Here is a 115,343-nt window from a genome sequence, read left to right on the forward strand (position 1 = left end):
GATCTTTACCCATACCAACATTCTTTCCAGGATGAAATTTTGTACCTCTTTGACGTACAATTATGTTACCTGGAATAACCTCACCATTCTTCTTTATCCCGAGCCGACGCCCTGCCGAATCTCTACCATTACAGGAACTACCACCTGATTTTTTAGTTGCCATATCTTACCTCTTACTTTTGAAGACTAATTTCATTGATACGAAGAACAGTAATATACTGCCTATGACCATTTTTCCTACGGTAATTTTTTCTTCTCTTTTTCTTAAAGATTATAATTTTTTTATCTCTACACTGCTCCAGTACTTCAGCTTTAACAACAGCATTAGATGAACAAGATAAGCCATTGTTTGAAACACAAATCACTTTATTGATTTCCACTTCCTCTTTTTCTTCAGCTTGTAATCTTTCTACTTTAATTATGCTGCCTTTTTTTACTAAATACTGCTTTCCACCAGTTTCGATTACTGCAAACATGACAAATATCAATTATTGTTATTAACACTAATCGTAAATGATGTTACACATACTGTCAATATAAATAAAAACATGAAATACTTCTACCTTTATCTGCTTTTCCTCGTGGAGAGTAGTCAAGTTTTAAAACTTGACTACTCTCAAATTCTCTTAGTCTCATGAAAACTTTACGACGTTAACAAAAACTCAAGCTTTCACTAAAAACATTCAATCGGAGCTTATAAATTAAAACTCATTCCAAGTTCAAACCCATGAGAAAAATTACTGAACTTGTGAAGTTTATAGCCAGCGAAAACATTCGTTCTCTCAGAAAGTGGAAGATTAATACCAGCACCTATCTGGTAGGAAAAAAATCCTTCTTGTTTTTGAGACATTGCAATAATGCCTCCTGTGCCAAAAGTAATATAAGGAGTAATATCCGTACTTTCAAATTGATGATGATAATGAAGCTTTGCCATAAGTCCCAACTCTAGTCCAGCAAGGTTATACTGACTATTGAGAGTAGGTTTAACTACAGAACCAACCGAAATTTTAACACTATCTGTATAGTGATAACCAAGATCATAATTAACACCAAGATTGCCATATGACGACGAAGTATAGATTCTATCTCTAATCCAATCAACTCCAAAAGACGGTGCTGACAGAGAACAGCAGACTACTAAAGTAAGTAATTTTTTCATTTTTACCCTCTAACCATGAATATACGCATATATACTCACAGAAAAGTTAAAAATTACATAACTTACATAATAAAATCGGAATCACTTTCTTAGCTACTTGCCTTTCTCTTGCAATTGCCAAACTTCTCTTTGTCACATTTTGTTACCTACCGCAATCATCATTTTAGCCTATATCACTTGCTTTTTTTCAACAAAAATTCAAACCAGACTTCACTAAAAACATTCAATCGGAGCTTACAAATTAAAACTCATTCCAAATTCAACCCCATGCGAAAGTTCATGAAACTTCTGCAGCTTGTAGCCAGCAAAAACACTTGTTCTCTCAGAAAGTGGAAGATTAATACCAGCACCTATTTGATAAGAAAAAAATTCTTCTACGTCTGGCCCTTGATTTTCTGAAAGAGGAATTTTAGCAACTCCTCCTACACCAAAAGTAACATAAGGAGTAATATCTGTATTTTCAAATTTATAATGATAATGAAGCTTTGTCATAAGTCCCGCGTCTAAAATCCCTTCACTCATAACAAGTTTAACTGCAGGACCAAATGAAATTTTAATGCTATCTGTACAATGATAGCCAAGATCATAATTAATACCAAGCATACCATACGACGAAGAGGTGTAGGTTCTATCTTTAACCCAATCAACTCCAAAAGACGGTGCTGACAAAGAACAGCAAGCCAAGAAAGTAAGTAACTTTTTCATTTTTATCCTCCAAAGATTAATATATGCATATACAAGCATATAAATATTAAAAATAGTATAAATTGCAAGTAAAAAATTGGAATTATTTTATTTTTTTTGTTATTTGTCTTTCTCTTGCAATTGCAAATTGGCATATCTTTCACTATCTGCTGCAATCATCATTTGAGTCTACATCACTTACTTTCACTTCAATATAATTTCCCACTAGCCTTTACTAAAAATATTCAATCAGAGTTTATAAATTAAAACTCACTCCTAGCTCAATTCCATGGAAAATTTTATGAAACCTTTGCAATTTGTAGCCAGCAAAAACACTTGTTCTTTCAGAAAGTGGAAGATTAATACCAGAACCTATTTGATAAGAAAAAAATTCATCATTGACTACAGCTTTGAAAGCCTCTCCAAGTAGAGCACTTATGTTTTCACCTATACTATCAGCTCTACCTACATTAGGTTTAGCCTTCATTGTACGCACTATAACAGCACCAACACCAGCAGTAATATAAGGAGTAATACCCGTATTTTCAAATTTATGATGATAATGAAGCTTTGCCATAAGCCCCACCACTGCTCCAAATTCTTCATCAAGAGTAGGTTTGATTAGAGAATTAATAATAGGTTTGATTACATAGCCAACTGAAATTTTAACGCTATCTGTATAGTGAAAACCAACGTCATAATTAACACCAAGTCGGCTATATGACAAAGAAGTATAAATTCTATCTTTAATCCAATCAACTCCAAAAGATGGTACTGAAAGAGAACAACAAACCAACAAGGTAAATAATTTTTTCATTTTTATCTAAGATCTCAGCATATGCATATATAAGCATAACCATCAAGAAAAAAATTGGAATTATTTTATTTTTTTAGTTACTTGCCTTTCTCTTGCAATTGCAAGACTTCCCTTTGGCACATCTTTCACTATAACGCTACCTGCTGCAATGACAGAGTCATCATGCACATTAAGCGGTGCAATTAATGAACTATTGGCACCAATAAAACAATTGCTTCCAATATTTGTTTTATGTTTTTTTTTTCCATCATAATTACAAATAACGGTACCTGCACCTATGTTACTCCCCTGCCCTACCTGAGTATTTCCTATATAACTTAAATGCTTTATCTTAGTATTTATACCTATATCACTTGCTTTTGTTTCAACAAAATTACCTATGATTGCACCATCACCTATTGTTGTATTTTCACATTTGGCAAATGGACCAACCCTAACACCAGATCCTATTTTTACTCCAGGACCAAAAAAAACGTATGGGTAAACAATCGAATCCATACCAATTTGCGTATCAAGAGAGAAGAAAACAGTTTCTGGAGCAACAAGCGTTACTCCAGAGTTAGTGAAAAACTTTCTTTTTTCTTCTTGAAAGTAAAACTCGGCCGTTGCAAGGTCATTCCTATTATTTATGCCAGTTGCCTCCTCCTCATCAGCAATAACATAGCCGACATTTAAATTACTCTTTACTGCAATGGCAACGATATCGGTCAAGTAATATTCATGAGCTTGGTTATTACACTCTATTTTCTCCACCAATTCACGTAGATTCTTTTCACGTGCAACCATTATTCCGGCATTAGCAAGAAATTCCTCATCATTATTTCTACCATTTTGTGCTTCTACGATTTCTCTTAGGGAGCCGTTCTCAATAATTAGTCTACCGTATCCTTTATTATTAGTTTTAAACCCAAGACAAACTAAAGCATTGCTCTCTCCTAAGCAGCTTATCATTTTAGTTATTGTGCTGCTTTTTATTAGTGGAGTATCCCCATACTGCACAACAACTATATCTGACAATTCTTTCAGGTTTCTCATTGCAATTTTGACTGCATCCCCTGTACCGAGCGTTGACTCTTGTGTAATTAGTTTTATACCCTCAAAGCATTTCAGCCTTTGAGTTAAAGGCAAATCGACTACAATAACTATTTTTTCAGGATTCAGCTGCTTTGCATTGTAAATGACATGCTCAAGCATGGAGAAATTACCTATTTTGTGCAGAACCTTAGGCAAGCTTGAATTCATTCGTTTACCATGCCCAGCAGCAAGTACAACAAATGTATAAGATTTATTTGTCACTTATCTTAAAGACGAAAAATGAAAACCATAATGGTTGAGCCAACTAACTCTATTGTCGTAAAAGCTCCTTAGATCACTAATTTGATATTTCAGCATTGCTAGCCTTTCTATACCAATCCCAAATGCAAAGCCACTGTATTTAGTATGGTCTATTCCAACATTTTTAAAGACATTTGGATGCACCATACCACATCCAAGTACTTCAATCCATTTACTACCTTTATAACTTATGTCCACTTCTGCAGAAGGCTCAGTAAAAGGAAAAAAACTATTACGAAAGCGTATTTTTAGACCTTTATCTCCGAAAAATTTACTAAGGAAGCGATGAATAGTAAATTTTAATTGGCCCATATTGACATTTTCATTAACATAAAGCCCTTCTATCTGATGAAACATAGGAGTGTGAGTTGCATCAAAGTCATTTCTGTATACCCTGCCTGCAGCCACTATTTTAATTGGAAAAGCTTTTATCTTTTCCATAGTTCTAATCTGCACAGATGAGGTATGAGTGCGCAGCACCATTCTTTTATCGTTTATTTTATTCTTTAAGTAGAAGGTATCTTGCTCCTCTCGCGCAGGATGATGACTTGGAGTATTTAGCGCATCAAACACGTGAAATTCATCTTCAATATCAGGACCATCAACTGCTTTGAAGCCCATATGTGCAAAAATGAGCTTTACTTCACTTATAACTTTGCTCAGTGGATGAATCTTGCCAATTCTTTCTGGTCTGACAGGCAGTGTGATATCAACTGCTTCATTTTGCAGTTTTAACTTAACTTCTTTATCTTTTAGTTCATTTTCTTTGCTTGTTATAAGCTGGTCTATCTTATTGCGTAAAACATTAATCACTGCACCTAGGTCGCGTTTTTCTCCTGCATCATCTATATTCTTTAAGTCATCGAAATAAGCCTTTATTAGACCCTTTCTCCCCAAGTATGACAACCTAACTTTTTCTAAATCTTGCAAAGAAGCAGCATTTTCAATCTCAGAAACTGCCTTATCTTCAAGTAAAGGTATTTCACTTATTAGCTCTTTATTCACCTTAAAAACGCTAGCTTAAACTTTCATTATAGTGAAGTCTTTAATATCATCAATAAAACTATTCGCATAAAAAGTTGTCATCAGAGTAGCTGATCTCTATGATGGTATCATTAAAATTGCCCCTATCCGAGTGTTTCCTTCTTCTGTCATTCCAGTGCTCCGACACTGGAATCCAGCCTTTACTTAACAATAAAAACTTAGCATAACTTTCGTGCTCAAAAAATTCCTGAATTCCAGCATCAAGTGCTGGAATGACATCTCTATAGGACTCCTAACCAATCCAAAATATTAAGAAATTCACCAAGCAAAAAAAAGGCAAAAGAATCTCCCAGTAGTGAGTTTTATAATGTAAATTGGCATTGTAATAATGTTCTAACGCTTATTTTAAGCGGATTTTGGCTGAATGTAGAAAAAATAAAAAAGACATGCAGCCGCTATAATTTTATGTAATTTGCCAATAAATATCTGAGTTTTTTTACTGAATTTTGTCATTGAATCTGCGCAGATCAAAAACAAGGATAAATACTCTTATTGTCATGATAAGGAAACTGATGAGGTTTGTAAAGTAACTTCTTCTGCTCTTATTGAATCCAACGCGCCGCTGTTATGCAAGGGTGCTATAATTATTAATTTATTGACTAATTATGTTTTTTATTTCACTCTACATTAAAAAATTTACTCATGCATAGTAGTAACATAGAAACTAAGAAAAAATACGAAATTGAGGGTTTACCTAAGTTTTTTAAGGATAGATCTAAAAAAATAAGTAAGGCATTTTCTAATGAAGTACTGGAGATTAGCACCATTCGCTCAAGAAGTGTTGTAAGTGATACACAAGAGTTTTCATTTAAGCTCAAGCTGCTAACAGAGGTAAACCCTAATACAATATTACCTCAAATAAAACATTTAATTGACTTTTTTAAAATCTGCCTTTCTCAGGAGAAAAACTTCACAGCCAATATAAAAGTACCAAAAGAAAGTGAAGAACTATACAACAACCACCATAAAGCGAATAAAACTGTAGAAGAATTCATAAGTAATGCTTCAATTCAAATCCTTCTGCAGGGCATAACGATAACGCTAAAAACAGACAAAAACATCAATCTAGATAGCTTGCAACAAATCGAGGCACTCTTAAATGAGAAGCTAAAACATGTAGAAAAAGCCAAAAATGAGGAGCAAAGTCAAGATATATCACAAGTAGAAGAAACTGAAAATAAAAACGAAAATGTGGTTGAAAAAAGGAACAAGCAAGATAAACAAATTGTGCAAGGTTCGTTTGGCTACAATATAGTAAGTAACAGAAAGCAAATTACACGCGCACCAGTAATTGTTGCTGCAATGCATGAAAATATTTCCTGGTTTAGGTCTCTTTTTCAGCCATTCAATTTTTTTAATACGGCACAATTCTTTTTCCCACAACTGCCCAAATTTTCTATACAGAGTAACAATATGCCACCTGGTGTTATTCCAGCACTTGACCAAAAAGAAAAAGAACCAGTGTTAGACACTCGGATAACAGAGGGTAGTATAGGAAATTTAGTCCCTCAAGAAACAGAGCGGGATATAGGTCAAATTAGGTCACACACAGATTATTTTAAGGATAATAGAAAAAAGGAATCCGAACAGCAGGCTAAAGAATCACTGAGAGAAGAAAAACAATCAACCATAAAACAAGATCAATTTGATTCTAGAGTAGCCATGATAGATAATTTGGCTGAGCACAAGAAAAAAAAACTCGATGAAATATTTATTGAAGTGATGAATGGATACAAAAATCAAGATCCAGAAATATTTCACAATATTTTCAACTCAGTGTTTAATATTGTTTACTTTCAAGATAAACAATTACATGAAGTATTAGAACCAGATAAAATATCAGAAGTGCTAGAGGTACTCAAAAGGCCACAACCTCCTAATAACTCACCTCTAGGTAAAGAATACTTACAAAAGCAAGTATATAGAAAAAAAGTGCAATTGCTCAAATTAGTTTCGGGCATTCCTATACAACCTTCTCCACAGCCTAAAAATGTTTCTCATGAAATTTTACCAAGCAAAGCTGTAGACCATTTACCAAAAACAAATGAAGCTAAAACTCCATTGCCTACTAATATTAGGCTCAAATCACCATTAAAAACTGTATTTTCTTCAAAAGAGACTTATTTTTGTCTATTTTTAGTAGCAGCTTCTATATCAGCACTCTGCCTATGGCACTTGCCGCTGGGAAAAGTGTCAATTTTAAAGGAATTGGTGCCAACAGAAAAAAGGGAAAGTATCGGTCTAACATTAAACATAGGGTTACCAATATTAATTACACTGTGCGTTTTGAACCTGGCTTACTTTCTATATTCTGAATATTCTGTAGAATCTATTGAGCAGATAAGTAAAAAAGATCTTCCTTTGCGCACCTAACAAATAAGATCTTTTGTGATATAATTATTTATTTTATTGCATGTTTAAAGGAATTATCAAAGATATTGGCACTATAACTGATATCACTATCCACCCTAACTCTGATCAAATCTTCCATATTGAGACACAAAATTTATCCTCTATAAACAAAGGAGATTCAATATCCTGCTCCGGAGTGTGTTTAACTGTTGTCAACATAATGAGCAATGTATTCACAGTTCAAGTATCTCAAGAAACCATGAAGGTTTCTAACTTAAATATGTGGAAAATAGGAAAAAAAATAAACCTAGAACAAGCAATGAAACTGAGTGACAGAATTGACGGCCATTTGGTTCAGGGTCATGTGGATGACACAGCAGAAATTTTAACAATCAATCAAAATTCAGAATCTCATGAAATCAGACTATCATGCCCACAAGAATTAATTAAATTTGTTGCAAAAAAAGGTTCTGTAACGCTAGATGGAGTTTCCCTTACAGTAAATTCAGTTGTCGATCAAGAATTCACTGTGAACATTATTCCCTACACATGGAAAAATACAACTTTTCAATATAACAAAACAGGTAATTACCTAAATTTAGAAGTTGATATGATTGCTCGGTACTTAGACCAGCTGATAAAATATCAACACAATTAATTTTACAACTTTGTTATTTACAACTATTATATCTTGAAAATCATATAGATACAAAATATGTTTTTCGATAGCCTAATTATCTTTATTATTGTCTTGTGTGTAATAATATCGATAACTAGAGGTTTTATAAAAGAGCTATGTGCATTAATGTTCTTGCTCTTATCAGTCTTTTTGACAGCTAGTTACTATGATTTTTTTATTATAAATTATAGTAAGTATTTTGACTCTAAAGTTACACAAAACATACTTTCTACAATCTCTGTATTTATCATACTTAATCTTACATTCATGACAATGAATAACTGGCTAATGTACATATTATCACCTATAAGGCTGGGATTAATGGATAGAGTTACTGGAATGTTTGTCGGAGCACTTAGAGGAATATTGCTTTCTTATGTACTATTTTTTGCTGTGCACTTATATTGCCACACAGTATACGATAAAAAAGAGGGAGAGTCTAAAATAGACGCAGAAGACATATTGCCCAATTGGATAATAAATTCACACTCTTATCAGGTTTTATTTGTGACAACAGAAGAAGTAATTAACATGTATGTACCAGAGTCATTGATACTAAAAATAAAAGAGATCGGTGAGGAAATGGTTGATCAAGAAAAATCTCAAAACAATAAAGAAAAGTGAGTGTTCATTTTCTATAGCTAAATTAGCTTAGACAGCTGTTATCCACAGCAGTGCGCCATAGGTTACCAATTCCTATTACTAATCAAACAAAACTGCAAACATTGACGAATAAGTAAATCATCAAAAAAATTTAAATGTATAATTTTAGTTCATCAATGTAATAAAACAAAACTTTTTTAGTGAGTTCAAAATCTTCTAAGGTATTTCCTTCACATCTTGCTGTTATGCAGTTTTGCGTATTTGATACTCTAAGAAGCCACCAACCTTTATCATCAGTTACCTTAATTCCATCAAGCTCTGAAAATACAATGTTTTGCTGCTTTAGTGTCTCCTTGATTGATTCAATTATTTGAAATTTTTTCTCATCCTTCACCACAATTTTCACTTCATGAGTGATATATAACTTTGGTAAATCTTCAATCGCCTCAGATAGGCTTTGGTTTTTCTTAAGTAAAATGTCAATGGCTTTAATAGCAGAATATAGTCCATCATCAAAACCTAGCTCAGAAAAGAAAAAATGTCCACTCAGTTCACCGGCAAACTTTGCTCCTTCTTCTACCATCTTTTTCTTAACTAGTGAGTGTCCAGTGGCACAGGTAATTATTTGCCCTCCTAATTTGCTAACGAAATCATGCACTTTCATACTCATTTTTACGTTGGCAATAACCTTGCTTTTTGGGTGTTCCGCCAATACTTCACGTGAAAAAATCATAAACAAGTGATCATTGGAAACAACATTACCTTTATTATCAATCAAGCGTACCCTATCACCATCACCATCAAGTGCAATACCAAGATCACATTTATCTTTCTTGACAATATCTATTAACTGAGCAAGATTTTTCTCTTCTATGGGATCTGGGTCATGCAGTGGAAACGTTCCATCTATAAAGCTATTGGTTACGATGTGTATATGATCTGGTAAAATCTTTTCAATATACCTTACAATTGTTGGGCTATTGCCAAAATCCCAAGCTATTTTTAGTTTTTGTGTAGCGTTATTCTTGAGCGCATTTTTTAATATGTTAACGTACTCACTATATATATTCGTGTTAATTAAGCTTCCAATTTTCGTGCTGTTTTTAATTGTATTGCCTATAATTTCCTTCATTTCTTGATCTGAGTAAACTTTTTTACTACTGAAAAATTTAAAGCCGTTATATTCTCTGGGATTATGAGAAGCAGTGATCATAATCCCAAGATCTGCCTGCATTGTTGCAGCGTAGAGCATAGGTGAAGAACAGAGCCCAACGCGTATAACATTCGCACCGGATAAAATCAAGCCTCTGATTAATTCTTTTTCTATGCTTGGTGAATCTATCCTGCTGTCATAGCCTACACAAACGTTAGCTGCAGTTTGACCGAATTTTCTACCTATTTCATACCCATCACTGATTTGCAGGTCTCTGCCTACCACACCTCTAATATCGTATTTTCTTATAATAGTATTGTCCATACTGCACTTCTTGGAGTGGTTAATATATAACATTCCCGCCAAATACTCAAGTTTATTTAACTATAAGATTAGTTGATTTTTTAAGAAAATATGCTAATATTATAATATAGTTCTCTAAAAATAGAAATTATGCTAAAAGAAAACTTATTTATAGCTGAAAATCAAGGTTTAGATGTAGATGAGCAAAAGAAAAATGATATTTTAAGTTTCATTAAATCTTGCAAAAATTTTCAGGATTTTATCAGAAAACTAGAAGAAGAAAATTTAATCTGGTACTTTATTGGTCCTTTACACAAAGATGAGAACATTAAAGAACAGGTAAGTTCAAAGTGGAAAGAGGAGTTTCAAAAGTTTGAGCAATCAATAAATGCAACACATAAAAAATTCGCAGAATCTCTACCAAGTGAAAATTTCTTAGTATATACAACACAAGATAATGAATTTAAAATTAGATTTGAAAATAAAGAAAAACCAATAGAGATTAGCACCCTTTTAAGAGCCAGTGACGAAGGCAAGGTTTATAACCTATCTTTAGGGAAAGATAGTCAAATAACTGCAACCAAAAAAGGCAGCGAAAGGCACTATGATTTTACTGGTTCAAGCTCATGTGAGATGACCATTAACTGGCAAGCTAAGGATTCTAAAGGCAATAGCATAGATTGTAGCATGACTGTAGAAGTAAATTCTAAGGGCATAAAAAGAGTGATTGATGAACCAAAATTTGGAGAAATAACTGACCCAGAAGAGGTATTAAAATTAGTTGAGCAGAATAAAGAAGTTTTTATCAATGGCAAAACTCTATATCAAACTTTCACTGACATGGTCAAAAGTGTGAACGAGCAGCAAACACCAGCAGATGAAACATTTACAAAAGATTCACCACAGTCAGCTACACCAAGTAGCAGTGGATATTCTTCTCTTAATACACCTTCTTCACGCAGAAGTTCTTTGTCTATTAGTAGTGAATTTAATGGTGAAGATGAAATATTTGAGAGTGATACGTTTAGTGATGAAGAAGAGAACAAACAAGAAAGAAATGAGTTAGAGGAAGAAAACACATATCTCAAGAAGGAAAACGCGGAGTTAAAAAGCCGTAATACGAAGATAACAGAAGAAGGTGAAGCAGAAGCAAGTCAATTAATCGAGGGAAAGCAAGATCTGGAAAAAGAAGTCACAAGACTTAAAGATGAATTGAAAAGAAAGGAAAAAGAGTTAGCTAAAAAGGATAAAGACATAGAGCAATTAGCACAAAAAGTAACCGTACTAGAACAAAGTCAAAAAGATAAAAATGTTAAAATAACACATTTAATGAGTCAATTGAACGATAAAGAAAGTGAGATTCAGTCAACAAATAGAATAAATGAGGAACTACAGGAAAAATTTAAGCAAAGTGAAGCTAAGTTAAGTACACTAGAAAAAAAGAATACAAATTTTGAAAATGATCTCAAGAAAATATTGGTAGAAGGTTCACAAGATAATCACGAAAAGCAGTTGGTAGAAGAATTGACGGAAGAAAAAGGGAAAAACAATACATTGGCTAAAAAGATGAAACAATTGTCTCAAGAATTCAATGAACTACAAAGAAAAAATGAAGATTTAGAGAGGAAAATTCGACAACTTGAACCCGGAAGATCACTTGCGGATGAGTTCAGTGAAGTAAATGCGAAAGTAGCTACTTCAACTGAAGCTGAATATGAAAGTAGAGGAATCGAGGCAAGTGATCACGAAACTACAGTTCCTAAAACACAAGACCAAGGTACAAATGCAGGAGTTGATGCATCATCTTCAACAGATCAAAAAAAGACTAAAGAAATAGAAATTCAAACTGACGTGCAAATGAATGATTTTCATGATTTATATGATAAAGAACGCAAATATGTCAGAACAGAATTATCAGATCCAAGCGCAGTCTCTGCTCAGGCTTCAGAAAAATCTATTTCTTGAAAAGGATAAGTTTTGCTTCAACTATAGCTGATCTAAACGAGACGTCATACCGCAACAATCACTAATTTTCTGTCCTTTCAACAAAACACATCAAGCAAAATCATTTGAAAGCAAGTGGACATTGTTAGGTGAATTAACCCTAACTTAAGAATCAGATATATACAATATTAGTATGTTTAATTAATAGTGAGGTTTAAAATGTCACCTAGTGAAAAAAACTCTTCAAATTTTGTTGAAACTAAGCAAGATGATCTTAAAATGATTCAAGATTCTTCATTAAATTCAGATATCATTCACGATCCCAAGAAGCTGAAAGACAGAATTATGGATCTGTTAAAAGGAGATACAGAATTCTCCAAGATGAAGCAAGGAGATAAGGCCCTTGTAGTAGGTACAGCAAGTGGATTATTTGCAGCAGTGTTACCATTTTTGGCAGTTGGTGCAACACTTGCTATACCAAGTGCTATAGTTGGTCTTACTCTATTTTTCGCTGCGAAAGTTGCTGTAAAAGCAGTTCAATCTGGATATAAAGGGCTCAAATGGTCAGCAGAAAAAACAGTTGAAGGAGCGAAGCATATTGGCGGAAAAATCAAAGATGGTGCTGTATATGCCAAGAATTCGGTAAAAGAAACTGCAAGTTCTGTAAAACAGGCAACACAAGAGAGAGCTAGCTCTACATTAAGAAAAATGGGGGATAACATTCAAAACCTTGGAAGGAAGATGAGTGATAGTGGTGCAAGCATGTCTAGTTTAGATGGCATCGCATATTCAATAGGTAATGAAGATCAAACTGTTATTTTGAAAACAAAAGAAAAAACGAGAAGTTTTAATAGTGTAAAGGAAATGTTTGTCAAGGAAGTTTTTGAAGATAAAGGTGTGAATAGCTCTGCTTTAACTAGGAAAATATTTTCTAAGCTGGGGGAAAAAATATTAGAGAAAGCTTATTCTGTTGATGGTCAACACAGTGCCAAAAAGGACCAGTTGATCAACCGATTGAAGCAGCAAATAGATTTTATCAATAAATTAGATGCTAAGAAGTTGCAACATTTGTTAGCTAAAGATAATAGCAGCCTATATGAAATTTTTTCTGAACATCATGATGAGATTAAGGAAGTTATTAAAGAATGCAAGGAAGAGCATACTCGTTTTAATACTTTAGAAAGGCTTAATAAGTCAGCAAAAAGGCATAAAGCAAGTTCTATGAATTCACTGGAAAATAGCTTATCAGGTAGTAGTTCAACGAGTTCTATAAGTACTGTTAGCAGCAAAGCAGAATTATTAAATCCTAATGAGCATAAGGAAGTAAAAGCACCTACTTCACTTTGGAGCAAGTTTTCATCATCACTAAAAGGTGGCAAAAAGCCAGAGGAAGTTACTTGCACAGGATATAAAAGGATTTCTGAGGATGAGATGCCATCTGCAGAGATAGGAAATAGCCGTTTTTATGTTGCTCCGGAGAAACCGCCAAGAAGCAATTCAACGGGTTCTTTAAGCACTGACAGTACTGCTACAACTTCTAGCTTTGCCAGTTACCGTCGTAATTCTGATAGTGGGTTCAATTCACCAAGTTCTTCTCCGCAACATGGTATGTTCACTGAGAAAAATGGCAAGTTAAAAACCCAAGCTGACTTAAGAAAGACAGGTTCTTTGGACAAATTGGTGGGACCTTCTTCAACAGTAACTGCTGAAGTCGATGTAGAGCATCAAGCTCCAAAAATGAAGATATAGAGAGTAAACAAAACTATCTATCTTCTTAAAAAAGATGTTACTCAGTGAGTAACATCTTTTTTTCATTTGATCAAAAACATTCGCTTATTTAAGATCAGTTTTCTAGCACTGGGCCAATTATGGAGTTTCTTTTGCCTTTTTTCTAGGTTATGCAAGAAACTTGAAAAATAAAATTTTTATTCAATAATTTGTGTATAAGGGATATCATTTTACTGCTAGCGAAATAAACCAGAATGAAGTCTATTTTATTGACAAGGCCTTTATTAGATTCGTTGAGCACAAGAAGCACGCTAAAAAAATATGGATACAAAGTTTTTATAGAGCCAGTATTCACAATAAAGTACTTAAATCCTGATATATCCGCGCACGAATTTGATGTTGTGATATCTACAAGTAAAAACAGTGTAAAGGCTTTCAGTCAAATATGCAAAGAGGATAACTTTTCGATTATTACAGTTGGTAATTCAACTATGCAGGCTGCAAAAAATTTGGGATTTTCCGATATAATCTCAGCAGACAGCAACGTTGATGGTCTGATATCATTCATAAAATCTCATTATTCAAATGCAATAAAGTTCTTATATATAAGGGGACAAGAAGTATCATGTGACCTAAAAAAAAGATTATCTGAAGAAGGTTTTAACGTAAGAGAAGTTGTACTCTATAAAACAATTACTAAAAGGAGTCTAACTAATAGGTGTAAAAATTTACTATTGGACGGTAAAATTGATAGCGTTGCTTTTTTTTCCTCACAAACTGCAAGGGTATTTTGTTCATTAGTTCTAAAAAGTGGGCTATCTCCTGTGATGAATAATACAGTTGCATATACCATGAGTAAAAACATTGCTGATAGTTTAAAGTTAATCAAGTGGAAAAAAATTATAACATCGAGGTTGCCTACAGGGGAGAGTTTAATTGATATAATTAATAAGGATTGTTGATGCTAAAGATTGCAACTTGGAATGTAAACTCCATACGTAAAAGAATTAACCAACTTTGTAGTTTTATAGTTGATAGTCAGATAGATATAGTTTTGCTGCAAGAGATAAAATGTACAGAAGAGCAATTTCCTTATGCAGAGATAGAAGAATTAGGATATGAATATGCTGTCTATGGACAGGTTGCAAGAAATGGTGTTTGTGTTTTATCTAAATATCCAATACTGGAGAAGTTTAAAATTGATATTGTAGAGAGTCATCAAGAAGCACGTTATATAGAGTGTGTGATAAAACACACCAATAATAAGGTAAGGGTAGGAAGTGTATACGTTCCAAACGGTCAAAGCCCAGACTCTCATACTTTTGAGTATAAACTCAAGTTTTTTGATAACCTATATAAAAGGATGGGCACTTTGTTGAAAAATGAAGAGTTAACTATTATAGCTGGCGATTATAATGTTGCACTGGATGAAATTGATGTTTTTGATTCAAATTTATTAAATGGCCAAGTGTGCTTTCATATAAAAGAGCGTGAGAAATTAAGAGCGATCTTGAATCTTGGTTTTAAAGATGCATTTAGAATATCTCACCTCAACTTACAACAATTCACTTGGTGGAATTATCAAGGCAATTCACTCAGAAACAATCAAGGAATGCGAATAGATCATATGCTATTATCGCCACAAGCTGCAGATAAATTGGAAATATGTTACATAGATGATAGGTTGCGTAAACTAGAAAACCCATCTGATCATACTCCCGTTGTATGTGTTATAAAACAATAAAAGACCTATTACACAATTCACCTTTGGCAAATAGGTCTTACTTGACTGCTGTCTTTTCTGTGCTTTTGGCTGGCTGATCTATAGTAATTTTTCCATCAAGCATAGTAAGCTGCTCACCCCCTTTATTTCCCACCTGAGAAGCTTGTTTCGGAGTAGGTTGTTTTTTACTCCCGTCAGCAATTGTTTCAAGAGGTCTTTCAATTGGGGTTTTTAAAATATCATCAATGCCATTGCGAATTTTTTCATTCAATTTTGCTCTCTTTTCTGTATCATCTTTATCTGGTGAGCTAGGGTCATATAAAGTACCTGGCCTATTATTTGAAAAAAGAACTTCAATTCCTCCCTTTACAGCAAATATTGTACCAATAACAGTAGCAATTATCGCAAGTGTAGTAGGACCAAAAATTAATATTGAAGCAATGGAAAAAAGAATAGGAAGAAAAACTTTACGTAAGAACTTTGTTACCATCTCTTCATCACTAAGTAGTGGTTCATCATCCTCTTTTTTACCACCGCCTAAGAATGGTATTTTCTCTTTTAGCCCACTCATACAAGAATCAGAAATATTTTTCGGGTCTATTTTTATTCCCAATGGTAACCCAACAAGTTTTATTAGTGAATCCTTAGCTTCTGTACCACGTATATCAGCTACACAATCATCTACTTTCTTTATTTCAACATTCTTGACATTCTCTTTGTTCGCTAATTTTTTCTCTCTAACTTCTTTAAATACAGAAAGTAAAAACTGACAAAAATTCTCTTCACTGAGTGGTCTTATCTCTTCTGGATTGACATTATTAAGTAGTATGTACTCATAATCTGATATGAAAACATTAGTTATTCGTGGGCTCTCCTGTGATTTGGCTTTATCTTGTAATGCTTCCATGAAGGCATCATAAATTGCCTTATGTTCTTCTTTGAAAATTATCTCACTTTCCTTTATAGGTGATTTTGAAGACTCTGCTTTTACTGGTGGAACTGTCATGGTTGACCTATTTCATTTACCTATGCCATAATTATAGCATATTTTTCGCATTAGTTCAAATTTCCTAAAACCTGTATCGAAAGGGGAAAAAGAAAAGAATAAAGCAAAAAAGAAGAGTAACAAATGATATAAGTGATAAGGGAACGTAAAAAATTGCTTCCATATATTTTAAATCTGATTATAATGACAATTAGAGATATTTTGAGAGCTCAAAAACTTATCTTTGTCTGCAGACTTTTTCTACTAAACAATCAAATTAATTAAAAAATGTAGTGTATCTTCTTCAGTGTATACACGTATACTTAATCTCTGTCGTATGTGCGCTGCACTTTTTTCTAATCTTTTTTACACAGGGGGATTTTATGTTCAGAATTCCAGATACTTGACCTTTATTTTAGCTAAAAACCAATAGGCGCCTATTGTTTAACGCTAATTAAAATAAAAATTTTTCTAATATATAGAAAAATCACTGTTTACTGAAAACGGGGCAAGAAAGCTGCTAATGTCACAGAATTTTAGGTAAATGTTGTTTGCTTGACGTATGAGTGTACTCTCCTTACTTCAAGAAATATTTAATATGACTATGCTTGTTAATTAAGTCCTTTCAAGACAGGTTCTTAGGGTCTACGGTATAATTAAGAAAAGCCCCAGTTGTCGCTAATTTTTATTTCTACTTCAAGTGGTATAGAAATTTCTACTGCATTTTCCATTATATCTTTCATAAGTTTTGCTGTTTCTTGCACTCTGCTCTCTTCCACTTCTACAAGTAATTCATCATGAACCTGGAGGATTATTTTACCTGACTTTAACTGATCAAAAAGCCGAATCATCGCGCGTTTTATTATATCAGCGGCAGTTCCCTGCAGTGGTGCATTTATTGCTGCCCTTTCTGCAAATTGTCTTAGATAAGGAATTTTATTATTTATGTCTCTTACAAAACATCTTCTACCAAACAAAGTCTCTACATAACCATGATTTCTCGCGATAGATACTGCTTTTTCCATATAGACCTTTATTTCTGGGTAACAAGAAAAATAGTAATTAATGTATTCAGCAGCCTCTTGAAAGGTAATGCCAAGTCGCTTTGCAAGGCCAAATGGACTAATGCCATATATAATGCCAAAATTAATGGTTTTTGCTTTGCGTCTTAATTGCTCATCTATTTCTTGCACTCCAAAAACTTGTCTTGCAGTGATATCATGAATATCTTGCCTGTTTGCAAAAGCTTCTTTAAATGCGGTAACATTTGCAACGTGTGCCAGGAGTTTTAATTCTATTTGTGAATAGTCAGCAGAAATTATCTTGCACCCTTTTGGCACAATAAACGCTTGCCTGATAAGACTACCTTCTTCGCTTCTGATAGGAATATTTTGTAAATTAGGATTGCTAGAGCTCAGCCTTCCAGTTGCAGTCACAGTGATTGAAAAGCTTGTATGTATCCTACCATCAAGCGGATCAACCTGTTTTATTAACGCGTCAGTATAGGTACCCTTTAATTTACTTGAATGTCGCCAACTTAAAATTTTACCTGCGATTTCTGTCCCCTCCTCTTCAAGTGCCTCTAGAACTTCAGAGTTTGTGCTATAAGACCCAGATTTTGACTTTTTCTTTTTACTTAGCTCCATTTTATTAAACAAAACATCACTTAATTGTTTTGGCGATGCAATGTTGAATTTTTCTCCTGCTAAATTATGTATATCGTTTTCAAGTACAGCAATTAGCTGCTCAAACTTATCAGACAATTCCTGTAGTTTTTGAATATTGAGCAGTATTCCATTTTGCTCCATATCAAATATTACTTTCATGAGAGGTCTATCAAAGCGCTCGTAAATCGTAAAAAGTTTTTCCTGAAATAATCTTTGTGTCAGTTTCTCATGGATCGCTATTAAAATTTTTGCCGAGAAAGTTTCTACATTTTTACTTAAATTGTGTGCAATTATGTTTGGAATGCTGTGATCATGCTTACCTGTGTCAAGGCTGTATGACATGATCATCAGGTCATCAATTGAGTCTAGCACTCTCTCTATTGTAGGAAATATTTCTCTGATCTTTCTAATATCATGTACTATTTTAAGCACCCCATTTGAAAATAAAGTTGAATTTATTATAGTAAGTGCATCTTGTAGGCAGCTTTGATCTATGTAGAAAATATTATCCTCACTACAAGATAAGGAGATTTTGTTCAATCTATTGTTTTCAAAGTGGCAATGAATTGCAATTTTACCTTCATATCTGCAATGCTCCAAAAATTTTTCTAATTCTTCACTACTATATTCTATTTTCTCTTTTGTGCTAGATCCACTATAAGAAAAGAGCTTTTCTACTTTTCCTATCAATGAATTAAATTCATATTTCTTCAAAAAGGATAACAATTTTTCCATATTTGGAGGATGGACTTCATATTTTACAATATCATGTTGAAGATCTACTTTTTTGCATAGTGACAAAAGTTCTCTTGAAATTAGTGCTTTTTCCTTATGCTCAGTAAGAATATTACGAACTCTTGTTTGCTCAATGTTATTGATGTTTTCTATAATGTTATCCAACGAATCAAATTTATCCAGCAATTTAGCTGCAGTTTTTGGGCCTATTCCTGGAACACCTGGAATGTTATCAGATGCATCTCCAGTTAGAGAAAATAAATCAAGAAGCTTATTTGAATTTACACCAAATTTTTCTATCACTTGTTTTTCATCTATGTATATATTTTTAATAGGATCAAATATTAGAATGTTGTAATTCAAAAGTTGAAATAAGTCTTTATCTGATGAGACTACTACTACTTTAAAGTCTTCGTGGTTGGCATATTTTGCAGCTAGTGTTGCAATTATGTCATCTGCTTCATAGCCTTCAATCTCTTCATAGCTGAAGTTAAAAGCTTCTACCGCTTCTCTCAGTATTGTAAATTGTGGAATTAGATCCTCAGGAGGTGTTACTCTGTTTGCTTTGTACTCAGAATATAAACTGTGCCTGAAATTTTTTTTGCCAGAATCAAGTGCTATAGTTAAGTAGTCCGAATGGGAAATATACTTCAGAACCATATTAAGAAAACCGTACACAGCACCTACTGGAATACCAGCTGTGGTAGTCAAATGATGCAAAACGTAATAAGCTCTGAAAAGAAAACCATAACCATCAATGATTGTGAAAGTTTTTTCTTTCATTGTAGATATTTATGTGTGCCTTTGATGGTCTGTTATTTAGCTATAAAAATCAAGCTCTTGTTTCCTATAGCCAAAATAATCATAATGCTATAGTTACTATAAGAAAACATATTACGTAAGGGAATTAACTATTCTGCCACAATTTTGCTCTATCACACTTGCCATATTTAATATTCCAGCTTCATCGTAATAATTTCCAATTACTTGTAAAGCAAGTGGTAAGCCTTCATTGGAAAGTCCAACAGGAACAGAAATAGCAGGTAACCCTGCTAAGCTTGCCGGCACGGTAAACACATCATTGATGCACATAATTAGCGGGTCTGGCTTTTCATTTAAGCCAAAAGCCTCTGTTGGAGCAGATGGCACAAGTATGTAATCTATTTTTTCAAACGCTTTTATAAAATCATTTCTGATTAATGCCCTAATGCACTGTGCTTTTTCATAATACTCATTGTAATGACCTGAAGAAAGAGCATAAGAACCAATTAAAATTCTCCTTTTCACTTCTTTACCAAAACCTTCTGCTCTTGTTAACGAATACATTTCTTCAAGGGTATCAGCATCAACCCTGAATCCATAACGTACACCATCATAGCGAGCAAGATTAGATGAAGTTTCAGCAGAACAAATTAGATAGTAAACCGGTATAGCATATTTAGTATAAGGCAGAGTAATGTCAACAACTTCAGCACCATTTTCTTTTAAATAGGAAGCAATTTTTTCCCAATTATGAACTATTTCTTCTGAAATTCCATCCATCTTATACTCTTTTGGTATACCAATGCGCTTACCCTTAATATCACCATTTATAAAACTGGAAAATTTAGGCACTGTCCTTTTGCTCGATGTTGAATCTTTTTCATCATAGCCACAAATTGTTTCCAGCATTAACGCTGAATCAGAAACGGAACGAGTAATTACTCCTGCTTGATCAAGAGAGCTCGCAAATGCAATCATACCAAAACGCGAACACCTTCCATAAGTTGGCTTTATTCCCACTACTCCGCAATAAGCTGCTGGTTGGCGTACAGACCCACCAGTATCGCTTCCTAATGCTCCAGCACATAAAAACCCAGCAACTGATGCTGCAGATCCACCAGAGGACCCACCAGGAACAACTTTTTCTCCGTCACTTTTTCTAATCCACACATTTTCAACAGGACCAAAATAGCTGTTTGTGTTCGCAGAACCCATAGCAAACTCATCCATGTTAAGTTTACCAAGCATGGCTGCTCCATTTTTTAAAAGCAAGTTAGATACCGTAGATTCATAAGTCGGGATGAAATTTTCCAGCATTTTTGAGCATGCTGTTGTTTTTATTCCTTTTGTACAGAATAAATCTTTAACACCAACTGGTATGCCCATAAGTGGTGAAATATTATCTTTTTGTTTCAAGAAGTATTCATCTGCTATTTTAGCAGCTTTTATCGCGATTTCTGGGGTTTTTGTTACAAATGCATTTAGTTGCTCATTTTCGACTGCATTAACATGCGTCTCTACAAGCTCAACAGCAGAAAAATCTCCCCGCCTTAGTCCATCATGCATCTCTGTAATAGTGAGCCTTCTCAATTCATTCATTAATATTCAATTTTAGCGAGGTATTAATTATAACAACAATAGGGCAGAAAATCTATATATTTATGATCGAAAATAGGAATACAATCAAGATCAATTCAGATTTCTGAAATAGACTGATTAGTAGTACGTTTTAAATAGCCGGTTTGGCACACAATGCTAAGCCATAAGGGTTTAGCGTTTCTAAAATCAAATATCAACATCATGTACGTTAAGTGCATTGTTATTTATAAAGTCACGACGTGGTTCAACTATATCACCCATTAGCACGGAGAATATGCTATCTGCTTCCTCACAATCTTTTATTTCAACTTTTAACAGAGTTCTAGTTTCTGGATTGAGTGTAGTTTCCCAAAGCTGATCAGCATTCATTTCACCAAGGCCTTTAAATCTCTGCAGAGTTAAACCTTTTTTACCATAATCCATCACTATTTTTGCGAGTGCACTTGGAGACTTTATTTTTATTTCAGTTTCTTGCGACTGTAAAAATGAATCACCATTAAATAAGTCAATTATGTTATCAAGAGAACTCAATATATTCCGTATTTCTTTGCTTTCAAGCATACTAAGCGAGAATACATATTTGTCTGCTAACCCTTGAAACAATTTAGCAATGTGAATTTCCTCATCTTTTACTTCTACTTCCCAATTATATTCACTATACATCAATTTTAAATATTTTAATATCTCATCAGCAGACAATAGAGCATTCTTTTTGCTTAAAATTAGCAATGATTCTAAGAGATCTTTTGGTATTTCCCTATCATAATTTTTGCTAATGTTTGAAATACTGAGGCACTTATTCAAAACGAAACGCAAATCTTTGCCTACACCATTTAATGTTAATTTTTTAATCGCTGAATTTACTATATACTCTTCAAAATTTTCATCATCTTTGATATAAGTATCTTTAGCATTTTTTGTAACTTTATAGAGCGGTGGCTGCGCTATGTATAAATATCCTTTTTCAATTACTTCACGCATATGTCTAAAAAAGAAAGTTAGAATCAAAGTTCTTATATGCGAGCCATCAACATCTGCGTCTGTCATAATGATAATTTTATGATACCTAGTTTTTTCAATATCGAAGTGCTCACTCCCTATTCCAGCCCCAATTGCCGTGATCAGAGAGCCAATTTCTGCAGATGAAAAAATACGATCCAGCCCTGCACGTTCTACGTTTAGAATTTTCCCTCTTAAAGCAAGTACCGCCTGTGTTTTACGATTACGTCCCTGCTTTGCAGTACCACCTGCGGAATTACCCTCTACTATAAACAATTCCGATAACTCAGGAACTTTTTCCTGACAATCGGCAAGCTTTCCAGGTAGAGTTGCAATATTAATATTGTTTTTATTTTTAACTAACTCTCGTGCTTTTCTTGCGGCTTCTCTTCCTTTTGCTGACCTAATCGCTCTTTCTACTATACTTGCTGCTAACTTGGGGTCAGTTTCAAGTATTGTACTCAACTTGTCAAAAACTATGCTCTCTACAACTGCCCGCGCTTCAGAACTGACCAATTTATCTTTTGTCTGTGAAGAAAATTTAGGATCAGGCATCTTGAGAGATAAAACACAAGTTAAGCCTTCTCTAACATCTTCTCCAGTCAAATTCACTTTTGCCTTCTTCAAAAAACCTTCATTGTTTGCATAGTTATTGATACATCTGGTTAGTGCAGATCTAAACCCTGCCAAATGCGTACCACCATCCCGTTGTCTTATATTATTTGTGAAGCATAGCATATTCTCATAGTAGGAATCATTCCACTCCATTGATATTTCTACACTGGTACCTAGATCTTTTACATCATCTCTAATGCTGGCAATTTTAGTAACATGTGTCTTATTCTTGTCTAAGTACCGTACAAAATTAGCTGTACCAAAATTATCTTCAGACTCTTTACTATCGTTAAAATGAGACTTTACATGTGGTTTATTACGGAGATCACACAAAATGATCTCAATATTTGAGTTTAAAAATGCCAATTCTCTGATGCGACTCTCAAGAGTGGAGTAACTAAAATCAATACTACTAAAAGTCCCCGTTGATGGCATAAACGTTACTCTAGTTCCTCTTTTATTTGTGTTTTCATTAATTACCTTTAAAGATTCAACAGACTCACCATCTTCAAAGCGTATGAAATATTCCTTCTTATTGCGCCAGATGGTTAATTCCAGCCAACTCGATAACGCATTAACAACTGAAATTCCAACACCATGTAATCCTCCAGAAACCTTATAGGTATTGCTGTCAAATTTACCTCCTGCATGCAATTGGGTCATTATTACTTCTGCTGCTGATATTCCTTCCTCTGCATGAATATCAGTTGGAATGCCACGACCATTATCGGTTACAGATACTGAGCCATCTTCATTTATGCTAACTTCAATCTTACTACAATAACCAGCTAAAGACTCATCTATCGCATTGTCAACAACCTCGTACACCATATGGTGCAGACCAGATCCATCATCAGTATCACCAATGTACATACCTGGACGCTTTCTTACAGCATCAAGACCTCTTAGGATTTTTATTGCGTCAGCGTTGTAGTTACTTTCCATGAAATTGCTTTATTTATAAATATTAATTAATATTACATTTGTATGTGCTGATTAGCAACATCTTTAAGTTGAAAGAAGGATCCTTGACATATAGATAAAACATAACATATCACCTACACGAAGTGGTTTTACATGTTATTTCAATACATAAACTTAAGTTCAAATAATCATACAAAACTCTGCTTCATATTTTAAAATAAATGGCGACAATCAAATACAATTTACCTTCTCCTTTCAATTGGACTTTCTAGCTCAACACAGGATAAGTTGCTCATACACTCTTCTAATATTTCATTCTTTTTATCATTGTTTAATCTATTGCTGAACTCTTGACACCTTCTCTCAAGAGCTGAATGCGTAGTCATAATATACCTTACTGTTTCAGATGATAACTCTGGTAACTCGCTACGGATCCTTTCTTGTTCTGTTCCAGAGAAATTGGTGAAATTGGCTCTGGCCATTTCAGGGAATTTTTGTGTGATCGTTTCTTTTATCATTTCTCTAGCCTCTTCTCCATCGAGTGTAATAACCACTGATGGATGTAAGCCAGATAAAGACTCAAATAATTTATTGTATGTTCCACCTGCACAACTTTGACCTTGATTACCGTAAGTTGTTGCAGCGTCTACAAGACCTTTTACAAACATATCTTTTCTGTTTTTTATGTCTTCATCATTCAAAGGAGTTCTTTGATTTTCTATCCCTGTATTTCTATCATTGCAGGCTTTCCAACACAAAATAGCTGCTTGCTTTAATGTTAACTTACTATGATTGTCTTTAAAATTATCTCCTGTTCTATTGATAAATCTTAAGCATTCAAGTGCATGAGATTTATCGCCTTCTGTAAATTCATTTGATTGTTTGATGTACTCTTCAATGTCGGTTGTGTTGCCTCTATTTAGCTGTACATAGAATTCATCTTTGCTTAAATTCTCTTTATACTTTTCTATGAGTCTATCAACACTCAAGTTTATACTAGCAACTGCACTTGAGTCATGAGTAGTTTGTGCCATAAAAGGAATGGCTGCTAAATCTTGAAAGAAAATAGGCCTTTCTTCCTCTGGAATTTGTTGTATTAAATCGTTAAACTGCTGTATTTCTTCAATGAGTGATTTGTTTAGCAACCATAAGCACAATATAGGCAGTACCAAAAGCACACAGGAATTAATAATGTGTATAATTAAAAAAATGCTTAATGTTATTCTAATAACATTTTTTGGCCACGCTGATAATCTTTTTTCATTTTCCCTTGGTTTGAAAAAATAATTTACTAATGATAAATACAAAGAGAGCTGTACAAGAAGAAAAAATGAAGGAATCATACTTACTAATAAAACTATATTAATGAATCTTTTAATTTTATTAGTGTTGTTGTAAGCATTTCGCACTCTTTCTATTAAAGCCTGTACTCTATTTCTATTCTGCTGTTGATTATTATTTTGACCTGCAAACATACCCTGTTCTAACATTAATATATCATGCTATAGAAAGAATGTAAAGAAAGCAAGAAATTTAGAGCTGCTTTTATTTTTGCTTGATTGGGGATATCACTTCTACACTTTCTGCTCCATCTAAGGTACTATTTGGTTTTTTTGCAGTAATCTTGTGAGTTACTTTATTCTCGATATCTGCTCCATATGAGCTAAGTACTTCAATGGCCTTTTCATTTCCACTATTGAGTGCAATATCCAAAGCATCTATTCCATCTTTATTTTTGTGGTTGATAAAATCCTTCAACTGATCTCTACCAAAGCTTTCTATATATTGTTTAATGATGAGTTCCACTACTTTTCCAGGACAATTATTAGCAGCAGGAAAAAGTATTGTGTTGTTATTATTATCTTTTTTCGTTATGTCTGCTTTGAGTTTATTTATCACATACTCGATAACTTCTATTCTGCTATCATCCTCTGCTTCAGTGCATTGCCTAATAGCTAAAAATAAAGCTGTACGCCCATTATTATCAATATCTTCAATATTCTGTCCCTTATCAACCAAGGCTTGCATTACACTTTTATTTCCATATAAAGCAGCAAGGTGAAAAGGTGTATGTCCTTCAGTGCTTTCTCTTTCATCAATTGACGCACCATTGCTAGCTAGCAATTCTATAAACTCTGGCGTGTTTGCAAAAATTGCAAGGTGCATTGGTGTTAAGTCGTCTTTACCATGATTTCCAGTTTTTGCGTTAACGTTTGCTCCGTTATTTATCAGCAATTTCGCTATTTCAAACTGCTTATACCCGATAGCAACATGCAGTGGCGTACGATTACGTTCATAATTATCATTGACATTTGCACCAGACTTTATTAGTAGCTCTGTAGCTTCAATATCACCTGCCTTAATTGCAACGTATAAAGAAGGAGATTCATCTTTTTCTATTTCCCCTGTCATACGAAATTGCGAACATATTAATTCATAGATTATTAAGGATTATTATTAAGTTTTTATTAAAATTATATTAATAATAGTTAAAAAACTTCAATTTTTATTAAAAAATTTACATCTATCAGCGATTTTATAAGCAAATGTTTATATAATAATTCGAAAAGTGAAACAGTAAAAAAAAGCTTTTCATGAGAAATTATAAATGATAAATTGTTAATAATGAATTATTGAGAATAAGTTATGTGCTTTGGTTTGCCTAACATAAACAGAGAAGGTTATTTATTTATAGTTGTTTCCTTTATCGTAACATGTATAGCATTCTCTATATCTTGGGGAGCTGGAATTACTTGCTTATTTCCAACGTTATTATGTACCTATTTTTTTCGTGATCCAGCAAGAGCTGTACCAAGCAATAAGGATTTTATATTAAGCCCCGCTGATGGTGTGATTTCAAAGATAGAAGAAGTTAGTTACTCTTTATCAGAAGAAAATGAAGAAGAAAAGAAATTTACACTTGTCAGCATATTTCTAAGCGTTTTGAATGTCCATGTGAATCGTATACCAATATCTGGTACGATAAAGGAAATGAACTATAAAAAAGGCAAGTTTGTTTCTGCAATGAGTAATAGATCCAGTAATGAAAATGAAAAGCAGATTATTGTGATTGAGTATGAAAAGGAAAAAGAAATCATTGTGGAACAAATAGCTGGATTTATTGCACGCCGCATTGTTTGTAATTTGAGGACATCTCAGAGCGTAAAAGCAGGTGAAAGATTTGGAATTATAAGATTTGGTAGCAGAGTAAATATTTATATCCCTGCTGGAATAGAGGTAGGAGTCTCAGAAGGCCAAACTGTTATTGGTGGTGAGACAGTTATAGCAGATTTAAATAAACAAGAGAAGCTTACTTTTGATGTTATATGAATAATGATGAAAGTAACAGTAAATCCTTACCTATTACCAAGTTATTTCCAAATTTTATAACTTTACTGGGTTTATGTGCTGGCCTTACTTCACTTAAATTCACATTTAATGAACAATGGGAATTTTCAGCAATTTTTATTATCATTGCAGCAATAATAGATGGAATGGACGGCAGGATAGCCAGAATTTTAAAATCAACTAGCGATTTTGGAGCACAACTCGATTCTTTTGCAGATTTTCTAAATTTTGGTTCAGCACCTGCTTTTCTTTTATATTTTTGGAAGTTAAATGAAATTAAAGTTGTAGGATGGATTTTAGTAATGATATATGTAATCTGCATATCAATAAGACTTGCCAGATTCAATGTTTCGTTACATTCAGAACAATTATACTGGAAAAAATTTTTCTTTTCCGGCGTTCCAGCTCCTGTATGCGCTTTACTTGCTCTGTTACCAATAATTATTACCTTTCAATCTCATGAGAGTGAATACTTACTTCTTATAGAGCAATTTTTTAACGTAAAGAATACAGCTTGTTACTTTTTGGCCATTTCATTTTTTTCGATAAGTCATATTCCAACTTTCTCTGCAAAGTACATTTATGTTCCTAGAAGCCTATCCTATATATTTGTGTCGTTTTTTGGAATATTGATCATACTGTTTATAAGCAAGCCCTGGATAACACTACCAATTTTAGGTGCATTGTATATACTTACTATTCCAATAAGCACTGGACTTTATATATACTACACATATAAAACTCATTAGCTATATAAAAGTAGTGAGCAGCATGATTGTAAAAGCAACTGATCTATTAAACTCTTTTTTATATATAAAGATATTCAACATACCATTTATAATTATTTGGGTAATTGCAACTGGGGTTTTTTGTACGATTCGATTCAAATTCATTAACTTTAGGTTGTTCAAATATGGGATACAAACACTATTCAACCTAGAGAGCCATAATAATAACGGCATAATCACCCACATTCAGGCATTTGCAACGGTAATTTCAGGAACAGTTGGTCTTGGAACAATATCAGGAGTTGCAATAGCTATTACAATAGGGGGGCCAAGTGCAGTTTTTTGGATGATAATTACCGGAGTACTTGGCATGTCAATAAAATTTGCTGAAGTAGTGCTTGCATTTACTCATCGCTCTGAAAACACAACTGGTGGGGCTTTTTATTATATGGAACATGGACTTGCAAAGATTGGATTTATGAAGACTGGCAAATTCCTTGCATTTATCTACGCAGTTATGCTGCTTGTTGCAATGATTCTAGGCGGCATACCATTTCAGGCAAATCAAATTGCAGCGTTGTCAAGTAACTTATTTGAATACAACACATCTGTTATTATCTCACTATTTGTATTAATTGTAATACTGGGAGGAATAAAGCGAATTGCTTTAGTTGCAACAGGTTTAGGGCCGATCATGATAATGTTATATATAGGCATGTGTATATATTTAATCTGTGTAAACGGAAATAATCTACTGAATGCTCTATCTATAATATTTCAAGATATCTTTAACAAATCAGCTATAGGAGGTGGAGTATTGAGTGGATTAATAGCAGGGGTAAGAAGGTCAGTGTTTGCTAATGAAGCAGGTACTGGAACAGCAGCTATAGCACATTCGATTGTAAAAGAGCAAGACCCAGTTAAAGTTGGAAGTGTTGCAATGATTGCACCATTTGTAGACACAATATTAGTCTCATTTTTGACTGGTATTGTGATAATTATCACCGATATGCATATCACTAATACCGTAGGTGATATTACGTTAGTTAGCTCAGCATTTTCAACAGCCTTACCTTTATTTAGCAAGCTAGCTCTTCCGCTGATAATGTTTTCCTTTGCATTTTCCACAATAATAGCTTACTATTACTACTGTGAAGTTGCCCTGTTATACTTATTTGGTAACAAAAAAGTACTGATATTGTTCCAAATTCTTATAGTGGGTTCAGTGTATATCAGTTGTATGTCAAAAAATATAGAATTTATATCTTATTTAGGTGATAGCCTGTTTATGTGCCTTATGATTCCAAATGCTGTTGCGATATATCTACTGAGAAGGGAAGTCTTAAATACAATAGATTCTTATTACAAAAGGTATTAAACATGATTTATAGAATGCTTTATATAGTGTTATTTTGCCTACCATTTAATGATGTATACGCTGCTTCAGTTTTTCATAAAAGTTATGACACTGCATTAAATGGAGTAAGCAACTTCATGAATGAAGTGTTGTTTTTCAAGATCTTTCACGTACCATTTATAATTCTTTTATTGGCCTTTGGTTATATATTTCTAACACTACGTTTTAGATTTCTCAACATAAGGATGTTTAAGCATGCGTTCGCTATTTTATGTGGAAAATATGACACAGATCATCATGATGGTCACATTACGCATTTTCAGGCATTTGTAACCGCGCTATCAAGCACAGTAGGTCTTGGAACTGTTGCTGGTGTTGCAATTGCAATTTCAATGGGAGGGCCAGGAGCGGTACCTTGGATGATGATCACAGGCTTTTTTGGTATGTCTGCAAAGTTTGCTGAAGTAACTTTAGCATTCAGACACAGAACAGAAGGCCAGGAGCAGTTATTCAGTGGTCCCTTTCAATATATAAGAAATGGACTAGAGGAATTTGGATTTAAGAAGCTTGGTATTGTGATAGCTGCAATATATGCAGTGTTTTTTGTATTGTCAGGTCTTGGTGGAAGTGTAGCATTTCAGACTAACCAAATGGTTTCAATATTATCTGGCTATTCAAATTGGATAGATGGTCATCCTTGGTTTCTCTCTTCCATAATTTCTACATTACTTGCTCTAGTGATTATCGGTGGAATCAGGAGAATAGCTAAAGTCTCTTCTGCGCTGGTGCCTATTATGTCACTCATATATATTTTGAGTTGTTTCACGATTATTGCATTCAATATTCACAATTTTAGCAATACATTAAAAATATTGTTTTCAAGTATGATAGACTTCAATGCTGTTGGTGGAGGAGTAGTAGGAGCATTTGTTGCTGGAATTCAAAGAGCAATTTTTGCCAGTGAAGCAGGTGTTGGTTCTGCTGCAATCACTCACGCGGTAGCTAAAGATGAGGAGCCGGTTAGGACTGGTCTAGTTGCTATGATAGAACCATGCTTTGATACAATGTTAATTTGTTGTTTGACAGGAATAACAATAGTAATAACAGGCGCATACCAGACTGGCATTGGCGAGGGAATATTGATCACCCAAAAAGCATTTGAAACAGTTTCTTCTTGGTTTCCTATACTTTTAACCATCGCTGCGCCTTTGTTTGCGTTTTCCTCAGTAATTTCATTTGTATATTGTTGTGAAATGGGATGGCTGTATTTGTTTGGTGTAAAAAGTGTAGTAATATATCGTATAGCGGTGGTGGTAGTTGCATTTTTGTCAGGTTTGTCTAAAGATATAATGGCTATTGCTAATATTGGTGGGGCTTTATTCTCTTGTTTAGCACTCATCAATATGACAGCACTTATACTGTTTAGCAATCAGATTAACAATGAAGTCCAATGTTATCTAAAAAGGCTAAGGAATAACAAAATTAGCTAGATTTCTGCTATGATAGAGATATTTGTAGTCTTTGTATTATCTTACATATTAGGTTCAATACCGTTTAGCTTAATTATTGCAAAAATAAATGGTATAAATTTAAGAGAAGTAGGTTCAGGAAACATTGGTGCTACAAATGTTGCAAGAACAGGAAATAAGAGACTTGCTGTCCTCGCATTATTTTTAGACTCTTTGAAAGGATTTGTCGGGGTTTATACAGCACAACAATTTTGTGATAATAACGATTTTTATATATATGTATCTGCAATTTTAGCAGTTCTAGGGCATATGTTTCCTATTTGGCTAAGGTTCAATGGAGGAAAGGGGGTTGCAACAACTTTGGGAGTTTTAGTAGCACTTAACATTTCTATAGCATTAGCATTTGTATTTGTCTGGCCAATAGTATTTTTTATCTTTCGGTACTCCTCTCTTGCTTCCTTGGCTGCTAATGCAGCAGCTGTTATAGCATCTTTCTTTTTTCAAAAGGAGTTATTCCTTATACTACTCACTGTAGCGATATTAATTTTCTTGAAGCATTACAAAAATATTGCAAATCTTCTGCAAGGCAGAGAACGTAAGTTTTTATGAGCTATGTCTCATTCCTTCTACTACATTACTAGCGGATACTCCATGTGAGAGACGACTTGAGACCACTTCTTCTACTTCTTTTATTATTTCTTCCATGTTTTTTCCACTTTTTTTACATGCATCATCAAGTGCTAATTTTAGCTTACGTATATCATACTCTTCTAGCATCTTATTCATTTCTTCTTTCGTTATCTCTAATTTTTTTAGTAAGATGTTCTCCATTATTTCTCTTTCATCACCTTTATATTGTCCATTTAGTCTGTTATATGCAATGCAACACTTCCTTTCTCGTGGCAAGGCTGACAGATTTTGCAATGTAGCATCTATTTGAGCTTCTATAGGGTTAACTTTCCTAGCCTTTTCAGCAGTTTCTGACCTAAATTTCTCTACTTCTTCTTTTATTATTTTGCTAGCTATTCTCTTAGCTTCAGTTAAAGATGAGTCCTTGAGAAAAAAATCTGTTCTAAGTAAATTTTGGTTTAAAAGCTCCAAAAAGACTTTTCCTTTGATGTTTTCGAGTTGATCGTCTAAACCATCCCCCTGTAGTTTATTTGTTATGTGCTGAGACAGCGCAAAGTGCTCTAATTTATTTAACTTTACAGAGTTAATATTTTTCATTAACGTCAGCACAATTTGTTCACTATATTGAGAAGTAAAACTCAGTAAATTTCTCATTAAGGAAATACTTACTTCTGCAATAAAATCATCAACTATTTTTTGACTTTTATCATCTTCATAATTATTTTGGGCGTTATGCCAAGCCCTAAGAATTTCTTTACTGTTCTTCTTATTTTTTAGCCTGTCTAACATAAACTTACGTGCTTCATTTTCTGCTTCTGTAAGGAGCATTTGTCTAGGTGGTGTAAATTTAATCTCTGGATCGGAATGAATACCCTCTAATGTACTTAACATTCTGTAGATAACACCAGTAAAACATGTGTTAGGAATTCGTTCTTTTCTAGAGAAAGTTTGACTATCCAGTAAATTTGCAATTAACGCGTCTTTTTTATTTTTTACAGCTTCTCTATCTCCATCATTGCAGGCTCTAAGAACTAACAGAAGAATTTGTCCACCAGTGAAGCCAGAGCTATGTTTCTCATTACCTTTGCAAAAATCTTGCAAAAACATTACTAATTTTCCCTTATTCTCATTACTAAATGGTTGACCATCAAGCATATGTAAGTAATTTATATATTCAATAAATTCTTCAAATTCCCTACTATTAATAGCGTCTTCTGTTACTGCATTATACTTGCGTATTAACTTACCAATATTATTACTAATATCGTCATTCAATTGATGGGGCAGTAAATGCTCATAAGTACCATCAAACTTATTTGTCATACTGCGAGTATTTTCTTTTATGCCTTCTAAAAAGAAACTAATAGCAGCTTTGAGTAACGTAAATGGATTAAAATCCTTTGGCCTTAATTCACTTTGTAATAGAATTAAAACCATTGCAAGTGGTATTGTTGCAAGTAACGAAACGAGCAGAAAAGTAGTTGTAAAGGTTAGATATGTTACAGAAGCAAAAAATAAAAGGAAAGATGCTATTTTGATTTTATTTTTCTCAAAAAATATTTCCCAATATTCCTTTTTACTTATTTTTTCCTGCTTTGCAGCTTTTATGTCTTTATAAACGTAAAAAGTTTTTATTTCAGATCTAAAAAACAATGTGGCAAAAGATAAAAAGACATTGGCAGGATTAACTAAAATGCTTAAAGAAACAAAAGCTGCGAAGTAACTTGCTGTCTTTAATCTGTAAGAATCCTTTCCAGGAAATTGTATTTGGGAAACACCTATCATAGCCTACTCTCTATAATATTATGATATTGTAGTAATAACAAATAGCCTATAGATGTCAATGCTTAAGTATTTTACTGTCTACGCACTCATCGTATTCAATTTCAACTGTAGAGTGCGCAATTTCGAACCTATTTAATAGTATTTTTTTTATCTCATACAAAATATTAGTGTGTTGTCCATTTTGCTTTATCTTGGCATGCATAGTAAGTATAAAATAATTATCAGATAGTGACCATGCATGTATATGATGCACATCTATCACTTCAGGTAACTTAGATACAATCTCACTTTTTATCTCCTCAGCAGATACACTCTCAGGTGTACCTTCAAGGAGTATATGGCAAGAATTCTTGAGAATTTTATAGCCACTGTTTAAGATTATTACACTGACAAATACTGACAAAATAGGGTCCACTATTTGCCATCCGGTAAACATGATAATTATGGATGCAAGTATAGCAGCTATAGAACCTAAAATATCTCCGATAACATGCAATACAGCACTTTTTATGTTTATATTACTTTCGCATTTACTATGTAATATAAAAAAGACTATAATGTTAGAGATCAGGCCAAGTGTGGCAATTATTAGCATTACTTTCCATTCAACATTGACCGGACAAATGAATCTCTTTATTGATTCAATGATAATGACTGCTGCAATGAAAAATAGAGTTAAACCATTAACAAATGCTGCAATTATCTGCAATCTGTGATACCCATATGACCTCTGTAAATCAGATTTCTTAGCTGAAAATTTGTGCGCTACCCAGCTTAAAATCAAGGCAAAAAGATCAGTGAGCATATGCCCTGCATCTGATAACAGAGCAAGCGAGTGTGAAATTACTCCACCTACTATCTCCATAAGCATTGTTATTGCAACTATTATTATGGAATAAATTAAGCGCTTGGACTCTGCTATTGAGTGTTTGCCATTGTGCACTGCTGTCATATAAAATCTTTTTATGAGCAAAAAAACGTGGGTAACACTGGGCTCGAACCAGCGACCCCTTGCACGTCAAGCAAGTGCTCTACCAACTGAGCTAATTACCCATCTTAACCTTAGTATAGTGCTTCAGTGAAATGAAAGTCAATTTGCTTTTAGACTTCTTGCTGAATGAAACTCCTTGACAAACCTTCCCACTTTCCTTATCATACCAATAAGAGTACTTATCCTTGTTTTTGATCCTCACAGGTTCAACAACAAAAATTCAGTAAAAAACTCAGATATTTATTGGCAAATTACATAAAAATTATAGCGGCTGCATGTCTTTTTTATTTTTTCTACATTCAGCCAAATCGCGCTTGTTAGCACATTATTACAACGCCAATTTACATTATAAAACTCGCTACTAAAGGATTTTTTTACCTTTTTTTCTACTCAGTAAATTTCTTAATTATAATTCCGCTACTTATTAACAGCTATGGAATTTTAGCTATATTCTCGATTTTTCATATTGAGTTAACTATCTATACTTTTTTATTAAGATATAAATTATATCAATATGAGAATTTACACTTTCTTAGCGGAAGTAGCTTTATGCTTGATATTGTGGAGACTAATAAATTAGAGGTTAAAGTTATGACAATCAGTCAACAAGTAAATAAAAATATAACTAAAGAAGAATATTTTAACAATAAGCATATCATAGAAGTTAAAGATTTAAATATCAAAGTAGAGGTTCATTCTCATGATTTAAGAACAAGTAAAGTTGCTCACATTGAAAGTGAGATAAGAGAAACAGCTACTAATTTTAAAGATGCATTTAAGCTGGAGCCTGGTAGCTCAGAACAAACATTCAAAATTTATGTGTTTGATGATAAGGCTGATTACACTTACCTTGGTGGAAGCGAACGTTTTGGTTCTTACCTTGGAGATGAAGGTGGTAAATGTTACTACAAAGGAGAAGCTGATATTTTTGCTGAGATGTATGTCTATCAGCAAGGTGGCGTTCATAACCTTCAGCATGAATTTGCACATGGTTTAACTTACTTGGCTACAGGAGGAAAATCTCTACCTACAGTATTAATGGAGGGAATTGCAGATTACTTTGAACATCATTCAGATCACAAGTTCAATGCTCAAGGGTCAAGCATTGATAAAACTGAAGCCGCAAATTTGGATCTAGGTGGAATTTTAAATTTACAATACTCAGCCAATGGTGAAGAAAACAGTTTAGTGTATAAAACTGGTCATGCGTTGATAATGTACTTACAGGAAAAAGATCGTATCCGTTCAGAGGTGTGGTTTAAGAAACAACAGCTAGCAGGTTTTGAAAAGGGTTTAATTCCTTTTGTTTCCAAGTCAGATACAACGAAATTATCCGCTCAAGAAATCTATTCCCTCGCTCTGACTGTGCAAAATATGAATTCTTACGATAGACAACATAATGCCGTATCTGTCGCTCAACATGGTTATTCGTTAATGGAATATTCTCTGGGTCATCCAAAAATGTCCACATCATTGACTCGGATTTTATAATACCCTTTACCGTTCGTGAAGCTCCTTTTGCTTCAAGTATATAAGATATTTTTATCATGCAGTACTGTATGTATCTTCGTAATTCTTTAGCTTGCTTAGTGAACTTTGAAATACTAATTTCATTTTCTGACAAAGCGTTTTTTAATACAAACAATCCATTAGCTGCGTCTTTTAAACAATGGCCAAGTCTCATTACTTCACTATTCCAACTATGAGATAACCTCTCGAAATTTCTCAATAAGTGAGCCCAACAAATTTGTCGTTTTTCATCACTGAAGTGGTTGTAAACTGCATATCTGTCAGTAATTACCAGGTTTTTGTAATCACAAAATGCACTATTCTTTAAAAATTTCATTCCTCTTGTATCTGCTAACTTCATAAGACTTGCTTTATTGTTGGCAAACATCCAGCACCATCCCAATTTGCCTTTGTTGTAGTGACTGGTTTCATCAATATGCAAAATTTCGCTTGCTTTTATTTCTTCCTCTATTTGTTCATAGGCTTCTTTACATTTTGACGAAACCCTTGCTTCACTATTGGACACACTACCAACACTTATACTCATGTTAAAGATGTCTTTCATAATATTCGCTATTTCTCGCTTTGAATTCTTATAAAACCCACTTAGTGATGCAACTACTGACTTAACTCTAGGACCAAAGGTATCCGGTGTAACTCCTTCTGGTAATTTGCTACTCCTTCTTTTTCCGCATTTACGACAGCGACCATGTTCTAATTGATACTCAACTACGTAAGGCTTAATTTCTGGTAAATCAACTTTTTGATAGACATATGGTTTTTCCGATATTGCGATTTCTTCACCACACTCGCATCTATTTGGTAACTCTACCTTCACCACCTCATCTGCTTCCATTTTAGCTCGGCAATTCCCCTTATGTCCAACTTGACCACCTATCTTCCTGCCGCCCTCTGACTTATCTTCTGGTGTGTCTTTTTTTATTTTGTACAGCTCTTTTGAACTTGGTAAAGATGAATTCCTTGAGTTTAAGCCGAGTCTCTCTCTTAGTTCAGCATTCTCTATTTCTAAGATTTTATTTTTTTCTTCAAGCTTTGCTACTTTCTGCTCTAAGTTTTTACATAACTCTACAATACTGATCAACAATTGAAGCATCTAGCCTTACTTTACTATCAACATTTTGTGTTATTACTACTTTAATATATTATGTCAATTGTTTTTTATCCTTGCCACACCTCTGAACGGATACAGAAAACTTACTAGACACATTTTACCAGCCCCTTATTATAATATTAAGGGTATTTTTGACTCAAAACTTGTCTTTGATCTGTGCGAGCTCAATAACAAAAATTCAGTAGAAAGCTTATTGGCGAAAATTATCTGTTCAGCAGAGTGACAAAATAAGATAGACAAAAAGGGTATAAGAACAAATAGTGTCATGCAACACTGGTTTTTGTACACAAAACGTTGTAAAGCGGTTTTGTCAACCTGGATCCCAGCTCGGATAACAAGAAAAGAAGCACTGGTTTCACATAGATCTGAACAGATATAATTTCTTAAACATTTATAGCTCACATAAAACCCGGTCTGACTGTCATAAAGGCTACTCGCTTCAGCAAGACAACTTTCGCACTACTTCAAATTCTAATTTTCAACTTAAAGAGGTACATAATGTCAAATAACTTCAATTTCAAAGAATTTTTTCACCATCACGAAGCAAATAGCACTTTAGATGATATACAAAGGTACTGCATACTGTGGCAATCAGTGATATCACAGGCAATGATTGATGCAGCAAGTAACTGTAAAAAAACAGAAAGCTTGGTAGAGAAACGTAAAGCAATTTCCTGGCTATCAGACTTCAGTCAAGATTTTGTTGAAACATGTATACTGGCTGACTGTGATCCGTTATACATAAAAAATAAAATACAGCCAATTCTAAAAAAGATAAAGCCCTTTTAATGAGGTTTACCCCTCTCACCAAGAAAAATATCATTTAATCTTTTTTCTATAGCTTCATCTATATCTTGGATTAATAGCTGCTTTATCATATTAACTTTCCGTTCTGCCTCTTGAAGATTATTGTTACCGTAACTGTTCTTATTACTATAACCATAACTACTGCCATTTGGTTTATTACTCATTTTTCTTCTTGTACTGAGTATCTGAACTATCTTCTCCTTGAAAAAAGACTTCCAGCCTGTGCCAGAAAATAATTTGTAGAGAAAATGCGGAGTAAGAAACGCTACTAATATTCTAATAGAAACTCCATAACCCAAATCATCTCTATTTTCATAATACCATTTTAAATATTGATATAAATGGTAAAATGCATTTTTGAAAGAGCTAAATTCTACAGCATACCAAAAACCATTGGTGAGAAACATGAGCATAATGCTCGATGTATAAAGATACAAAGTGAAAAGAAATAGCTTGACAACTATATCTTTCAAACTGCCCAGTATGTAATTAAATAACCTTAATTTATAAAAAAGTGATATCATTTCACGCACACTTCAATAAAGCTGGGGTGGAAGGATTCGAACCTTCGCGTGGCGGTATCAAAAACCGCTGCCTTACCACTTGGCTACACCCCAATATTGTTTATATCAATAACATTATTAACCCAATTAGTAAAAGATTTATTCGCTTTTCCTATGGGTATTATCACAACGGCTGGTTGATCATAAGAATGCATTGCCTCGATTTTTTCTACAATCTTATCAGCCTGATCATTCCTACTTTTCATAATTGCCACTACTTCACAATTACTATTAATTTTACCTTCCCATAAATACAGAGAATTTACTTCAGGAAATATATTTACACACACAATTAACTTCTCGTTTAACAATTCTTCAGAAATAGCCTTAGCCTCTTTCAAGTTTGAAAAAGTTATATAGACTAAAACTAAATTGCTCATTAACCGCTACATAAATGCATTTTTACTATACTCTACTTAGATTTACTCATCAAGAGAAAATAGGAGAGACCTCTTCAGTGCTTGACACACAGAAATTGAAGATGTCATTTAGTAGCTCTCCCCTTGTCATCCCAGTAGTTCTCCTCTTGTCATCCCAGTGCGTGACACTGGGATGGCTTTGTTGCATCGCTCAAGTGAAAAGAACTGGCAGTTACTGACAAAATTCATTATAAATAGCCATTTAACTGTTGAAGAAAAAATATGCCACAAAAAATGAGAGTCAGTAACTGCCATGAATATAACAAATTTCTCCAAGAAAGAGGAAGCATTTTTTGTTATATCAATGACGCCATAGAAAATTGGTACGAGAATTGTCCAAAAATGCAGGGCGGCAACTATATTTATAGTGATAAAGTTGTGATTTTAGTGCATATAATCGTCAGTTTCTTTAGAATTGGTTTAAGACAAACAGTCGGGTTTATAAAAGGATATCTGCAACAAATAGGAAAAAATTTGCAGCTATTCACAAGCATCAAAAAAAACTTAATATTAAGATAAATGATTGCAGGATTGATAAAAGCAACATGGAAAATATTGAAATTATCATAGATAGCACAAATTTACAGTAACACTCCTGGCCACAGTAAGGAAAACAGTGCAGATAGAAAGTACCGAAGCTACGAGCAAGTAAGAAAGTTACATGTTATGTTAAGTGTGAATAGTAAAAAAGCTATAGCTGCAAGATACAGTAACGGTGTCTACTCTGACCACTTGCGATTTGCTTGAAGAAGTTAATTTTCAGCACAAAATAAAAGCATTATATGCAGATAGGGCATACTATAGGCAAAAACTTTATAAATTGTGTAAGAAATACGATATAAAAACAAAAGTTCTACCAAAAAAGGATGCAGCAGAACATTCAAAAATAGATTATATGTCTGACAGGAATGCTGCTATTAGGTTAATAAAATTATACGGTGAAGATGGCATGAAAGAATGGAAAAAAAAGTAAATTATAGGAAAAGATCTTATATTGAAGGGTTTTTCTCAAGATTAAAGCAAATATTCGGATTTAGTTTTAGGAATAAATCTGAGATAAATCGAGAAAAAGAACTAAATGCTATTTGCTTAATAAATTCACTGATATTGGTGTGGCTAAATTTGAGATAGTTACATGAATTTACCATAAATCACCATCTCATAAAGTGTGATGCAACAAAGCCATCCCAGACTGGGATGACAGGAAAAAAAGGCATTCTGATGACACTATTAGTGATGATTGTTTTTATACAGAGTTTTTTCCTTTTAACTCTTACCAAAAGAAATTGCCTGAAGGTAATAAATTTTCGGTGCCAATGAGGAAAGAGGTGGTTTCTAATCTAAAGTTTTTACTAGCCAATGAAATCGCGCGATTTGCAACAGATCTTATTAAAGAGCAAAAAAAAAGAAGACAAAAAATCGGAACTAGGTTTTGAGGAGCTACCAAATGATATAGAGAAGGAGATAGAAAAGTATGTAGATTATAATATAATTGATGAAGTCTTTGATAAGGGATCTTATCTATATGGTGCGGAGTGTGTTGATAGAAATTTGCAACGTTCTTTTGTAGATTTGCTCTCATCGAGGATAACAGGTTATGAAAATGGTCCTAAAAAACTAAGGATTTTTTAGAAGAGAAAGGAAATTATGTATATCTAAAGAAAAGCATTTTTGATAATCCTAAGCTTGTTAAAGACATAGTAAAGCATATAGTATCTCTGACATGCCGTTGTTTTGATACTCCAAATACCGAGGATGAAATGAATAAAACTCTGAAGTTCGCAATTGTTGATTTAATTTGTAAGGCACTACCGCACCTACCAATTGATTCTATGTGGCATACTTCCCATAAAGAAAGTGAAGATGAGTATTCAATTTTGGCTCCTGTTATTGATTATGATAATTACATAGAGTTTTTAAATGAAAAAGAAGTTGATCATATTAATAATAAGGTGTTTGGTGGTACAAAAGTATTGCGTGATGTAAAAGATGATATTGCAGAAAGAGGTCTGCCAACATATGGTGACGGACGAATATATGCAATAGACTTTTTTAACCCAGACATTGCTTACTGTGTGATGAATAAGATCACAGAGAGCTCTGTAATCAATGAGGATTATAAACTGTCCATTGATCCTGCGCTTGTGCCAGCTATGAAACCACAAACTCTTGCCCCTTCTGAAGAAAAAGTAGGGACGGATGGACCAAGTGCAGATACAAGTGCAGATAGTGGTTTTGTTGGTTCACCTAAGAATTCAGTTGTAGGTAAATCACATACTGGAAACTCAAGAAAATTACTTGGCCTCAATTACTATGATGAAGATGCACAAAGAATTAAAGATGATAATTCGGCTAAAGATAGTGGCTTTGTCCCTTCTTCAGCACGATCTTCAGCACGATCTTCTTTTAATAAGCCCAAAACAACATTTAACCAACCTTCTATATCACAGCCTGACCAATGTTCTGCAAAAAAGCAGACATCAACTAGTAAAAAATCAATTTGCTGTATTTTATAGCTAAAGAAAATTAGACTATTTGAGGACGAATTGTGAATGAAAGTTTATTTGCCAAGGTATAGCTGCTTTGGCCTACAAATCTTGGTTTCTTTATCGTTTACCATTTCATACCACTGGGCAACCCAACCAGTGGTTCTTGCAAGTGCAAAAATGGGTGTAAACATACTTGAAGGGATACCGATAGCATTCATTATTATACCTGAGTAAAAATCAACATTTGGATACAACTTACGTGTAATAAAATACTCATCCTTTAAAGCTATTTCTTCAAGTTTTTTTGCAATTTCAAGTAATTTATTGTTTTGCTCTAGTTTGCTTAAAATCTCATGACAAGCATCCTTTAATATAAGCGCGCGCGGATCATAGTTTTTATAAACACGATGTCCAAATCCCATTAGCTTAAATGGATCTTTATCATCTTTAGCTTTCTCAATGAATCTATCTACATCTCCACTTTGCTCTATCTCTTTTAGCATATTTATAACTGCCTCATTAGCTCCACCGTGTGCTGGACCCCAAAGTGTAGCAACTCCTGCAGACAGGCTTGCAAATAGATTAGAACCAGCTGACCCTACCAATCTGACAGCTGCTGTAGAAGCATTCTGTTCATGATCAGCATGAAGAGTAAATATTTTATCCAGAGCTTTTACAAAAAGGGTATTATTAACAGCACTGCCAAATATCATATTTAAGAAATTCTCACTATAACTTAATTTATTATTAGCATTTATGAATTCCTGATTGTTGATATGTCTATAAATCATTGCAACAATTGCAGGAACTTTTGCTATTGCAGAAATTCCAAAATCTAAATCTTCACCATTGACATTGTTGCCATGCATTTCATGGTAAGACGCTGACAAATTTGCAAAACATGCAACTAAAATCGACATAGGGTGAGCAGTTTTTGGAAATGCTTTGATTACATTTGTAACTTGCTCTGATACTTTGGATGATTCTTGTATTTTGAGAAGAAATTTTTTGTGTTGCTCTGAACTGGGTAATTCACCATAGAGCAATAAATAAATCACAGCAGTAAAATTATTATTCTCTGCCAAATCAGCTATATTATGTCCCCTATATTTAAGAACTCCTTCATCTCCATCAATGAATGTAATTGTAGAAGAGCATGAAGCTGTAGAAACAAACCCTGGATCGTAAGTGAATAATCCTGTCTTCTTATATAAATCCTTAATATTTAACACATCAGGACCTACTGTTCCATTTAATACGGGCAGATCAATTTTTGACCCATTACTTAGTTCCAATAATGCTTTTTTATCCATCACTTGAGCTACTTAATTTTATACAGAATATACAAACTGAAGAGTATATATTAATACAGCTAACTTTACATTAACCGTATTAAGCGGTCATCAATGCTTTTACTTTTGCATTTAAGCGACTTATTTTACGCGCAGCGGTATTCCTATGAATGACACCTTTATTTACACATTTGTGTAAATTGGATTCAGCATTCCGAAATGCCAAGACAACATTCTCTTTATCACCAGACTTGATTATATCAACTAATCTTCTAATAGCAGTACGAGTTTTGCTTTTTCGCATCTTATTTACTAAAGTACGCTTTGCTATTACCTTCATCATTTTTTTAGCACTCTTATGATTTGCCATATATTAATACCTGTACTTTTCTTTTAATTATAAAGTTTTTTTGTTAATTTGCAATATCAGTTTTTTCTGCAATTAATCTACTACTTCTTTCTTCAATGATTTTTTCTAAACTTTGCAAGAATTCATTTTTGTTTAACCCAGGATATATGGGAGGTAATATTTCTATTACCGCCTTTCCGGGATTCTTTCTCAGAGAAAGTATGCTTTTTGGCCAAAACAAACCAGTGTTTAAAGCAATCGGTAACACAGGAACAGATAATACGCTATATAAAGCAGCAATACCCGATTGATATTTTATATTTTGGTTTATAGTTGTTCTTGTACCTTCAGGAAATATTATTATGCCTCTATTTTCTTTTATACACACTTTTGCTAATTTCATGATATGACGCACAGAACTAATACCATCTGAGCGGTTAATAAAAATCATTTTTAATGCCATGAGATGCAAACCAATGAATGGAATCCATTTCAATTCACGTTTTAAAATAAAAACTGCTTTTCTAAAGAGTAGTATAAAAATAAATGTTTCAAATGGAGATTGGTGTTTAGATGCAATTATAAAAGGTTGCTTAGGAATGTTTTCCATTCCCCTCACTTCATATTTAATGCCACATAATAAACGCAACATGAATAATACAACTCTCACCGAGCAAACAAGGAAAATGGTTATTACACACTCAGGAAAGAAAATTACAGGGAGAGTAATTAAAGTATAGAATACTTCCCATAATATAAGGAGTAAATTAAATAATAAACTTGCAATCACAAACACACGTAAACTTATTTGAATTTAACTTTACTACAAAACTAAAAGCAATAAGTTTAATTATTGATCATCTGAGTAATAGGATGAGAATCAGCTAATTTGTCCTTTAACTTTTCGTTAGCAATATGAGTATATATTTGTGTTGTAGAAAGATTAGTATGGCCAAGAATTTTTTGTATCAGCACAATATTTGCTCCGCTATTCAGTAGATGGGTAGCAAGAGAATGCCTAATCACATGTGGAGAGATTTTATTTTCATCAATATCGCACTTTCTTGCTAATTCCTTTATTAATTGACCAACTCTTTGCCTTGTAATTGGTTTATTAGGTTTATCACCTGGGAATAGCCAATCAGATTTTTTGTTGTTAGGGAGCAGATTGTCACGAATTGATAAATAATCTTTAAGGCTTTGCAATGCTTGTTGATTAAAAAAGATTTGCCTTTCTCTGCCACTTTTTCCCTTTATTATTATGTAGCCTTCCTTACCATTACTGTTTACTAAATGTGATACTTCACATAACTTCATATTGATTAGTTCAGAAACACGCATCCCGGAAGAGTAAAGAATATCTAAAATTGCACATAGCCTTTTACTGCTTATCTCTTTATTCGATCCGCTTGCTGATTTTTTTACTGTTTCCATGAGCAAAAATATTTCTTGAACACTTAAATACTTAGGCAAAGGACGGGAAACCTTTGGATTTCTTAATTCATTATCATTAGCCGGTGCTGGATTAAAATCTATTATTCCATCATTAAATAGGCACTTATAGAAATTTTTGATAGCAGATATTTTTCTTGATATAGAGCTAGTTTTATATTTCTTTTGTGTACGTAAAAAGTTTACATAATCTTTAATATTAGCTTTACTTGCACCAACTAAGGTAGTGCCTCCTTCTAATAAAAATTTTTCAAGTTGGTGTAAATCTGAACGATAACTTTCCAAAGTATTTTGTGTAGAGGATTTTTCGGAAACCAAAGTATCTATGTAATACGTTATGTAAAGATCCTCTTTTTTATTTTGTGGTTGTTTATTTTTCATTATCAGCTCCTATATTTATTTCTTTGACTATAATTTGATTAAAAGTATTTTTTGTATTTTTTATAAGAAAATATGAGATAAATAAAACATTTATCAATAAAGTAAGTACTACAAACCTTTGTTTTAACCTTTTTTTTAAATTTGATCTTATTTTTACCATATTTCAATCATAACATCAAATCTATAAAAAACATCCTGTAAAGTAAGTTTTACTATCATATAAAATATCCCTTAGCTATGTCTGTTTATGCTTATTACATCATAGCATTTATTATAATTTTAACATAAAGAGATAGTGATTTCAACTTCATTATTGTATGGGTATTAATAAATCTTTAATATATATAACAAATGTCTTGAGCAGAAGGAATCACTTGGGACTTTTTTTTAATAAAGTGTTAATAAAAGGAATGGTTACATTTGATCCTATGGATTCACTATCTATTTTTTCTATAATTTTATTAATGCTGTGGAAAGAACGTTCTATTCTTGCTAGAATATAATTAATCACTTTTAAATCAATTTTTAACTGTTTATCTGAAAATCTTTTTATTAGCATAATTCTTAATAATTCCTCGCTTGCAGGCAAAATTTTTACGCTGGTAGTTGACAATATTCGGGAGCTTAAATCTCTTAGTTTGAAGTTAAGCTTTTTTGGTGAAATTGAAGAAGTGATTAGCAGTCTCTTATCATTTTCTTTCATATAATTATAACAATGTAACAACATTTCCTCATCTTTAATGTTTTGTACATCCTCTAAAATAAACGCATCGCTATACCTAATTTCGCTTACAAAATTATTCACATTGATAAAAATTGCATTGTTTATTGATTGCCAAATATGAGCAAGGTGAGTTTTTCCAGAGCTGTTAGGTCCAAAAAGAATCAGGCATTTCCAAGATAAATCGTTAACTATTGAGTTATATACGTGCTTATTTTCGTCTAAGGTGATATAGTTTTGCCAGCAATAATCAACTTGATTATTGCTAAATAAATTTAATTGCACGTAAAGCCTCTTACATTACTACTTTTTGATAATAATTTTTGCATAAAAATTTACTTGCATCTCTCAAATGTATCAGAGGTCCTTTTTCTTTTTATCGTGAACTAATTAGCCATTTTTATAAAGCTCACTTTCAAAATATTTATTGACTGCATATTCTACTAATACACTGAACATTCCTATTATTGGAATAAAAAATAATATACCTATAAACCCAAAATATGAGGTGCATATGACAACTCCTAAAATAATGATAGTTGGATGTATATGAACTTTTTTTCCTATTAATAAAGGCACTAATATGCTTGAGTCTATTAATTGACCCACACTAAATAATAGCAAGACAGCAGTACTTTCAAACCATCCACTAAATTGAGTAATGGCGCTCAAAAATCCGATAATAGTGTATAATAATGGCCCTATATAGGGTATAAATGTTAATGTTCCTGATAAAATTCCAATAGCTACAGAATGCTTCAGCCCAATTATGCTAAGGCCCACGGAGTAAAAGATCATCATGACTATACATACGTTTAACTGTCCCTTTAGGTAATTAGATATAATGAAATCTACTTTGGAAAAATAACCTGCAGCTTTTTCTCTGTAAAGAATGGGAATTAGTTTATTAGCCTTTTCTACAATTGCAGGCCAATCACGTAATACATAAAAAAACACCACAAGCGTAATAGCTATTAATGATACCATGTAAATCAAATTAAAGCTTGAATTTAGCACTTGAATTATAAGATTACTGCCCATGCTAAGAGCATTTATAAAATAAGATATATAATCACTGTAATTTTCTACTAGATTTTTAGACAAGTGATCAAATAAACTATCTTCAGTTTTTATATTAAGAAATTCTAGCACAGAAGGAATCACTTTAAGCTTTAATGAAGGTATCTTATTCACTAAGAAATTTAATATTAAAGTAATTTGAAAATATATAATAGGTAAAACAAATGTGATAACTAATATAAAAGCTATCAATAAGGTAAGTATTATAAAAACTACAGAACATGAACGTGGTATTCTATATTTTTCAAACTTGGTTACTAGCGGGTTAAATAGATGTGCAACAAAAACAGATATTAGACACGGAACAATCATAGGACGTATCAAAAATAATGCCCCTATTATGAAAAGCAGTACACAACAAATAGTTATATGACGTTTTTGCATGTGTTTAGAATAGTTAATTTACCGAAAAATATACAGTTTTTTGTAAGTACTATCTATTCATTATTTTATTAGACATGAGATCAGCCAAATTTTCACTCAATTGCCAACTAGATAAAACTCCGTTATGCGGATTATCTGTAAAGCCTCTCAGATTAACGATCTTAATCGAATTTCTATTTAACAATAGATCATCTACTGCCTTTGCCAATTGTACAGGATATGGTATTAAGGTGTCTCTTTCATGATTAATGACTACTATTGGTATATTATTATTTTGTAGCTTTTGTATATTGCTTACTATATCAAAATCTAAATTTAGGACCTTAAGCATCTTTTTCAATAAGCATGAGGGCAGTACACTTAAAATTTTTGCTTGAGGAATTGGAAAATGCTTTATTGCATTATGAAAAGAGCTGAAAGTGCTAGTAAAAATAACGCCTCCAAGTTTAATATTTTTGTCTGTAAAATATTTTAATACTTCTGATGCAACTGCTCCTCCAAAGGAATGGCCGAAAAGTATGATGTTTTCAGGTTTTACACCCTTGTCCATTAATTCATTGATTTTTTTTATCGAAGACTGAGATAAGCTTTTATTCTTATTTATAAATGGAATCATGAGTATTGATATAGACAAAAAAGTGCAAATCAAAGCTGCTAATATTGCTGAATTCGCTGTCCTAGACGTCATTGGGTTGGTAAATAATATCAGAGTGGGTGATAATATGGATATTCCTAAAAATAAGAAACTAGCTATTGCGTAAGTTATATAGTTTTGAAATGCAATTGGGTATTTATGTGCATGAGTGTAGAAATTAGACCTATGGAGATATGTAGATCTATCTTGTATATACCTGAACGCATTTTTATAATTATCACCTATTCCATGAAAAAATATAAGATGTATCTCATTTTCTTTATTATACTTAGCAACGTGCATTATTTCCCTCTAACATATATTACACCTAGTAAAAGAATATTCTTTTTTGAGAATTGGATCAAACTTTTTTAAAATGCTAGATAACTTGTATTAACAACGAAAATGATAAGCATGTACACTAACAGACTTGAGGAATACAAGATAGCAGCATTAATAGTTGCAGCAGGAGTAGGCAGTAGATGCAATGCCAAAATCCCTAAACAGTATATAAAACTGGCAGGTAAGTCTGTTTTATTTCACACAATTAGAAAATTCTTAGCTAATCAGTACATAAGTTACATAAGAGTGGTAGTAAATGAAAGTCAAAAAGATTTCTATAAAGAAGTTACGTCATCAACTATAGATACTAAATTGCTGAGTCCAGTATGTGGAGAAAAAAGCAGGCAGAGTTCAGTTAAACTTGGACTGGAGAGTTTGCAAAAGATCAATCCAGATTTTGTTATTATACATGATGCTTGTAGGCCTTTTGTATCAAATATTCTAATAAATAACTTGATTGAATCTATGATTAATGGTCAATATACAGGAGTAGTTCCAGCAATAGAAGTCGAGGATACTATATCGTTGGTGAGTAATAATTTCGTTGAATCTACGATTTCAAGAGAAAAACTTAGAGCCATACAAACCCCTCAAATTTTTAATTTCAGAGAATTATTATCGTGCCATCAGTCAGTCAAAGAATTTACTGATGATTCATCACTAATGGTGGAGCATAAAAAACATGTTGCGATTATTGAAGGTGAGAAAAAGAATTTTAAGTTAACTACAAAAGAGGATATCAATATGGCAAAACTTCTCTTTGGAGAGCCAAAATTCCGTGTCGGAACCGGTTATGATATACATAAATTTGTTAAAATTCAAAATGATGCTAAGAGCTTTATAAAAATTTGTGGTGTGGAAATTGAGCATAATATGGCAATAGAGGCACATTCCGATGGTGATGTTGCAATACATGCAATCGTTGATGCAATACTCGGAGCACTAGGATGTGGCGATATAGGAGAACATTTTCCTCCTAATTCCTCTAAATGGAAGGATTGCAATTCATCTCATTTTCTTGACTTTGCTGCTAAAAAAGCACAGGAAAAAGGATATAGCGTGTCTAATTTAGATATTACTATAGTTTGTGAAGAGCCTAAAATATCGCCTTACAAAGCAGGAATGAAGGAATTCATATCAAAAATATTAGAAATTAATGGTGAATTCGTAAATATCAAAGCAACCACAGCGGAAAAATTAGGTTCTATTGGAAGAAATGAGGGAATAGCAACGTATGCTTCTGTGCTATTGCGTGCAAATTTTTATTGAAGGTAGAAACGAAATAACTTACTTGACAAACTCCACCATTTCACTTCCATTGCAAGGAAAGTGGGAAGGTTTGTCAAGAAATTTCTATGAGCTACTTTCGACATTAATAGCTGATTCAAGTCTTCTATTCAAAATTTTCAATATAAAATCCAATTCATTTGAGTTGTTATAACGTATCATGACTTTACCCTTAGAATTACTGTCATTAATTTTGATCTTTAAACCAAGCTGAGAAGATATAGCTCCTTCTAATGCTGCCATATCTTGATTTTTAGTACAATTATGCTCTTTTCGGTCGTTATTTTGTTGTAAGTCTTTTATCAATTTTTCAGTTTGTCTAACGCTCAGGCCCTGAGAAACTATTCTTTCTGCAAGACTTTCCTCATTTTCAACATTAATCAATGCCCTTGCATGGCCCATAGACAATTTTTTCTCGTTGATCATTGTTATCACTCCATCAGGGAGTGATAACATTCGAGTCATATTGGTTATGTGACTGCGGCTTTTGCCTAAAGTTGAAGCTAGTTCTTCGTGTGTATAGGAGAATTCATCTATTAGTTTCCTATACGCTTCACCTTCTTCTATTGGATTAATGTCTTGCCTCTGTATGTTCTCAATTATCGATACTTCTAAGCATTCCTTGTCATTTAAATCTTTTATGATGACTGGCACACTATCAAGATTTGCAATTTTACTTGCCCGCCAACGACGTTCCCCTGCTACTATTTCATAATCGTCATCATTTGGATCTTTGCGCACCACAATAGGCTGTATAATGCCATTTTTCTCTATCGAACTTGCAAGTCCTTTCAATGACTCCTCATCAAAATATTTTCTCGGCTGAAATTTGCTCGGGTGTAGTAATGAAATAGGTAACCGATCTTCTTTATTATCATAATTATCGCCTATGAGGCCAGCAAGACCTCTACCTAAGCGGCCTATTGTCCTTCACGCTGCACCCTCACTTATCAGCTTCTTCTCTTTACAGATGCTCATGTGTTTCTTTAAAATTTCTTTTGCCAAACTTATATATGCTTGTGCACCAGGACACTTAAGATCATATACAATAGCAGGTTTTCCATGAGAAGGCGCTTCTGATAACCGTACATTACGTGGAATAATGGTCTCATACAAGGGGATAATAGTTTTATATACTTTATCATTTAAATATTGGCAAATATCATTTTTAATCTGCTCACTAAGTTTGTTGCGTCTGTCATACATTGTGAGCAATATTCCTTCTATTGCCAGGAAAGGGTTTAGGTTATTTCTTTTTATCAGCTCTACAGTCTTAACTAAATGGCTCAATCCTTCCAGAGCGAAAAATTCACACTGAAGAGGAACAATAATCGAGTCAGCAGCGGTCAGAGCATTGATAGTAAGCAGACCAAGTGATGGAGGGCAGTCGATGATTATGTACTCATAATTATCACGCACTTTCTCTAGAGTGTCTTTTAGTACAAATTTTCCCTGCTCAAGTTGTGATAGCTCAATTTCTGCAGCTGATAAGTCAACCACTGATGAAATTAACGATAAATTTGGAATTTCCTTTATATGAAAAATTGCCGACTCTACCAATTCACTTTCGTTGCTCAGCAGTATTTTATATATATTTTTTTCTTCTCTACTACGATAAGAAACCCCGAGCCCTGTACTAGCATTCCCTTGGGGATCAAGATCTACCAATAAAGTACTTTTTCCCACAGCAGCAAAGGCTGTCGATAAATTTATACTAGTTGTGGTTTTACCAACTCCACCCTTTTGATTTACTATTGCAATGATCTTGCTCACGCCTTTCATCTTATGTATAAAATAACTCTATTGTATATATGCAAGAAATTTTTGCATTAGAAAAATTTTTTTGTTGCCAATCATGCTCAAAGTAAACTGCCTTTTTTTGTCTTGTGTAACACACTTTGAACCTTATTTCCTAACTCATTCAGAGTAAATGGTTTGGGTAAAAAATGGAAGTCTTCTATATTGATTTCATCGCTCTTTAAAAAAGCATCCTCTGCATACCCAGAAATAAAAATAACTTTGATGTTTGGCCTATGTATCAATGTTTCTTTAACTATTTCTGGACCACTCACCTCTGGCATGATTACATCAGTGATTATTAGATCTATGTGTTGATTTTTTTTTCTAATGATCTCTAGTGCCTCGCTGCCTATACTCGCTTCTATTACATTAAATCCTTTTCTTGTAAGAGCCTTAGCAGTAAATTCCCTTACTGAATCTTCATCTTCAATTAATAAAATTATACCATTACCTTTCATCTCTACCGGTTTCTCTATTTCTTTACTATCTTCCTCTTCATCATTTTCATCTGATATGTAAACTATGGGCAAAAATATGCTAAATTTAGTTCCATGATTCACTTTGCTAGCAACATAGATGTATCCTTCGGTTTGTTTAATAATGCCATATACAGTAGAGAGGCCAAGACCTGTACCAGAAGTAATATCTTTGGTAGAAAAAAATGGATCAAATGCCTTTTCAATTATATCACTCGTCATTCCACATCCAGTATCAATCACTTCAATCACAACATAATTCCCATGTTCAATCGTTTCCTTATCTGGAGAAAACATATCCTGAGGTGTAGAATTTAATGAATCAACCTTTTGATTAAAGGTTCGTATAGTTAACTCTCCCCCCTTTTCCATAGCAGCACCAGCATTAACTGCTAAGTTAAGCATAACTTGCTCTAATTGTCCTTGGTCAGCCCTAACAGCACCCAAATCGCTACCATAATAAATATTAAATTTTATATTTTCACCTATTAATCTTTTGATCATTTCATAAAGATTAGCTATCGTACCATTTACATTAATAATCTTTGGCTGCAAAGTCTGTCTTCTTGAAAAAGCAAGCAGTTGTCTTACTAAATTTGACCCACGTTTTGCATTTTGCTGTATCTGTATTATATCTCCAAAAGATGGATCGCTAGCTGAGTGCTGGAGTAAAAGCAAATCACAAAATCCTATTATTCCGGTTAATATATTATTGAAATCATGTGCAATACCACCTGCTAACTGCCCTATAGCTTGCACCTTTTGATAATGCTCAAGTTTTATCTCTAGTTTTTTACGTTCAGTATTATCAATAAAATAACAAAGTATGAACATCACTTTATTATGAAGAAACTTATTAAAATATATTTTCATGTTATTACCGCCATTGAGCTGCACATCAAAGGACGCATTATTTATCCTATTACTTGAAAAATATTCACGCACTTTCATATGATAACCATCTGATATCAATGCAAAGATAGAACCATTATTTGACCCCGCAAGTTTTACTAATGCTATATTTTTCTTTATAAAATTGCCATTTATGTCGCATTGTGCAATAGCAATTGACGAATTTGTAAAACAAGGGTGTAGTTGATAATCAACAATATTTGATTCAGTTGGTGTTATAAAGCCGTGTATATAGCTATGATTGTATTTATCACAAAATATAGCAGTACTCATATAAGCCTTAAATGGAGCACCGCTTATAGTAAAAAACATAATTTCATTTTTGGTTATTGTATCGTCATACTTAGATTGAGATATAAAATCATTGATTGAGCTACCTTTTTCCAATTTTTTTAGTTCAAACATGTCTAAAAATCTTTTATTTACAGATAAGATACCTCCTTTTGTATTTGCAACGTAAGTTGCTATATTGTGTTTCTCTATCAACTCTTCATATACCTGCTCTTTGTTTACCTGTGTTGCCTTCAGTACAAAATACCCACTCGGTCTTGCTATTGGGGCTAATGATAAATTTAAAATCTTATTACTATTTATAGCAATTTGTGGATTATCCGGTATTGGTTCAGAGAGCAAAAGAAAGTTAGATATTCTACTCTTCTTGCTTAAGGAAATGCATACTTTTACAGAAGTGTTATTTCTTAACGCATGATAGAGTGATTTTCTGTCTTTTTCTGAAACATCTCCTGCTTCAAGAATTTTATCTAGCGTAACATCATCGTTTATGTGATCTTTAAACCTTTCGTAGAACCTCGCATCAGCATAAATAATACCCTCATCTTTATGTAAAATGAGACAAAATTCTGTATTATGATTCAGCGCATTTGCAAATATTGCATTTTGAAACTCTATGATATTAAGTAGATACTTGTAACGTTTTATATTATATGCCACAAAGAGAGTCATTAGAATGCTAATTAATAAATTAATCTCTATATTAACATGCTGACTATATACATTAGAAAAATAGAGTACTGATATTGCTATTGGAGGTAAGAACATAATGACTGCCATCACAATAATTGACATCCCATAATTTCTTAGTATGAAGTCAACTCTGTTCTCTTTTTTGTTATCTATGTATCTTTTACTCATTATTATTGCTTGGCATCCTTGCACATATAAAAATATTCTACTATATTGATTGAATTATTATAGATTTATTAACATCCTTGATGGGTAGTTACTATCCCAATCTAATTAATTCCTGTAAATATAGAGTACAATAATATTAATAAGCCAACAGAAGGCATTATGGAAAAACAAAAGACACAAGCATTTGAATGGTTCTGCGCACTGAGAAACAAGATCACCGAATCTTTCTTATCAATTGAGTTACAGTCATTCACAGCACCAAAAATCGAAAAAAGAAAGTGGAACCGACCAGGTGGAGGAAGTGGTGAATCTACAATTATCTTTGGTAATATTTTTGAAAAAGTTGGAGTAAACGTTTCAAGAGTATACGGAAAGCTCGCAGACTCAGCCATTAATGAAATTCCTGGTGCAAGTGAAAGCAATGGAGAGTTTTGGGCAAGCGGTATATCTTTAGTGTCTCACATGCAATCTCCCCTTATCCCTGCAGCACATATGAACACAAGGCTGATATATACCTCAAAACAATGGTTTGGTGGAGGAATGGACTTTACTCCAATTTATAAAGATGAGGGAGATTGCAAGTATATTCACGAATCAATTAAAGCAACTTGCGATGAGTTCAACATCGAATATTATCCGAAATTTAAAAAGCAATGTGATGATTACTTTTTTTTACAACATAGAAAAGAGCCACGTGGTATTGGTGGAATTTTTTATGACAATCTAACTTCTGGCAACTGGAAAAATGATTTTGAGTTCACAAAAGCAGTAGGTGAAGCCTTTTTAGAAATTTACTTACACATCATACACAAACATATGCAAAAATCTTGGACAAAAGAACAACGAGAAGAACAATTGATAAAACGTGGCAGATATGTGGAGTTCAATCTTCTTTATGATCGTGGTACAAGGTTTGGTTTAATGACTAATGGTAACCCCGATGCAATTATGATGTCGATGCCGCCTCTTGTCAAGTGGGTGTGAAAAGCGGTTATTAATATAAAATAAATCGTTATAGTTTAAAATTGTACCACAATGGTGAGCTTTTATATAGAGGGGTACAATCATGGGTATAGTAGATAGTTTTTTAATTAAATCCGCTAGAAATAGCAATATAAGAGGCGTGAGGCTAGCTTTAAGTCTTCATAATATAGTAAACAGCTTTGAAAAACTCTTTTCTAGAATTAATCCTTTTAGGAACAAGGGGTCATTTGACTTGAATAATGATCAAACTTTAAATCGAGCTTTAGAGTATGCAGTAACAAATCTTGATCATAATGTAATGACGTTACTTATTAGTGCTGGAGGAAATATTAATGAAATAAATAATAGTATAGGAAATGTAATCCTTCAATACAAAATAGCATCAGAAGCTATGCAGTACGGAGATAAGGACAGTCTCAAAGATCGTAAAGAAAAATGTTGTTTAGTGCTTGGTTAGCTAATAAAAAAAGAAAGAAAAGAAATATTGGAGATTTTGAAACAAACGGAAAGTTGTGACAAGCTTAAAGAGGAAGTAGAGCTAAAATTTAAGGCCAACTCACCTAAAAAACCTCCTAGAATTTTTGAGCATGATGATATTTTACTTTTAAAAGAGCCCATTTATGATGAGGTATATGACGCTAAGGTTAGTAACTCATTAGAAGAGTTGAGCGTATCGGAAGAATCCATTTATGCTGAAGTATATGATTTGCATAAAAGATCTACTGAAAATTTATCATTGAAAGATAGTGGTTATTCTAGTATATCAGGAGAACCTATTTATGAAGATGTAGATGATTTCTCAGAGCAAAAAAAGCCCACTAGCTTAAATCATAAAGAGCAACCAGAGCCTATTTATGCTAAAGTAGATTTATCGAAAAAGAGATCAGAAAGACAAGCAAAACATATAAAAGATAATTCTGGGACTTATCATGGATTAGTGCAGGATAAAGTGAATAATTTGCAAGTAAAACTAAATGAGCAAAGTGCTAATAAGCCAGCGAGTCAGCAAATCAAGACCAAGGCTGGCTTTAACGTAAAAGAAATAAGGCAAAATTTTGAGCGTAGAGATTCTGGATACGATTCTGGCTATGATTCAGATACAAAAGTTGAACAAAAATTAGATTTAGGATCTAAAGCTCCTAAATCTGAGATAGGTTCAGTAAGCATTGAACATGGGGTAATAGGAGGCTGTCGATATAAAATCACTGATATATCACTCTAACTGTGTGATTCAAAATAATTGAATTGACTTTATATGTATAATCGATATAACTCAGTTAGATTCAAGTCGACTCTTTCGTCTAGTGGTTAGGACACCACCCTTTCACGGTGGTAACACGGGTTCAAATCCCGTAAGAGTCACTCAAACAGAATGCAAATAACTAAAGTTTTGAATGAAAAAAATTAGGCTTTATGTTGAAGAAGCTTTATCACAAAATGTAAGTTTGGCTCTTCATCCACGACAAAGTCACTATATTTACAATGTAATGCGGCTTAAGAAGCATGATAACATCTATCTTTTTAATGGAAAGGATGGAGAATGGTTAGGAGAAGTAGTGAATATATCAAGTAAATCGACAAAAATTATAATAAAAGAACGCACTAAACAACAACAACATGAAAAAAATCTATATTTGTATTGTGCTCTGGTAAAAAGCGGCGCCTTAAGCAACATAGTAAGACAAGCAACTGAAATGGGAGTAACCTGCATTCAATTTATTTCAACAGAACGTACAGTAGTAAAAAACATTAACCTAAGTAGAGCGAAATTACAGGCAATTGAAGCTGCGGAACAATCCGGTAGGACAAGTATACCACAGATTTTTCTTCCTATTAATTTTTGTGAATTATCCGATTCCCAGAATAAAAATTTTGTTTTGTGTGATGAAACAGGTGAAGGACAACCTCCTAATAAAGTTCTAAAAGGCAAGAAAAACGTTGCTATTATTGTTGGCCCCGAAGGTGGTTTTTCATCTTACGAACTTGATTCTGCCAATAAATTTTGTCAGAAACTGAGTCTAGGAAAAAGAATTTTGAGAGTTGATACTGCTGTAGTTGCTGCATTAACCTTCACCAATTGGTATAGCTAGATTTTTTAATATGGCTAGTGCAACTTGACACTCTATATAAAGAAATCTGCATTATATTTTTCCTAAAAGAAATAAATGAAACTTGCATTTTTCCGAACTATCGATACTCTTAGTAAAGAAGTCGGGGCGTAGCGCAGCCTGGTAGCGCATTTGGTTTGGGACCAAAGGGTCGGGAGTTCAAATCTCTCCGCCCCGAGATTAGAAAAATTACAAGAGCACTGTAACCTAAGAGCAATTTTTATCAGCAAGTAAATGATTGACAGCAGAATGAAGCTTTTTTCATATAAATCACTGCATACCATATTCTATCGCTCAAGTTTATAAAATAATTGACAATGTTAATTTTCTAATTTATAAATGGATTTTGAAGTGATTACCGAAGGAGGTATAGAGTTTGATTGAAGTATCAGTCCATTATGGTGATGTAGATAGAGCTCTTCCAGTGTTGAGAAAAATAATTCAAAAGGAAGGAAGAGGGCTCAAAATGAAAAAAAAATATCACGAAAAGAAATCAGAGAAAACAGCTAAAAAAAAAGCTGAAGCAAGGAAAAAGAGGTATCAGCAAGAATGCAGAAGACAGCGTTATGGTTGGTAGTTTTTACTAAGGTTAATAATTAGTTATCTTATGAATATTCATGAATATCAAGCAAAGGAAATTTTACACAAGTTTAATGTCCCGGTACCAAAGGGTTTTGTTGCTACATCTGCAGAAGGAGTAGAAACTCAAATAAATCAACTAAAATCTGACGTGTTTGTGGTTAAAGCTCAGATTCATGCAGGTGGTAGGGGTAAGGCTGGTGGCGTAAAGCTAGCAAAGTCAACTAAAGAAGCTCAACAACTTGTAAAGGACATGCTTGGCATAACTTTAGTTACTCATCAAACAGGGCCTAGTGGACAGCAGGTAAGAAGAGTATACATTGAGGAAGGTTCAAGCATTAAAAAAGAGTACTATTTGAGTCTAGTAGTTGATCCAAAGCTCAGTAGGTTAGTATTTATATTTTCCTCAGAAGGTGGAATGGATATTGAAGAAGTGGCAAAAAATTCTCCTACAAAAATTGTGAAATTTGATATTGACCCTGCTACTGGTTTTACAAATCTTGATAACAGTAAACTTGCCAATAATTTTAATTTGAATTCAGAACAAATAGAAAGAATAACAAATATTGCAAAAAATATATATGATGCGTTTATTACAACTGATGCAAGCCAAATAGAAATTAACCCACTAGTTGAAACAAATTCCGGGGATTTTGTTGCACTTGATGCTAAAATTAATTTTGATGACAACGCTTTATATCGTCATCCAGAAATCGTGCAGCTTCGTGATTATGATGAAGAAGTTAAAGAAGAGATAGAAGCTTCAAAACATGGACTTAGTTACATCAAAATGGATGGCAATATTGGTTGCATGGTGAACGGTGCAGGTCTTGCTATGGCAACAATGGATATAATAAAGTACTATGGAGCAGAGCCTGCTAACTTTCTAGATGTTGGTGGTGGAGCAAGTAAGGAAACTGTCACTGAAGCATTTAAAATTATATTATCTGATAGTAATGTACAAGGAATTTTGGTTAATATATTTGGCGGTATAATGCGTTGTGATATCATTGCAAATGGAATAGTTGAAGCTGCAAAAGAAATAGATATTAAGGTCCCTTTAGTGGTTAGACTATCAGGCACTAACTTTAAAGAAGGAAAAAGAATTTTAGAAGAGTCAGGGCTAAATATTATTGCTGCAGACGAACTTGACGAGGCTGCACAGAAAATAGTACAAGAGGTGAAGTAGAGTATGTCTGTTTTAGTAAATAAAGATACAAGATTAATATGCCAGGGCTTTACTGGTGCACAAGGTACATTTCATTCAGAACAAGCAATTAGCTATGGAACCAAAATGGTTGGCGGTGTAACTCCTAGCAAGGGTGGAAGCACTCACCTTAATTTACCAGTTTTTAATACCGTAGCAGAAGCTAAAGAAAAAACTGATGTGAATGCTACTGTGATATATGTACCTGCTAAATTTGCAGCTGATGCAATACTTGAGGCAATAGATGCAGAGATAGAATTAATAGTTTGCATCACAGAGGGCATTCCTATACTTGACATGGTAAAGGTAAAGCACGCTCTCGCTGGTTCAAACAGTCGATTGATTGGCCCAAACTGTCCAGGGGTTATTACACCCGAAGAATGCAAAATAGGAATTATGCCAGGACATATTCACAGACGTGGACATATAGGAATTATGTCTCGTTCTGGAACTTTAACTTATGAAGCGGTAGCACAAACAACCGCTGTTGGTCTTGGTCAGTCAACATGTATAGGAATTGGAGGGGATCCTGTTCATGGTATGACGTTTGTTGACTGTATGGAGCTCTTTTTAAAAGATGACGATACTCATGGTATTGTAGTTATTGGTGAAATAGGTGGAAACGAAGAAGAGGATGTATCACATTTTGTGAAAACAGAAAAAACTAAAAAGCCAATCGTTGGTTTTGTAGCAGGTCAAACAGCACCTCCAGGAAGACGTATGGGGCACGCTGGGGCTATTATCTCCTCTAGTGGCGGAAGTGCTGGTGCAAAGTTAGAGGTTATGCGCAGTGCTGGGATTGCGATTGCAGAAACCCCTGCTGTGATTGGTAAAAAGGTGTTAGAAGTAATGAGTGTCAGTGCCTAGCCTAGGTCATAAAAACCCTATATCCCCAGTCATCAGTATATTTTTTGACCACTCAATCAGTAACTGACCTCCTGGTAAATGCACTGAAGTTTGTTTAGTAGCCAAACACTTACGAAGTATAGATGCAACAAATGCTGCACAAGCCGCACTACCACATGAAGCAGTAATACCTGTTCCTCTTTCCCAAACTCTTAAGTTTATTTCTCCAGATTTTTCTATTTGTGCAATACTAACATTTGTTTTCTGAGGAAATAATTCGTGATTTTCTAGCTTTGGTCCTAAATTCTGCAATGGTATTTCGCTTATGTTATCAACAAAAAAAACTATATGAGGGTTACCAATATTTACTGCAACTGGCTCTTTCAGCATTTCAAGCTCTATAGGTAGATAAAGGGGATCGCATTCACAAGAAAGAGGAATTTCATTCCATTTAAGCAGTGGTTTACCCATATTGACCTTTATTGATTTATCACCTACTTTAAAACATTCTAAGATACGATTATTTATCAGCTCAATAGTGATATATTCAGTACCTTTTTCTAACATTATCAAATATCCAACACAGCGTGCTGCGTTTCCACACATTTCAGCTCGACTACCGTCAGCATTGTAGATATGCATAAAGCAGTTTGCAGCATTAGACATTGTTATAATTATCACTTGATCACAACTGCCTTGATCAGCAATTTGTCTATAATTCCAGTCTAAATTATTTGCTGAACGTGAGTCTATGATAACAAAACTATTGCCAGTACCATGCATCTTTACAAACGGGATCTTGTCTGTTAGGTTACTTACCATTATAGTAAAATTATATAAGTGAAAATTTTTCTTCTAATTACAGCTGTTTTGTATTCTATAGTTTTCTGTAATGTGAGTGCTAAGTCAATACCGGAGAACAGCAAAATGCTCTTTTGGCAAACTGGAGTTAGAAAGGGAGCAAATGTTTTCAATAGAAAAGTTGATAGTGACTTAATCAAAGCAGCAAAGGAATACAAAATTGGTTTTATTCGTCTTGCTCCTGACAAATTTGAAACTACGCAACGTGACTTCCTCTTAGGCAATGCAGACAATTATCCGGGCTTGATTTCCAAAGACCTGAAAGTTCTGAAAGATGTTTTAGATGCTTTTCATCAACAAAAAATACCAGTAGTGTTAACGATGCTTAGCTTACCTGGATCTAGATGGAAGCAAAATAATAACGATAAAGATGATTTACGTTTATGGTCAGATCAAGCTTTTCAAAAACAAGCAGCAAAATTTTGGCAAGATCTTGCAAGAGAACTTAAGGACCATCCTGCCATTGTTGGATATAATATCTTAAATGAACCACATCCAGAAAGGCTTTATAATACTAACAATTCTGCCATTCATAATGTAGAACAAAGTCGAATTCAGAAAGATTTATTTAGGTTTTATAGCAGCATGGTATATAGCATCCGCCGAATTGACCTAAAAACCCCTATCATACTGGACAGCGCCGGACAGATAAAACCTGTCAAACCAAAAAGAAACTTCCTAGCTGAGTGTATAGCAAATTTTATGTATAATTTTGTAGAGAAGAGCTTTTTGCAGTTATAGCCGAACTGTGCAATGGTGCCTTAAGTGCCCGTAGGACAGCGTGGCTTTGGAGGAACGGTCGAACCACTGATTGAGCCTTTTGGGCTAACTCGATTAGAAGAATGTATAACTCAACCGTCCCAAGCTTAAGCACTTCTCAATTATGGATTATTATATAATGGAGATTAAAAATGGCAAAGTTCAAAAGTAAATTAGAGATCTAATGCAGCAGGAATCGATGTTGGCTCGGCTGTACATTATGTATGTGTACCCGAAGGAAGCGATGAACAACGTATACAAAAATTTAGCTGCTTTACGTAAGATCTCTACAACATAGCAAAATGGTTGAAAAAATGTAAAGTTAATACAGTAGCCATGGAGTCAACAGGAGTGTACTGGATTCCTTTGTTTCAAGTACTTGAATCACACGGATTTGAAGTAAAACTGGTAAACGCAAAACATGTTAAAAATGTACCTGGGAGAAAATCAGATGTGCAAATGGATTCAACAACTACACAGTTACGGGTTACTCCAAGGGTCATTTAGGCCAGATGATCAAATGTGTGTATTGCGTAGTTATGTTCGGCAACGTAAAAATTTAATTGAAAATGCTTCTACACATACTTTGCGTATGCAAAAAGCGCTAACACAAATGAATATTCAACTACATAAAGTTATAAGCGATACAACTGGTGTAACTGGAATGCAAATTATTAAAGCAATAATAGATGGTGAGAATAATCCTGAAAAATTGGCTGAACTAAGAGATGGACGAATAAAAAGTGATAAATCTGTTATTGCAAAAGCATTAGCAGGAAACTATAGAAAAGAACACCTATTTACATTAAAGCAAGAATTTGAGCTATATAATATTTATCAGGAAAAAGTAGCAGAATGTGACAGGAGCATTTAAGAATATTATAAAACATTTGAGACAAAGTCTGATGAGAGTAAAAAGTTAGGTGAAGAGAAAAATAAGCACAGAAAAAGTAAACCAAACTTTGCTTTGCATGAAGAATTATATCGAGTAACTGGTATAGATTTTACCAAAATTCCTGGATGGCTTTGTTGCATAGCACTGATAGGCATGTAAATCACAGTGAATTTACGCAGCTAATTTAAATTCAGCCATACCTATATCAGTAAATTTGTTCAATAAGTAGCACTTAATTAACAGCTCTTTTTCACGATTTACCTCTGATTTATTTTTCAAGTCAAACCCAAATATTTGCTTCAACCTATAGAAAAAGACTTCAATATAAGACCGTGCTCCATACTTAACTTTTTTCTTCCATTCATTAATACCATCTTCATAATTCTCATATGACCTAATTCTACTAATATACTTGTTTCTTTCTGATAAGTAGTCAGCTAAACAAATTTTAGTATCCTTCCTAGGGCGAATAATAGGCACAATATTGTATTTTCTGCATTCTTTATACACACTTTTTATATCATAAGCCGCATCTGCTCGAATAGAACAAATGTTATATTTATCACTGACTTCTTCTAACATATCGCAGACCGGCAAATAGTCTACAGCAACACCACTAGATGCTTATTGCTTTCTTATCATTTATGTTTAAAACAACATGTAATTTTCTTACTTGACCATAACCACTGTATTTTCTTTTTCGAATATTAAGCTTACTATGCCCACCGTTATTATTGTAGATACTAACTCTAGTGCTATCTACGGCAATTTCAACATTTTCCAGATCATCTTTATTGCTTCTATGGTCATCAATCTTCAAATTAAGCTTTTTAAATCTTCTGGAAGCTTGTGTATAGCTGATAATCTTAAGTTTTTTGCCTATTTGTACCATATAACCTTTTACAAAACCTACAGCTTGTCTCAAGCCAATTCTAAAAAGATTGTAAGTTAAAAATGTGATATAAAAGAGATAAGAGGGAAAGATAGCCCTACTCACTATAGGAATAGGACTATCACGGGCGTGTGCGACCGAAAAAAAGTTGGTATTACAACCGTGTTCATCAAGGTACACTAGCCCTATCCCTCGATACGTTTGAATAGTTGTGTGGGACATATATATGCACCCGTTTACAATCTTAAATTAATAAAACTATCGAGGTTATCATGGTTAGATCTTATCAAAATTTTATTGGTATTGACATCGGAAAATTCAAGAATGTTGTTGCAGTTCACAAGCAGAAGAATGCTGTCGAATTTGACAATAATACTTCTGGTTGGCAACAATTGTGTCAAAAGTTCTCAGATATCTTACCTAATTCTTTAGTGACTTTAGAAAATACAGGAAAATATGAGCTTGGTTTGTCGAATTTTCTTATTGACAAGAATATCACTGTACATCGAGCTAATACTCGCAAAGTAAAAAGTTTTATTTTATCTCATGGAACTTTAGCAAAATCCGATAAATCAGATGCAAGAGCTCTTGCTCAATATGGATTTGAACGCCATAGAACTCTCTCTCTATTTGTACCTACTTCTGAAAAACAATCAACCTTGGTTGCACTTTGTCAACGTCGTGATGACATCACGCAAATGAGAACTCAGGAAAAATGTAGACTGGAAGCACCTGAAAACGACCATATAAGGGAAAGTTGTCAAAAAACTATTGAATTCTTTAATGGCCAAATAGATGAACTCAATAATGCTATACAAAAAATCATTGATGAAAGCCATGAGTTACAAGAACATCAAAAAATCCTTAAAACAGTTCCTGGAATAGGTAAAAAGTTATCACAAGATTTTCTGTGTTTAATACCAGAGCTTGGTTACTTAAACAGAAGGGAAGTAGCAAGTCTTGCTGGAGTTGCACCTCATCCTAGGGAAAGTGGTAAAGCTGTTGGTTATCGAAGGATTATAGGTGGTAGAAGTAATGTCCGTAAAAAGCTTTTTACAGCTGCGATGTCTGCTGCAAGGTCCAAATCTGCACTTGGTGCCTTTTATTCCAAGCTTGTTGAAAGTGGTAAGAAGAAAATGGTAGCTATAACAGCTCTAATGCGAAAAATTATAGTAATTGCTAATGCAAGACTTAAAGAAGCAATTAATTTGCATACTCTCACAATGGTAACTGAAATTGGCTAATGAATATGTGCGTCCGCACAGACTTAAAGCACATATTCATTAGCTAAGCAGAAATTGTTATGGCAGTTGTTTGATATAAAATTTTATTTCTACGACACATAGGTTTTTATTGTCAACATGATTGAACAAAGTTACATAATTACACAAATAAAAAATTTTTAAAAAACATAGTTGATGAACTATTATGTGTATTAAAATTACAACTTTATCACTATAAGTGTTATTGCCACCTGCAACTTTTGGACTATTTTCATACCAATTTTCTATGGCTTGATTAACAAAATGAAAAACATTTCCTCTTTTTTTGAGAAACTCGTTATATTCTCTTTGGTTACTTACTCTCATTTTTTGTGGCATAAGTTGTACTTGTTTGAAAAATGCCTATTTTACAACAAAATGCGTTAGTAACCATAAGCTTTTCTTCTTACAATAACCTCAACCAACACTAGCTATGCAACAAAGCCCCTGGATTGGATATACTATAGCTCTTTTCATAATAGTCCGAAAAGCTTATAGAAAAGCGGAATCAACAGCATGACGAAAAGATGTGAATAGAGGACTAGCTCTGTTTTTTATAGCAAACCAATGATGCTCAATTTTGTTAAAATCGGGAGAATAAGGCGGTAGATATAAAATTTCTGCGCCAACTCCTTTAGCAAATCTTATTAGACTTATGAAAAGTAGCATTATCAAGGATAACAGTTTGTCCAGGTTTCAAAATCGGTGTCAGAAACTGCTCAAACCATTTATTAAAGATATCCATATTACAGTGGCCTTCAAATGTTAACGGAACAACTATTTTTCTGCCGTTTAAGGCTGCAATCATACTGATTCGTTGAATTTTTTTACCAGATTTTAGAGCATAAAACCTCTGTCCCTTCTGGCAATATCCATAACTCGGTGTCCAGACTCATCTATATAAACTAAGTTTTGAGGTTCTTTTGTTGCTATAATTTTCAAAAATTCAGCGCGTTTTTCTTCGTTTCTTTCTTTGTATCCATATGTCTTTTTTTGCGTGTGAGTCCAATTTTTTTAAGAGCTCGATGGATCGTTGGGATACTAACATTGCTCCAAAGCTTAGCCATTTCCGATACCACCATATTTTTTAGCAAATTCAGTAAATTTATTCCAGTCAGTAATTTTGTGATTATAACCTCCATTTCCAAGTTTTTTTGACTGAAAATCTCCTGTTTCTTTTCTTCTTTGCTGCCACTCCCATAACGTAGTTCTTCCAATTTTAAATCTTGCTGCCACCGTTTCCCTGCTTTCTCCTTCTTCTAGTGCTTCCATTGCTTTTTTTATAACTATATGCTGCTGGCATCCTTACCTTCACTACTATAAAACCTTATTTTACCTCGTTTGGACTATTATGAAAAGAGCTATACTTACCAGATAATCCTATTTTTAAGGTATTGAGAGAGGGGTGGTCAAAGTAAGTTAACTAGTTTTTGGCCACTCATCATAAAAAAATATTTCTTCTATTGGTCTTCTTTTCTTCTTACTTGTTTCAGCGCCATCTTCTTCGTAACCAACCGCTATCACTGACATTACATTAAAATCATCGGATATGTTGAATTTTTCTACTATTTTATCTCTATCAAATCCACCCATTTGATGAGCCATTAAGTTCATAGCTGCAGCCTGTAGCATAAGTGCATAATTTGCTGCACCAGTATCGTGATTAGCCCAAAAATTTTCACCTTTGTCAGATTTACGGAAATTCTTAGCGCTTAGAGATATAATTAGTATTTGTGCATCTTTTGCCCACTTTTGATTAGATTCATCAAGGCAATTTAGCAGCTTTTCCCATGCGCTTTGATTGTTCTGTTTGTTGCATATTACGTATCTCCAGGGTTCATCACCAAAACATGAGGGAGTCAGCCTTACAGCTTCCATTAAAATATCCATGTCTTCCTGAGATATTGCTCTTGTAGGATCGTATGAACGTCCGCTGTGTCTTGCTTTCATCAACGATAATAGATCTTGTTTACTCATCATTTTTAATTTAATAGTGCATAAATAATTCATTGTAGCACAATATGAGCAAAATTTAAATTGCAAAACCTCTCATACACATATATGACATTTAATAAGTTATTTTTATTGGGAAAGTATGTTTATAACACAATCTAGCAGCAGATCAACACTGGCTGAAATATTGTCTTGCGTTTTACTTTTATTCTTGATGGCTCAAATAAGCATACCTTTGCAGCCTGTGCCTATCACATTGCAAACTTTAGGAGTAATGCTTATTGTGCTTAAATTTAACCGCAGAACAGCATTCTATTCTGTGCTTACATATCTATCACTTGGTGCAGCAGGATTGCCTGTTTTTGCGAATTTTTCTGGTGGTTATCACATTTTTTTCGGGCCAACAGGTGGATATTTGATTGGCTGTTTAGTTGCTGTTGTAGTAATGAGCAGAGTAAATGAATTACTGAACTCTAAATATAAATCATTTATGTGTAATTCTTTAAGTTGTCTGGCGGGTACAGTCGTAATCTTTATTTGTGGTATTAGTTGGCTTACTATTTACGTGGGTCTGAAACAAGCAATAATGGTAGGTGTTTTACCATTCATCCTTCCTGGTTTGGTAAAAATTTTTCTACTTGTAGCAGCTTTGCAGTATTTGAAAAAGTGATAAGGTTTCGTCCTCATCATTTTATGTGCACTCTTGCATTTCAAGGGTATGGATATTCTCAGAGCTTTGTAGAAAATTACAAAAAGATAGCAAGTAAAGTAATTAGTGATCCTAATACTAAAATCGAAGTAGTTGATAATCTTGACACTATTTGTAGTGTTTGCCCAAACCAGACTAAACAAGGTAAATGTACCACACAAGCTAAAGTTTTAGAGCTAGATAGAAGGCATATGGAAATTTTAGGAATAAAAATTGGCGAGATTTTGACCTGGAGTAAAGCAGTAAAAAGAATTAGAAAGAAAATGTCTTTAGAGAAATTTGACTACGCATGTGAGGAGTGTAATTGGCAACCATATGGAATGTGTAGAAGTGCTCTTTTAACTCATTCTAAATAGTATCTGCCAATTAATAATATCTTTATTATTATATTAGATAAGTAATTTAGCATTTATGAATTTGTAATGTGTTGCGTATAGTTCAAAGAAATAAGATTTACTGGTTACGCGCTGCAGCCAATGCCACAACACTAGGATCTATGTTTGTCTGCATGTTAATTTGCGTTGTGATTTTATGGAGGTCTTCTGTTACCTATGCTAGTGAAAATTTGGAGATACAGAAGGTCTTTGATAGTGTTGTCAAGCATATAAAAGCTGATAAAAAATATAAAGATCTTGATGTTCTCGAGAGAAAAAGTGACAAATTTAATATCAAAATTTCGCAGAATTCTGGCAAGAATTTTGACATATACTCTATTTTAAAAAAAGCAAAAGATTCCTTTGAGTTAGGAGATAGTGAAACAGCTACTTCTCTCCTCAATCAGATTATCGCAAGATTTCCTTATCATGAAAGTGCTTTAATTGGACTAGGGAATATCTATTATGCTAACAAAGAATTTAAAAAAGCTGTAGAGATTTACACAAGACTGTTAAAAGAATATCCTAGCAACCCTTATGTATTAAAGAATTTTCTGACGATAATCTCACAATATGATCCTAATTTAGCATTGAGTGAAATGTTGAAATTGTATGATACACTCAGAAATAGCGCCCCTTTATCAGCAAATTTAGGTTTGATCTATATGAAAAAAGGGGATTACGTAAAAGCTAAAGAATATATGAAAGCAGCAATTTCTTTAGATCAAAACAATATTTTTTATACCTATAATTTAGCTGTTATTCTAGATAAGCTCTCAGATTTTAAAAATGCCACAGCATGTTATTCAAAGTTGTTGAACATGTCAAAAAATGCAAGTGAAAGAATACCTTTATACAAGGTAGCAGCAAGGCTAAAATTTATACAACTCCATAGTGCGCACCCAGCGATTCCATAAGAGTTGCTTGTATCGCTATTTTTGTTTACAACAACAACATTGAACTATAGAATTATATCTAGAGGGGCAATTAGCTCAGCTGGTAGAGCATCTCGTTTACACCGAGGAGGTCGGCAGTTCAAGTCTGTCATTGCCCATTAGCCTAGTTGAATATTAATATTACAATTATTTCAATCAAAGTATAGAAAATGCAAGACAACATAGTACCAGTTTCAATAGTGAAAGAGCTAGAGGATTCTTATCTCTCCTACGCAATGAGTGTGATCATAAGTCGAGCTATACCTGATGTGCGAGATGGATTTAAACCTGTTCATAGGCGCATATTATACGCAATGTCGAGGGCTGGGTTCGATGCCGGTAAACCTTATAAAAAAGCAGCTCGTATAGTCGGGGATGTAATGGGAAAATATCACCCACATGGTGACATGGCTATCTATGACTCCTTGGTCAGGATGGCTCAAGATTTTTCTCTTCTTTTACCACTTATTGATGGGCAAGGTAACTTTGGTTCGATAGATGGAGATCCGCCAGCTTCAATGCGATATACAGAAGCAAGGCTCCACAGAGTGTCGCATTTTTTACTAAATGATATTGACGAAGATACAGTTGATTTTAGGCCAAACTATGATGGAAATGAAACAGAGCCTGTTGTACTGCCTGCAGAATTTCCGAATCTATTGGTAAATGGTGCAAGCGGTGTTGCAGTTGGTATGGCAACCAATATTCCTTCTCACAACCTTGGAGAAATAATAGATGCTTGTATGTTATATATAGATAATCCTGAAGTTACTTTGGATGAGTTACTTGAAGTGATGCCAGGACCGGATTTCCCAACTGGGGGAACGATTCTTGGAAGGTCTGGAATAAGATCAGCATTTGCAACGGGTCGTGGATCAATTGTTGTGCAAGGCAAGACTCACATGGAAGACCTGTCACAAGATAGGCAAGCAATAGTGATTGATGAAATACCTTACCAGGTAAATAAAGTAAAATTAATTGAGAAGATAGGTGAGCTTGTAAAAGAAAAAAGAATTGATGGCATAACAGAAATTAGGGATGAATCTGATAAGTCTGGTATTAGGGTAGTAATTGACCTCAGAAGAAATGCTGAAGCAAGTTTTATACTTAATCAAATATTGGGACTAACTCCACTAAGAAGTAGTTTTAGTGTTAACACTTTAGTCCTCAACAACAACAGGCCTGCTTTGATGTCGTTGAAAGAAATTATAGCTGCTTTTATTGATTTTAGAAAAGAAGTATTAATCAGGAGAACAGAGTTTCGTCTAAGAAAAACGAGGGAAAAAGCTCATATATATATAGGGCTCTACATTGCGGTCTTGAGCATAGATGAAGTGATAAAAATCATCCGTGGTGCAAAAGATCCTGCGGAAGCAAGTAGAGAACTTTTAAATAAAGAATGGAAAACTTCAGCTGAGATAAACACAATTATTGGATTAATCTCAGACAGCACAAGCTTTTTGAAAGACGGAGTGTATAGATTAACTGAGCTGCAAACGAAAGCTATTCTTGACATGAAATTGCAACGTTTAACAGGCCTTGAAAAAGACAAATTAGAAGCTGAGCTAAGTTCAATGATCAACCTGATAAAAGAATATATCGCTTTTCTTGGCTCAGGAGAGAAGTTGATGAAAGAAATAAAAAACAATCTACAAGAAATAAAGAACAGATTTACTGTGCCGCGAAAAACTTCAATAGAGGAATCAGATACGGACATTGAAGCTGAAGATCTAATTCCACAAGAGGATATGGTGATAACCGTAACTATGAATGGTTATATCAAGCGTGTGAAGCTTTCTCATTATAGAACTCAGCGTCGTGGTGGAAAAGGAAAGCTAGGACAAGGATTAAAAGAAGAGGATGTAACCACAAAATTATTTGTTGGGAATACCCACACTAGCCTTTTATTCTTTTCTAATATTGGCCGAGTTTATAGATTAAAAGTTTATAAGTTACCTATTGCAGAGCCAACTGCACGTGGAAGAGCACTTGTTAATATATTCCCGCTTAGCGATGGTGAAACTATAACTAATATAATGCCATTACCAAGTGAAAATGACGAAAATCAAAACATAGTTTTTGCTACTGCTCATGGGAACATAAGGCGCAACTCTTTAGCAGATTTTCACTATATTCCAAGCAATGGAAAAATAGCAATCAAGCTCGATGAAGGAGATAAGTTAATATCAGTTAAAGTATGCAATGAAATTGATCATGTTTTTCTTTCAACAAGATTCGGCAAAAGTATCAGATTTGTTGTAAGTGATGTGCGTCAATTTAAAAGTCGCAATTCAGATGGCGTAAGAGGTATCAAACTTGCAAAGAATGAAAGCGTGATATCTATGACCATATTAAATGGGATAGGTGTAGCAACAGAAACAAAAGAACTTTACTTAAAAGTTCCACTTGCAAAAAGACTGGGGACTGCAATTAATAACTCCATTGATTCTAAATTGGAAAAGACTTTGAATGATTTAGGAATAGATAACAAACTGTTCTTAAAACTTGCAATGAATGAGGAGTTCATATTAACTATTACTGAAAATGGCTTTGGTAAAAGAACTTCTGCGTACGAGTATAGGGTAACAAATAGAGGTGGTGTTGGTATTACAAATATCCTTACTACCGACAGAAACGGTAATGTTGTTGCTAGCTTTCCAGTTGAACAGGGTGATAATATCATGCTTATTACAGATAAAGGAAAGTTAATTCGTATTTCAGTAAATGATATCAGAATTGCAGGACGTAGCACTCAAGGAGTCACTCTGTTTAAAACAGAGAGTAGAGAAAAGGTGGTGTCAGTAGCGAAAATTGAGGATCCCGATTCCACTGAAAATAGTATTTCCGAAATTGACAACTCTGTTTCTTCTTAACTGTATAGCAAAGGTTAAACAAATAGTGCAAATTTCTATTGATTAATCTATAATATTTAAATTAAAATATATGTCTATGTTCAAGTAGAGATTGATGGATAAGAAGTTAACTGAAAATAAAAAATCATTGACGAATGAGAAGAATAAAAAAACATCTCTTGTTAAAGATTTTGCCAAAAATAAGAGTAGAAGAGATTTTATCACATTAACTACGTGTGCCATGGCAGGTATAGGAGCTGCAAGCGGTCTTTGGCCATTGGTTAAGTCTATGAATCCTTCTGCTGAGGTTTTAGCGATGTCTACGGTTGAGGTTAATCTATCTGATATTCAAGAAGGACAAGGAAAAAAGGTAAAATGGCAAGGTAAGCCAGTATTTATCCGCAAGCGCACAAAACAAGAGATTGAGGCTGCAAGAGCCATAAATGCAGAAAATTTGAGAGATCCTGAATCAGATGAAAAAAGAGTATACAAAGGAAAAGATGAATGGTTAATTATGATTGGAATATGCACCCATCTTGGATGTGTACCAGTTGATCACGCTACAAAAGACGGCAACGGTTGGTTCTGCCCTTGTCACGGTTCATATTATGACACATCAGGCCGAGTAATTGGCGGTCCTGCACCAAAGAACATGGCTATACCTGACTACTTTTTTCCAAGTGAAAATATTGTAGTAATTGGCAAGAAGGCTTAACGGATTTTCATAATTAAAGTAATAAAAGTATATTGCATTTCAAGAAGCACACTGACTTCATAGGCAAAGCTCTTGAAGTCTATCAAGCTAATTTTATACTATGCACATATTCGGATGATAATTAAGAAACTTGCCTGCCAAATTTTCAGAGTTGACAGCTAAATTTAAAACTTGTTCCTTTGCGTCAGAAAAATTCTGACTAACTTGCTTAAAGTTATTTTCTAACTCTTCGAGGATGGAGCTGAAATTAAAAAAACTTTTCTGCATTTTATCAAGATTTTGAGTTATATAGCTTAATATAGCTCTTTTCATAATAGTCCGAAAAGCTTATAGAAAAGCGGAATCAACAGCATGACGAAAAGATGTGAATAGAGGACTAGCTCTGTTTTTTATAGCAAACCAATGATGCTCAATTTTGTTAAAATCGGGAGAATAAGGCGGTAGATATAAAATTTCTGCGCCAACTCCTTTAGCAAATCTTATTAGACTTATGAAAAGTAGCATTATCAAGGATAACAGTTTGTCCAGGTTTCAAAATCGGTGTCAGAAACTGCTCAAACCATTTATTAAAGATATCCATATTACAGTGGCCTTCAAATGTTAACGGAACAACTATTTTTCTGCCGTTTAAGGCTGCAATCATACTGATTCGTTGAATTTTTTTACCAGATTTTAGAGCATAAAACCTCTGTCCCTTCTGGCAATATCCATAACTCGGTGTCCAGACTCATCTATATAAACTAAGTTTTGAGGTTCTTTTGTTGCTATAATTTTCAAAAATTCAGCGCGTTTTTCTTCGTTTCTTTCTTTGTATCCATATGTCTTTTTTTGCGTGTGAGTCCAATTTTTTTAAGAGCTCGATGGATCGTTGGGATACTAACATTGCTCCAAAGCTTAGCCATTTCCGATACCACCATATTTTTTAGCAAATTCAGTAAATTTATTCCAGTCAGTAATTTTGTGATTATAACCTCCATTTCCAAGTTTTTTTGACTGAAAATCTCCTGTTTCTTTTCTTCTTTGCTGCCACTCCCATAACGTAGTTCTTCCAATTTTAAATCTTGCTGCCACCGTTTCCCTGCTTTCTCCTTCTTCTAGTGCTTCCATTGCTTTTTTTATAACTATATGCTGCTGGCATCCTTACCTTCACTACTATAAAACCTTATTTTACCTCGTTTGGACTATTATGAAAAGAGCTATAACTAAGAAGGTGGCCCACTAAATGCTTCTATGTGGAGGGATTGTTTAAGAAGCTAATGCCTAAAGTAATATTTGGGATATGCAGACGTAAACACTTTAATTTGGAAGGTAAAGTTGTGAATAGTAGTGAATATGTTATGAGCCAACAAAATGTTAAGTATGAATGGAATTTGGCGCAAGCTTGAGAAATCTTCATTTAAGCTACAAAAACGAATTTACCGAGCTTCACAATGTAATGATATGAAGATGCATAATCTTCAGAGGTTATTACTATAGCCCTCCCCATAATAGTCCAAAAAGGTCATAAGAAAGAAAAATCGACAGCATGACGAAAAGATTTGAATAAAGGAATGTTTTTCCTAGCTCTGTTTTTTATAGCAAACCAATAATGTTCAATTTTGTTAAAATCTGGAGAATATGGAGGAAGATATAAAATTTCTGCACCAACTCCTTTAGCAAATCTTATTAGACTTATGAAAAGTAGCATTATCAAGGATAACAGTTTGTCCAGGTTCCAAAATCGGTGTCAGAAACTGCTCAAACCATTTATTAAAGATATCCATATTGCAGTGGCCTTCAAAGGTTAACGGAGCAATTATTTTTCTTCCACTTAAGGCTGCAACCATGCTAATTCGTTGAGTTTTCTTCCCAGATTTTAGGGCATAAAACCGCTGTCCTTTCTGGCAATACCCATAGGTTCAGTGTCCAGACTCATCTATATACACTAATTCTTTAGGTTCTTTTGTTGCTATAACCTTTGAAAATTGAGCTCGCTTTTCTTCATTTCTTTCTTTATATCCGTAGGTCTTTTTTTTCTTGTGAATCCTATATTTTTAAGTGCTCGATGAATTGTTTGTCTACTAATATTGCCCCAGCATCTCTGACTGAGTTTTGCCACCTTGCTCATTTGCAAATTCGGCAAATGCATTCCAGTCGGTAATTTTATGCCACGCTTCCAGGCTTTTTTGACTGAAAATCTCCCGTTTTCTCACGTCTTTTCTTCCACTCATATAAAGTTGTTTTTCCGATCTTAAATCTCTTGGCAACAGTTTCTCCACTCTCTCCTTCATCCAATGCTTCCATTACCTTTTTTCTTAAGTCATAACTATTTGCTACTGGCATCCTTACCTTCCACTACTATCAATCCATATCTTACTCTTTTTGGATTATTATGAGAAGGGCTATACTGACAAAATTCATTTTTGTTGCAAATACCCTTTTATAAACCCGACTGTTTGTCTTAAACCAATTCTAAAGAAACTGACGATTATATGCACTAAAATCACAACTTTATCACTATAAATATAGTTGCCGCCCTGCATTTTTGGACAATTCTCGTACCAATTTTCTATGGCGTCATTGATATAACAAAAAATGCTTCCTCTTTCTTGGAGAAATTTGTTATATTCATGGCAGTTACTGACTCTCATTTTTTGTGGCATATTTTTTCTTCAACAGTTAAATGGCTATTTATAATGAATTTTGTCAGTAACTGCCAGTTCTTTTCACTTGAGCGATGCAACAAAGCCATCCCAGTGTCACGCACTGAAATGACACCCTTCCGGTGGGGATTGCTCTCAGACTACAATGTTCGTACAGTTGTACTGGGATTCAAGTATAAAAATATTTGGAAATTATACAATGGACAATGGATTCTAGGAGTATATGTTAAACATAATGAAATAAGCTGGATTCCAATGTCACGTACTGGAATGACAACATATAGGTATTGGAATAACAAAAGAGGAATATTATGATTTTATATCATTTTCCTCTTTGTCCGTTTTCACGAAAAGTTAGAGCTCTTCTCAAGGAAAAAAAGCTGAGTTGTGATTTGGTATATGAAAATCCATGGGAAAAGCGGAATGAATTCATGGAGATCAATCCAATCGGACAAGTACCAGTATTAATAGATAATAACTTTGTAATAGCGGATAGTAATGCCATTTGTGAATATATAGAAGAGACTTACAATAGCGACGTCAAATTACTTGGTTCATCCACTATTATTAAGTCTAAAATACGCGCTTTAATCAATTGGTTCGATAGCAAATTTTACAATGAAGTTACTAAGTATATTATGAATGAAAAAGTAATTACTAACCGCAGCCCTGACTCTAGATTTCTTCATGCAGCTCAGAATAACCTGCCTTGCCATATGGAATACATCGAACACTTAATTAACAAGAACGTTTGGCTTGCAACCGATAAGTTCACTTTAGCCGATATTACTTTAGCATCACATATTTCTATAATAGACTACGTAAATAGTTTCCCATGGGAAAAAAGTAAGATTTTAAAAGAATGGTACTCCATTGTTAAATCAAGGCCTTGTTTTCGCGAAATATTATTAGAGAGAGTTTTTGGCTTAACTCCCCCTAGACATTACGCTGGCCTTGATTTTTAACTTGCGTGAGTTTTAAAGCTACAGTCATTCCTTCGTCAGTAGGAATCAATATGGAGAAATATTTTTTTTCATCTGACAATCTATCGTTAAACTCTCTCATAGCACGCCATGACTTTTCTGATACTTCTTTTGGAGGAGATTCTAAAAATACTGTATCAAATAATAGAGTGTTATCTGCAACGATTAGCCCATCTTGTTTAATGTATGACTCTGCCCAATCTAAATACTTAGGATAACTACTTTTATCAGCATCGATGAATATCATGTCAAATGGTGCCTTTGCTGATAATTCATTAATTTTTTCCAGTGCATCACCTTCTATTAGAGTAATTTTATCACTTAGATTAAAAGCACTAAAATTTTTTTTTGCTATTCTTGAGTGTTGAGGATTATTTTCTATTGTATATATATGACCATCTTTCGGTAAAGCTTTTACCATACAAATTGACGAATAACCATATAACGTGCCAATTTCAACTATGCTTTTAACTTTATGGATTTTGATAAATAAATTTAATAATTTTCCTTCTTCAGGAGTGATTTGAATACGTTGTTTCTTATCAAGAGTACAATGTTCTTCTATTTTTTTATACTCTTTTGCAAATAAGCTTCTTATGTACAACGATTTTCTGCTAAAGTTATGACGCATTAAGTTTTATAATATAAACTAAGGAGGTTTAATCTATATAAGATTTATAAATATAACAATAGGGTTAAGAATAACAAAATTTTTTATTTTAAGTTGTTATTTTATAAAGTAAAATTTTAAGTGACAAAGATTATTATATATTTTACTATAGTTAACTAGTATAATAACCAATTGTTATACTAGAATTAAGGGATCGTTTATTTACATCTCTCTTATAAAATGTAATTTTTATAATCAATTAGAGGGGGTTATATGTCTTATAACATTGCTAACGAAGTTAAAACGTTAAGCAAGAAGTCTAATAATAATGAAGGAGTGAAATTACTGCACAATCCAGCTTATCGCGAGAAGTACAAAGAACGCTTTAACGAAGCTCAGAAAAAAGTTATGGATATGGTCCAATTTTATGATGGAACGATAGTATTAATAGAGAATAAAATTGCTATGTATTATTATGCTTGGCACAGTAAAAAAAGAGAGTTTGAGCGTAAAAAGCAACAAACAGTATCAAAAAATAATGATTCAGCATAGGGTTTTTATATGGTAAGCTACAGTGGTATCCGTTCAGAGGTGTGGTTTAAGAAACAACAGCTAGCAGGTTTTGAAAAGGGTTTAATTCCTTTTGTTTCCAAGTCAGATACAACGAAATTATCCGCTCAAGAAATCTATTCCCTCGCTCTGACTGTGCAAAATATGAATTCTTACGATAGACAACATAATGCCGTATCTGTCGCTCAACATGGTTATTCGTTAATGGAATATTCTCTGGGTCATCCAAAAATGTCCACATCATTGACTCGGATTTTATAATACCCTTTACCGTTCGTGAAGCTCCTTTTGCTTCAAGTATATAAGATATTTTTATCATGCAGTACTGTATGTATCTTCGTAATTCTTTAGCTTGCTTAGTGAACTTTGAAATACTAATTTCATTTTCTGACAAAGCGTTTTTTAATACAAACAATCCATTAGCTGCGTCTTTTAAACAATGGCCAAGTCTCATTACTTCACTATTCCAACTATGAGATAACCTCTCGAAATTTCTCAATAAGTGAGCCCAACAAATTTGTCGTTTTTCATCACTGAAGTGGTTGTAAACTGCATATCTGTCAGTAATTACCAGGTTTTTGTAATCACAAAATGCACTATTCTTTAAAAATTTCATTCCTCTTGTATCTGCTAACTTCATAAGACTTGCTTTATTGTTGGCAAACATCCAGCACCATCCCAATTTGCCTTTGTTGTAGTGACTGGTTTCATCAATATGCAAAATTTCGCTTGCTTTTATTTCTTCCTCTATTTGTTCATAGGCTTCTTTACATTTTGACGAAACCCTTGCTTCACTATTGGACACACTACCAACACTTATACTCATGTTAAAGATGTCTTTCATAATATTCGCTATTTCTCGCTTTGAATTCTTATAAAACCCACTTAGTGATGCAACTACTGACTTAACTCTAGGACCAAAGGTATCCGGTGTAACTCCTTCTGGTAATTTGCTACTCCTTCTTTTTCCGCATTTACGACAGCGACCATGTTCTAATTGATACTCAACTACGTAAGGCTTAATTTCTGGTAAATCAACTTTTTGATAGACATATGGTTTTTCCGATATTGCGATTTCTTCACCACACTCGCATCTATTTGGTAACTCTACCTTCACCACCTCATCTGCTTCCATTTTAGCTCGGCAATTCCCCTTATGTCCAACTTGACCACCTATCTTCCTGCCGCCCTCTGACTTATCTTCTGGTGTGTCTTTTTTTATTTTGTACAGCTCTTTTGAACTTGGTAAAGATGAATTCCTTGAGTTTAAGCCGAGTCTCTCTCTTAGTTCAGCATTCTCTATTTCTAAGATTTTATTTTTTTCTTCAAGCTTTGCTACTTTCTGCTCTAAGTTTTTACATAACTCTACAATACTGATCAACAATTGAAGCATCTAGCCTTACTTTACTATCAACATTTTGTGTTATTACTACTTTAATATATTATGTCAATTGTTTTTTATCCTTGCCACACCTCTGAACGGATACCTACAGTGTTATTACTTCACTATAGCTTTTCCATATAACTCATCTATTACATTAGTGAAGTATTCCAGCTCTCTATACCCTTCATGTTTGATTTTACCATTCTCTACATATGATTTGTCATCGTTAAGCTTGATGATGAATACAGGAGTAGCTGTGATATCAAGTTTATTAATTGCAAGTGATTTATCATTTATAATTTTGTCCATCATCTTTTTATCATTAATGCATTGGTTAAATACATCTTGCTTCAAATTGCTTAGTGCAGCAATTTTTTGTAGTATAGTTAAATCACTAAAATTAGAGTAGTTCCACGAGTCTATTGCATTAAACACAGCTTTGTTAAAATTAAAATAGTCTTCTTCTTTTTCATAGCAATAACTTAGCATTGCAGCTTTTAATCCTCTGTAATCTAGAGGAAAATGACGGAATATGTATAACATCTTACCTGTATCTATGTACTTTTCTTTGATTTTAGGAAAAACTTTCTTATGAAAAAGAGAACAGTGATAACAAGTGAGCGAAGCATATTCTATCATTAAAATTGGTGCTTTTGGATCACCTAATAATTTATCATCAGGCAGTAGTGACAGTAGTTCTTTTGATGTTATTTCATCAGTTTTTTGAGTGTTGGGTAAGTTTTGTTCAATAGCTGCATAAGAACTAACACTTATAAAAATAAGTAAGAACAATAATCTAAAAATCATTACAATGGAAACACTTAACTTATTAAAGAATTTATGCATTTATATAAATAATGTCAAGATAACTTTTTCTCGGCAACACTTTCTACTCTGTCTTTAAATGCAGCAATTATTTTACTTTGTGTGTATTTATAAACTGAGTTTAATAAGGCGGAAAACAAATTGGATTTAAATTCAAACTTTATATAGAACTCTACCATAGTTTTACTTTCATCTATAGGAGTGAATTTCCATTCGTTGTATAAATGTTTAAATATTCCATTTGACGACACAGCTTTTATCCAACTTTTATTTGCTCCATTTGGAGAAAGAAAGGTCACTTCTGATGTGTAACTTCCTTTAATGCCATGAAAAGCTGCAAGGAGGTCCACAATCATTTGGCTATCAGTTTTTTCTTTTATATAAACAGCTTTGCACCAAGGAACAAAATCAGGATACTTCTCAACGTCAATTACAACTTGAAATATCTCATGAGATGAACAGAAAAAAACACCTTGTTCTTTATATTGGTGTAACATAAACCTAAATAATGGAAAAGGGATCCATATCTACCGTCAGTCTTAGTAGATTCCTGAGACCTAAAGTTAAGGTGGGCATCACGTACTAATTTCAATGAAATTAACAGAGGCAATTCCCTTGATCAGAAATTATCGCTCGGGAAATTTAACTTAACTCATAACGCATAGCACAGACCCCTAAATTAATTATAGATTATTTATATAGAGTATGTCTATAGATATATTAAAACTAGCGATCATTATTTTGCCTTTGTTAAATTTTGCATTTTAAGTATCATAGCTAATAAATATATCTTATGAATCTTATTAAGTTCTTAACCATTTTTATTGTAATCTCCTCAAGTGCTTACGCGAATTGTATAGGGCACAAAACTTTTGTGCTTGCCATGAAGCAGCAAGTAGACAACACGTCTATGAAAGGGAATAGAAAAAATCTAGAACATGTACAAGAAGAACTTCTGAAAATTATTCAGAATAATGTTGACCTCAAAGGAATATCTCGATTTGTCATAGGGAAATATTGGAATTTATCTACTCAGAAAGAAAAAGAAGAGTTTCTAAAAGAATATGAAGTATATCTCGCGCGCTTGTGCGCTAAAATTTTGTATAAATACATAAATAATAGTGAAATGATCATAATGAGTACAAAAGCAGTTGACGATGAAACTTGTCTGATAGGAACAAGATTTTCTTATGGTGATGAGGAATTTACAAACATTGACTTTAAAGTGACTAAAAGTGACAATTCTTTCTTAATAAACGATGTTGTAATGAGTGGGATAAGTATTGCTATTAATCAACGTTCTCAATTTAGTGAAAAAATCGACACGCACGGCATGGCAAGTGTAATAGATGAATTAAAATGTAACAATAATCTATGATATACATGCCTCATTGGCCTAAGCCGCTTGGCAGTAGACCAAAGGATTTTTCTCTTGATCGCATAAAAAGTTTTCTAAATAAATTGGGTAATCCCGAGAAAAAAATACCGCCAATAATTCACATAGCTGGCACTAATGGCAAAGGATCAACACTATCATTTATAAGATATATAATGCAAGCAGCAGGGTATAAAGTTCATACCTACACTTCTCCACATTTAGTGAATTTTAATGAAAGAATAGTTATTGCAGGCAATGATATCGATGATAGTGAATTACATAACTCACTAGAAGAATGCCGTATAGCAGTCGCAGAACAACCCATCACTCTATTTGAAGCCGCAACGACTGCAGCCTTCTTAGCTTTTTCTCGTCATAAAGCTGATATTACTTTAGTTGAAGTGGGTCTGGGTGGAAGGCTTGATGCAACAAATGTTATAGATAATCCAATTCTAACGATCATCACTTCAATTGCCTTTGACCATACAGAATATCTTGGTCCTACTGTAGAAATTATAGCAGGTGAAAAGGCTGGAATAATGAAACCTAATGTTCCTTGCATAATAGCACCACAAGAAAAATCTATAACGAACACATTAGAACATCATGCAATAAATAAGAAATCTCCTCTGTATAGAGGAGGACTTGAATGGAATTGCGAAAAACAGAATAACAGGATGGTCTTTCAATCGACTATTCAATCAATAGAATTTTCTTTGCCATCTTTAAAAGGAGATCATCAAATAATCAATGCAGGAAACGCAATTGCAGCATGTAGCATTTTAAGTGGAAAATATGGCTTTGATATTGGAAAAGAGGACATTGCTTCAGGTTTACAGGGCACTTATTGGCCTGCGCGGCTAGAGTCTATAAAAAAAGGTAATTTAATTTCTTTATTACCAAAAGATTGGCAATTATTTCTAGATGGTGCACACAACAATGATGGTGCCAGAGTGTTAGCTAAGTGGATAAAAGACAATTTTACTGAAGGTGTCTATATGATCTTTGGCGTTACTCGTAACAGAAACGTGGCAGAGTTCTTAGAGCACTTAAAGCCATATATCAAACTACTATGCGCCGTTTGTGTTAAATCTGAGCCTAAAGCAACAAGTACAGATCTAATCAGAGAAGGAGCTAATAATATAGGAATAAATGCTATTGAATGTGAATCAATCGGCGATGCGATATCAAATTACATATTGAAAGCCTCTATTCAAAACGTCAAAACCATACTAATCTGTGGCTCATTGTTCCTAGCTAGAGACTTCGCTATGGAGAATAGCTAACTTTGATGATATTAACTGACCGATGGGGAAATAACTTTGATTGCTCATAGTACTGCTTGGCTTTTCGTTATCGACTTCTATAAACTGATCATCACCTTTAAATTGCTCCTCAATTGAATTTATGACTGTCTTTTTGAGAGTATACTCACTTACAGCATTTAAAACAGGTGAAGTAACAATTAAAAGCGTGAATGGTAATGAAAGTAATAATCCGGATAACATCATAGAGTTAGTTATACCAAAGCCGCTGGCAACTAAATCTAATCCCACACCGGAAAACACTAAAGATGCACAGATTATGTTGCTCAAAATAAGTGAATTTTTTAGCCACTTTAATTTAGTTCTATCGCTTTCTGAAAAATCTTTGCATTCTTGGTCAAAGTTAAACAATAATAAAATATTAGTCTGATTATTAAACTCTTTTCCATTTCTAGTATAAACGATCGAAATAGCTGAACTCAAAACAAATCCTGTTAACAAAGGAGCAAAGAAACCTACTGCTAAGGGGACATTATAGGTAACACCATTGCTTATAAAAAATGCAATGGATGTGAAGAATACTAAAAGACTTCCTAAGAGATTTGAATAAGAAGAATATTTTGAATAAGCAATTATATTATCGTTAATTGACCGCTTCTTATTAAAGACCCTACTTCTACTCTTATCATCTAGATATTTTTCTAATTCTTCATAACTATGGTTCCATAACTTACCACGTAATTCTTTCGTTAAATTATTCCTTTTGTTTAAGCCCTTCTCCAACGGCTCTATTACAAATTCTTCAAAAAATGGTTTATTTTGTGCAATAACCTTAAATTGCTCCTCTGCTTCTTTATTATCTGGATTTTTATCTGGGTGATATTTTAACGATAATTCACGATGTTGTTTTTTAAACTTTTTCTTAATATTCTCAATATCAGAATTTACCACATCCTGCTTTTGAATATTAAATATTAAAAACAACTGCTTAAAAGTTTGATACTCATTTTCATTTAAAATTTTTCTAGCCATACCCTATAAATTAACTAACTATTAATACTTTATAATATATAAATTTCCAAATCATGTCAATTATTTCATTCATGCTTATTGTATGAATTATTTCTTTCACGATTACCATGACAAGTGTATGAAAATTATCATTTAGTGCATAATAGTGCTTCAATGTTTAGGGTTACAGTTTTCATTGGTCATTTGAGTTACTCAAATCCAATTCATGCCAGTTCTATCTATCTTGTCACTTAAGTAGCCCTTTTTGTGTAATCCCAGCACCCTCTCTGTGATGTCATCCCAGTGCTTGACACTGGGATCCAGAAGACTGACCAGGTAATAAGAAGCACTGGAATGACATCTCTATAGGACTCCTAACTAATCAAAAATATTAAGAAATTTATACCAAGCAAAAAAAAGGCAAAAGAATTCCCGGTAGTGAGTTTTAATAATGTAAATTGGCGTTGTAATAATGTGCTAACAAGCGCGATTTGGCTGAATGTAGAAAAAATTTAAAAGACATGCAGCCGCTATAATTTTTATGTAATTTGCCAATAAATATCTGAATTTTGCTGTTAAATCCGCGGAGATTAAAAACAAGGATAAATACTCTTACTTTCATAGTAAGGGGGATGGCGTAATTTGTCAAGTTAAATAAGCTAATTTATTAACATGTGATAATTAGACAGCTATCGTGGATTGATCGTTCAAATGACTACTAGATTTGAGATTATTACTTTCATCTATTTGCGGCTGACTAATCATAGTACAAACGAAATTGGTTGCCATAAAGGTACAGCCTAGAATAAAAAAAGCAACGGAAATAAAGGGGATAATAGGAAATTCAAGAGGTAATATAGATGTAATTCCTCCTATTAAAAATGAAACGTTAGATGTAATGTCGAGGCAGATCTTCATTAATTTATCTTGCCAAGAGGTATCGAGTTGCTTATTAAGGCCACACTGTCTAAAATGATCAGTTAATGACCATATATTTAAAGCAAGCGAAAGTGCACTTAGCATAGTGCTGACAATAGTACAGTACAAGCTTAAGGAAGAAATATTTAGGGCTAATGCTGCTGTATACCCCATCAAAGAAGCAATAGATAGTGCAGTAACCAAGCGTTTTGAATAAGTTCTTATTTTCTTTCTGTAAACAAGCTTTTTTTCTTCATAACTCATAAACTTAGTAGTAAATACATTATATCATAGCATTAATTGACTCAAAAATCAATATAGAGTGCCCGAGAGAAGACTTGAACTTCCACAACTTAAAAAGTTACTAGCACCTGAAGCTAGCGCGTCTACCAATTCCGCCACCCGGGCTTTTTGTGATTTACTATGTTAAAATTAAATAATATACTTAAACAATTTTTAGCTCAAAGGTAATGCCAAATCTAGATCAAATATTTTTTGCTCAAAACAATGTTAATATTAATAATGTATATAAAATAGTCAACAACGCTTTGAGCGATAGTGATGGTGGTGAATTATTTTTAGAATTTTGCCAATCAGAGTCCCTGGTTTTTGATGATAACATATTGAAACACATGGATTTGAATATCAGAAGGGGATTTGGGTTAAGGTCCTTTTGTGAGGATAGTACGTCTTTTGTTTGCTCTTCTGAAATTAGCGAAAAGGAAATTAGTAACGCTGCTTCTATGGTAAAAAGTTCAGCATCTTTAAGCAAAACAAATTCAATAAACTTAAATGAGGAGACAAAAAGCCTGTACTCAACGACTAATCCCATAAATGAAATGGATCTGAACTCAAAAATTAAACTACTTAATGAGGTTAATGAGTATGTAAGGTCGAAGAATAACTGCGTGAAGCAGGTAAAAATAACTCTAAGTGGAGAATGGCAAGTTGTACAAATAATAAAAGATGATCACAGGTTAAGCGATATTAGGCCTTTGGTACGTTTTAATGTACTAGTCATCGTAGAAAAAAATGGCCGAGCGGAGAAAGGTTCTGCAGGGCATGGTGGAAGAGACGCTTATAGTAAGTTTGTTTCTGAGAAGAAGTGGAAAGAAGTTGCAAACCAAGCGTTAGAGCAAGCGCTAGTAAATCTTGAGGCAATTCCAGCTCCGGCTGGAGAGATGACAGTTGTTTTAGGTTCAGGTTGGCCAGGAATATTATTGCATGAAGCTGTAGGTCATGGACTTGAAGGTGATTTTAACCGTAAAGGAATCTCGGCATTTTCAAATTCTATGGGTAAACAAGTGGCAGCCAGTAACATTACTGTAATTGATGATGGAACTCTACCTAATTTGCGTGGTTCTATTAGCATAGACGATGAGGGTACTTTACCTGGCTATAATGTGCTTATAGAAGATGGAATTCTAAAAGGATATATGCAAGATCATATGAACGCTAAACTTATGGGTGTAAATCCAACTGGTAATGGTAGAAGAGAAAGTTACAAAGAAGTTACTATGCCACGCATGACAAACACCTATATGTTGCCAGGAAAATATACACCAGAAGAAATAATATCCAGTGTAAAGAGAGGCCTATATGCAGTAAATTTTGGTGGTGGACAAGTTGATATAACATCAGGAAAATTTGTTTTCTCATCTTCGGAAGCTTACCTAATAAAAAATGGTAAAATTACACAACCAGTCAAAGGAGCAACGCTAATTGGTGATGGGCCAACAGTACTAAAAAAAGTATCAATGATTGGTAATGATCTAAAGTTAGATCCTGGTGTTGGTACGTGCTCAAAAGACGGACAAAATGTGCCTGTTGGAGTTGGTCAGCCAACACTCAAGGTCGATGCAATAACTGTTGGTGGAACTGAATATGTAGATAAGGGCTAAGCGAACTCAGCTCATGCTGTACAATTATATTGTAACCATTATTCAAGTAGCTCATATAGATGCAAAAACTACTTAACAAATCTCTCTGCCTTCCTTGCCATAACGTGTATAACAATCTCACAAAAAATAATATCATAGAATTCAATAGATGATCTTTAAAAAATCCTTAAGGAAAGTAAAATACTGTTTAAATAGGCCGATATAGATGGTTTTACGATATAATAAAATTATTATAAACAAGAACTTATAAACTCTAGCAAATGAATTTGTGAGTTTAGTGGTGTTAGGAATACCTAGCTCTTTTATGCGGATTGATATTCTTAATAACCTGCTCTAGAGATAGATTATATAATTTTGACAAGGTTCTTGGCATGTGATATTTTTCTCGAATATAGGTAATGGTATAAATGACTTTATATCTATATCCAGCTCTAGGGGAAGATCTTCAATGTTTACGTCCATCCCTGATAAAGGATATTCTATGTCCATGTGCAGATTTGGGGGATAGTTCTACTTTGAAGATTTCTTTCACTTTTACTATTGCGACTCCCGATTGGCTTTGTTGCATCACACTTTATGAGATGGTGATTTATGGTAAATTCATGTAACTATCTCAAATTTAGCCACACCAATATCAGTGAATTTATTAAGCAAATAGCATTTAGTTCTTTTTCTCGATTTATCTCAGATTTATTCCTAAAACTAAATCCGAATATTTGCTTTAATCTTGAGAAAAACCCTTCAATATAAGATCTTTTCCCATAATTTACTTCTTTTTCCATTCTTTCATGCCATCTTCACCGTATAATTTTATTAACCTAATAGCAGCATTCCTGTCAGACATATAATCTATTTCTGGATGTTCTGCCGCATTGTTTATTGGTGGAATTTTTGTCTTTATATCATATTCGTTACACAACTTATAAAACTTGTGCCTATCACATGCTCTATCTGCATATAGTGCTTTTATGGCATGCTGAAAATCAACTTCTTTTAGCAAATCACAAGTGATCAGAGTAGACACCGTTACTGTATTTTACAGCTATGGCTTTTTTGTTGTTTATATTCAACATTACGTGCAATTTTCTCGTTTGCTCATAGCCACTCTGTCAGTGCTATTTTCCTTGCTGTGTGTTGTTGTATATACTAATTCCTGTACTGTCTATAGCAATTTCGATATCTTCTATATTATTTTCTGCAATCATTTATCTTAATATTAAGTTTTTTTTGATGCTTGTGAATAGCTGCAAATCTCTTCCTATTTGTTGCAAATATCCTTTTATAAACCCGACTGTTTGTCTTAAACCAATTCTAAAGAAACTGACGATTATATGCACTAAAATCACAACTTTATCACTATAAATATAGTTGCCGCCCTGCATTTTTGGACAATTCTCGTACCAATTTTCTATGGCGTCATTGATATAACAAAAAATGCTTCCTCTTTCTTGGAGAAATTTGTTATATTCATGGCAATTACTGACTCTCATTTTTTGTGGCATATTTTTTCTTCAACAGTTAAATGGCTGTTTTATAATGAATTTTGTCAGTAACTGCCAGTTCTTTTCACTTGAGCGATTCAACAAAGCCATCCTATGGTCAAGCCATAGGATGACAGGAGAAGGAAACACTGGGATGAAAGCAAATGAAACCACTGGAACGTTTATTTTTGAAAGTAAGTTGCATAGTAGATGATGTCATTCCAGTACTTGATACTGGAATCCAGGAATTTTGATTCTAAATTAGGTATTGGTATGGCTAAATTTGAAATCATTACATAAATTTGTCGTAAACCATCACTGCTTAAGGTGCTATGCAACAAAGCCATCCCAGTGTCGAAGCACTGGGATGACAGGATAAGGAAACGCTGGAATAAAAATAGAAGATCTAATTCCTTATATCAATTAATTCTCATCCACCTTTTATGTTACATAAACTCATCACTTTTATAGAACATCTCATTAAAATCATTCAAAATTCCAAAATCTTGATTTTTAATAAATAGATGCCCATCTGCAATATAGGACTCAGCAAGAGTAAATGGTTCATCATGATGCTGTGATGCTGGCCTAACAATTTCATTGTACAAAACCATTACTTGCTCATAATTGTATCCACTACCATCATGATATTTACCACGTATAGTGTCATAAAAATTTCTTACATCATCATACGTAACTTGCAGTTCTACCTTATATTTCCCTATTTCAACAGCCTCACCCACTTTGATTTTTAAAGGATGTTGTGATTCTTCTTTCACATTATCTATAACAATTGTTTCCTCTTGCTTCTCTTCGTCTCCTCTTATCGATCTTTTACTCCTTTCTTCACTCGCAGGTTGATCTGCTGGCATTTGGTCTATATCGTTAGATTCTTCTTCTTGCATAGTAATTTTTTTGAGATAGCTAAGCATATCCTTTCCAGCTTTTTCCCAAGTTGCAGCTTCTTTTGAAAGCTCACGATAATAAGAATCATTATCGCCTTTGCTATCTATTACATCTCTTGCTAGTCCTTTCTCTTCTGCCCATAACTCAGCATGTTCAACAAGTGTCCTGCCATCTTTGCCTACAACGTCAACGTCAGCTTTGTTTTTTATTAGATATTCTATTGTATCTAACTTTCCATGCCTCACTGCATGAACTAAAGGTGTCCAACCATCATTATCCTGAGCATTAATATTCGCACCTTTTTCAACTAACTGCTCTATCATCTTCTTATTCCCAAGATCAACAGCAAGATGCAAAGGTGTTAAGCCGTAGCTATCCTGAATATCAATATCCGCATTATGCTCTATGAGATATTTAACTACTTCCATATTTTTCATGTGCATGGCAAAATGTAGTGGAGATTTACCAGAGCTAATATCACGGGTATCAACATCTATACCACGATCTATTAAGTATTTAGCAATTTCCGTATGTTTTAGCTCAATTGCATAGTGCAGCAGTGTTTGAGATGACGTGTTCTTTATACCAAGATCTGCGCCATACTCAATTAAACTCTTAACTATTTCCGAATTCCCTAGCTTAATAGCAGCAAGTAACGGAAAAGTATAATAACTTTTACTATTAGGATCTGCGTTATGATCTAATAGATACTTCACTATTTCTGTATTACCTGAATAAATAGCACTGTATAATGGTGTTTGGGAATAAGCATCTTGAATATTAGGATTTGCACCACGATCTATTAAGTATTTAGCTATCTCTATATTTCCAGACTCAATAGCATAGTGTAAAGGTGTCTTATAATACACATATTTAGTATTAGTTTTCTGATAATAATTGTCATGAACATTAAGATTTGCTCCATGATCAATAAGATATTTTGCTACTTCCGTATTTCCTGACTGAATGGCATAATGTAGTGGCGTTTGTCCATTATGGTCTCTTGTATCAATATATGAATTGTGTTTTAGTAGCGTTGCTACTTTGCTTAAATCTCCCAATGAAGCAGCAAAATGTAAACTAGTCGCACCTGTTACCTTATTTATCTCGTTTACTTTTCCTATAGTATTTTCTACATTATTGTCATCAATATTCACCTTTAAGAAAGGCTGTTTATTATACTTCATAACTTTTGTTGTAACAGCTTTTCCTTGTTCGTCTTCACTCGCTTTTTTAGCAGGTTGCATAGAATCTTCTCTACTGACACTTGATTTAGATTCTATCTTGGTTTTATCACCACTTACATTATGTACTGGGCTATAACCATATAGACCCTTGCCTGCACTTTGTTGGCTTGTTGAACTTTCAACACTGTTAGATTCAACAACATTATATTCCATATGTTGTTCACCACTCAGCTCAGCCTTAACCCATTGTTTAAATTCTTGATCATAACCTTTCAGCTCAGCCAAAAAATCCTCAAATAATTTATTACCTTGAGACCTATTTGCACCAGATTTAGAAAGGCTCTTGAGCAAATTATCAATCATATCTGGGTGTTTATCTTCAAGAAATTTGATCACTTGTTCAGCATCCGAATGATAATGTTCCCCTTTATTACTCCAAATATTATTGCGCAATATTTCATCTGGTTTGAGACCTTTATTCTTTATTGCAATCAAGGCCTCTTTATCTCCGTGGTCATTGACATGCCGACCATCTTCTAAACTTGCCATATAGTTAGCAACCCCTTCATGCATAGCCTTAGATAAGACATCACCTGTACCATAATAGGAATTAATGATAGTTAAGGCGTGTCCCAATTCGTGTTTCAAAGTTTTACACGAGTCATCAAATTGGTCTTGTAGATAAAAATAAACATGAATTTCTGAGCCACGCCCTTGAACTGTTAAGCCAGAAGCGCCTTTATAGTTAACGTTCAACTCCTTAAGATAATTTTCGTAGTCACTCTTTGTATTAAATACGAAAACATTAACTTTATTTGGTATGTTGTGCCAAGGCTGAGAATTATTAATGCCAAATGCTGAATCAAAATCTTTTATAGTACTCTCGATGGCATTTTTTACACTACTCAATTTGCTCTGAGTTAATTCCTCATCATCATATTTTATATTTATTTGAAGCTTGTGTTCGCCAAAAGTCATAACTTCACTATCTGGCACAAGATCTGCCACAATTTTATCGCCACTTTTTACATCCATCCACTGCTTAAATTCTTTTTCAACTTCTGAGTTATTCAAAAGATGCTTGAATTTTGATATCGCTTCTACTCTATCGAAGGACATCTCAGTAAGCAATTGCTTTATGAATTGAGGATGTTTTTCTTGTAGGAATGTCACTAAGCAATCTGATATTCTATAGTCGTTAGACATACTTGCTATTTTATATGGTGTATCATGCCCAGATTCATGCATTTTATTGTATGCTTCTTTTGTATAATGCATATCGCGAGTGCTTTCTTTTTTAGCTGCATCATAGCTCCACATGAAAAGCTTCATACCGGTACGTAAAACTTCAGGTACTGTATCCATATTACCGGTAGAGTACTCAAGAAATGCATCGCTCATTTTTTCCATTAAAATTTTAGATTTTGCACAAAGTAAGCCATTTACATCTCCAACAATAAAAGTCTTTGCTATCGTGCCGTCAGCTTCGTGTGCTCTTACTGTTCCACCACCCCATAATTCTCTATGGTCCTTACCACCTGAAAGTTCCTTGATGTGAGCTTTGTAATCATCGTAATTTTTCAGCACATAAAGCTGCAATTTTACTGGACCAGAATGAACGCTTTTTTGTGAATAGAAATTATCAGACCAGGCTCCGTAAGCATCTTTTACAGTTTGTTTTATATACTCAGGGGTATAACTAGCTAATCCCCCATATTTTACTTCTATTGTAAGCTGATCGTTTATTACTATACTTTCTTTATTTGGAAATAATTTTTTAATCAAAGTTTGTGATTTATCATATTCAGAATTTGTTTTAAATTTCATATCCACCTCTTAAAAATTTTCACTATAAATAAGTCTTGAGAAAAATGCGTTAACTGTAGATTCAGCCTTTACCTTGTTTTTGCACAACTGCTGAGATAGTTGATCATCGCTGAAAAGCCGATTCTTAGTATTGAGATATTTAGCATAGCTGCCAGCAGGTATTGAGTAAAAACCGCTTTCAAGTTCAAGATAAGAGCTGCTATTCAGAACAAAAAATAAATCGCTCTGGTCAAGCAGTATGTCATAACCAGAGCTCGTGCAATGTAAGTATTCATTGCTTTCATACTCTGCTATGTAGTATTTACTTGCATCAAGATCACCATTAAGCTGTAAAATTGCCGCTGAACGTCCATTCCCAATACTATGGCCTTTTATTACTTTAAGTACTTTAATCTCATCATTTTCTATGAGTTCTCTTAACTTTTCATTCTTTTGATTTAATTCTTCCTCTGCTTTTCTTCTGTCTTCTTCTAATTTTGTTTCTTTTTCAACAAGCTCATTTTGTATTTGCAAAAACATATCTTGAATGGTTAAGCCATTTAGAAAGTAATCCAATACACTTGACACAAACGGCTGCAATTCACCATTATCTTCAAAGCTCTTTTCCTGCTTTTTGTCATATTGAGTGGGATTATAGATTGCATACAGAGGATAAAAACCATAATTCACCTCGTCGAATGATAACTCTATCGAAAATCCGCTCTGATCAAGTGGAAGTTTAGTAGCTAAATATCTACCATTATCATCTCTGACATATAGCTCATTTATACCATAGTGACCACTATATTTGTTGTAATAAATATAAAAATTCTCAGGATTAAGATTAAAGTAATCATCTAAATTGTTAGGTTTACCGAGCTTTTCACGTAGAAAACTCTTGCTCTTATCTGTAAGTTTGATGCGTGTAGAGAAGTAACACCGATCTATTCGGTCACCTTTTTCTATTTCAAAGTCTAGGACTATTTTATCGCTAAACATACAGAATTTCCTCACATTTCCAGTATTTATGATTATAAATTGTGTACTATGAAAAAAGCATTAAGGCTTCTCTATGTATCTAAAAACAGCGCTAACTTATGACAAGAACAGTTGACGTATTACTGCCACTTCCAATTGATCAGCTATTTTCATATGCAGTTGAGGAAGATACTGAAGTTTCAATTGGAGATTACGTAGTGGTGCCGTTTGGCAGAAAGCGTTTGATTGGAATAGTTTGGAGAGAAAGTAGCAAAAGCGATCGAGAATTAAAATTTATTGAGCAAAAGATCGATTTGCCGAGCATCAGACCAAAACTGATCGAATTTGCAGAGTGGGTTGCACAGTATAATGTAATACCTATCGGTATGCTTGCCAAAGTGATAATGGGAGGAGTATTAAAGGTAAATCAAATAGATAAGTTAGTTTGCACTAAGCAAAAGCAAGAAATAAGTGAAATAGATTACCAATTAAGCCCTGAGCAGCAAGCAGCTCGCGATAAGATAATAAGTAATTTGAATGAGTATTCAGTGACTTTGCTTGACGGTGAAACCGGGTCTGGAAAAACGGAAGTTTATCTCTCTGTGATTGCAAGGTTAATTGAAATCGTAAACGATGCACAAGTCCTGATCCTTCTGCCAGAAATTGTCCTAACTTCACAATTGGTAAATCGTGTTCGCAGTCAGACATCTGGCAATATAGCTGAGTGGCATTCAGGACTTACTCCCAAAGCTCGCCGAAATAATTGGCTTAGTATTGCAAATGGAAGTGCGCAGATCATTATTGGGGCAAGGTCAGCACTTTTTTTACCTTATAAAAACCTAAAATTAATCATCATTGATGAAGAGCATGACTCATCCTTTAAACAAGAACAGGGGATTATATATAATGCTCGAGATATGGCCATTATCTTAGCCAAGCTCGAAAATATTTCGATTATTTTATCATCCGCCACTCCGCTACTTGAAACAATTTATCATGTTAAAAAAGGGAATTACAATCATGTAAAATTGACTAAACGATTCGGTGGTGCAGAGTTGCCACAAATAAAAGTAGTAAATAATAAGCAATGGATTTCCAATGAACTTTTCGAAGGAATAAAACAAACCATAGAGAAAAAACAGCAAGTTATGCTCTTTCTAAACCGCAGAGGATACGCACAACTTGCAGTTTGTAAAAAGTGTGGATACAAAATTTCCTGCTCAAATTGTGCTGTCTGGCTTACATACCACAAAAAGAAGAACGTCCTTTTGTGTCACCATTGTTCTTATCAATCAAAACTTCCAGAAAAATGCTCCAATTGTCAAAGTGAGCAGTCATTGCTTCTTTATGGTGTGGGAATTGAAAGGTTAGTTGAAGAAATAGTGAAATTAATACCAAATGCAAAAACTGCGATTATCAGCAGCGATCAGAAGTCGCTTGGTAGCGTCATTGACTCAGTGCTTAAGGAAGAGGTGAATATTATAATCGGTACACAAGTGATTGCCAAAGGGCATAATTTCCCTAAGTTAACTTTGGTTGGAGTGATAAATGCAGATTTAGGACTTGAAAATTCTGATCTTAGGGCAGCAGAAAAGACGTATCAATTATTGCATCAAGTTGCGGGTAGATCTGGGAGGTTCAACGAAAAAGGAACGGTAATAGTGCAAACTAATAATCCTGAAAGTTTGATAATAAAAGCATTGCAGCAGCAAAAAAGGGATTTGTTTTATGAAGTTGAACTTGAGTCAAGACGCAAAGCTAAAATGCCACCATTTAGTAGATTAATAGCGCTTATAGTTTGCGGTAAGGATCAATTTGCAACGCAGAAAGCAGCAAGTGAGATAACAAGCTTTTTGCATGATCAATGTTCAGCTACTATTCCTTCTGCGTTGTCATTCCAGTGCGTGACTAGAAAAAAAGAACTCGAAATTTTTGGCCCATCACCAGCAGCAATAAATTTCTTAAATAATAAATATCGGTATAGAGTGCTACTCAAAATACACAATAAACATAGTTTATCTATAAAGAAAAAGCTAAAATATTGGATTAAAAATTACAACTTGAATTCAAATATTGCAGTAACAATAGATGTTGATCCTGTGAGTTTTTTTTGATGTTATTTGAATTTATTTGACATTCACAGAATTAATTATATTAATTTTTTAATCAATGATTTGACTTTTATTAGAGTTTATTATATTATTGATATAACTAGAATAAGGAGATGGTATGAATACTTTACTTGAAATCGTCTGTAGGCCAGGGATAAAGCATAAAGAAAAAATTAGAGAATTGAAGGCATTTCTTAATAAAAATATCGAAATACCTATTGATAAGGAGTTATTTAAATCAGCTTTATCTATAGAGGATACTGTAGATATAAGAAAAAAGATGGTGTATCTTATTTTGCAACACTGCATTGTATACGATAGTACAAGGTCTAAGAAAGCAGAGATATTGTCATTTAAAAACGTGATGAAGATTTTAGATAAAGCGGTGAATAGATCTGTTACTCATCAGTATTTCTACAAATTGATCAATTTTCAAGATCAAGATCGAGAGACGTTATTACACCAAGCTGTTAGAAATAATAACACTGGTGCTATAAGAGCCCTTTTGGAACATGTTACAAATCCTTTGATAGAGAATGTAAATAAGCAAATTCCATTAGATTTAGCTCAAGGAAAAACAAGAGAAGTACTCATTGAATGCATGCAAGACCAAGCTCAATTGAAAAAAGGAAATGCTAGATGTAATAGTTTGATTGGCATTGTACCTGGAGTTTTTCTCGGTATTGGACTGGGTGTTGGTGGTGCTTTAGTACCTTCAATGACTATTATATTATGCGCACTCGCAGTATCTGCTCTTGTTGCTGGAATAGCAGTTGGACTGGCTATATATTTCCTAAGTCAAGACTATAAACAGGCTAAATCGATAGAAAAAGCTGTTAACCCTCAACTCTCTTCTGTCGAGCATGAAAAGACTGCAGATAATAAAGCAGTACTACGATAACTGTGAGTTTTTTAACATTAGATTTCTTGCATAATCAAGTGTGATCCCAGTGTCAGCTACTTGTATAACAAGAAAGAAGGCACTGGTCTCACATGCATCTAAACGGATACATAACCTTTCATTCACAATTCATCTTTGAATAGCCTAATTTCCTTTAGCTATAAAATACACCAAGATGATTTTTTACTAGTTGATGTCTGCTTTTTTGCAGAACATTGGTCAGGCTGTGATATAGAAGGTTGGTTAAATGTTGTTTTGGGCTTATTAAAAGAAGATCGTGCTGAAGATCGTGCTGAAGAAGGGCCAAAGCCACTATCTTTAGCCGAAGCATCATCCCCACCTTTACCTTCACCATAGTAGTCGGGCCTAAGGAATTTGCTTGAGTTTTTAGCATGTGATTTACCTATAACTGAATTCTTAGGTGAATCACCAAAACCACTATCTGCACTTGTATCTGCACTTGGTCCATCCGTCCCTACTTTTTCAGGAAGGACAAGAATTTGTGGTTTCATAGCTGGCACACGCGCAGGATCAATGGACAGTTTATAATCCTTGTTGATTACAGAGCTCTCTATGATCTTATCCATCACACAGTAAGCAATGTCTGGGTTAGCAAAATCTATTCCGTACAATCCTTTACTATCACTATTCAATAGAGACTCCTGCGAAGTATGAGCTTCAACATTATTTAATACATCCATACCAAACATATTATTAACGTGATTCACTTCCCCTCTTGTTAAATATCTATTACAATTACTACCACTTACAATAGGAATTAAAACTGAATCTTCATCAGCCCCTAAGTAAGAATTACGCATCATAAAATCAACTTGTATGTTTGCTTTACGAAACAAATTAACCACTGCAAATTTCAGCATGTCAATAGCTCCAACCTCGCCTTTTGGAGTATCAAAACAACGACACACCGATGATACTCTACGCTTTACTATGTCTTGAACAAACTTAAGATCATCAAAAACGCCTTTCTTTAAATATACATCATTCCCCTTCTCTTCTAAAAAACCCTTAAATCTTTTAGGACTATTTTCATAACTTTCCATTCTCGATGAGAATGATTTTACAAAAGAGTCTTTTAATTCTTGATCATCAAAGCCCTTACAGTATAAATAAGATTTTCTTTCAAAACCCACATCGTATACATTTTCATTCACATAATCTGGACCTTTAGGATGAACGTCCATAATACGTGCTATTGTAAACCGTATAAGTTCATTAGCTAGCAAATATTTTAGATTACAAACTACCTCTTTTTCAATTGGCACTGAAAACCTATGTCTGCTACTATCTGTAATCCATTTTCCTTGCTTAAAGTTAAAAGGAAAAGAGTCTGTATAAAAAAGATCATTGGCAGCCTTTTCGACAAAAACTTTTTCATCCTCATCTTCATTATCTCCACAAAACTTTCCTACTATACTCTCTCTCATATTTTTCAAGTAGTCTTTGCGCTGACCAATATTCATATCTTTATCAAATGAGAGAACAATATGATCTTTTTCTACAGTGAGATTAGTAATAGCAGTCTCATCAGAAAGAAGAACACTATTAAACGCTTTTACTAATTCTCGATTTATTTTACTTTTATTAGGCATAACGCCACCCCCCTAAACTAATATAATTATTTACTGCTGCCCTGACCACTAGATTGATTTTTCTTTCTTTCCTCTTCACGTCTAATCATGTCTCTAAAATCATCTATTTTCTTTGGATCTATTTTGCTCAGATCAACCCTTCCTCCTCCTGGAGCAGTATTATCAAATACTCTTTTGCCTGAACCATTGTTACCGTGCATATCAACCTCTAAATTAAATTATTATTTAATGAGTATATTAAGAATCAATTATTAGCACAAGCAGTTTTTTAACATAAATTTTATTCACCATTTTTATACTCCTGGATTCCAGACTGGGATGACAAGAGAGGAGGTAATGGAATAACACCTTTCCTTATTGACTTAAGTCGCAACTGTACAAACATTGCAATATGGCACATCGTTGGCACTGCCTCCCATTCAAGACGGTGTCATTCCAGTCTGGAATCTAGAAGAGAAAATGGATCCTAAACTGAAATAACAACTCTTTTAAACTAAGTTCTCTGGATCCCAGACTGGGATGACATCAAAGGGACTACTGAAATGACAAGAGAGAGCTACTTAGATGACATTCCGCCATGTCATTCCAGCACTTGATGCTGGAATCCAGATAAAAAACCAGTCTGGAATGAAAAAAAGAGAGAGAACCTTTACACACCTCTCTCTTTGACTGAAGAAGCATGATTTTCAACTTTTATGTCCTCAGTTAATCTTCTTGGCAGTTCCACAGCAGCATTAGCAGCTTTTTGCTGACTATTGTCAGAAGGTTCTTTTCTATTGTATTTCTCCCCTAAATCCTTCTTTTCTGTGTTGTTCCTTTTCACTCTCCTGTGTCGCTCTGGAGCGGGTGGACAGACAGCTAATTTTGGTTTTTCAGTTTTCTCTTCTTTTGCTTCTTTCTTTTCTTTATTCATTTTTTCCAGTTTTTGTACTTCACTATTTTTGTGACTTATAACAGGTTTAGGTAGAGTGTCTACTAATTTTTCTATAGGCTTTGGTAAAATAGCACGTTCTTGCTTGTCTAGAACAATTGGCATTGGAACTTGAGATGAAAAATTAAATAGGGAAATTGGTATGATTTCATTCACTTTTGTTTCTATTTCTTGACGAACTTCTTTTGATTCTGTTTTTTCTGCTTTTTTGTCTCTTTTTTCCTCAGTTACATCTTGCTCTACTACTGCTGCTAAATCAACTGCAAAAATTTCTGCAAACATTGCAATGACTGAGCCCACGAGAAAAGTTTGAAGCTTCAATTTTAAATTTTGCAACGCTTGCAAACGTTCGAGTATTGCTATTTCCTCTTCAGGAGATAACTCACCGCTGAGTAATTTCTCCTGCAATTCTTTTATCTCTTTGTCTAGCCTTTTATCCCAACTTAAATCTAAATCTTTTTTGAAGATCTTTTTAACTAATTCCTTAAGCTTATCACGCAAAAACTTAATTATCGAAAGAAGCAGATTTTTCTCTTTCTTCTCCTTGAGCATTTTGTAGACTTTCGGATCTACATTTACTTCAAAAAGATTAAAGAGGGATTCAAAGAAATTTGCGAATACCCCTTGATTATTATCAGTAAAGTAATCCTCATTATCTTGTATCTGTAGCTCTACTTGAGATAATGTTTCATCAATGCAACTCGCAGCCTGACGCTCAAGCTCTATTCTCTTGAGCTCAGCTTTCCTAGCAAGCTCCTCCATGAATCCTTTTAATTCATTGAGCTTCTGCTCTGCAGAGAGATCTTGCTCTCTGATTCGATTAATGTAGATTGAGCTACCGTCCTCTTCGTTGTTATTGATTAAAAAATTTTCCATTGCTTTTTCTCCATTAATTGAATTACTGTTTCTATAATTGTTTAGAAAGCTTTTTACCATTTTATCTTAAGTCTATAAAATACAATAACTCAATCTTACAATATGAAGTATTTAATAAGTATTAATCTTAAAAAATATCAATAAGTTATTGATATTTTTACATTCATACTATATACAGCCTAGCATATATTACGTAATTTTTCAAGAACATATTCACTATAACAGAAGACTTTCTTATTTGCCTCTAAAACACCTGCAAATCATATAATAAAAGAATATTATAATGTTTAATGTAATATTATACAATGTTATAAAATATAGTATAATACTAGCATACCACTGAATTAATGCTGAGATATTCCCTTGCTTGATCAGTTAAAACACGTCCTCTTGGTGTGCGCTTTACAAAATTGACCTTGATTAAATAAGGTTCTACTGTTTCTTCAATATTGCCAACATCTTCAGATAGTGCAATAGATATGGTGTCAATTCCAACAGGTCCTGAGGTGTTAAACAAAAATCTCAGATAATCCATATCTAATTTATTTAGTCCCATTTTATCTATACCCAATTTTGATAGTGCAGAACCGGCAATTTCACAGGTAATTTTTTTATCATCTTTTACTTCAACAAAATCTCTTATTCTTCTGAGTAATCTCAAAGCAATTCTTGGAGTACCACGGGCGCGGCAGGCAATTTCCTGCACAGCATCCTTTTCGATTTCAGCACAAAGAACTCTTGCACCTCTTTTTATAATATCAACCAGTTCCTCAAAAGAATAAAACTCAAGATGCAGGGGAATACCAAAACGATCCCTCAGCGGTGCAGAAAGCAGTCCAAGCCGTGTTGTTGCCCCAATCAGTGTAAATGGTGGTAAATCTATTCTTAAAGTTCTGGTAGATGGGCCCTCACCTACTAGTATATCTAGGCAAAAATCTTCCATAGCAGTATATAAAACTTCCTCAATGCTACGATTTAATCTATGGATCTCATCGATAAATAGAACATCTTTTGCATTTAAAGTAGTGAGCACTGCAGCTAAGTCCCCAGCTTTACTAAGCAATGGACCAGAAGTTGCACGAAAGCTAACCCTTAACTCCTTAGAGACAATTTGTGCTAAAGTTGTTTTACCAAGCCCTGGAGGACCATAGAGCAATACGTGATCCAAAGCTTCAGCTCTCGTCTGTGCAGCATTTATAAACACTTTTAAATTTTGTATTAAGTCTTTTTGCCCGACAAAATCATCAAGTTGCTCAGGCCGAATATTTAAATTACGTACATCTTCAGAGTATTCCTTACTACATGATATTGACTTCATATTGTTTTAAGCGCCATACGAATAATATCTTTAGTGTCCAAGTTTGGTGATTCATCTTCTATTTTTTTTATTGTATCATAAGCTTTTGTTCTTTCATATCCAAGATTGATCAAAGCTGAAAGAGCATCTTCACTAATTGAGTGAAAATGATTGTTATTTATCTCTAATTTACTTACTTTGCCATTCAGCTCAGTAATAATTCGATTTATGAGTTTCAGGCCAAGTCCACTCACCTTAAGTGCTAGTTTATCCTCATTTATAATTGACAAAAACAGTTGCTCTGGAGTTAATTTGCTCAAAATTGACATTGCGGTTTTATAGCTGACACCGCTCACTTTAACTAATAAACGCAGACACTGCTGTTCTTCTTTACTTATAAAGCCATATAGCTGAGTAACGTTTTCTCTGCTATTTGCATAAGTGTCGATAAGTAATTTTACTCTACTTCCAATCGAACAAGCACTTAAAGTTTTGGCTGAAAGATATACTATGTAGCCAACATCATTCACATTCAGGATTATGTGATCGCTACACACCTCATCAACTATTCCTCTTAGATTTCCTATCATTTCTAGTACTTTATAAAATTCAGTTTAAATGCTCCTGAATCTTAGGTCAAGCAAACGAACATTATAGAAGTAGTTCCAGTTTCAATCATTGCAGACAAGTTTGCAGGAAATCTATTTTAATATGTTATTCCAGATCATTATGTAATTGAACCACAAGTTACTCCGATAGAAATAGAATTGCAGTCTCCTAACTTAGCTAAGTAATAGAAATTTCTATCTTTGGTGAAATAAAGGTAATTGTTTACTGTTTGCGAAAATATTTGCATAATTTAAGTAACATTACTTGATAAGAATTAACTATGGAGCTTAATAAGATTGCAGCATCGATTTTACTTTCTGGATTAATAATTATGATAGTTAGTAATGTAGTTGATATGCTCTACAACCCAGAGGATTATAAAATTGAACACCAAACAATAGTAGCAGCCAGCAATGAGCCTCAACAAAAGATTGAACAAGTGGCACTTGATATTGGAGAGCTCATGCAGAATGCTAGCTTTGAAAAAGGCAAGTCAGCAGCAAAAAAATGTATAGCTTGTCATAGTTTTGAGAAAGGTGGAATGAATAAAGTGGGGCCAAACTTATGGAACGTGGTTGGAAATAAAAAGGCCCATCTTGGCAGCTCATTCAATTACTCAAAAGCACTACTTGAAAAAGGTGGGAAATGGGAGTATGAGGAGTTATTTGCTTTTTTAAAAAATCCAAAAGCCTACATAAAAGGTACACGTATGGCATTTGCAGGCATTTCCAATCCACAAGAGATTGCAGATCTAGTCAGCTATTTGCGTTCGATGAGCGATAGTCCGGTTGCCTTGCCAAAGTAGTATGAATTATTGTAAATTACTCGATGGAAATATAGCATATCGAAAGCTACAAGGAAAGAAGGCTTCTATAGTTTTTTTTAGTGGTTTTACATCCAATATGGATGGAACTAAAGCAACTGCCGTTTACAAATTTTGCCAAGAAAATGATATAGCACTTGTGCTCTTTGATTATTTTGGCCATGGTAATTCAAGCGGTGATTTTGCTGATTATACAATAAGTGATTGGCAAAAAAATTGTGCTAAAGTGATAAGTGAATTAACTAGCAATAAACAAATAATTATAGGTTCAAGTATGGGAGGATGGCTGATGCTGCTCACTGCTCTTCAATTTCCAGAAAAAATTGCAGCATTAATCGGCATATCGTCTGCTCCTGATTTTACTGAAGATTTGATATTCAAGCAATTGTCAGACAAGCAAAAAGAAGAGCTAAGCTCTAAAGGTGTAATAGATTTTACTTCAGAGCATTGTACATACAAAATAACTAAAAATTTGATCGAAGATGGCAGAAAGAACCTTCTTTTAAACAGAGAAGCAATAGATATAAACTGTCCTGTGCGCTTATTGCATAGCATTAATGATAAAGATGTTCCTTATCAAACTTCATTGAATTTAGCTGAAAAAATTAAGTCAACAGACGTTGAAGTACACTTAATAAAATCAGCAGAACACAACATGTCTGATAATCATTCACTGAAAATTTTATTTAAGACCATCAGAGAATTTTTGCCAGGAGAAATATATAATTGAAGTAATTCAGATGTGTTTGTCGTAAGAGCTGCAGTTATAGCTTCAACAGTAGGCACTATTCTTGATCACCTCAACATTTTCTCTTGGCAATTCTTTAATAAATCGAGAAGTGCGCATTGGTTGCCACTGATTATTAATTTCCCTCCTATCTGCACATGAAATGATCAACCTTTCTTTTGCTCTAGTTATGCCAACATATGCAAGTCTTCTCTCTTCTTCTAAAGCTTTACCATTTTTATCTTCAAAAGATCTTTGATGAGGAAATAATCCTTCTTCCCAACCAGGTAAAAACACGCACGGGAATTCAAGCCCTTTAGCCGCATGAAGAGTCATAACATATACAGTGTCATCGCTATTCATATTATCCACTTCCATCACCAAACTAATATGCTCCAAGAAGGTTATAGTGCTGTCAAAATTCTTCAAAGATGAAATGAGCTCTTTAACATTTTCTATTCGCGCTAAACCCGTCACTCCTTCATTCTCAAGCATTTCCATATATCCTGATTGATTTGCTACGATTTTAACAAATTCATGCAGTGGTTTTACGCTTACTATTTCTTCCCAAGCTTTAATTTTATTTAAAAAATCATTTAGTGAGAGTTTAATTCTTTCGGTTACTTGATCACTATTAACCAATATTTTTGCTGCCTGAAAAAAAGAAATTTTGTTATCCTGAGCAGTCGTGTATATTTTCTTTAGAGTTGTAGCTCCTATGCTTCTTTTTGGACGATTTACGATCCTTTCAAAAGCGAGATCATCATTATTATTTGTAACAAGCCTCAAATATGCAATTATATCCCTTACTTCTTGACGTTCGTAGAATTTTACGCCACTTATAATCCTATAGGGAATTGAATATTTTATAAAATACTCTTCGAGCACTCTAGTTTGAAAAGTCGCTCTTACGAGCACTGCAATGTCACTAAATCTGTATTTATTGAGCTTTAATATCTGTTCGCTTATGAACCTTGCTTCAGCTTTCCCGTCCCATAATTTTATTAGATTTACCTTTTCCCCTTCAATGTTTGTTGTCCACAACTTTTTTTCTAAGCGAGTCTTATTGTGATTGATAACATATGATGCAGTTGCAAGTATGTGGGATGTTGACCTGTAGTTACACTCCAGTTTAACGGTTTTTGCATTTTTAAAATCATCGGAAAATTTCAAAATATTTTCAACTTCTGCACCACGCCAACTGTATATCGATTGATCGTCATCTCCTACACAACAAATATTTGAGTGCTCTTTTGCAAGGTATTTTAGCCAAAGATATTGTATTGCATTTGTATCTTGATATTCATCTACCATGATATATTTAAACTTGTTTTGGTAGTAGGATAGAACCTCGATCTTTTGATTAAAGAGTTGTATGTTATATAGCAATAAGTCACCAAAATCGACAGAGTTAAGGAATTTTAACCTTTCCTGATACTGGTGATAGACTTTGAGTGCAGTTACGTACACTGGCCTAAATGATTGAACGTCTTCCACTTCGAATGGCAGTAAACACTTCTCTTTCCATTGCTGAATAATATTCATAATGGTCTTACATTTTTCTGATAGGTAATCAGGGCTGATTTCATTCATGATGTTTTTTATTACCTGTAATTGGTCATCCACACCAATAATTGTAAAATTGGAATTTAGCCCCACGACTTCAGCATGATGACGTAGAATTTTTGCTGCAATTGCATGGAAAGTGCCAAGCCATGGTATGTTTGTGCCCGTGAGTTCAAGCACTCTTGATATCATTTCATTTGCTGCTTTGTTCGTGAATGTAACTGCTAATATTTCATCAGAATAAGCGTGACCGTTTCTAATTATGTGCGCTATTCTTGAAGTAATCGTTCTTGTTTTTCCCGTTCCCGCCCCTGCCAGTATCAAAATTGGCCCATTTAAGTTAGTTACAGCTAATTGTTGCTCTGGATTTAACAGTGAGAGATAATCGTTCATTGAAGCCCTATAGACTATAACTTCGTAAAGTTAAACCTATGATCCAAATATTGTAAAGATTTTATTGAATAGAACAGTTTAAAGAATGCTTCACTCAAGTACTACATATTTAAACGTAGGTTTTTTATCTATCTTGTTTTAGTAGCTTCAGGTGTATGTCGAGTAACAACAACTTGATTTGAGGTATTGGCACTAGAGCTTCTGCTTGTTGGTTGGATAGGTGGAGTTTTGAATGGCTTAGGCTTACGATTCAGTTCCTTCATCTCTATTTCCTCAGCTTTAACAGGAAGTTTTTCTGGAACATAGAAGTTATGCATTTCAGGTCGTTCAGTGAGATTTTCATATGTTTCTTTCAACCAAGCTCCGATATCATATATAAACCCATATGCTTCTTCTTTAAATTCTCTCCATGATCCACCTAAACTGGCTAGTGTGTTATTGAAGTAAATTGTCACATGATCTCTTGTGGTGTATTGATAACTTTTGCCATCTAACTTGCCACTTTGCTTATCACAAATTTCGAAGTAACCAAATATGTTATACATTTTGAGCTATTACTGACTATTAACATGCATATATTGTACATTAATAAATTAAAATTGTCAAGAGTGTTTGTGTGACTGAGGAAATGCTCTATATAATAATTTAAAATGGAGCTGAAGCTTGTAGTACAATGTTTTTAAACGTTTAATATAATATTGACTTTACGGCAATAATTATTTTAAGTTAGTAACTATTGTTGCAGTTAAAGTATCGATGCCTTTTTTCTTTTGTTTTTTCGCAATTCTTAGCATTTTATCTGCTGTTTGTGTAATTAGCGTAAGGAATCCTGTGCATGCAGTATTATTTTTAATTTTCACCTTCGTTAACTCTGCAGTGCTTTTTATTCTCCTTGGAGCTGAATTCATTGCTATGATGGTGCTGATAGTATACATCGGTGCAGTTGCAGTGTTATTCCTCTTTGTAGTCATGATGCTCGATATCGACTACATAAGATTGCATCAGGGTTTTGCAAAGCATTTCACTCTTGGTGCTATATTATGTGTTGTGTTTTTTCTAATCATCAGCTTTGTAATTCGCAGTTCAGAACCGAATATAAGCAATGTTATAAACTATAATAACAATAACGTGAAAGCTATCGGTAATTTGCTCTACACTGACTACATGTACGCTTTTCATCTTTCTGGTATTCTGCTGCTTGTTGCAATTGTTGGTGCAATTGCTCTTACTTTGCAGGAAAAGAAAAAAGGAGTTAGAAAACAGAACGTGTTAAAGCAATTGACACAATCTTCATCTGTAAAATTGATTAAGGCTAAATTTGGAAAAGGAGTGGAATGGAAATAGGATTAAATCACTTTTTGATAATTGCTGCTGTTTTGTTCACTATTGGCGTGTGTGGTATTTTCATCAACCGTAAGAGCATAATCAACATACTGTTATCAATAGAAATATTATTGCTGGCGATTAACATCAATTTAGTTGCTTTTTCTGCCTTTATTAATGATATAGTTGGGCAAATTTTTGTGATGTTTGTGTTGACTGTTGCGGCAGCAGAGTCAGGAGTTGCGCTTGCAATATTGGTTGTATATTATAGAAGCCGTGGCAATATAGACGTTGAACAAGCAAATTTAATGAAAGAATGAAAGTATGATGGATATACTGAAATTAATAGTATTTCTGCCACTTTTTGGTTCATTGTTTGGAGCATTTTTTAGAAAAAGTCAGTTAGTTACAACGGCAGGGATTGGAATATCTGCAGTTTTATCTTGGTATGTTTTTCTCACCTTCTCTGAAAATTATCACTTGAGTTTATTTCCTCTATTTTCATTAAGTGTATTAAAAGTAAATTGGGCAATTAGTGTGGATGCTCTCTCATCCTTAATGCTTATTGTTATTACCACCGTTTCACTGGTAGTACATCTCTACTCTATCGGTTATATGGAGCATGATAAGGGGAAGTCGAGGTTTTTTTCTTACCTATCGCTATTTACGTTTTGCATGATTGTGCTGGTTGTAAGCGATAATTTCGTGCAGCTTTTTTTTGGCTGGGAAGGGGTTGGCCTGTGTTCTTATTTACTCATAGGATTTTGGTTCCAAAAATATTCTGCAAATAATGCAGCAATTAAAGCATTTGTTGTGAATAGGGTAGGAGACTTTGCACTATTGATTGGAATCTTTCTTATTTATTATACATTTCACTCTTTGAATTTTACTGAAGTTTTTGACACAACTGATCTTCTTGGCACGCAGAACATTAGGGCATTCTGCTGTGAATTTAAAATAATTCATATAATATGCATATTACTTTTTATTGGCTGTATGGGTAAATCTGCACAGCTTGGTTTACATGTTTGGTTGCCCGATGCAATGGAAGGGCCAACCCCTGTTTCTGCACTCATTCACGCAGCAACGATGGTAACAGCAGGTATATTTTTAGTAGCAAAATGTTCTCCATTATTTGAGCTATCAAATGTGGCACGAGAATTAATAGTTATTGTTGGGGCACTGACTGCTTTCTTTGCAGCTACGGTTGCGATTACTCAGAACGATATAAAAAAAATAATTGCTTATTCAACCTGCAGTCAACTTGGTTATATGTTCATGGCATGTGGGCTTTCTGCTTACAATGTTGCTATTTTTCATTTAATGACACACGCTTTTTTTAAAGCTCTACTATTTCTTGGTGCTGGCAATGTGATTCATGCAATGCATCATGAGCAAAACATTCAGAAAATGGGAAATTGCTGGAAGAAAATCCCTTGCACTTATACTCTCATGTGGATTGGATCTCTTGCGCTTTCTGGAATATTTCCATTTGCAGGTTTTTACTCAAAGGATTTGATAATTGAACATGCTTATAGCACGGATAGCTTTGCTTTTGTAATAAGCTTAGTTGTTGCATTCTTCACAGCGTTTTACTCTTGGAGGTTATTGCTTCTTGTGTTCCACAGCCAAAAACAAAGTAAAATTAATATACATGAGGCACCAAAGATTATGCTTATACCATTACTGATACTCGCTTTTGGATCAGTATTTTCTGGAATATGGGGAGCAAATATTTTGAACATAACTAGTAATGCGTTTTGGAAATCAAGTTTAGTGATGATTGATGAGCATGGAGTTCATAATTTCTTTATACAACTACTGCCAACCTTAGCAAGCCTAAGTGGAATAGCACTTGCGTACCTAATTTACCAATATCAAGTAATTAGGCAAATTAAGAGTAAATTTTTACTTAAGTTTTTGCAGAATAAATGGTACTTTGATGAGGTGTATGAGTTTGTTATAATTGCACCGATAAGGTTTATATCTAGGCTTCTATGGAAGTTTGATGTTAAGGCTATTGATTCATTTGGACCAAATGGTGTTGTAAGGTTGGTTAATGAATGTTCAAAAAGTTCTGTAAAGTTGCAAACTGGTTATATATTTGATTATGCATTTATTATGTTTGTTACTCTAATAATCGGTGCTTTATATATTATTGGAATTAAATAGAAGGTGTTGTTACTTAGTATATTCTTGCTTCCACTGATAGGAGCGTTGATTTTACCCTTAATCAGGATTAATCATCAATCTATACACTTAAGATTTCTTGCCCTATTTTTTGCTGTACTTCCATTTTTGCTTAGCATTGTAGCTTGTATAGAATTTGATTATAACGATGCGGACTTTCAGTTTGTCAGCTACCCAATTAGAAATGTTGGAATAGGGATAGATGGTATATCATTGCTTTTCCTTCTGCTTACAACTTTCTTGTTTGTAATTTGTATACTCTACAACTGCAAAATGAATTATACGACCCTAAAAGCCTATATGGCATTGTTTCTACTGCTTGAGAGTTTTGTAGTCGGTTTTTTCGTTTCACTGAATGCTATAAGCTTTTATGTGTTTTTTGAAGCTGTTTTAATACCAATGTTCTTTATTATTGGCATCTGGGGAGGAAAACATAGGGTATATGCAACGTTTAAGTTGTTTCTTTATACATTAACTGGCTCATTATTATTCCTACTTGGATTGGTGTACATCTATAGCATTTTTGGAACGTTTAATATACAAAAATTAGCTACATTAGTGCCAAGCCTTGATCTTGAAGTGCAGTCATTGCTGTGGATTGCATTTTTTATTTCTTTTGCAATAAAAGTACCGATGTTTCCATTTCACACTTGGCTTCCTGATGCGCATGTGCAATCACCAACTTCTGGATCTGTGATTTTAGCTGGCTTGCTTATTAAAATGGGGGGATATGGATTTTTAAGGTTTTCTATTCCAATGCTTCCTCAGGCAAGTTTGTATTTTTCAAATTTTGTTGTTGTACTGAGCATTATTGCGGTGATATATGCTTCGCTAGTTGCGTTTGCTCAAGATGATATAAAGAAGTTAATAGCTTATTCTTCAATAGCACATATGGGGATCGTTACCGCTGGCCTCTTTTCATTTTGTGAGGAAGGAGTACTGGGTAGTATATTTCAAATGATTAGTCATGGCCTTATTTCTGCTGCTTTATTTTTATGTGTTGGAATGCTATATACTCGAACTGGGACTTTGGAGATTGCAAAATATTTTGGCATAGTAAACACAATGCCAAAATTTGGTTTTATGTTCATTTTATTTTCAATGGCTTCAATAGGGCTGCCTGGAACATCTGGGTTCGCAGGTGAGTTTTTGGCTATGGTTGGGATGTTTAAGAGCATAGGGTTTTTTACAGGATTTATCGCACTTGGCACTATTTTAAGCGCAGTTTATATGCTGAATTTATGTAAGCAAATAATATGGGGGGTTAGCTATTCTAAATTATTAAATAACCGTTTGGATAGCATAGAATTTTCTGTCTTAATTCTGCTTGCAGTGTTTGTTATTTTGCTTGGATTTTACCCAACCCTTGCACTGAATTATTTGAAGCCATGTATGGCAAATTTGTTAGTCAAATATAATGCGCTATGAATTATATACAGATATTGCCGGAAATGTTCTCTATTATCTCCTCGTTAGTGTTGCTACTGCTTGGGATTATATTTAACCGCAGAACTATCAACTTATTAGCACTTGGCTGCACAGTGGTAACTTTGATTATTTTAATTCTTTCGGCAGAAAACAATGAAATTTTTCTCTTTAATTCGTTGTTAAAACTCAATTTATACATCAGGTCAGCCCAAGGGTTAATTCTCAGCACAGGAATTTTAATACTTTTGATGCTGAATTTATCAAAATATGACTATAAATATGAATTTTCAATACTGATTCTTTTTGCACTGTTTGGCATGATAACTTTAGTTTCAGCAAATAGTCTGATTTCTTTTTACTTAGCTTTTGAGTTGATGAGTATATCTTTGTATGTTCTTGCGAGCTTTAATAAAGATTCGATTTATTCATGTGAAGCAGGAGTGAAATATTTTACACTTAGTGCACTATCTTCCTGCATTATGCTGTATGGAATGTCTCTGCTTTATGGATATACAGGACAAGTCAATTTCTCTGAGCTCGGTTCATTCTTGCAAAACCATCAGATAACTTATGGAATAGTTTTTGGGTTAGTTTTTATCCTTATTGGTTTGTGTTTCAAGCTTGCTATTGCTCCTTTTCATATGTGGGCTCCAGATGTCTATCAAGGTGCACCTACCATAGTAACTGCGTTTTTTTCTACGGCCCCAAAAGCTACACTTGTAACATTTTTAATTCGATTGATGAATGAAGAGTTAGTAAATGTAAAAAGTTATGTTCAGCCTATTTTCTTATACGTTTCAGCATTGTCTGTGCTTATCTCAGCTTTTGGGGCCTTGCGTCAGCAAAACTTAAAAAGGCTGCTTGCTTACAGTTCAATTGGTCATATTGGTTTTATATTTGCTTCACTTTCTATTTTTACACAAGCAGGAACAGATAGTGCCTTAATGTATTTGGTGATATATATCATCACAAGCATAGGGCTATTCTCATATCTCGTACAAATTGACGATGATGATTGTGATATTGCAAATTTATCTGGTATAGGAAAAAAGCAACCAATTTTAGCATTCCATCTTTCTATACTATTACTCTCGATGTCGGGAATACCTCCACTTGCAGGTTTTATCGCTAAATTTTTTATATTCAAAAGTTTAATAAATTCTGGCTTTATCAGCCTGTCTTTGATCCTTGTAATAGCGAGTGTGATATCATGCTACTATTATTTAAATATCATGAAAGTTATGTATTTTGATAAAGCTAGTGGTAATAAGGTTGCTTATTCTAGGGGTCTATTCATTATCACTTCAGTAGTTTCACTGATCAATCTCGTTCTTTTCTTGTATGTAGAAGATCTTGACTCACTCATTAAACTAAAGGGCTGACAAGGTGATCCTTGAAGGTTTTCGTATTTATCATTACAAAGAAGTTCCAAGTACTAATAAAGAAGCATTGGGTTTAATTGAGAAAGGGATATCTAATGAAACTATTATTATTGCCGATAAACAAGAAGAAGGCAGGGGACGCACTGGAAAAAGCTGGATTTCTCCAGAGGGTAATCTCTATGCAAGTTTGATAATTAACCAAGAAACGGATGTCAGCAAATTGACAGAATGGACTTTTGTGACTGCTCTTGCTGTTGGAAATACTTTATTATCGTTAAATTTCTTGAATAATCAAACCCACTGCGGTGTCATTCCAGTGCGTGACACTGGAATCCATACTTTTTCTTCTGGATCCCAGTGTCAAAGCACTGGGATGACAAGAGATCAATTCATAAACGATCTCAATCTTCAACATAAATGGCCAAATGATGTTCTAATCGATGGCAAGAAAATAAGCGGAATATTGCTTGAAAAAAAATCCAATTCGAATTGGCTCATTATAGGAATTGGAATTAATGTCAATCATGCGCCACTTCCAGGCACAACGTGCATTAGCAATTACGGTGAATCTGTGTCTAACATGGATCTGTTAAAGGAATTAATAATAAATTTTAATAAGCTAAGAAAGCAATGGCTATTTGATGGGTTTTATGCTATAAGAGAAATGTGGTTAAAAAAAGCATTCAAAATGAATGAGCAAATCAGTGTAAAGTTAGCTGACAAATTGTATGAAGGAATTTTTGCTGATATAGATAAAAGTGGTAAATTGGTGTTTCAGCAAAAGGATGGAAGCTTAATTTATTTTGATGCAGGTGAGTTATTTATTGGTAATGCATTATGAATACATATGTAATTTTTGCTTACCTTATTAGTTTTACGTTGATTACCGGAGAACTGATTTTTACCATTTCTTGCTATACTAAAAGTAAAAAAATTCTAAAAAGCCTGAAAGATAATAATGAAGAAGAAACATAAGCGATTACTTATAACTTCAGGAATTTTCTGCTTTTTAAGTTGTGCAGTTTTTTTTATTTTAACAACGCTCAAAGAAAATATCTCATTTTTCTATACAGTAAGTGAAGCCATAGTCTTGCCAAATAATCAAAAGCCAATCCGTGTTGGTGGAATGGTTGTTGAAAATAGCGTGATACGGAGCGAAAGTGAAGTAATTTTTCAAATGACAGATTTTAACAAAAGCGTTGTGGTAAAATATCAAGGGATACTTCCACCAATGTTTTCAGAAAAAAGTGGTGTTGTTGTGCAAGGTAAAATGTTTGATAATAGTACTTTTCTTGCAGATACGGTGTTTGCAAAACATGATGAGAACTATAAGCCGAAAGTCCTAAAATAGATTTCCTAATTCAGTTGTATTGAAATGGTATGTGAAAGAAAGCAACAGCCTGCTAGCAAGCTGTTACTTTCCTAACTACCACAATATATCAGAGTGAGCTGGTGCTTCCCATTCTACGTTATTATGGTCAATTATTGCTGCTTTTAATCCTTCAACTTCGCCCCTTAGGTGATCAAGTTCTTCTGCCCATGTTCTATAGTTTTGATTATTATCAATAAATCCATCCTGCTGAATTAACTTATTCAAATGAGATAAACCTTCGACCAAGTGTTGGTTCATATCAATAAACTCTCCTCTAAGTTGTGCTATGTTCTCCATAATTGAGACACGCAAGCCCGAAACAAACTTCTCGTTTAAATCGCAGACTAACTTATCCATAACTTGATAGACGTAATGAATTGTTGCAATTTTATCTTCAATGTCCTCAAAGTTTGTGGGCTTAACTTCAACTTCTATATTGTCTATTTCTTTAAACTTGAAAGCGCTCATTTGGTTTATTGCTTCAAAGTTATTTTCGCTTTCTTGTTTACTGTTGTTACTCATGTTAGCTCCATAAAATTTTAAAATCAACTCAGCCATATTGAAATGGTATGTGGAGAAAGTAATAGCCTAGAGACTATTACTCTTTCCAGTTTAAGCCCAATCTGGTTCATTAGTGATATTGTCTTCTAATTCTTTTACTCTTGTCTGTAAGTTATTCAGGCTCTGTACTAAACCACTATCTACATTACCAACGTCTTCAATCAGTTTTTTGACTTTTTCTTGTTCTCCATGCAAGTTAGTATTTACTTGCACAACAAGTCCGTCATTCATACTTTCAATCAGTTTATCAATAACATTATGAGTATAACCAACTGTCGCTTTTGTACCTTTACTCGTTTCATAATTTATCGGTTTTGCAAGGGTAACTTTACTTATAATTTTTGGTTCATTGGCCATATAAACTACCTCATTAAAATTTAAAATTTCAAACAAAATCAACTATAGAAATATAAAAAGCTCTTTTCAAACCCATAAATATTTAGCTCAACAATACTTCGTATCCAGTCTGAAAGTACTCTTCCATTACCATTAGTTCAGCATTGGCGTTTTGAAGAGGGCCCTCCCATTCAGGTTTATCAGTAGAATCTCCAAGTTTCTTAATCAGCTCAAGGATTTCCTTTTGTTTTTCATTTTGTTCATCAAACTTCTCCTGAAATGCATCAATAATAGCTTTAGATTGATCTTTACTGCTAAGATCGCCAATCACAGATATGACTTTCTCATGAGGCAGTTTGTGAATGATGTCTTTAAGCTCTTCTGCATCTACGTTATCCAAAAGTTCTTTAAACTGCTCACGAGACATATTATGAGCAAAAGCTTGAAGTTTTTCTGGTTTGTCAACTAAAGACTTAATAACCATCTGAATCTTATTAGGATCAGTTAAATCTCGAGCTACTATTGCAAGTTTCTCGTGGTCTAGCTTATTAATTAAATCATGTAATGTATCTTCTTCTAAAGTTTTTACTAAGATTGGAAGTTTACTTTTCAACGCTTCGTCCAAAATAGTGTTTATCATTTTCTCATTTGAATTTTTTATTAGTTCTACAAACTGGTCATGCTTCATTGTCTTGATCATCATCTCGAACTGATCCATTTTAAGGTGAGGGAAAATTTGTCTTACTTGATCTAGGTTAAAGTCTTTTACTAAGTTCGTAACCTGATTCTCATTTAATAAGGGGACTATTATTCCTAACTTTTTTGAATCCAATGTGTAAGTAAGGGCTTGTAATTGATGATTGGTTAAATGATCCACTAAAGCTCGAAATTGTTCATCTGTTAAGTTCTCTGCTAAAACCTGTAGTTGTTTATTTGTTAAGCTCTTTGCTAAAATCTGTAATTTCTCATTATTAAGAATATCGGCAAGAGTCTCTAACTGATTTCCTGTTAAGTTCTTAAAAAAAGTTTTGGCGAACTCACTTGATATTAGTACACTCTTTGGTATCTTAGACGATGTTATATCTTCTATCAACTTTGCTGTATCATGGTGTGGCATACTGTATTGTAATATCTTGTTGTCAGGTGAATCGATTATGTTTCCTTCCTTATCTGAAAAATAATATTTATCGTCACCAAGACCTGATTCCTCCCATGTTAAATATTTGTACTTCAATTCTTCACCTACAAAATTATGATAACCAGTTTTATCTCCTATGCCCCAATTTAATGATAGTTTAACTAATCTATCATTGTCATATGCAAATGAATTACTGTTCTCGGAATAACCAGGTGTACCACGGTGAACATATCGATTTTGTTTTTCTTCTACGCAGTACATTACTCCGTTCTGAAGAAAACTGTTACATAATCTTATAGATAACTCTAGGTTATTGTCTTCTTCACTGAGTGGTGTAAGCTTGACTTTTTTCATAGATTGAGGATTTTTAATGTTAGAATACACTTCATATTCACTAGATCCGCATGAAAATTGCTGTCCAGGTACCATCTTAAAGACATGTTTTTTTCCACTCATAAGTATTATCTAATAAATTTAATTATAGCTATTCTAGCATTTAATGATTAATTTATAATTAAATTAGCATGTATTGGAGTCATAATAACAAATATCACTAGAGAATTAGTATAAAACCCCGATAGAATAAATAGGCTGGCTTTATGGTATGTTGAAACCTATATTGGTGGGGGTAAGCGTACTTTTCGAACTCGCTCTCTCCAATATTATACAAAATGAGTAAAGTGAGTAAATAAAAGAATTTAATTTGTACTTAATGACATCTCAATTCAACCACTATGGATTAAAATCCAAAGATTGAAAGAGAGCGTAGAATGCTAACTTTCAACTCACCAAATTTATCTTCTTTTTTAGAGTGATTTTCAATATGATTTTTTATCATTACAAAGTAGCCTACTAACCATAACTCAGTATCTTTTTCTCAGCTCTGGAAAGTTTTGCTGGAACTTTTTCCTTTTATTAACTGCACTAACTTACTAATACTGAAGTATGGGGTACAGAAACGTATACATGTTGACGCAACTCTACCTCTGATAATTTCTACTTCCACATACTTCTTGTACAACTTCTTTAGTTTTCTGACCAATATCTCCAACTAATACTGGATATCGATATTTTGTTATCCACACTATGTGATATATATACAGAGTGACTGCTTTTTCTATAATATTCCACATTCTTTCAAATTTTTCACCTTAAGATTATATTCTTGAAAGGATGGTCCAGGGTTTTTCTCCCAAATTTAGGAGAATAAAGAAAATTTTAGGTGATTTATAGCAAAAACGAAATTTAAAGATAGAACAAAGCCCTTCTACAAGCTTAACTCAAAAACTTAAATAAAATAGCCTAAAGATACAATATCTATAAAAGTTACTTGTATTATCGATTTCATTTACTAATATATAATAAAATCTAATATGATCTTAAATTTAAATATAAAATAAGTAATTAACTTTATGGTGAAGGTAATAGATTATCTCGGGACAGATTCACAAGCAGTTAAGTTAGATAGGGAAGAAAAATCTTTTCAATTTAAAAATAGAATAAGACGTCAATATAACCCTAATGATATTAATGTTGCCAAGTTGTTTCTTGCGATACGTGAGCATAGAACGGATAATCCTCAGCTAAATAAGATTAGTGAAATTGAAGGGTTACTTACTCAAGTAGAAAATATTAATGATATTGATCTCAATGATGGTGGTAATACACCACTACATGTTGCTGTAAGCAAAAATCATCAAGACATTGTTGAACTTCTTTTGAATGTGTCTGGTATAGACCCAAATATTAAAAATAATCAAGGTAAAACTCCACTAGATATTGCTAAGCAACAAAATAAGGGAGAGATTATTAGGACTCTAGAAGAACATTTAAAAAAATTTTCTGATCAAGTAAAAAGACTTTCTGCACAGGAGGAGGAAGTACATGAAAAGCTAAGAAAGTTTGTTGAAGATTTTGTTTTTATTTATGAACGCTCTTTATCAGAGTACTATGAGAGACTAGAAAATCAAAGAGGAAAGCAAGGTAAATGGGCTGATTTTGTTAATATGATAATATATATAGGAAAAGGTGGAACAGAACAAGGAGAAGCGGAATCAAAAGTAATTCCTCTTATTGGAATTAACATTCTTCGAGCAACAATATCCAGCATTGGTAGTAGTTATAATAGAGCAGAGCTTAAAAAGCTGATAGATCAATTGTATATATTTAAAAAGGATCCAATCAAAGTCAGGGAAGAGTTAGTAAAATCTGGTATTGAAATCTTTCAAAGTTTTGAGAGCCAATTTATACAAGTAACAGCAGAAGGAAGTTGGCGGAGAGCAATGACAAAATTAGCAGAAGATGCTGTGAATAGAGTGGTTGATTACTATAGAAAAAATACTGAAAAAGAGCTTTGTGCTTCCTCAATTACTGAGGGTATTATTTTTGGAAAATCAAAAAGATATAAACAAACCTACACTGGTGTTCCTCATATTAAGCTAGGACATACTTTAGAAAGTAAAAATTCATGGAATACTGCAGAAATATTTGATAAAGCGGGATTAGTAACGATAAAGAGCGATGGTCGTGCTGATAAATACTATAGGAGAATAGACGGAAAGAGTGATACTAGCAAATATGGCTATCGTCTTCTTTTGAAGTGGGAGTTGGAAAATAAAATAAAAAAATTCATGAAAGAATACAGTGAAGAAAATCCTCCCAGAGAAGAGTATAGGTATGTTTTAAAGTCAG

General features: G+C 33.8%; 102 protein-coding genes, 6 tRNA genes, 1 other RNA gene and 9 pseudogenes (2 of these 118 cut by a window edge). 55 read left to right on the forward strand and 63 right to left on the reverse strand.

Features of this window, described 5'->3' with window-relative positions; genetic code table 11:
- The 7 genes from rpmA to pheS all read right to left on the reverse strand — a co-directional run.
- Nucleotides 1-163 carry the 5' portion of a 50S ribosomal protein L27 gene (gene rpmA, locus OPR42_RS02590; RefSeq protein WP_006012184.1) on the reverse strand. 107 nt of this gene lie to the left of the window's left edge, so only the first 163 of its 270 coding nucleotides appear in the window; the start codon lies at nt 161-163; its stop codon lies beyond the left edge, outside the window.
- A gap of 10 nt (nt 164-173) precedes the next feature.
- Nucleotides 174-476 carry a 50S ribosomal protein L21 gene (gene rplU, locus OPR42_RS02595; RefSeq protein ID WP_007302510.1) on the reverse strand — a complete coding sequence of 101 codons (303 nt, stop codon included), beginning with the start codon at nt 474-476 and terminating at the stop codon, nt 174-176.
- A gap of 218 nt (nt 477-694) precedes the next feature.
- Nucleotides 695-1,159, reverse strand: a complete 465-nt coding sequence (locus OPR42_RS02600; RefSeq protein WP_265041706.1) for an outer membrane beta-barrel protein — start codon at nt 1,157-1,159, stop codon at nt 695-697.
- Between the two features lie 234 nt (nt 1,160-1,393).
- Nucleotides 1,394-1,864, reverse strand: coding sequence for a P44/Msp2 family outer membrane protein (locus OPR42_RS02605; RefSeq protein ID WP_265041707.1), 471 nt, complete (start codon nt 1,862-1,864; stop codon nt 1,394-1,396).
- A gap of 235 nt (nt 1,865-2,099) precedes the next feature.
- Complete coding sequence (locus OPR42_RS02610; RefSeq protein WP_007302507.1) at nt 2,100-2,660, reverse strand: P44/Msp2 family outer membrane protein; 561 nt, start codon at nt 2,658-2,660, stop codon at nt 2,100-2,102.
- 60 nt (nt 2,661-2,720) lie between these two features.
- Nucleotides 2,721-3,956: an NTP transferase domain-containing protein gene (locus OPR42_RS02615; protein WP_265041708.1), complete on the reverse strand. Its 1,236-nt coding sequence runs from the start codon at nt 3,954-3,956 to the stop codon at nt 2,721-2,723.
- Nucleotides 3,957-5,000, reverse strand: coding sequence for a phenylalanine--tRNA ligase subunit alpha (gene pheS / locus OPR42_RS02620; protein WP_264686674.1), 1,044 nt, complete (start codon nt 4,998-5,000; stop codon nt 3,957-3,959).
- Nucleotides 5,001-5,681: 681 nt separating this feature from the next.
- On the opposite strand from pheS, the gene OPR42_RS02625 reads away from it, so the two are divergent.
- From OPR42_RS02625 to OPR42_RS02635, 3 genes are read left to right on the forward strand one after another with little or no spacing between them, the layout of a single operon-like run.
- Nucleotides 5,682-7,412 carry a hypothetical protein gene (locus tag OPR42_RS02625; RefSeq protein WP_265041709.1) on the forward strand — a complete coding sequence of 577 codons (1,731 nt, stop codon included), beginning with the start codon at nt 5,682-5,684 and terminating at the stop codon, nt 7,410-7,412.
- 40 nt (nt 7,413-7,452) lie between these two features.
- Nucleotides 7,453-8,049 (forward strand): riboflavin synthase, encoded by a 597-nt coding sequence (locus tag OPR42_RS02630; RefSeq protein ID WP_265041710.1) that lies wholly within the window; start codon nt 7,453-7,455, stop codon nt 8,047-8,049.
- A gap of 57 nt (nt 8,050-8,106) precedes the next feature.
- On the forward strand, nt 8,107-8,694 hold the full coding sequence (locus OPR42_RS02635) for a CvpA family protein (protein ID WP_265041711.1): 588 nt from the start codon (nt 8,107-8,109) through the stop codon (nt 8,692-8,694).
- Nucleotides 8,695-8,824: 130 nt separating this feature from the next.
- On the opposite strand, the gene OPR42_RS02640 is transcribed toward OPR42_RS02635, so the two are convergent.
- The gene (locus OPR42_RS02640; RefSeq protein ID WP_265041712.1) at nt 8,825-10,150 is read right to left on the reverse strand and encodes a phosphomannomutase/phosphoglucomutase; all 1,326 of its coding nucleotides are present in this window, start codon (nt 10,148-10,150) and stop codon (nt 8,825-8,827) included.
- A gap of 129 nt (nt 10,151-10,279) precedes the next feature.
- Here OPR42_RS02640 and OPR42_RS02645 point away from each other — a divergent pair, with 129 nt between their 5' ends.
- The 4 genes from OPR42_RS02645 to OPR42_RS02660 all read left to right on the forward strand — a co-directional run bounded on the left by OPR42_RS02645 (nt 10,280) and on the right by OPR42_RS02660 (nt 15,545).
- Complete coding sequence (locus OPR42_RS02645; protein ID WP_265041713.1) at nt 10,280-12,094, forward strand: coiled-coil domain-containing protein; 1,815 nt, start codon at nt 10,280-10,282, stop codon at nt 12,092-12,094.
- Nucleotides 12,095-12,292: 198 nt separating this feature from the next.
- Nucleotides 12,293-13,822 (forward strand): actin-bundling T4SS effector WalE1 family protein, encoded by a 1,530-nt coding sequence (locus OPR42_RS02650; RefSeq protein ID WP_265041714.1) that lies wholly within the window; start codon nt 12,293-12,295, stop codon nt 13,820-13,822.
- A 233-nt stretch (nt 13,823-14,055) separates the two neighbouring features.
- Complete coding sequence (locus tag OPR42_RS02655) at nt 14,056-14,763, forward strand: uroporphyrinogen-III synthase (RefSeq protein WP_064085243.1); 708 nt, start codon at nt 14,056-14,058, stop codon at nt 14,761-14,763.
- Nucleotides 14,763-15,545: an exodeoxyribonuclease III gene (locus tag OPR42_RS02660; RefSeq protein WP_265041715.1), complete on the forward strand. Its 783-nt coding sequence runs from the start codon at nt 14,763-14,765 to the stop codon at nt 15,543-15,545. Before OPR42_RS02655 ends, OPR42_RS02660 begins: the two co-directional genes overlap by 1 nt.
- 37 nt (nt 15,546-15,582) lie before the next feature.
- Here OPR42_RS02660 and OPR42_RS02665 read toward each other — a convergent pair whose 3' ends face one another.
- The 6 genes from OPR42_RS02665 to OPR42_RS02690 form a co-directional block, all read right to left on the reverse strand.
- Nucleotides 15,583-16,530 carry a hypothetical protein gene (locus OPR42_RS02665; protein WP_265041716.1) on the reverse strand — a complete coding sequence of 316 codons (948 nt, stop codon included), beginning with the start codon at nt 16,528-16,530 and terminating at the stop codon, nt 15,583-15,585.
- Nucleotides 16,531-17,165: 635 nt separating this feature from the next.
- A complete protein-coding gene (gene polA / locus OPR42_RS02670; RefSeq protein WP_265041717.1) occupies nt 17,166-19,694 on the reverse strand; it encodes a DNA polymerase I in 2,529 nt (842 codons plus the stop codon).
- A gap of 111 nt (nt 19,695-19,805) precedes the next feature.
- Nucleotides 19,806-21,272, reverse strand: coding sequence for an Asp-tRNA(Asn)/Glu-tRNA(Gln) amidotransferase subunit GatA (gene gatA / locus OPR42_RS02675; protein WP_265041718.1), 1,467 nt, complete (start codon nt 21,270-21,272; stop codon nt 19,806-19,808).
- A gap of 186 nt (nt 21,273-21,458) precedes the next feature.
- Nucleotides 21,459-23,831: a DNA topoisomerase (ATP-hydrolyzing) subunit B gene (gene gyrB, locus OPR42_RS02680; RefSeq protein WP_264682631.1), complete on the reverse strand. Its 2,373-nt coding sequence runs from the start codon at nt 23,829-23,831 to the stop codon at nt 21,459-21,461.
- A 221-nt stretch (nt 23,832-24,052) separates the two neighbouring features.
- Nucleotides 24,053-24,955 carry a hypothetical protein gene (locus OPR42_RS02685; RefSeq protein WP_265041719.1) on the reverse strand — a complete coding sequence of 301 codons (903 nt, stop codon included), beginning with the start codon at nt 24,953-24,955 and terminating at the stop codon, nt 24,053-24,055.
- Nucleotides 24,956-25,355: 400 nt separating this feature from the next.
- Nucleotides 25,356-26,222 carry an ankyrin repeat domain-containing protein gene (locus OPR42_RS02690; protein WP_265041720.1) on the reverse strand — a complete coding sequence of 289 codons (867 nt, stop codon included), beginning with the start codon at nt 26,220-26,222 and terminating at the stop codon, nt 25,356-25,358.
- 234 nt (nt 26,223-26,456) lie between these two features.
- Here OPR42_RS02690 and OPR42_RS02695 point away from each other — a divergent pair, with 234 nt between their 5' ends.
- The 5 genes from OPR42_RS02695 to plsY are packed head-to-tail and all read left to right on the forward strand — an operon-like array spanning nt 26,457 to nt 31,321.
- The gene (locus OPR42_RS02695; RefSeq protein WP_265041722.1) at nt 26,457-27,140 is read left to right on the forward strand and encodes a phosphatidylserine decarboxylase; all 684 of its coding nucleotides are present in this window, start codon (nt 26,457-26,459) and stop codon (nt 27,138-27,140) included.
- Entirely contained in the window at nt 27,137-27,907 is a 771-nt protein-coding gene (locus tag OPR42_RS02700) for a CDP-alcohol phosphatidyltransferase family protein (protein WP_064086015.1), read from the forward strand. The genes OPR42_RS02695 and OPR42_RS02700 overlap by 4 nt, the downstream gene beginning before the upstream one ends.
- A gap of 22 nt (nt 27,908-27,929) precedes the next feature.
- The gene (locus OPR42_RS02705; protein ID WP_265041723.1) at nt 27,930-29,264 is read left to right on the forward strand and encodes an alanine/glycine:cation symporter family protein; all 1,335 of its coding nucleotides are present in this window, start codon (nt 27,930-27,932) and stop codon (nt 29,262-29,264) included.
- A 2-nt stretch (nt 29,265-29,266) separates the two neighbouring features.
- Nucleotides 29,267-30,733 carry an alanine/glycine:cation symporter family protein gene (locus tag OPR42_RS02710; protein WP_320157548.1) on the forward strand — a complete coding sequence of 489 codons (1,467 nt, stop codon included), beginning with the start codon at nt 29,267-29,269 and terminating at the stop codon, nt 30,731-30,733.
- A 9-nt stretch (nt 30,734-30,742) separates the two neighbouring features.
- Nucleotides 30,743-31,321: a glycerol-3-phosphate 1-O-acyltransferase PlsY gene (gene plsY / locus OPR42_RS02715; RefSeq protein WP_406848676.1), complete on the forward strand. Its 579-nt coding sequence runs from the start codon at nt 30,743-30,745 to the stop codon at nt 31,319-31,321.
- On the opposite strand, the gene OPR42_RS02720 is transcribed toward plsY, so the two are convergent.
- The 4 genes from OPR42_RS02720 to tnpC (OPR42_RS02735) form a co-directional block, all read right to left on the reverse strand.
- Nucleotides 31,316-33,127 (reverse strand): hypothetical protein, encoded by a 1,812-nt coding sequence (locus OPR42_RS02720; RefSeq protein WP_265041726.1) that lies wholly within the window; start codon nt 33,125-33,127, stop codon nt 31,316-31,318. The genes plsY and OPR42_RS02720 overlap by 6 nt on opposite strands.
- Before the next feature lie 55 nt (nt 33,128-33,182).
- Nucleotides 33,183-34,079 carry a cation diffusion facilitator family transporter gene (locus OPR42_RS02725; RefSeq protein ID WP_265041727.1) on the reverse strand — a complete coding sequence of 299 codons (897 nt, stop codon included), beginning with the start codon at nt 34,077-34,079 and terminating at the stop codon, nt 33,183-33,185.
- A gap of 28 nt (nt 34,080-34,107) precedes the next feature.
- Nucleotides 34,108-34,180: transfer RNA gene (locus OPR42_RS02730), tRNA-Val, on the reverse strand.
- Between the two features lie 1,196 nt (nt 34,181-35,376).
- Complete coding sequence (gene tnpC, locus OPR42_RS02735) at nt 35,377-36,729, reverse strand: IS66 family transposase (protein ID WP_264330462.1); 1,353 nt, start codon at nt 36,727-36,729, stop codon at nt 35,377-35,379.
- A 528-nt stretch (nt 36,730-37,257) separates the two neighbouring features.
- Here tnpC (OPR42_RS02735) and OPR42_RS02740 point away from each other — a divergent pair.
- On the forward strand, nt 37,258-37,548 hold the full coding sequence (locus tag OPR42_RS02740; protein ID WP_265041729.1) for a hypothetical protein: 291 nt from the start codon (nt 37,258-37,260) through the stop codon (nt 37,546-37,548).
- On the opposite strand, the gene OPR42_RS02745 is transcribed toward OPR42_RS02740, so the two are convergent.
- The 3 genes from OPR42_RS02745 to cutA all read right to left on the reverse strand — a co-directional run bounded on the left by OPR42_RS02745 (nt 37,545) and on the right by cutA (nt 38,509).
- Complete coding sequence (locus OPR42_RS02745; protein WP_265041730.1) at nt 37,545-37,973, reverse strand: hypothetical protein; 429 nt, start codon at nt 37,971-37,973, stop codon at nt 37,545-37,547. The two genes, OPR42_RS02740 and OPR42_RS02745, sit on opposite strands and share 4 nt — an antisense overlap.
- A gap of 138 nt (nt 37,974-38,111) precedes the next feature.
- Nucleotides 38,112-38,183, reverse strand: a tRNA-Gln gene (locus OPR42_RS02750).
- On the reverse strand, nt 38,174-38,509 hold the full coding sequence (gene cutA / locus OPR42_RS02755) for a divalent-cation tolerance protein CutA (protein WP_264682928.1): 336 nt from the start codon (nt 38,507-38,509) through the stop codon (nt 38,174-38,176). The genes OPR42_RS02750 and cutA overlap by 10 nt, the downstream gene beginning before the upstream one ends.
- Nucleotides 38,510-38,770: 261 nt before the next feature.
- Between cutA and OPR42_RS08875 the strand changes: the two are divergent.
- From OPR42_RS08875 to OPR42_RS02775, 3 genes and pseudogenes are all read left to right on the forward strand, one after another.
- Nucleotides 38,771-39,687: pseudogene (locus OPR42_RS08875) on the forward strand (transposase).
- A gap of 220 nt (nt 39,688-39,907) precedes the next feature.
- Nucleotides 39,908-40,180, forward strand: coding sequence for a hypothetical protein (locus OPR42_RS02770; protein WP_265041733.1), 273 nt, complete (start codon nt 39,908-39,910; stop codon nt 40,178-40,180).
- 128 nt (nt 40,181-40,308) lie between these two features.
- Entirely contained in the window at nt 40,309-41,064 is a 756-nt protein-coding gene (locus OPR42_RS02775) for a hypothetical protein (RefSeq protein WP_265041734.1), read from the forward strand.
- 44 nt (nt 41,065-41,108) lie between these two features.
- Here the strand turns inward: OPR42_RS02775 and OPR42_RS02780 are convergent, their stop codons facing one another.
- The 7 genes from OPR42_RS02780 to OPR42_RS02810 form a co-directional block, all read right to left on the reverse strand.
- Nucleotides 41,109-42,350 (reverse strand): citrate synthase, encoded by a 1,242-nt coding sequence (locus OPR42_RS02780; RefSeq protein WP_265042361.1) that lies wholly within the window; start codon nt 42,348-42,350, stop codon nt 41,109-41,111.
- Between the two features lie 79 nt (nt 42,351-42,429).
- A complete protein-coding gene (gene rpsT, locus OPR42_RS02785) occupies nt 42,430-42,699 on the reverse strand; it encodes a 30S ribosomal protein S20 (protein WP_007302369.1) in 270 nt (89 codons plus the stop codon).
- 43 nt (nt 42,700-42,742) lie between these two features.
- Complete coding sequence (locus tag OPR42_RS02790) at nt 42,743-43,468, reverse strand: lysophospholipid acyltransferase family protein (RefSeq protein ID WP_029237643.1); 726 nt, start codon at nt 43,466-43,468, stop codon at nt 42,743-42,745.
- Nucleotides 43,469-43,524: 56 nt separating this feature from the next.
- Nucleotides 43,525-44,511: a site-specific tyrosine recombinase gene (locus OPR42_RS02795; RefSeq protein ID WP_010404031.1), complete on the reverse strand. Its 987-nt coding sequence runs from the start codon at nt 44,509-44,511 to the stop codon at nt 43,525-43,527.
- 370 nt (nt 44,512-44,881) lie between these two features.
- On the reverse strand, nt 44,882-45,517 hold the full coding sequence (locus tag OPR42_RS02800) for a DnaA ATPase domain-containing protein (protein ID WP_015588224.1): 636 nt from the start codon (nt 45,515-45,517) through the stop codon (nt 44,882-44,884).
- Nucleotides 45,518-45,622: 105 nt separating this feature from the next.
- Nucleotides 45,623-46,696, reverse strand: a complete 1,074-nt coding sequence (locus tag OPR42_RS02805) for an AI-2E family transporter (protein WP_265041735.1) — start codon at nt 46,694-46,696, stop codon at nt 45,623-45,625.
- A 49-nt stretch (nt 46,697-46,745) separates the two neighbouring features.
- On the reverse strand, nt 46,746-47,633 hold the full coding sequence (locus OPR42_RS02810; RefSeq protein WP_265041736.1) for an alpha/beta hydrolase family protein: 888 nt from the start codon (nt 47,631-47,633) through the stop codon (nt 46,746-46,748).
- A 102-nt stretch (nt 47,634-47,735) separates the two neighbouring features.
- Between OPR42_RS02810 and ispD the strand changes: the two genes are divergently transcribed.
- Complete coding sequence (gene ispD, locus OPR42_RS02815; RefSeq protein WP_265024840.1) at nt 47,736-48,941, forward strand: 2-C-methyl-D-erythritol 4-phosphate cytidylyltransferase; 1,206 nt, start codon at nt 47,736-47,738, stop codon at nt 48,939-48,941.
- An 84-nt stretch (nt 48,942-49,025) separates the two neighbouring features.
- Here ispD and OPR42_RS02820 read toward each other — a convergent pair whose 3' ends face one another.
- The 3 genes from OPR42_RS02820 to OPR42_RS02830 all read right to left on the reverse strand — a co-directional run bounded on the left by OPR42_RS02820 (nt 49,026) and on the right by OPR42_RS02830 (nt 53,299).
- Nucleotides 49,026-49,883 (reverse strand): ParB/RepB/Spo0J family partition protein, encoded by an 858-nt coding sequence (locus tag OPR42_RS02820; protein ID WP_265042362.1) that lies wholly within the window; start codon nt 49,881-49,883, stop codon nt 49,026-49,028.
- A gap of 6 nt (nt 49,884-49,889) precedes the next feature.
- On the reverse strand, nt 49,890-50,732 hold the full coding sequence (locus OPR42_RS02825; RefSeq protein WP_265031128.1) for a ParA family protein: 843 nt from the start codon (nt 50,730-50,732) through the stop codon (nt 49,890-49,892).
- Nucleotides 50,733-50,818: 86 nt separating this feature from the next.
- Complete coding sequence (locus tag OPR42_RS02830; RefSeq protein WP_265041737.1) at nt 50,819-53,299, reverse strand: response regulator; 2,481 nt, start codon at nt 53,297-53,299, stop codon at nt 50,819-50,821.
- A 159-nt stretch (nt 53,300-53,458) separates the two neighbouring features.
- On the opposite strand from OPR42_RS02830, the gene hemF reads away from it, so the two are divergent.
- The 9 genes from hemF (at nt 53,459) to sucD (ending at nt 59,044) form a co-directional block, all read left to right on the forward strand.
- Nucleotides 53,459-54,283: an oxygen-dependent coproporphyrinogen oxidase gene (gene hemF, locus OPR42_RS02835; RefSeq protein ID WP_265041738.1), complete on the forward strand. Its 825-nt coding sequence runs from the start codon at nt 53,459-53,461 to the stop codon at nt 54,281-54,283.
- 82 nt (nt 54,284-54,365) lie between these two features.
- A complete protein-coding gene (locus OPR42_RS02840; RefSeq protein ID WP_265041739.1) occupies nt 54,366-54,740 on the forward strand; it encodes a hypothetical protein in 375 nt (124 codons plus the stop codon).
- A gap of 36 nt (nt 54,741-54,776) precedes the next feature.
- The gene (locus OPR42_RS02845) at nt 54,777-55,505 is read left to right on the forward strand and encodes an ankryin (RefSeq protein WP_265041740.1); all 729 of its coding nucleotides are present in this window, start codon (nt 54,777-54,779) and stop codon (nt 55,503-55,505) included.
- Between the two features lie 68 nt (nt 55,506-55,573).
- A tRNA-Glu gene (locus OPR42_RS02850) sits at nt 55,574-55,645 on the forward strand.
- A 32-nt stretch (nt 55,646-55,677) separates the two neighbouring features.
- Nucleotides 55,678-56,373 (forward strand): 16S rRNA (uracil(1498)-N(3))-methyltransferase, encoded by a 696-nt coding sequence (locus OPR42_RS02855; RefSeq protein ID WP_015588133.1) that lies wholly within the window; start codon nt 55,678-55,680, stop codon nt 56,371-56,373.
- 122 nt (nt 56,374-56,495) lie between these two features.
- A tRNA-Pro gene (locus OPR42_RS02860) sits at nt 56,496-56,569 on the forward strand.
- A 198-nt stretch (nt 56,570-56,767) separates the two neighbouring features.
- A complete protein-coding gene (gene rpsU, locus OPR42_RS02865; RefSeq protein ID WP_007302350.1) occupies nt 56,768-56,968 on the forward strand; it encodes a 30S ribosomal protein S21 in 201 nt (66 codons plus the stop codon).
- A 30-nt stretch (nt 56,969-56,998) separates the two neighbouring features.
- Nucleotides 56,999-58,159: an ADP-forming succinate--CoA ligase subunit beta gene (sucC, locus tag OPR42_RS02870; RefSeq protein WP_139686754.1), complete on the forward strand. Its 1,161-nt coding sequence runs from the start codon at nt 56,999-57,001 to the stop codon at nt 58,157-58,159.
- 3 nt (nt 58,160-58,162) lie between these two features.
- A complete protein-coding gene (sucD, locus tag OPR42_RS02875; protein WP_064085491.1) occupies nt 58,163-59,044 on the forward strand; it encodes a succinate--CoA ligase subunit alpha in 882 nt (293 codons plus the stop codon).
- A gap of 6 nt (nt 59,045-59,050) precedes the next feature.
- On the opposite strand, the gene dapF is transcribed toward sucD, so the two are convergent.
- The gene (gene dapF / locus OPR42_RS02880; protein ID WP_010403976.1) at nt 59,051-59,845 is read right to left on the reverse strand and encodes a diaminopimelate epimerase; all 795 of its coding nucleotides are present in this window, start codon (nt 59,843-59,845) and stop codon (nt 59,051-59,053) included.
- Between the two features lie 105 nt (nt 59,846-59,950).
- Between dapF and OPR42_RS02885 the strand changes: the two genes are divergently transcribed.
- Both OPR42_RS02885 and OPR42_RS02890 read left to right on the forward strand, forming a co-directional pair.
- Nucleotides 59,951-60,625, forward strand: coding sequence for a glycoside hydrolase family 5 protein (locus tag OPR42_RS02885; protein ID WP_265041741.1), 675 nt, complete (start codon nt 59,951-59,953; stop codon nt 60,623-60,625).
- A gap of 170 nt (nt 60,626-60,795) precedes the next feature.
- Nucleotides 60,796-61,664: pseudogene (locus tag OPR42_RS02890) on the forward strand (IS110 family RNA-guided transposase); the annotation flags it as partial.
- Nucleotides 61,665-61,709: 45 nt separating this feature from the next.
- Here the strand turns inward: OPR42_RS02890 and OPR42_RS02895 are convergent.
- Nucleotides 61,710-62,120, reverse strand: a complete 411-nt coding sequence (locus OPR42_RS02895; protein ID WP_265041742.1) for a transposase — start codon at nt 62,118-62,120, stop codon at nt 61,710-61,712.
- Nucleotides 62,121-62,154: 34 nt separating this feature from the next.
- A complete protein-coding gene (locus OPR42_RS02900) occupies nt 62,155-62,652 on the reverse strand; it encodes a transposase (protein WP_265041404.1) in 498 nt (165 codons plus the stop codon).
- A 50-nt stretch (nt 62,653-62,702) separates the two neighbouring features.
- On the opposite strand from OPR42_RS02900, the gene OPR42_RS02905 reads away from it, so the two are divergent.
- Nucleotides 62,703-63,674 carry an IS110 family RNA-guided transposase gene (locus OPR42_RS02905; protein ID WP_265041405.1) on the forward strand — a complete coding sequence of 324 codons (972 nt, stop codon included), beginning with the start codon at nt 62,703-62,705 and terminating at the stop codon, nt 63,672-63,674.
- A 174-nt stretch (nt 63,675-63,848) separates the two neighbouring features.
- Here OPR42_RS02905 and OPR42_RS08880 read toward each other — a convergent pair.
- The 3 genes and pseudogenes from OPR42_RS08880 to OPR42_RS02920 form a co-directional block, all read right to left on the reverse strand.
- Nucleotides 63,849-64,031, reverse strand: a pseudogene (locus OPR42_RS08880) (IS5 family transposase); the annotation flags it as partial.
- 153 nt (nt 64,032-64,184) lie between these two features.
- A pseudogene (locus OPR42_RS02915) lies at nt 64,185-64,995 on the reverse strand (IS630 family transposase).
- Between the two features lie 116 nt (nt 64,996-65,111).
- Nucleotides 65,112-65,702, reverse strand: a complete 591-nt coding sequence (locus OPR42_RS02920; RefSeq protein ID WP_010403959.1) for a nitroreductase family protein — start codon at nt 65,700-65,702, stop codon at nt 65,112-65,114.
- A gap of 85 nt (nt 65,703-65,787) precedes the next feature.
- On the opposite strand from OPR42_RS02920, the gene OPR42_RS02925 reads away from it, so the two are divergent.
- From OPR42_RS02925 to petA, 6 genes are all read left to right on the forward strand, one after another.
- A complete protein-coding gene (locus OPR42_RS02925) occupies nt 65,788-66,315 on the forward strand; it encodes a biotin transporter BioY (protein WP_265041744.1) in 528 nt (175 codons plus the stop codon).
- Nucleotides 66,312-66,710: a DUF1284 domain-containing protein gene (locus OPR42_RS02930; protein ID WP_029237639.1), complete on the forward strand. Its 399-nt coding sequence runs from the start codon at nt 66,312-66,314 to the stop codon at nt 66,708-66,710. Before OPR42_RS02925 ends, OPR42_RS02930 begins: the two co-directional genes overlap by 4 nt.
- Nucleotides 66,711-66,778: 68 nt before the next feature.
- Nucleotides 66,779-67,645: a tetratricopeptide repeat protein gene (locus tag OPR42_RS02935; protein WP_264686742.1), complete on the forward strand. Its 867-nt coding sequence runs from the start codon at nt 66,779-66,781 to the stop codon at nt 67,643-67,645.
- 64 nt (nt 67,646-67,709) lie between these two features.
- Nucleotides 67,710-67,782: transfer RNA gene (locus OPR42_RS02940), tRNA-Val, on the forward strand.
- A 51-nt stretch (nt 67,783-67,833) separates the two neighbouring features.
- A complete protein-coding gene (gyrA, locus tag OPR42_RS02945; RefSeq protein WP_265041745.1) occupies nt 67,834-70,536 on the forward strand; it encodes a DNA topoisomerase (ATP-hydrolyzing) subunit A in 2,703 nt (900 codons plus the stop codon).
- A gap of 94 nt (nt 70,537-70,630) precedes the next feature.
- The gene (gene petA / locus OPR42_RS02950; RefSeq protein ID WP_265041746.1) at nt 70,631-71,230 is read left to right on the forward strand and encodes a ubiquinol-cytochrome c reductase iron-sulfur subunit; all 600 of its coding nucleotides are present in this window, start codon (nt 70,631-70,633) and stop codon (nt 71,228-71,230) included.
- A gap of 93 nt (nt 71,231-71,323) precedes the next feature.
- On the opposite strand, the gene OPR42_RS02955 is transcribed toward petA, so the two are convergent.
- Both OPR42_RS02955 and OPR42_RS02960 read right to left on the reverse strand, forming a co-directional pair.
- Entirely contained in the window at nt 71,324-71,497 is a 174-nt protein-coding gene (locus OPR42_RS02955) for a hypothetical protein (RefSeq protein ID WP_019236834.1), read from the reverse strand.
- 60 nt (nt 71,498-71,557) lie between these two features.
- Nucleotides 71,558-72,368 (reverse strand): annotated as a pseudogene (locus OPR42_RS02960) (IS630 family transposase).
- 118 nt (nt 72,369-72,486) lie between these two features.
- Here OPR42_RS02960 and OPR42_RS02965 point away from each other — a divergent pair.
- Together OPR42_RS02965 and OPR42_RS08800 are read left to right on the forward strand one after the other, a co-directional pair.
- Entirely contained in the window at nt 72,487-72,615 is a 129-nt protein-coding gene (locus tag OPR42_RS02965; protein ID WP_264376161.1) for a hypothetical protein, read from the forward strand.
- The gene (locus OPR42_RS08800) at nt 72,590-72,706 is read left to right on the forward strand and encodes a reverse transcriptase N-terminal domain-containing protein (protein ID WP_406848681.1); all 117 of its coding nucleotides are present in this window, start codon (nt 72,590-72,592) and stop codon (nt 72,704-72,706) included. Before OPR42_RS02965 ends, OPR42_RS08800 begins: the two co-directional genes overlap by 26 nt.
- A 25-nt stretch (nt 72,707-72,731) precedes the next feature.
- Here the strand turns inward: OPR42_RS08800 and OPR42_RS02970 are convergent.
- Nucleotides 72,732-73,552: pseudogene (locus OPR42_RS02970) on the reverse strand (IS630 family transposase).
- Nucleotides 73,553-73,632: 80 nt separating this feature from the next.
- Nucleotides 73,633-73,872, reverse strand: a pseudogene (locus OPR42_RS02975) (transposase); the annotation flags it as partial.
- Between the two features lie 311 nt (nt 73,873-74,183).
- Between OPR42_RS02975 and OPR42_RS02980 the strand changes: the two are divergent.
- A complete protein-coding gene (locus OPR42_RS02980; protein WP_265041747.1) occupies nt 74,184-74,837 on the forward strand; it encodes a glutathione S-transferase family protein in 654 nt (217 codons plus the stop codon).
- On the opposite strand, the gene OPR42_RS02985 is transcribed toward OPR42_RS02980, so the two are convergent.
- Nucleotides 74,809-75,486: an O-methyltransferase gene (locus tag OPR42_RS02985; RefSeq protein ID WP_264686759.1), complete on the reverse strand. Its 678-nt coding sequence runs from the start codon at nt 75,484-75,486 to the stop codon at nt 74,809-74,811. The genes OPR42_RS02980 and OPR42_RS02985 overlap by 29 nt on opposite strands.
- Nucleotides 75,487-75,738: 252 nt before the next feature.
- On the opposite strand from OPR42_RS02985, the gene OPR42_RS02990 reads away from it, so the two are divergent.
- A complete protein-coding gene (locus OPR42_RS02990; RefSeq protein WP_265041748.1) occupies nt 75,739-76,017 on the forward strand; it encodes a DUF2671 domain-containing protein in 279 nt (92 codons plus the stop codon).
- Nucleotides 76,018-76,063: 46 nt separating this feature from the next.
- Here OPR42_RS02990 and tnpC (OPR42_RS02995) read toward each other — a convergent pair whose 3' ends face one another.
- From tnpC (OPR42_RS02995) to ssrS, 4 genes are all read right to left on the reverse strand, one after another.
- Nucleotides 76,064-77,416, reverse strand: a complete 1,353-nt coding sequence (tnpC, locus tag OPR42_RS02995; RefSeq protein ID WP_264330462.1) for an IS66 family transposase — start codon at nt 77,414-77,416, stop codon at nt 76,064-76,066.
- A gap of 117 nt (nt 77,417-77,533) precedes the next feature.
- Nucleotides 77,534-78,265: a thioredoxin domain-containing protein gene (locus OPR42_RS03000; protein ID WP_050780607.1), complete on the reverse strand. Its 732-nt coding sequence runs from the start codon at nt 78,263-78,265 to the stop codon at nt 77,534-77,536.
- A gap of 14 nt (nt 78,266-78,279) precedes the next feature.
- Nucleotides 78,280-78,741 (reverse strand): type II toxin-antitoxin system RatA family toxin, encoded by a 462-nt coding sequence (locus OPR42_RS03005; RefSeq protein WP_006013504.1) that lies wholly within the window; start codon nt 78,739-78,741, stop codon nt 78,280-78,282.
- 17 nt (nt 78,742-78,758) lie between these two features.
- Nucleotides 78,759-78,920: non-coding RNA, 6S RNA (gene ssrS / locus OPR42_RS03010), on the reverse strand.
- Between the two features lie 117 nt (nt 78,921-79,037).
- Here ssrS and OPR42_RS03015 point away from each other — a divergent pair.
- Together OPR42_RS03015 and OPR42_RS03020 are read left to right on the forward strand one after the other, a co-directional pair.
- The gene (locus tag OPR42_RS03015; RefSeq protein ID WP_010403914.1) at nt 79,038-79,622 is read left to right on the forward strand and encodes an MlaC/ttg2D family ABC transporter substrate-binding protein; all 585 of its coding nucleotides are present in this window, start codon (nt 79,038-79,040) and stop codon (nt 79,620-79,622) included.
- Nucleotides 79,619-80,908: a bifunctional folylpolyglutamate synthase/dihydrofolate synthase gene (locus OPR42_RS03020; RefSeq protein WP_265030747.1), complete on the forward strand. Its 1,290-nt coding sequence runs from the start codon at nt 79,619-79,621 to the stop codon at nt 80,906-80,908. The genes OPR42_RS03015 and OPR42_RS03020 overlap by 4 nt, the downstream gene beginning before the upstream one ends.
- Here the strand turns inward: OPR42_RS03020 and OPR42_RS03025 are convergent.
- The 3 genes from OPR42_RS03025 to OPR42_RS03035 form a co-directional block, all read right to left on the reverse strand.
- Nucleotides 80,876-81,919, reverse strand: a complete 1,044-nt coding sequence (locus tag OPR42_RS03025) for a J domain-containing protein (protein WP_265041749.1) — start codon at nt 81,917-81,919, stop codon at nt 80,876-80,878. The two genes, OPR42_RS03020 and OPR42_RS03025, sit on opposite strands and share 33 nt — an antisense overlap.
- Before the next feature lie 660 nt (nt 81,920-82,579).
- Nucleotides 82,580-83,080: a hypothetical protein gene (locus OPR42_RS03030; RefSeq protein WP_264374488.1), complete on the reverse strand. Its 501-nt coding sequence runs from the start codon at nt 83,078-83,080 to the stop codon at nt 82,580-82,582.
- A 59-nt stretch (nt 83,081-83,139) separates the two neighbouring features.
- Nucleotides 83,140-83,224: transfer RNA gene (locus OPR42_RS03035), tRNA-Leu, on the reverse strand.
- A 62-nt stretch (nt 83,225-83,286) separates the two neighbouring features.
- Here OPR42_RS03035 and tldD point away from each other — a divergent pair.
- Nucleotides 83,287-84,717, forward strand: a complete 1,431-nt coding sequence (gene tldD, locus OPR42_RS03040; protein ID WP_265030749.1) for a metalloprotease TldD — start codon at nt 83,287-83,289, stop codon at nt 84,715-84,717.
- A gap of 600 nt (nt 84,718-85,317) precedes the next feature.
- Here the strand turns inward: tldD and OPR42_RS08885 are convergent.
- From OPR42_RS08885 to OPR42_RS03060, 3 genes and pseudogenes are all read right to left on the reverse strand, one after another.
- A pseudogene (locus OPR42_RS08885) lies at nt 85,318-86,219 on the reverse strand (IS5 family transposase).
- 425 nt (nt 86,220-86,644) lie between these two features.
- Entirely contained in the window at nt 86,645-90,118 is a 3,474-nt protein-coding gene (locus OPR42_RS03055) for an ankyrin repeat domain-containing protein (RefSeq protein ID WP_265041750.1), read from the reverse strand.
- 9 nt (nt 90,119-90,127) lie between these two features.
- Nucleotides 90,128-91,096: a hypothetical protein gene (locus tag OPR42_RS03060; RefSeq protein ID WP_265041751.1), complete on the reverse strand. Its 969-nt coding sequence runs from the start codon at nt 91,094-91,096 to the stop codon at nt 90,128-90,130.
- 98 nt (nt 91,097-91,194) lie between these two features.
- Between OPR42_RS03060 and priA the strand changes: the two genes are divergently transcribed.
- Both priA and OPR42_RS03070 read left to right on the forward strand, forming a co-directional pair.
- Complete coding sequence (priA, locus tag OPR42_RS03065) at nt 91,195-93,189, forward strand: replication restart helicase PriA (RefSeq protein WP_265041752.1); 1,995 nt, start codon at nt 91,195-91,197, stop codon at nt 93,187-93,189.
- Between the two features lie 115 nt (nt 93,190-93,304).
- A complete protein-coding gene (locus OPR42_RS03070; protein ID WP_265041753.1) occupies nt 93,305-94,087 on the forward strand; it encodes an ankyrin repeat domain-containing protein in 783 nt (260 codons plus the stop codon).
- 158 nt (nt 94,088-94,245) lie between these two features.
- On the opposite strand, the gene OPR42_RS03075 is transcribed toward OPR42_RS03070, so the two are convergent.
- From OPR42_RS03075 to ruvA, 5 genes are all read right to left on the reverse strand, one after another.
- Entirely contained in the window at nt 94,246-95,700 is a 1,455-nt protein-coding gene (locus OPR42_RS03075) for a hypothetical protein (RefSeq protein ID WP_265041754.1), read from the reverse strand.
- Nucleotides 95,701-95,726: 26 nt separating this feature from the next.
- A complete protein-coding gene (locus tag OPR42_RS03080) occupies nt 95,727-95,900 on the reverse strand; it encodes a hypothetical protein (RefSeq protein ID WP_265041755.1) in 174 nt (57 codons plus the stop codon).
- A gap of 449 nt (nt 95,901-96,349) precedes the next feature.
- Nucleotides 96,350-97,567: a hypothetical protein gene (locus tag OPR42_RS03085; RefSeq protein WP_265041756.1), complete on the reverse strand. Its 1,218-nt coding sequence runs from the start codon at nt 97,565-97,567 to the stop codon at nt 96,350-96,352.
- A gap of 268 nt (nt 97,568-97,835) precedes the next feature.
- Nucleotides 97,836-98,825: a Holliday junction branch migration DNA helicase RuvB gene (ruvB, locus tag OPR42_RS03090; RefSeq protein ID WP_265041757.1), complete on the reverse strand. Its 990-nt coding sequence runs from the start codon at nt 98,823-98,825 to the stop codon at nt 97,836-97,838.
- Entirely contained in the window at nt 98,822-99,394 is a 573-nt protein-coding gene (gene ruvA, locus OPR42_RS03095; protein WP_265041758.1) for a Holliday junction branch migration protein RuvA, read from the reverse strand. The genes ruvB and ruvA overlap by 4 nt, the downstream gene beginning before the upstream one ends.
- A 299-nt stretch (nt 99,395-99,693) precedes the next feature.
- Between ruvA and OPR42_RS03100 the strand changes: the two genes are divergently transcribed.
- Together OPR42_RS03100 and OPR42_RS03105 are read left to right on the forward strand one after the other, a co-directional pair.
- Nucleotides 99,694-100,218, forward strand: coding sequence for a c-type cytochrome (locus tag OPR42_RS03100; RefSeq protein WP_007302376.1), 525 nt, complete (start codon nt 99,694-99,696; stop codon nt 100,216-100,218).
- Nucleotide 100,219: 1 nt separating this feature from the next.
- Nucleotides 100,220-100,966, forward strand: a complete 747-nt coding sequence (locus OPR42_RS03105) for an alpha/beta hydrolase (RefSeq protein ID WP_265041759.1) — start codon at nt 100,220-100,222, stop codon at nt 100,964-100,966.
- A gap of 42 nt (nt 100,967-101,008) precedes the next feature.
- Here the strand turns inward: OPR42_RS03105 and OPR42_RS03110 are convergent, their stop codons facing one another.
- Nucleotides 101,009-102,922: an ATP-dependent helicase gene (locus OPR42_RS03110; RefSeq protein WP_265041760.1), complete on the reverse strand. Its 1,914-nt coding sequence runs from the start codon at nt 102,920-102,922 to the stop codon at nt 101,009-101,011.
- Nucleotides 102,923-103,050: 128 nt separating this feature from the next.
- Complete coding sequence (locus tag OPR42_RS03115; RefSeq protein WP_265041762.1) at nt 103,051-103,467, reverse strand: WD_0964 family protein; 417 nt, start codon at nt 103,465-103,467, stop codon at nt 103,051-103,053.
- A gap of 211 nt (nt 103,468-103,678) precedes the next feature.
- Between OPR42_RS03115 and OPR42_RS03120 the strand changes: the two genes are divergently transcribed.
- The 8 genes from OPR42_RS03120 to ccmE are packed head-to-tail and all read left to right on the forward strand — an operon-like array spanning nt 103,679 to nt 110,596.
- Nucleotides 103,679-104,266, forward strand: coding sequence for an NADH-quinone oxidoreductase subunit J (locus OPR42_RS03120; protein ID WP_265041763.1), 588 nt, complete (start codon nt 103,679-103,681; stop codon nt 104,264-104,266).
- The gene (gene nuoK, locus OPR42_RS03125) at nt 104,257-104,565 is read left to right on the forward strand and encodes an NADH-quinone oxidoreductase subunit NuoK (protein ID WP_265041764.1); all 309 of its coding nucleotides are present in this window, start codon (nt 104,257-104,259) and stop codon (nt 104,563-104,565) included. Before OPR42_RS03120 ends, nuoK begins: the two co-directional genes overlap by 10 nt.
- A gap of 4 nt (nt 104,566-104,569) precedes the next feature.
- Complete coding sequence (nuoL, locus tag OPR42_RS03130; protein WP_265041765.1) at nt 104,570-106,417, forward strand: NADH-quinone oxidoreductase subunit L; 1,848 nt, start codon at nt 104,570-104,572, stop codon at nt 106,415-106,417.
- A 3-nt stretch (nt 106,418-106,420) separates the two neighbouring features.
- Entirely contained in the window at nt 106,421-107,863 is a 1,443-nt protein-coding gene (locus OPR42_RS03135; protein ID WP_265041766.1) for a complex I subunit 4 family protein, read from the forward strand.
- A complete protein-coding gene (locus OPR42_RS03140) occupies nt 107,860-109,245 on the forward strand; it encodes an NADH-quinone oxidoreductase subunit N (protein WP_254230030.1) in 1,386 nt (461 codons plus the stop codon). Before OPR42_RS03135 ends, OPR42_RS03140 begins: the two co-directional genes overlap by 4 nt.
- Nucleotides 109,246-109,249: 4 nt before the next feature.
- Nucleotides 109,250-110,086 (forward strand): biotin--[acetyl-CoA-carboxylase] ligase, encoded by an 837-nt coding sequence (locus tag OPR42_RS03145; RefSeq protein WP_265041768.1) that lies wholly within the window; start codon nt 109,250-109,252, stop codon nt 110,084-110,086.
- Nucleotides 110,083-110,220 (forward strand): CcmD-like small membrane protein, encoded by a 138-nt coding sequence (locus OPR42_RS08890; protein WP_259245297.1) that lies wholly within the window; start codon nt 110,083-110,085, stop codon nt 110,218-110,220. The genes OPR42_RS03145 and OPR42_RS08890 overlap by 4 nt, the downstream gene beginning before the upstream one ends.
- Nucleotides 110,204-110,596, forward strand: a complete 393-nt coding sequence (ccmE, locus tag OPR42_RS03150; RefSeq protein WP_265041769.1) for a cytochrome c maturation protein CcmE — start codon at nt 110,204-110,206, stop codon at nt 110,594-110,596. Before OPR42_RS08890 ends, ccmE begins: the two co-directional genes overlap by 17 nt.
- A 75-nt stretch (nt 110,597-110,671) precedes the next feature.
- Here the strand turns inward: ccmE and OPR42_RS03155 are convergent, their stop codons facing one another.
- From OPR42_RS03155 to tnpA, 4 genes and pseudogenes are all read right to left on the reverse strand, one after another.
- Entirely contained in the window at nt 110,672-111,175 is a 504-nt protein-coding gene (locus OPR42_RS03155) for a hypothetical protein (RefSeq protein ID WP_265041770.1), read from the reverse strand.
- A gap of 54 nt (nt 111,176-111,229) precedes the next feature.
- Nucleotides 111,230-111,535: a hypothetical protein gene (locus OPR42_RS03160; RefSeq protein WP_265041771.1), complete on the reverse strand. Its 306-nt coding sequence runs from the start codon at nt 111,533-111,535 to the stop codon at nt 111,230-111,232.
- Between the two features lie 82 nt (nt 111,536-111,617).
- Nucleotides 111,618-113,108, reverse strand: coding sequence for a magnesium transporter (locus OPR42_RS03165; protein WP_265041772.1), 1,491 nt, complete (start codon nt 113,106-113,108; stop codon nt 111,618-111,620).
- 283 nt (nt 113,109-113,391) lie between these two features.
- Nucleotides 113,392-113,783: pseudogene (gene tnpA, locus OPR42_RS03170) on the reverse strand (IS200/IS605 family transposase).
- A 281-nt stretch (nt 113,784-114,064) separates the two neighbouring features.
- Here tnpA and OPR42_RS03175 point away from each other — a divergent pair.
- Nucleotides 114,065-115,343, forward strand: partial view of an ankyrin repeat domain-containing protein gene (locus tag OPR42_RS03175; RefSeq protein ID WP_265041773.1) — the 5' portion only. The gene runs 1,265 nt beyond the window's last position; 1,279 of the gene's 2,544 nt are visible here — the first part of the coding sequence; the start codon lies at nt 114,065-114,067; the stop codon falls past the right edge of the window.

Origin of the sequence: Wolbachia endosymbiont (group B) of Melanostoma mellinum, from assembly GCF_947251465.1 — a bacterium.
Classification (GTDB): Bacteria; Pseudomonadota; Alphaproteobacteria; order Rickettsiales; family Anaplasmataceae; genus Wolbachia.

Coding starts and splice junctions, on each gene's coding strand:
- gyrA (WP_265041745.1), top strand. CDS start 67,834: ATGCAAGACAACATAGTACCAGTTTCAATAGTGAAAGAGCTAGAGGAT.
- OPR42_RS02705 (WP_265041723.1), top strand. CDS start 27,930: ATGATTGTAAAAGCAACTGATCTATTAAACTCTTTTTTATATATAAAG.
- rplU (WP_007302510.1), bottom strand. CDS start 476: ATGTTTGCAGTAATCGAAACTGGTGGAAAGCAGTATTTAGTAAAAAAA.
- OPR42_RS03120 (WP_265041763.1), top strand. CDS start 103,679: ATGCCTTTTTTCTTTTGTTTTTTCGCAATTCTTAGCATTTTATCTGCT.
- hemF (WP_265041738.1), top strand. CDS start 53,459: ATGGAAAAACAAAAGACACAAGCATTTGAATGGTTCTGCGCACTGAGA.
- OPR42_RS02905 (WP_265041405.1), top strand. CDS start 62,703: ATGGTTAGATCTTATCAAAATTTTATTGGTATTGACATCGGAAAATTC.
- OPR42_RS02695 (WP_265041722.1), top strand. CDS start 26,457: ATGTGCTTTGGTTTGCCTAACATAAACAGAGAAGGTTATTTATTTATA.
- ruvA (WP_265041758.1), bottom strand. CDS start 99,394: ATGATAGGAAATCTAAGAGGAATAGTTGATGAGGTGTGTAGCGATCAC.
- OPR42_RS02830 (WP_265041737.1), bottom strand. CDS start 53,299: ATGAGTAAAAGATACATAGATAACAAAAAAGAGAACAGAGTTGACTTC.
- OPR42_RS02795 (WP_010404031.1), bottom strand. CDS start 44,511: ATGAAAAATAAACAACCACAAAATAAAAAAGAGGATCTTTACATAACG.
- OPR42_RS03000 (WP_050780607.1), bottom strand. CDS start 78,265: ATGCATAAATTCTTTAATAAGTTAAGTGTTTCCATTGTAATGATTTTT.
- OPR42_RS02720 (WP_265041726.1), bottom strand. CDS start 33,127: ATGATAGGTGTTTCCCAAATACAATTTCCTGGAAAGGATTCTTACAGA.
- tldD (WP_265030749.1), top strand. CDS start 83,287: ATGCCAAATCTAGATCAAATATTTTTTGCTCAAAACAATGTTAATATT.
- OPR42_RS03020 (WP_265030747.1), top strand. CDS start 79,619: ATGATATACATGCCTCATTGGCCTAAGCCGCTTGGCAGTAGACCAAAG.
- OPR42_RS03165 (WP_265041772.1), bottom strand. CDS start 113,108: ATGAGTGGAAAAAAACATGTCTTTAAGATGGTACCTGGACAGCAATTT.
- OPR42_RS03070 (WP_265041753.1), top strand. CDS start 93,305: ATGAATACTTTACTTGAAATCGTCTGTAGGCCAGGGATAAAGCATAAA.
- OPR42_RS02895 (WP_265041742.1), bottom strand. CDS start 62,120: ATGTTAGAAGAAGTCAGTGATAAATATAACATTTGTTCTATTCGAGCA.
- OPR42_RS02690 (WP_265041720.1), bottom strand. CDS start 26,222: ATGACAGGGGAAATAGAAAAAGATGAATCTCCTTCTTTATACGTTGCA.
- OPR42_RS03015 (WP_010403914.1), top strand. CDS start 79,038: ATGAATCTTATTAAGTTCTTAACCATTTTTATTGTAATCTCCTCAAGT.
- OPR42_RS02745 (WP_265041730.1), bottom strand. CDS start 37,973: ATGTTTCTCACCAATGGTTTTTGGTATGCTGTAGAATTTAGCTCTTTC.
- OPR42_RS03075 (WP_265041754.1), bottom strand. CDS start 95,700: ATGCCTAATAAAAGTAAAATAAATCGAGAATTAGTAAAAGCGTTTAAT.
- ispD (WP_265024840.1), top strand. CDS start 47,736: ATGATAAGCATGTACACTAACAGACTTGAGGAATACAAGATAGCAGCA.
- priA (WP_265041752.1), top strand. CDS start 91,195: ATGACAAGAACAGTTGACGTATTACTGCCACTTCCAATTGATCAGCTA.
- OPR42_RS03110 (WP_265041760.1), bottom strand. CDS start 102,922: ATGAACGATTATCTCTCACTGTTAAATCCAGAGCAACAATTAGCTGTA.
- OPR42_RS02965 (WP_264376161.1), top strand. CDS start 72,487: ATGCCTAAAGTAATATTTGGGATATGCAGACGTAAACACTTTAATTTG.
- OPR42_RS02640 (WP_265041712.1), bottom strand. CDS start 10,150: ATGGACAATACTATTATAAGAAAATACGATATTAGAGGTGTGGTAGGC.
- OPR42_RS03060 (WP_265041751.1), bottom strand. CDS start 91,096: ATGTTTAGCGATAAAATAGTCCTAGACTTTGAAATAGAAAAAGGTGAC.
- OPR42_RS02665 (WP_265041716.1), bottom strand. CDS start 16,530: ATGACAGTTCCACCAGTAAAAGCAGAGTCTTCAAAATCACCTATAAAG.
- dapF (WP_010403976.1), bottom strand. CDS start 59,845: ATGGTAAGTAACCTAACAGACAAGATCCCGTTTGTAAAGATGCATGGT.
- OPR42_RS02900 (WP_265041404.1), bottom strand. CDS start 62,652: ATGTCCCACACAACTATTCAAACGTATCGAGGGATAGGGCTAGTGTAC.
- gyrB (WP_264682631.1), bottom strand. CDS start 23,831: ATGGAAAGTAACTACAACGCTGACGCAATAAAAATCCTAAGAGGTCTT.
- OPR42_RS02650 (WP_265041714.1), top strand. CDS start 12,293: ATGTCACCTAGTGAAAAAAACTCTTCAAATTTTGTTGAAACTAAGCAA.
- petA (WP_265041746.1), top strand. CDS start 70,631: ATGGATAAGAAGTTAACTGAAAATAAAAAATCATTGACGAATGAGAAG.
- cutA (WP_264682928.1), bottom strand. CDS start 38,509: ATGAGCAATTTAGTTTTAGTCTATATAACTTTTTCAAACTTGAAAGAG.
- OPR42_RS02955 (WP_019236834.1), bottom strand. CDS start 71,497: ATGCAGAAAAGTTTTTTTAATTTCAGCTCCATCCTCGAAGAGTTAGAA.
- OPR42_RS03055 (WP_265041750.1), bottom strand. CDS start 90,118: ATGAAATTTAAAACAAATTCTGAATATGATAAATCACAAACTTTGATT.
- OPR42_RS03005 (WP_006013504.1), bottom strand. CDS start 78,741: ATGTTACACCAATATAAAGAACAAGGTGTTTTTTTCTGTTCATCTCAT.
- OPR42_RS02635 (WP_265041711.1), top strand. CDS start 8,107: ATGTTTTTCGATAGCCTAATTATCTTTATTATTGTCTTGTGTGTAATA.
- OPR42_RS02855 (WP_015588133.1), top strand. CDS start 55,678: ATGAAAAAAATTAGGCTTTATGTTGAAGAAGCTTTATCACAAAATGTA.
- OPR42_RS02985 (WP_264686759.1), bottom strand. CDS start 75,486: ATGCGTCATAACTTTAGCAGAAAATCGTTGTACATAAGAAGCTTATTT.
- OPR42_RS02645 (WP_265041713.1), top strand. CDS start 10,280: ATGCTAAAAGAAAACTTATTTATAGCTGAAAATCAAGGTTTAGATGTA.
- OPR42_RS03155 (WP_265041770.1), bottom strand. CDS start 111,175: ATGGCTGAGTTGATTTTAAAATTTTATGGAGCTAACATGAGTAACAAC.
- rpsT (WP_007302369.1), bottom strand. CDS start 42,699: ATGGCAAATCATAAGAGTGCTAAAAAAATGATGAAGGTAATAGCAAAG.
- OPR42_RS02980 (WP_265041747.1), top strand. CDS start 74,184: ATGATTTTATATCATTTTCCTCTTTGTCCGTTTTCACGAAAAGTTAGA.
- OPR42_RS02605 (WP_265041707.1), bottom strand. CDS start 1,864: ATGAAAAAGTTACTTACTTTCTTGGCTTGCTGTTCTTTGTCAGCACCG.
- OPR42_RS02625 (WP_265041709.1), top strand. CDS start 5,682: ATGCATAGTAGTAACATAGAAACTAAGAAAAAATACGAAATTGAGGGT.
- OPR42_RS02990 (WP_265041748.1), top strand. CDS start 75,739: ATGTCTTATAACATTGCTAACGAAGTTAAAACGTTAAGCAAGAAGTCT.
- nuoL (WP_265041765.1), top strand. CDS start 104,570: ATGATGGATATACTGAAATTAATAGTATTTCTGCCACTTTTTGGTTCA.
- OPR42_RS02700 (WP_064086015.1), top strand. CDS start 27,137: ATGAATAATGATGAAAGTAACAGTAAATCCTTACCTATTACCAAGTTA.
- OPR42_RS02775 (WP_265041734.1), top strand. CDS start 40,309: ATGAATAAAACTCTGAAGTTCGCAATTGTTGATTTAATTTGTAAGGCA.
- OPR42_RS03115 (WP_265041762.1), bottom strand. CDS start 103,467: ATGTATAACATATTTGGTTACTTCGAAATTTGTGATAAGCAAAGTGGC.
- OPR42_RS03025 (WP_265041749.1), bottom strand. CDS start 81,919: ATGGCTAGAAAAATTTTAAATGAAAATGAGTATCAAACTTTTAAGCAG.
- OPR42_RS02600 (WP_265041706.1), bottom strand. CDS start 1,159: ATGAAAAAATTACTTACTTTAGTAGTCTGCTGTTCTCTGTCAGCACCG.
- OPR42_RS02610 (WP_007302507.1), bottom strand. CDS start 2,660: ATGAAAAAATTATTTACCTTGTTGGTTTGTTGTTCTCTTTCAGTACCA.
- OPR42_RS02710 (WP_320157548.1), top strand. CDS start 29,267: ATGATTTATAGAATGCTTTATATAGTGTTATTTTGCCTACCATTTAAT.
- OPR42_RS02805 (WP_265041735.1), bottom strand. CDS start 46,696: ATGCAAAAACGTCATATAACTATTTGTTGTGTACTGCTTTTCATAATA.
- ccmE (WP_265041769.1), top strand. CDS start 110,204: ATGAAGAAGAAACATAAGCGATTACTTATAACTTCAGGAATTTTCTGC.
- OPR42_RS02655 (WP_064085243.1), top strand. CDS start 14,056: ATGAAGTCTATTTTATTGACAAGGCCTTTATTAGATTCGTTGAGCACA.
- OPR42_RS03160 (WP_265041771.1), bottom strand. CDS start 111,535: ATGGCCAATGAACCAAAAATTATAAGTAAAGTTACCCTTGCAAAACCG.
- sucC (WP_139686754.1), top strand. CDS start 56,999: ATGAATATTCATGAATATCAAGCAAAGGAAATTTTACACAAGTTTAAT.
- nuoK (WP_265041764.1), top strand. CDS start 104,257: ATGGAAATAGGATTAAATCACTTTTTGATAATTGCTGCTGTTTTGTTC.
- plsY (WP_406848676.1), top strand. CDS start 30,743: ATGATAGAGATATTTGTAGTCTTTGTATTATCTTACATATTAGGTTCA.
- OPR42_RS02725 (WP_265041727.1), bottom strand. CDS start 34,079: ATGACAGCAGTGCACAATGGCAAACACTCAATAGCAGAGTCCAAGCGC.
- OPR42_RS08890 (WP_259245297.1), top strand. CDS start 110,083: ATGAATACATATGTAATTTTTGCTTACCTTATTAGTTTTACGTTGATT.
- OPR42_RS03080 (WP_265041755.1), bottom strand. CDS start 95,900: ATGCACGGTAACAATGGTTCAGGCAAAAGAGTATTTGATAATACTGCT.
- OPR42_RS02770 (WP_265041733.1), top strand. CDS start 39,908: ATGAAATCGCGCGATTTGCAACAGATCTTATTAAAGAGCAAAAAAAAA.
- OPR42_RS02885 (WP_265041741.1), top strand. CDS start 59,951: ATGCTCTTTTGGCAAACTGGAGTTAGAAAGGGAGCAAATGTTTTCAAT.
- gatA (WP_265041718.1), bottom strand. CDS start 21,272: ATGAATGAATTGAGAAGGCTCACTATTACAGAGATGCATGATGGACTA.
- OPR42_RS03105 (WP_265041759.1), top strand. CDS start 100,220: ATGAATTATTGTAAATTACTCGATGGAAATATAGCATATCGAAAGCTA.
- OPR42_RS03085 (WP_265041756.1), bottom strand. CDS start 97,567: ATGGTAAAAAGCTTTCTAAACAATTATAGAAACAGTAATTCAATTAAT.
- OPR42_RS02840 (WP_265041739.1), top strand. CDS start 54,366: ATGGGTATAGTAGATAGTTTTTTAATTAAATCCGCTAGAAATAGCAAT.
- OPR42_RS03030 (WP_264374488.1), bottom strand. CDS start 83,080: ATGAGTTATGAAGAAAAAAAGCTTGTTTACAGAAAGAAAATAAGAACT.
- polA (WP_265041717.1), bottom strand. CDS start 19,694: ATGAAAGAAAAAACTTTCACAATCATTGATGGTTATGGTTTTCTTTTC.
- sucD (WP_064085491.1), top strand. CDS start 58,163: ATGTCTGTTTTAGTAAATAAAGATACAAGATTAATATGCCAGGGCTTT.
- OPR42_RS03100 (WP_007302376.1), top strand. CDS start 99,694: ATGGAGCTTAATAAGATTGCAGCATCGATTTTACTTTCTGGATTAATA.
- ruvB (WP_265041757.1), bottom strand. CDS start 98,825: ATGAAGTCAATATCATGTAGTAAGGAATACTCTGAAGATGTACGTAAT.
- OPR42_RS02660 (WP_265041715.1), top strand. CDS start 14,763: ATGCTAAAGATTGCAACTTGGAATGTAAACTCCATACGTAAAAGAATT.
- OPR42_RS03140 (WP_254230030.1), top strand. CDS start 107,860: ATGAATTATATACAGATATTGCCGGAAATGTTCTCTATTATCTCCTCG.
- OPR42_RS02920 (WP_010403959.1), bottom strand. CDS start 65,702: ATGAATTATTTATGCACTATTAAATTAAAAATGATGAGTAAACAAGAT.
- OPR42_RS02780 (WP_265042361.1), bottom strand. CDS start 42,350: ATGGATAAAAAAGCATTATTGGAACTAAGTAATGGGTCAAAAATTGAT.
- OPR42_RS02740 (WP_265041729.1), top strand. CDS start 37,258: ATGTCAAATAACTTCAATTTCAAAGAATTTTTTCACCATCACGAAGCA.
- OPR42_RS02630 (WP_265041710.1), top strand. CDS start 7,453: ATGTTTAAAGGAATTATCAAAGATATTGGCACTATAACTGATATCACT.
- OPR42_RS08800 (WP_406848681.1), top strand. CDS start 72,590: ATGAATGGAATTTGGCGCAAGCTTGAGAAATCTTCATTTAAGCTACAA.
- OPR42_RS02810 (WP_265041736.1), bottom strand. CDS start 47,633: ATGCACGTTGCTAAGTATAATAAAGAAAATGAGATACATCTTATATTT.
- OPR42_RS02925 (WP_265041744.1), top strand. CDS start 65,788: ATGTTTATAACACAATCTAGCAGCAGATCAACACTGGCTGAAATATTG.